Origin of the sequence: Anaerolactibacter massiliensis, assembly GCF_900290205.1 — a bacterium.
In the GTDB taxonomy this organism is placed as follows: domain Bacteria; phylum Bacillota_I; class Bacilli_A; order Erysipelotrichales; family Erysipelotrichaceae; genus Bulleidia; species Bulleidia intestinalis.
On sequence record NZ_OLMH01000002.1, the window covers coordinates 2,086,511 to 2,201,853 of the forward strand.

Consider the following 115,343-nt stretch of genomic DNA (forward strand, 5'->3'; position numbering starts at 1 on the left):
TCTGCCAGCCGGTGAATATCCGTTGATTGTCCGATCCGCATCATAACTTCAGTCTCCTTGCCATCATCATACCGCATCCTGGTTCTCTTCCTCTAAAAGAACTCATGGAAACGTTTCCGAAGAATGGTAAAATATATGCATGAAGAAAGCCTTTCCGCTGCCATCCTATGTCCGCAAGGCATTGCGAGCCCTGAATGACGCAGGCTACGAAGCTTATGTCGTCGGCGGGGCTGTGCGTTCCTGGCTGCTTGGCACCGAAATTCATGACTATGACCTCACAACTTCTGCTCTGCCCGAAGAGATGGAGCAGGTTTTTCACGAGCAGAAAATCGTCGAAACCGGAATCAAGCACGGAACCATCACCGTCCTCTTCGGCAGAAAGCCAGTGGAAATCACGACCTACCGCACGGAAACAGGGTACCAGGATCACCGTCATCCTGATCAGGTAGCCTTCACCCGCTCCCTGAAAGAAGACTGCGCCCGCAGGGACTTCACGATCAACGCTCTGTGCTATGGTCTCAAAGACGGCCTCATCGACTTTTACGGCGGCAGAGAAGACCTGCAGAACTTCCTGATCAGAACCGTCGGGGATCCCGAACAGCGCTTTGAAGAAGATGCCTTACGCGTATTACGAGCACTCCGATTCGCAGCTCAGCTCGGCTTTGAAATCGAACCCGAAACCAGAGAAGCCCTGAAGAAGCACTTCCCGGATATCCATTACGTTTCCATCGAACGCGTTTCTTCAGAACTGGAAAAGATCATGGCCGCTCCTTATGCGCGCAGTGTCCTCCAGGACTATCTGCCCCAGTTCCTGCAGCTGTTTCCGGAACTGCAGGAATACGATGACGACACCTGGAATGCCATCATGGAATCCATCTCCCGCTCTCCATCTGACAGCGTCATCCGCATGGCCCTGCTGATGGATCCGCTGAAAGACCCGGAACGCGCAGACTCCATCCTGGTCCGTCTGAAATTCTCCAACAGCTACCGCAATCAGATCTGCAGCCTGCTGCGCTGCAACGATATGCCGATGAATACCCGCATCGATCTGCGCTGGCTCTTAAGCAGACTGACCGTCAGCTTCGATACCTATCTCTCCTTCCGCTGTGCCAGAGATCCTGGGCTTGATCGCAGAGCCCTCTCTTCCTTGTATGCGAGCATGATTCATGACCATGACTGCTTCAGCATCAAGCAGCTCGAAGTAAACGGCAGAGACATGCAGACACTGGGACTTCGCGGCGAAGCAATCTCGATCGGTCTCAACACGCTGCTCAAGGAAGTCATCGAAGACGAGATACCGAACGAAAAAACCGCCCTCATGGAGCGGCTGAAAGAACTCAAAGGATGAACAGAAAAGGGGAGCGATCCCCTTTTCTGTCTGTGTCTGCATGTTTTCAGAGCTTGCGGAAGTCCTCGACATTCAGCACGAATATCGTAGCCCCGCCCACCTGGACTTCTACCGGGAAGGACGCATAGCGGCCGATATCATAGCTTGCGGTCGACGGAACAATTTCCGTGCGACGCTTGGATTCATTGCCGATGATCTCAATGCAGTGATCTACTTTATCGTCTTCCGTTCCGACAATCATCGTCGTATTGCCCGCTCTCAGGAAACCGCCGGTCGTCGCAAGACGCGTAACCGAGTAATTTTCCTTGGTCAGCGCTGCAGAAACACTGGACGCATCATCATTAGACACAATCGCAAGAATCAGTTTCATAGGATTACTCCTCCTGCTCTATCTGATTACATTTTAACAAATCAGACATTGAAGCGGAAGAATACAATATCACCATCCTGCATAAGATAATCCTTGCCCTCAAGCCGGATCTTCCCATGTTCCTTCAGGGAAGTCTCATTCTTGTATTCCATCAGGTCCTCATAGCTGTAGATCTCAGCCCGGATGAATCCCTTCTCGAAATCTGAATGAATGATGCCCGCACACTGCGGAGCCTTCATGCCCTGCCGGAACGTCCAGGCCCTGCACTCTGGTTCTCCGACCGTGAAGAACGTACGCAGACCAAGCAGATGATATGCAGCCTTGATGATCTGGTCCAGACCGGAAGTCTGAATGCCCAGATCTTCGAGGAATGCTTTCTTCTCATCTTTCTCCATGCCGGAAAGCTCTTCCTCCATCCTGGCACAGATTGCGATGCACTCGCTGCCCTCGCTGTCTGCCAGTTTCTTCACGCTCTGAAAATAGGCATTCTGCTCTGGCTGGCTGACTTCTTCATCACTCATGTTCGCCACATAGATCACCGGCTTAGCCGTCAGGAGAGAATAATTCTTCAGATACTCCTTATCCTTGTCACTCAGTTCAATCAGACGCACTGGCGTACCTGCAGTCAGCGCTTCCTTCAGCTTCTGCAGTGTCTCATTCTCCTGCACTGCATCTTTTTCCTTCGTCTGTGCCTTGCGGATCACCTTGGCAAGCCGGTTCTCCACCGTATCCAGATCGGCAATGCAAAGCTCCAGATTGATTTCTTCGATATCCCTGACCGGATCCACCGAACCTTCCACATGCTCGATATCCGGATCATCAAAACATCTTACGACATGGATGATCGCATCCGTCTGACGGATATTCGCAAGAAACTGGTTGCCAAGACCTTCTCCCTTGGAAGCACCCTTGACAAGACCAGCAATATCCGTGAACTCAAACGTCGTGTTGATAACCTTCTTCGGATGGAAGAGCTTGACGATCTCATCCATTCTCTCATCCGGGACCTCCACGACGCCGACATTCGGATTAATCGTCGCAAACGGATAATTCTCAGCCAGAACCTGGCTGTTCGTGATGGCGTTGAACAATGTGGACTTGCCTACATTCGGCAGCCCGACAATTCCTGCTGTTAATGACATGGCTTTCTTTTTATGAATCCCTTCTGTTTTCCGAACAGAAGTATACTCTACCAGTCCGGAATTCTCAATTTTCTTCCGGCTTTTCCGCCTTTTCGACAACCCGCTTCAGCTTGCGCTCGAACTCATGCCGCGGGAACATGATAACCGCTCCGCATCCCTGGCATTTGATCTTGATATCCGCACCCATGCGGATCACTTTCCAGTACTTGCTCTTATGGCAGGGATGTTCCTTCTTCATCTCAACAATATCATTCAGATCATAATCCACCGGATTCATTCACAGCCTCCCGATATGCCTTCATGGTATTCTCCAGCAGCATCGTGATGGTCATCGGCCCGACCCCCTTCGGCACCGGCGTAATCGCAGCACAGAGATCCTTCACATCTTCGAAATCCACATCGCCAGTCAGACGTCCATCCGCCAGGCGGTTGATGCCGACATCAATCACGTACGCTCCCTCTTTCACATATTCGTGATTGAAGAAACGCGGTTTTCCTACTGCTGCAATCAGTATATCTGCATTTCTGCAGATTTCCTTCAGATTTTTCGTATGAGAATGGCAGATCGTCACCGTCGCATTCGCATTCAGCAGAAGCCTTGCCGCAGGCTCTCCGACCAGCTTCGATCTTCCGACCACCACTGCATTCTTTCCATCGCAATCACACCCCATCCGCTTCAAGAGTTCCATGATGCCAAGCGGCGTACAAGGCGCAAACGCTGGAATCCCGAGATGCACCTTGCCGAAATTCAGCGGATGCAGTCCATCCACATCCTTATGCGGAGAAATCTGCTCAATCGCATGATTCTCATCCAGCCCAGCCGGCAATGGCAGCTGCAGCAGAATACCGTCAATCTCCGCATTCTCATTGCATTGATGAATCAGATCTTCCAGTTCCTTCTGGCTGACTGATCCATCCAGATGAAATGTCTCTTCCAGAATCCCGGCTGCTTCACACGCCTTGGCCTTGCCTTTCACATAAGAAAGAGAAGCCGGATTATCTCCGGCCAGAATCACTGCAAGCTTCGGAATCCGCTTCCCTTCCTGCTTCAGATGTTCGGCTTCCAGGCGCAGCTCTTCCCTGAGCTCTGATGAGACTTCACTTCCGTAGATGATCTTTCCCATGTGCGCATCCCCCTTTCAGTTCATGACTGTCCAGCACGATCGTGATCGGCCCGTCATTCAGAAGCCGCACCTTCATGTCAGCCGCAAAAATACCCTCTTCTACCTGATATCCATAAGAACGAAGCACTTCATTAAAATGCAGATACAGCTTCTTCGCATGTTCCGGCTTTCCGGCTTTATCAAAACTCGGACGATTGCCCTTTGCACAATCCGCAAACAACGTGAACTGCGAAATCGACAGAATCGCTCCTCCTACCTGAGCAAGCGAAAGATTCATCTTTCCATTCTCATCATCGAAGATCCGCATCCTGGCAACCTTGTCCGCCACCTTCTGCACGACCTCCTCCGTATCAGAATCCTCAATCCCTGTTAACAGCAGAAACCCTTTCCCGATCGCTCCATGAACCTCTCCGTCAATCGTTACTGACGCCTCGCTGACTCTCTGAATAACCACTTTCATATATGCGGCAAGTATATCAAAAAAGAGACCTGCAGAATCTGTCTTTTCTCTAAAAAACATGAATTTTCAGAAAAAATCACTGCTTTTCTGAAATTTTTTCGAACATTTTTAACATGAACAAAATGATGAGTTCCTGTCACAGCAAAAAACTGGCATCTCCAGACCCATCACAATCCAGTCTCTGCCAGCATCTTGATTCCAGCTTCGTAATTGCCCGCTGTGCTCCTTTCGGGATCTGCCGCACAGCGTCCTGTTCCAGACAGATCTTACCCGGCAAAGGAATCCAGCACTTCTCTTGCAAACTGCCTTGCTTTTTCCAGTTCTGCCTCATCCGGCATTCCTTTATTCATCCACAGGAACTTTCCCTTCAGCAGCAGATGCTTCGGATATACCGTAATATGCTTATGCTCAAGAAGATTCACTGCCAGTTCCGTGCGGTCTCTTCCCGTCGCGCTTGTGCTGAACAGAGCAGCACCGCGGATCTTTCCCGCCGGAAGATTATCCAGATAATCCATGACCGACGCATCCGGCCTTCCGGCATAGACTCCCATCCCGATAAACAAGAGATCCGTATCGCCAAGCTGTGATGGCTCATTGATATCGATTGCCTTCACTCCGCATGCTTGTGCAATTGCTTCAGCGACTTTTCTCGTATTTCCTTTTCTTGACTGATAAATCACATTCACAGATGTCATCCGAACCCTCCTACTTCTGCGCAAACAGATTATTCAGACCGCTGTTCAGGATCGCCAGCAGAATCCCCGCCAGCAATGCCGACCCGAACGAAGCAATATGAGAACCCGAAGACAGTGCAAACGCAGCCTCAAGCACTACCGCATTGATCACCATCGAGAAAAGTCCGAAAGTCAGTATCGTAATCGGAGCCGACAGAATCTTCAATAAAGGCTTCAGCGTCATATTCAGCAGCGTCACCAGCAATGCTGTTGCCAGCAGCGCTCCGCCATCTCCGAACGAGATGCTGTCCATCAGCATATCTATAACCCATAGGGACAGACCATTCACGACCCATCCGCGCAGGAATTTCTTCATGTTCAGTTTACCATGTCCTTTCTCATATACTTCATCTCACGGAAAAGATTCACCGAAAATTCACTTATTCCTTCGGCGGCGTCAGCGCCTGAAAGAAACGAATCATCGGTTTCAGAAGAAGAAGCATCAGAAGAACCCCGATACAGAAGAAATCAAACTTTGAAAGCTTCTTCACGCTGCTTTCCGCACTCGCACTCTCTTCCTGAACTGCCGTGACTTCCTTGTTCATCTCTGCCGTGCCGATTTCGCTGCCATTCAGAGAAAACACCACCTGAGCACTGATCTCATCCGGATTCCCGGAATCCTCATTCTTAACGACGATCTCCGCCGAGAGACCGCTGGCATCCGTATCACGTGAAAGCAGGATGCTGAATCCGGAATCCACTGAAAACGTCACATCATAGACATGCTTCCCATTCTGCTGAACCTCTACCGTCTTCGTGCCGATCTGGTCTGCCGAAACCGTTACGGTCTGGAACTTCGAGAATCCATATTCCAGCAATGCCGAGATATCCGCATACGCACTCGCACTGTCCGCTTCTTCCAGCACCACGGCAATCAGATTCGTTTTGCCTCTTGAAGCAGAGACCACCATGCTGTAGCCCGCACTGTCTGTCCCGGCAATTCTTCCGCCCGTCACTTCTTCGTTATAATTGCTGTCACTGCTCTTCAGAAATCCGCAGTCATTGACAATTGTTCTCGAAGAAGACTGCACATTCGTAGCCGGAATCGTATACGAAGCAGCTCCGAAGATTGCCGAGAACGTATCATTGTCTCTTGCCTTCCTTACTAGTAAGGCAATATCTTCTGCCGTCGATGTCTGCGTTCCATCCGAAGTCCCGAAGACATTCGAGAATACCGTTCCGCTCATTCCGAGATCCGATGCTGTCTGATTCATCAGATTCACAAACGTATCCTGATCCCCGCTCACCCCTTCTGCAATCATGGCAGTCGTATCATTTGCGCTTGTAAGCATCGATGCATATTCCGCGCTCTCTGCCCTCAGTGTCTCGCCGCGATTGATCCAGAGCACGCCGGTATCGTGCGAATACGTATCAAACGCAGTATCCGACATCGTCAGTTCCTGGTCACTCGATAAGTTCGTGACGCCCAGATACACACTCATGATTTTCACGAGACTTCCCGGATCTGCACTCTCAGACGAACTCTTGTCAAACAGTACCGTGCCGCTGTCTTCATCGATCAGAATTGCTTTGGAAGCAGAAACTGACACTGCGCTCTGTTCTTCAGAAGAAGCAGACGGAGAAGGCGAAGCATTCTCTCCCTCCGCACTGACCGGAACCAGAAGCAGAAAGAAACACAGAATGGATAAAGCAATCTTCTTGTACATGGCATTATTCTACAACAAAAGCGGAACGATGCCTTCCTGCGCGAAAAATCGCCGCATGCAATCATCAGAAGCATCCAGGTCCGCAGAAAACGGAGGCAGGCACTGCAACCAGAACGGAGGGATTCCAAAAGGCAGAAAAGTATTTAGCTGATCAGTCATTTTTCGTTAATTCTGTTTTCTCTTGGATTATAATAATCCCATTGATCATGCGGATTTTCAATTATTTATGGCGGGTTCGCATCATTCAGCAGCGAGAGGTATGAAAATGACTGAGAAGAACTGGAAAAAGAAAACTGCAATTGGAGGAATCGCTGCCATGCTCATCGCATCAGGCAATCTTCCACTCCATCTGATTGCGGAAGATACGAATAGCCCTGCACCTGAAACTGGTGAGACCGAACCTTCCTCGGCTTCTGCTGCAGATACCGGGCAACTAGAAGGTTTTCATATCATATACCAGCCAAATGACGCCAGCATGGGTTCCGTTTCAGTTTCAGAAGAAACTGGAACTGTAGACAAAGATACGGGAACGGTTTCCTACGGCGGTTCAGAAGCAAAGCCCAATGATGGATATCAATTTGTCAGCTGGACCGCAGAAAAAAACGGAGCAGATGTTACCGTATCAAAGAATTCCTACTTCGCCCCTTCTCATGTAACGCAGGATATTACGTACACCGCAAACTTCGCTGCAGAAGATAATCAGGAAGAAGAGGTTACTGCGCCTGCCATCATGCTTGCTGCAGCAGATAGCACGGGCATCAATCTTTCTGAAAAAGAGGATGGCAAATCCAGATACATTACCGGTGCCCAGATCAGCTGGCAGAACGGCAGCAGCTGGACTCCTGTTTCTTTCGAAACGCTGATCCCGCTGAATACCCCTTTCCGCATTACTGTAAATTTCTCAGGAATCAGCACAAAAGAACTTAGAGATAACTATAGCGGAATCCTGTACTATGACATTCCCTCTCTTCTGAAAGATCCTTATTTTGCCAGTAACAAGATCATGAATGGCAGCGAAGAAGCAGGAACGATTTCAGCATCCGGAAATCGGATCACGATTCAGGTTAACTCTGATTATCTGGATAAAATCATCAATCAGGATGGCGATAATTCCACCATCCAGAATGCAAGCTTCACCTTTATGGCAACTCCTGACCCCGATCAGGTTCGCCAGAATTATACGCAGACACTAGTCATCGGAGATGTCAGCACAGAACTGCGATTCAATTCTGACTATGATTCCGAGAATGGAACCCTGACCCTTCAGAAGTCTGATCCGAAATAATCCGAAGATGCAAACGGCAATTCTTTCTTGCAGTACACCCTGACCATTGCAACTGGCAATGCCGCAATGCCAGATGTCACCGTCACAGATCACTTTACGCAGAATGAACCTGCTGTAGAAGAATATATCGGAATTACTGACTCCTCTCTGAGTCTTTCTGCTGAAACTCAGCCATCTGAAACCATTTCCGGAGGGGATGGCACAGCAAGCCAGAATCCAGGAACCATCATCCTCTCTTCCCAGAAAACAGATACAAGTCCAGGTTCCTTCACCTGGACGATCGGCGCCATGCGTGCAAATGAAACACGGACACTGACTTATCAGGTCAAGCTGCGCCGCGGGTATGCCGGAGCCGCCGGTGCAAATAATGGGGTCATCAAGAATACAGCCACCCCGGCATCAGGTATTCACCAGAGATCTTCTGTTACCTCTGCCTTCACCCCGAAGGCTGGAGCAACCGTATCCAAGAACACCGGAACCATCACAATCAATACAGATACCGTCACAATTCCTTATACCATCACAGTTACCGCATCCAGCACAAACACCTGGACACTCCGCAATGTCAAGATTTCAGATGACTTCGGAGCATATCGCACGAATCTTACCAAGGATCAGCTCAAGAGCGTTCTTCTGGATAATAATGGCAGCTGGTCTGATTTCAGAATCTACAGCGGAACAGATACGTCAGGAAATGCAGTATCCGCTGCTGAGCGAGCTTCTGAAGACAGCAGTTCTTCTGACCCGTATTATGTCGTCAAGCCGAGCAACGAGAACCTGGGATTCAATCTTTATATCGGCGATCTTCATACCGGAGAAAGCAAAACCATCACATTCAATGTCAAGCTCAGGAAAACCGTTCTTGACTACATTCCAGCCGGTACTTCTTCAAGCAGCTCCATCCAGATTGGAAACCGTGCCGGAGCATATTCTGATGACACCAATAAGACCTATGGAAACCAGACCCTCGGATCCGGGGATACCATTTCAACCGTTTCCACCCAGCAATGGGACAGAAAGGTCCAGGGAAGTGCGATCACGGATGCAATCACTCAGACTGCACCGGACTTCTTCTATTCTTATTCCGATAATGCATGGAGAAAAAGCACCAGCGGAGAGAGTATCACGATTCCTTCACTTGTAAAAGTTAACGCAACCCTGGTATTGCATTAAGTATGTCTGAACAAGAAGTTATAAAGGGCTTGCATTAAGTAGATCTGAAACGGTTCTTCCTTTAACATTTAGATATCAGCCAGATTACTGCCATCTAACGATAGAACTGGAGGAACTGTCTATGGCAGCTTATCGTCGTTTTGATCTGGATAAGCGTATTACGCTTCAGAAGAATCTCTCTGATGGTCTTTCCTTTGCAAAAATAGCTGATGAACTCGGAATGTCTGCTTCTTCTGTTGGCAGAGAAGTAAAGCAGTATCGCACGCTCGTAAACACTTACGGAGTCGGACATACCAACAGATGTATTCATCGCCGGGATTGTTCAATATCCGGAATCTGTCCTGGTCAGTCAGGTATCTGCAGAGACAAGAAATGCAATCATTGCAGAAAACAGAACTGCAATCAGGCATGCAGCAGCTACGAAGAAGAAGTCTGCAGAAAGCTGGATTCACCGCCATATGTATGCAATCAGTGCATAAAGAAGAAGTACTGTCCTCTGAAAAAGTACATGTATTATGCCGATCAAGCGGACAAGAAAGCCAGAGAAATCCGCAAGGAGTCTCGTTCTGGTCTCACATTGACCGAGGACGAGGTGAAGGAGATTGATACTCTTCTATCAGATCGTCTGAAAATGGGGCAGTCAGTCCATCATATCTTTGTCGATGAGCCGGACGTTTTCACCATCAGCGAAAAGCAGGCCTACAATCTGATCAATCAGGGTCTGATCTCCGCAAGACCGATTGATCTTCCCCGTGCCGTGCGCATGAAGCCTCGCAGTAAAAAGGCACAGATCGTCAAAGTTGACAAGAAGTGCCGGATCGGAAGAACCTATGAAGACTATCTGAAATTCATGGAAGAACACCCGGATTTTTCTGTTCTGCAGGGTGACAGCGTAGAAGGAAAAAAGGGAGGAAAATGCATTCTGACACTTACATGGGCGAACTGGGACTTCCAGATTGCCTTTCTCAGAGACCATAACAATTCGGCATCTGTTACATCAATTGTCAATCATCTGTATGAATCTCTTGGTGCGGAACTATTCCAGAAAGTGATGCCAGCTGTATGGCTTCTGGATAATGGATCAGAATTTTCCAATCCGTCAGAAATTGAGAAGTTCGGTGTCTATGTGTTCTACTGCGATCCTGGTGCTCCATACCAGAAGCCTAACTGTGAGAATACGCATTCCGTCTTCCGCAGAATCATTCCGAAGGGACATTCATTCAATGATCTGGACCAGGATTTCTTCGATCTTGCGTTCAGTCATACAAATTCGCTGCGCAGGAAGAAGCTGAATGACCACACTCCCTATGAAATGTTCTCGTTTGCCTATGGCGATGACATTGCGGAAAAGTGTTTCCGCATTCATCAGATCCAGGGAAAGGATGTAATTCTGGACCCTTCCCTTGTCAGAATTTATCGTGACTCCAGAAGAAAGGAAGGCATCGAGTAATGAAATACACCGTAAGCCTTCCTGAGATCACCAAAGTCATAATGACGAATGCTCCGCAGGAATTGCCTGGAGACGAGAAGGAATCTCTTGTTAGCATCTACATCCAGGACTGCACCGCTCATATCGACTTTTACATCATGAGCTGGCACAGAGAGAGCGGCTGCTTTTTCGCTCTTGTAGATCCTCTTCCTGATCCGCAGGTTCTCGATCTCGAATACGTCAGCTTCTCGTTTCTCAGGGATCATGATCTCTTCTACTCCGTTTATCCAAAGAAGAAACGTCCTCGGTACAAGAAGATTTATAACCGCATTCTGCCGATGAAGTATGAGATTCCCTCATAATCATCTTACCGGCACCACCAAGCACTAAGCATTGAAATCATGGCAGGTTCTGGCTGAACATCCGTCATTATTCCCCGTTGCGCTGACCGTGTCTGAATTTTATCGGCGCAGCAGGGCAGGTTTTAATACGCTTAAATTGTAACGTATTTGAACACTTTTCCTATCATTTCAGGCAAAAAATCCATAGAAAAGAGACCGGAATTACTTCAGAACCGGTCTCTCACTATTCCTTGTCACGCGCAGCTTGCGATAACTTCGTAAAACTTGCGCTCAGTTTTTCAATTCACCAGTATCACGATTCCTGCAGGCAGTATCCAATATCAGGTTGCAGTCAATGAAAAAGGTCTGTGGAATGTCTCCTCCGCAACGTTCACTGATGCGCTCAGCAGCAATGGTCTTTACCTGAATTATGCAGGCTATCTGCGGCTGGAATATTTTCCTGATGGGCTTGGAAGTTCCGCTTCTTTTAACAGCGACCAGGAAGCAGTGAATGCACTTTCCCGATTAACGCCATCTAAGACTGCATGGCTCAAGATCGACAGCTTGAACTCCTTCCGTTTTACGCCAGAAAGCATAGGTCTTGATTCTGCCGGTACCGGAGCATATCTTCTGACGTATTACGCAAAGCCTGTAAACACCTCAAGCTACAGCAAGACAACAGCCGGAAACTCCTTCACACTAAGCGGTACGGTGATCGGGCCAGGCGGAACCAGCATGACTCTTTCACCAATCAGCATAAGTACAAGCACTCTGCTCAGCGGATCAAAGAATTTCAGTGTCTCAAAGTCTGCATGGTACGGGAATATTCAGGATACCTCCGGAGGATTCTCAAGAGGTTCTCTGTACTGGATCATCACCGCAGCCGGAACAGAGATTCCTGCCGGGCTTCAGCTGCAGGATGCTCCTGACGGCAACCAGTCAATCTACGGAGACATCGACACCACTCCGCATGTTTAGATTGCAGGAGTCTATCTCAGTTCTGTTGAGAACGCTGATGCGCTGACTTCTGCTTATACACAGATCAGTCAGATTCAGAATAACAATTTATTCACTGAAGTCTCTGATAACAGCTGGACCTGGGGTGTTTCTGGCAATGCTGGCATCTTTACCTTCAATAAAGCAATTGATTTAAACAATCAGCAGCTCTACATCATCGTCCGCACTGAACCGAAAGCCAATGCATTCAGCACAACCCAGGCACGGCCTGCTGAAACCTTCATCAACAGCCTGAGCATGCGCAATAGTTCAAATGAATCTTTCACTTCCGTAAATTCCGCATCGATGAAAATTGCACAAGATGGAACCAACTTCAAAGAAGTAGGAGAATTCGGAAATTACGATGCTGCCAGCAATACCGACAATAAATGGTCAGGTGTAAATCAGATCACGAGCGGAAATGATCCTTCCAGAAAGATTCTGTCATCCTGGACAGCCGCAGACGGAAGTACCAGATCCTTGTCTTCCGGCACCTACATTGACTATCGTCTGGTAGTAAACTATGCAGGCAATGAAGAAGGAACGCTCCGTCTGGAAGATGTAGTTCCGGAAGGTATGGAACCGGTCTATGTGCGCTATTTCTGGACTGCCAAATATTTCTGGGGCACGAAAAAAGATGATCCATCACTCCAGCCTGAGATTGCTCCGATTACCAATCTTGGTGATAACTGGGTAGATATCGGTGTAAAGAATGCCGCTCTGGACGGCAATGCCGGTGCAGCAACTGCAGGAAATCTCCGCAAGAGTGCTTATGGTTATTATGATTCATCAACCAGAACGATCAAAATAGAGGTTTCAAATCTCAGCCGTGACACTGATTCTGAGGATTCAGTTGGCACTCGCGATATTCAGATTCAGATCGTAATGCGCGTCACTGATCCTGAAGTACTGAAAGGCACCGGGAAGACGTTCACTAATATCATGAACGTTTATAGCACTGCAGGAAGCCTGGTTAATTCCAGCAGCACAGAGACGAAAATTGCAGTCACCGATTCCATCACTAAAAACAAATCTGGAAGTGATATTTCCGGCACAACTCTGAGCACCTCCAATCAGCTTCAGACAAGTTTCACAATGACAGTAAACCCGAGAGGAGAAGATCTCCTGGAGAACTCTGATACACTGACTCTTGTAGATAGTTATTCAGAAAATCTGGATATTAACCTCTCTTCTCTGCAGGTAAAAGAATCGGCTGATTCCACGGAAAATGTTTCATTCACTTACCAGATAGATAACAGCGCCCACACCTTGACTCTGGTGATACCAGATAACAAGAAATTAATTATCAGTTATGACGCAACCATAGAGGCGCCTCTCGGAACAACTATCGAAACTATTTCTAATGAAGCATATTGGTACGGATACCGGTCATTGGGAAGCAAGTGGTCTGCAAAAAAAGTAAAGGTTGAAGCAGCTGGGTCTATTGACTTCGGTACCACTCCGATCATCAAAATTACAAAAGTAGACAGTCAGAATGCTCTGAAGACATTGGAAGGGGCACAGTTCTCACTGTATGAGACGACATACTCTGAAACCGATAAGACATTTGAAAGTACAGGTAATGCTGTTGCCACAGAAACAAGCAATGCTGATGGAACTGTAACCTTCGGAGCAAGCAGCAGCTCTTATAAACTGCAGTTCAACAAGATTTACAGCATTGTTGAAACATCTGCTCCGACCGGGTATATCAGAAGCAGTGATCCTGTTTATATTGGCATCTTTCGAACAAAGACAATCAATAACGTAACGGTTTACCCGAAAGATATGAATAATAGTACCGATAGCGCTGATGTCTGGAATACAGGTGTTCTGAACGACTTAGCAAGTATTGCCAACATCTACTATACCGGGACTGAATACGACTATACCTGGCCGAACAGCAGAACTTCCGTTCGCATCAGCAAGAATTTCTACGATGGAACAAGCAATGATCCGGTGACATTTCCGTCTGGAGATTTCAGATTCGGTCTGTACTACGGCGGACAACTGCTGCAGACCCTCACGATCTCCAATGCCAACGGACAGCTGACATACCTCAGAACGGAAAACGGTGTTATAGAAGCAGAAGATCAGCCATTATTCACCGGCCTTAACACGAACGATGTCTACACGATCGCGGAGCTCGATGACAACGGCAATCAGATCGCCAACGCTGCATCAGCGACCATTAACGGAGAAACCTATACCGTTACCTATCCGAATGACAGCATCACCTTCTCCACAACAGACGCATCCGTTCAGACCTTCAGCATTTCAAATCACACCTCTGTTACGATTTCGGGAACCAAGACCTGGAATGATGCGGACAATCAGGATCGAAAGAGACCGGACCATATCACGGTGAAGCTTCTGGCTGATGGCATCGAAGCAGATCGGACTGTAGTTGAAGCAGATGAGAATGGCGAATGGAAGTATTCCTTCACGGATCTTCCGAAATACAGAGATGGCCATGAGATCTCCTATTCCGTCATTGAAGATGCTGTACCGGATTACAGTACTGAGATCACCGGCTATGACATCACGAATTCCTATACTCCTGGAAAGACCAGCGTAACGGTCACGAAAGTCTGGGATGATGGAAACAACCAGGATGGCATCCGCCCGGAAAGCGTACAGGTTCAGCTCTATGCTGATGGAAAGGAATCTGGTGATCCAGTCACTTTGACAAGTCAGATGAACTGGACATACACCTGGACAGATCTGGATCAGATGAAGAGCGGTACTGAGATTGTCTATACTGCAGAAGAAGTCACCAGCATCGATGGCTATACTTCTTCCGTTTCCGGAAATGCTTCCGAAGGATTCACGATTACGAATCATCATACCCCTGCTGAAAAGACTGTAACCACTGCGGATCACAGCAATTCCGGAGGCGATCATCCGATCCCCTCTGCAGAACCAGTTATTGTAGCTGACTCCTCTCCTGATACAGCAGATCATACCGATATCCTGATGCACGGGATTACTGCGATTCTCTCTCTGACAGCTGCTCTGATCACAGTTGCGGTATACAAAAAGTATCAATAATCTCTGCAGATCAGCCTGACTCTCAGGAAGATCCAGACTCGAGCACAAAATAAAACCCGCTTGGCTTTATCTAGCAGGCCAGCGGGCTTTTTGATTTGTGCGATTTCAGTTTACTGCATGAATCTGCTGCTTGGTCACCAGCGGATAAGAGATGACTTCTGATCCATCCAGGTTCTCGTGATGCATGTATACTGCTGAGATCTGGCTGTTATCATAAGTCCGGTAATAATAGATTCCCTGGTCCATATTGCAGCAGGAAGAATAGATGGTGATCTCATACTTTCCTTCTCCCAGATCACAGCATCCTCTCTGCTGTTCGACAGACCCGAGAATATGGAAGAACTGGCTGACCGAAGCATCTTCTGAATCATCCGAGATGGAATTCAGTTTTGTGAAGGCCACCTTCACGAATCTGGATCCGGAAGAAAGATCACCCGGCAGACCGATACCGCCCATGCCGCGGCTGTATTCATTCAGTTCTGCACCGGGACCGAACTTTGCTGGAGAAGCAGCAGCAGAGACATTGCGATAGTCATTGAGACGGAACAGCTGAATATCAAAGGTCGGATTATTGGTCATGACCCCGACGGGATTCGGATAGACATGAATACCGTCTCTGACAGATTCCACAACGATCGATCCGGTCTGATCGGTGATCATCCAGTGCAGCGGCGTGATCGGGAGCTCCTTGCTGAAAGGAACATTGACGAGACGGATCTTTTTCAGAAGAGATTCTGCTTCCTTAAGGTTTCTGCACTGTCCGAGAATCCACGGAATGAATTCAAACGGAGAAATCTCATCTTTCCCATCTTCTTGCGGTTCCGGGAAGTATCCGTTTCCAGGAAAATTCAGACCGGCCATGGAAAGGCCAAACTCATTTGTTGCATCATAATAGAGCGGGAATCCTCCGCAGACAAAAGCCATGCCGATCATTGCATGATGAGAAGTCATGGTTTCCTTTCTGCGGAATGGAATCGGGAAATTTCTCGGGGTGATCGTCACCGATTCCTGATAGGAAAATTCAAGGTCCAGGTTGCGTCCGAAGTAATGATCTTTTGTCTGATACGTTGCGCAGGTACACATATTGAATGCCTCCTTCCTGCTCACTTTCTTCCAGGGTACTCCTGGTGACTCTGCCTTCATCATAATGCAGAAATCAGAAACTTTCTCCTCTTGACAGAAAATAAAAAATAACGGGTCCCGATCAGGAACCCGCAAGCACGTTACTTCTTCTCCGCAATTTTCAATAAACGCATGGAATTCAGCACGCACAGCATTGCTACTCCAGTATCCGCGAAAATTGCCCACCACATATTGGCAATCCCGAGCGCACCGAGAACCAGGGTCAGAATCTTGATGGTAATCGCACCATAGATGTTTTCATTGGCCACCCTCAGAACCCGCTTTGCCCCATCGATTGCCAGAACAATCTTCGAAGGCTGATCATCCATGATGACCACATCCGCAGCTTCAATAGCTGCATCGCTGCCAAGTGCACCCATGGCAATGCCGATATCTGCCGCAGTCAAAACCGGGGCGTCATTGACGCCATCACCGACAAATGCGGTTACATATCCTTTTTTCAGCTCTTCCAGCTTTGTAACTTTCTGATCCGGCAGGCATTCGCCGAAAGCCATATCCGCGCCCAGCTGATCCTGAACCATGCTGGTGACTTCCATCGAATCCCCGGAGACAATTGCAGTCCGGATTCCTGCTTTCTTCAATCCGGCAATTGCTTTCTTCGCATCCGGTTTCAGCTGATCCCTCAGAACAATGCAGCCCTCGTAAGCTCCATCTCTTGCCACATAGACCAGAGAACCAGGCATACTGCATTCAATAAACGGAATGTTTTCTTCCTGCATGAGCCGGGCATTGCCTGCCAGAATCTGCGCACCATCCAGCTTCATGCGCACGCCTCTTCCGGGAATTTCCTGAACTTCCGAAATCCGGCTTTCCTCAATCTTCTTTCCGTAGGATTTCCGGATTCCTTCAGCAATAGGATGATTGGAATAGCACTCTGCATATGCTGCATCTTCCAGGACTTTGTTCTGGTCCTGATCGGTCAGAACTTCTTCTGCAGCAAAGGTCCCGGAGGTCAGAGTTCCGGTCTTGTCCATAACAACCTGTTCGGTCTTTGCCAGAGTCTCAATCAGGTTTGCACCCTTGACCAGAACACCTCTGGAGCTCAATCCGCCAATTCCGGCAAAGAAGCTCAGCGGAATTGAAATCACCAGCGCACACGGACAGGAAATGACCAGGAACGTACATGCCCGATAGATTCCCTCGCTCCAGTTCCCGGTGAAAATACCGACCATGACTGCTACTGCAATTGCAGAGAACACAACAATCGGCGTATAGACTCTTGAGAACTTCGTGATGAAGTTTTCTGCCTTTGCCCGCTTCGTCTGCGAATTCTGAACCAGGTCCAGAATCTTTGCGACCGTGCTTTCTCCGAATTCCTTTGTGACTCTGATCTCCAATAGACCAGTCTCATTCACGGAACCGCTGATCACTTCATCGCCAGGCTCCACATCTCTAGGCTTGGATTCTCCTGTCAGAGATGCAGTATTCAGGCTTGAGCTTCCCTTTGCGATCACCCCATCCAGAGGAATCTTCTCACCCGGCTTCACTCTTACAATCTCACCGATCTCCACTTCTTCCGGACTTACTTGGATAAATGCTCCATTCCTGGATACGACCGCATAATCCGGTCTGATATTCATCAGATCGCCGATCGACTTCTTGGACTTTGCGACAGCCCGATCCTGGAAGTATTCTCCGATCTGGTAGAACAGCATGACCCCTGCCGCCTCAGCATAATCACCAAGGAAGATCGCCGCAGCTGTCGCCACCGCCATCAGAAAATTCTCATCAAACAGCTGGCCGCGACCGATATTCTTCACCGCCTTGATCAGAATCTGGTATCCAAGTACCACATACGATGCCAGGAACAGAACATTTCTGACCGTTCCCTGGAAGAACACACCGATCAGCAGCAGAACAGCACCGATGATGATCTGCTTCAGAACTGTCTCAGAATCATCGTCCTCTTCTGCATCTTCCGCCGGCATGCCTGCCAGCTTCTCAAGACGCGTCACAATCACTTCCGGTTCCATCTCGGCAATGATCTTTCTCATTTCTGCTTCAATTCTCTGATCATCCTTCGGAGCACACTCATACGACGCAGACAAGGTCATGAAATCTACCTGCGCGTGCTCAATCCCCGGAATTTCTGCAATCTTTCTTTCCAGCTTGGCTGCACAGTCGGCACAATCCAGTCCATCCAGCCGGAACTTCGATATCACTTTCTTCCCTGCTGCAATTCGGGTTACCTGTACTTCCGGTTCTTCTTCCGCTATGATCCTGCGTACTTCTTTCTCAATCTCTGCATCTTCTGATGCTTCGCATTCATATACTGCAGACAGATTCAGAAAGCTGACCTGAACATTGGAAATCCCCGGAATCCCTGCAAGTTTCCCCTCAAGCTTTGCAGCACAGTCGGCACAGTCCAGACCTTCCAGATGCAGTTTCACCTGATGTGTATGCCGGACATCCGGAATCACGGAAACCACGACATCAGGTTCTTCTTCCTTAATGACTTCCCTGATCTTCTGTTCTACTTCCTTTTCTTTCTCTGAATCGCAGTCATACGTACAAGTCAGAGTCATGAAATCAACCTGAGCATGATTCACTCCCTCAATCTTCTGAATCTGCCCTTCCAGTTTTGCTGCGCATGCTGCACAGTCAAGCCCCTCCAGTTTCAGCCGATATTCTGACATCGCAATCTCCTTTCATATGAACAATTGTTCATATGTACACGACTAATATAAAATCCCCTGCAATAGAAGTCAATACAGAACCATGGATTTCATAAAAAAACAGGCTTCTGCCTGCTCTCAATGTCCCTGAGATGCGTTCTGTTTCTCAATCAGATCTGCCAGCCCTGACTGGCTGAACTTCTCATCAAATTCTTTCTCTGCCGCATCCAGTTTCTTCAGTATTTCATCCAGACGATCATCTGTCTTCTTTGCCATTTGCGCATCCTCCTCAAGCTACAGCAATTCTAGCAGGAACATTCTGAAAACAAACTCTTGAAATATTGCGATCCGAATGCTTCCGGGTAAAGAATCCATGTATAATCTCTACGGAGAAAATAGCTATGATTCAAACGAACTGGCACACACATACCAAGCGCTGCGGCCACGCAGAGGGAGAAGATGAAGCGTACGTTCAGGCAGCCGTCAAGGCTGGTCTGAAAATTCTCGGATTCAGCGATCACGCTCCCTATCCGATTCCGACTCCTGGTGACTGCATGCCGATCGAGCTTTATGAAGATTACGTTTCCAGCATCACTGCCCTGAAAGAGAAATACGCAGGAACCATCGAGATCCACCTGGGCATGGAAGTAGAATACTATCCTAGCCAATGGGAGACTCTTAAACGCTGGCGCAAGGAGATGGAATACTGCATTCTCGGTCAGCACTGCCTTTCCTTCCATGGCTTCAGCTCCTATGACATCACGGAAGAAAAACAGCTCAATCAGTACTTTGAGTGTCTGGAAGAAGCCTGCCGGCATGGACTCTGCGATTATATCGCCCACCCGGACGTCTGCCTGTGGAGCTATCCGCGCCTGGACGAGAGCGTCCGCACTCTGGCAGAGAAGATCGCAGATCTGTCTCTGCGCTATGATATGCCCCTGGAACTCAACTGCGGCAGCGGCGTACGCGACTATGGCTGGCGCCATTATGAAGACGGTGATCGCTATGCCTACCCGACCAGGACGATGTTTGAAGTATTTGCCGAAAAGAAATGCCCGGTGATCATCGGCATGGACATCCATCAGCCGGATCACTTCCTGACGGATGAATATCTGAACCGTGCCCTGGACATCGTGAAGGGACTGGATCTGAACTACCTGAATGACTTTGATCTCGTCTCAGCCGCAAAGAAGCGGAAGAAGAACTTCTTCTGATTATTCCTGGATCAGCTTCCTCACCGCAAACGATGCTGCGAGAATTCCGGCAGCCGGCGGCACGAAAGCAGTAGAACCTGGAATGGATCTCCGCTTCGAGCCAGCTCTCTGATTCTTCGCATCGCTGGCATCGCCAGCCATCGGCTTCACAGGTTCTTCTAAAGAACAGACTACATCCAGCGACTCAATTCCCCGTTTCCGGCATTCATGCCGCATGATCCGGCTGAGCGGATCGCCGCTCGTCTCAAAGAGATCCATAATTCTGAGCTGAGAGGGATCCAGTCTGTTTCCGCAGCCCATGCTGGAAAGAATCGGGATATTCAGATGCTTGGCTTCTTCGATGATATCCAGTTTTGCAGTCACCGTATCGATGCAGTCGATGATATAATCCCATTCGCTGAATGGGAACAGATCTTTCTTCTCGGGCAGATAGAAGACCGGATACTTATGAACGATGATGGCCGGATCAATATCATGGATCCGCTCTTCCGCAGCATCCGTCTTCTGCTTGCCGACCGTATGCACCGTCGCAAACTGCTGACGGTTCAGGTTCGTCATGCATACCTGATCGTTATCAATCAGATCAAGCGTTCCTACCCCGCTGCGAGCAAGCGCTTCAACCGCACTGCCGCCCACTCCTCCAAGGCCGAATACGGCCACTCTGGAGTGATGAAGCTTTTCAACGGCTTCCCTGCCGATGACGAGTTCTGTTCTTGAGTAAGGATTCAGCATCTTCCGGTTTCCTGCTTTCTATTCATTCTGTATATTTTAAACCAGCAGAATCTCTGCTGAAATAGAGTCATGCATCAGATTAAGATCAAAATTGAAAAAACAGAAGAAGGCATGCGCATCAAGGACCTTCTGAAAGAAACCTATTCCAGAAGAGAACTGACCAGGCTTCACACTTCCCGGTCAATTCTTCTTAACGGCCAGCCAGCCCCATTGACAGCAGCAGTACATTGCGGCGATGTGCTGGAAACCAGAATCGCGCTTCCTGAAATTCTCTATGAAGACGAAGATCTTGTAATTCTCGACAAGCCTGCAGGTTTGTCCTGCCACCCGGAAAAAGAACATCCGGAAGACAATCTCGGAACCATGCTGAAGGAACGATACGGTCCCTCCTTCATCATCCGCACCATCGGCAGACTGGACCGGGAAGTATCGGGCATCATGATCTATGCCAGAAATGCAGAGACCGCCAGGAAGATGGAAACCAGGCACCTGGTGCAGAAGCATTATCTTGCCATCGCTTCCGGAGTATTCCCGAAGCAGGAAGATACGCTCTTCTACACCATGGAAAAGAAGAAAGGAATCCGCGGCAACTCCGTCTCAGAAACCGGAAAACCTTGCATCACCCATTACCAGGTACTTCATCAGTATCCGTCATATGCTCTTCTGCGCATTGAGATTGAAACCGGAAGAACTCATCAGATCCGCTCCGGTCTTGCTGCAGCAGGACATCCTCTGCTTGGCGATAAACTGTATGGCGGCGATCAGTCTCTGCTGAAACGGCCAGCCCTGCATTGTGCAGAAGCAGAATTCCGCCATCCCCGGACAGATGTCTCCATCCATATCAGAAGCCAGCTGCCGGAAGATCTGCAGAATATTCTCCTGCGGCAGAAATGAAAGGAACCACAATTCATGTTATCTTCAGTAATATTAGGCAATTTATTCAGCCTCGGTGCGATGTTCACCGATTCCATCAGCAGCAGCCAGAAATCCAGCGAAAAGATGCTGACCTTCCAGTGCTTCAGTCAGTTGTTCTACGGAGCCAGCTCTCTGGTTCTGAAGGGATACAGTGCAGTCGTGCAGAGTTCGCTTGCTCTGGTCCGCAACATTCTCGCAATCAGAAAAATCCATTCCGATATTCTGGAATGGATCATCCTGATTCTTGGAATTGTGCTTGGAATCGCCTTCAACAATCTCGGACTGCTTGGCTATCTGCCAGTCATTGCCAATGGCCTCTATACGTTTTCAATCTTCCGCATCAGCCATAATCAGACTGCACTCAGATGGGCCTTCCTGATCTACCTAATTCTCTATGCAATCTTTGATCTCTTCATTCTGAATTTTGTCGGAGCAGCCGCAACCGCAATCGCAATTGTTTCAACGGCAGTGTCAATCGTAAGAAACCGTTAGTTCAGAACGCAATGTCATTTAAGCCAGTCAGCGGATTCACCGCTCTTTCTGCATGTCCTTCCATCGGCTCCACGACCATCTCCAGAGTGCCGCTGATGACAGCTTTATTCAGATGGCCGCCGATGGCATTTCCATCTGCCCCGGACGCAGCCAGGTGGAGATGCAGATAGACTTCTCCGTCTTTTTCTGTAATCGTTCCGAACAGAGAAGTAATCTCATAAGCTCCTGTATATTCCTTGCTGAAGTATTTCTTCAGCTGCGTATCATACACGCCGAGTACCAGATCATCCGCTGCACCGAGCGCCCGCACTTCTCCAAGTGCGATTTTTTCTGTCCTGCAGAATTCCGTGAGCTTGGCAAGCACCTCATCTCCCGGGTCCATCCGCACCAGATAGCGATTTCCGAATTTTCTGTATTCCATCCAGTTTCTCCTTCCGTTCTTTCCTCTAATATAGCGCAGAATCGATTCCGAAGATCCGGACTTTTCTGCAATGGACTCAGAAGATCAGGCAGAGGCACAGCGTCACAATCGCAAGACCGCCCTGCATCAGAATGATCTTCGGATTGCTGGTAACACTTCCATAAAGTGCCACTGCAATGATATAGCACATCAGGATGATCACTGCAGTTCTGCTGGCAAATACCCATACTGCAAGCAGAATCAGCACAGCCAGAAGACCATTGTAGATTCCCTGGTTCCGGAACAGCGTATTGACTGACTTCCGCTTCAGTTCCTCAATCTCCATTCCGAATACCTGCGAAGTTTTTTCTGACGCTGTGGCAAACGTCTCCAGATACATGATATACAGAAATTCCAGGGCAACCAGAGTTGCAGATAGCTTGATCAATGATGACATATTCTTTCCCTCTCTTATCAGATATCAGAACCAGGAACCACCTGTTCCGGTTCTCCGGAATGATTCTACCGCAGATTCTGAAGAATCCGATTTCTGATACTCTCTATCGTGATTGCAGTCCAAAGGAGAATATCTTATTCTGTACAAAGGGAGGAAGGGATATGAAAAGATACCTTTCAGGATTGAGTGCATTGCTTGCTTTCTCACTGCTTGCCGGATGTTCCGGCTCTTCTTCCGCATCTGCTGCTTCGGATGAGCCTTCTGAACCGTCCGCTTCCGAACCTGCCGCATCAGAAACCGCATCTGCACAGCCTTCTGAGTCTGCAGAAGCAGCTCAGGAACATGAACCCATCAATGAAGAAACGGATGCCTACAAGGAAACCTATGTCGAAATCCCAGTAGATGACTATCAGATGCCAGCAATCACCTGCATTCCGAAAGGAGAAGTCAATGGTGCGGTAGTCATGATGCACGGAACCGGATCTACTAAGAATGAAGCCGGCAACGGATATTTCATGGCCGCCCCGGTTCTGGCAGAGAAATACGGGATTGCGACGATCCGGATTGATTTCCCTGGTTATGGTGATTCCAAAGCAGATCCGACCCTGTATGACTTCGATGAAGCAGTCAAGGACGCAGTTGCCGCAAAGAACTATCTGATCGAGCAGGTCGGCAGCGATGTGAAAGCCGGTGTCATGGGCTGGTCACAGGGCGGAACGGACGCAATGCTCGCAGCCGGAGAAACCACGGAATTTGATTCTGTCGTTCTCTGGGCAGGCGCACCGGATCTCAGCGATATGCTGTCAGATGAAGATTACGAGACCGCAGAAAAACAGGGATACTTCATGATGCAGTTTGATTTCCGCGATCCGGTTGCAGTTTCGAAACAGTGGTGTGAAGACGTGAGAAACACAGATGTCATGAAGGTGTTCTCTGCCTATACCGGACCGGTGCTTGCCATTGCCGGCGAAGACGATACGACCGTAGATCCTGCCTGGGCAAAGAAGATCGCTGATCAGAGCACCAATCCGGAATCGGAAGTCTACTACATTCCGGGAATGGATCATACCTTCAACGTATTCTCAGAAGAAGATTTCCACAGTCTGTATGACGCTGCAAACAAGACTGGTGAATTCTTCAAGAAGACACTCGGAAACTGAATAAACCGTTAGAAGCTGATCGTTCAGGCGCCGTCTGTGAAGACAGCGCCTTTTTAGCTGCTCAGCTTTCTTCAGGAGCAGAAATGCATGCTTTGCCGGGTTCTTCTGAAGGAAAACATCCCCGCAGGTCATCAGACTTGCGGGGATGCATGTGCTTATTCGAGCTCGAATGCGCCAGTATAGAGCTGGTAGTATTCTCCCTTTTCGGCAAGGAGTTCTTCATGGGTTCCTCGCTCAATGATATGTCCATGATCAAGCACGATGATCACGTTGGAATTTTTGACGGTGGAAAGGCGATGCGCAATGACGAATACGGTTCTGCCCTTCATCAGAGCATCCATGCCCTTCTGAACAATCTGCTCGGTACGAGTATCAATCGAAGAAGTGGCTTCATCCATGATCATGACTGGCGGATCTGCAACTGCTGCCCTGGCAATGGCAAGCAGCTGGCACTGACCCTGGGAAAGACTGGAACCATCTCCGCTGATCATCGTCTGATAGCCCTGCGGAAGCGTGCGGATAAATCCATCTGCACCAGCAAGCTTCGCGGCAGCGATGCATTCGCCATCGGTCGCTTCCAGTCTGCCATAGCGGATATTCTCCATCACCGTTCCGGTGAACAGGACCGTATCCTGGAGCACGATGCCGAGAGACTTTCTCAGGGAAGACTTCTTGATCTTGTTGATGTTGATGCCATCATACCGGATCTTGCCATCTTCGATGTCATAGAAGCGATTGATCAGGTTCGTGATCGTTGTCTTGCCGGCACCGGTAGCACCGACAAACGCAATCTTCTGACCAGGCTTGCCATACAGCGTGATGTTATGCAGGATGATCTTATCCGGGTTGTATGCAAACGTCACATCATAGAAACGGACATCACCCTTCAAAGGCGTATAGGTGACAGTTCCATCTGCCTGATGCGGATGTTTCCAGGCCCAGAGACCGGTATTCTCATCTGTTTCTTCAAGAACCCCATTCTTCTCTGTCGCATTGACGAGCGTGACATAGCCTTCATCAGTCTCCGGCTGTTCATCCATGAGCTGGAAGATGCGCTCTGCACCAGCCAGGCCCATGACCACCGAGTTGATCTGCGGAGAGATCTGCTGGATATTGCCAGCAAACTGACGGCTCATGCCGAGGAACGGAACGATGACCGCAATCGAGAACGGCAGACCCGAGAATGAGAGATTCGGAATATTGTATTCCAGGAACATTCCGCCGAATACTGCAACCAGCACATAGATGATGTAGCTGACATTATTCAGAACCGGCATCAGCGTATTGGAATACTTGTTTGCCTGATAGGATGCTTCAAAGAGTGCCTCATTCTGACGATCGAAGTCTGCTTCAGAATCCTTTTCATGGTTGAAGACCTTGATGACCTTCTCACCATTGATCATTTCTTCAATGACACCTTCTGTCGCACCGACTGCCTTCTGCTGCGCCATGAAGTAGCGCGCCGACTTGCCGCCGACTTTTCTCGTGATCTGAATGGAAACGAGAGATCCGAGAATGATGACCAGACCCATCCAGACACTGTAATACATCATGATGCACAGAATCGTGGTCAGCGTGATAGCCGAGATGAGCAGCTGCGGGAAGGACTGGGAAATCATCTGTCTCAGCGCTTCGACATCGTTCGTATAATACGACATCACATCACCGCGCTTGTTCGTATCAAAGTAGCGGATCGGAAGACTCTCCATATGAGAGAAGAGTTCTCCGCGGATCTTAGCAAGCGATCCCTGCGTGAATACTGCCATCATCTGGTTGTAGACGAAGCTTGCAAGCAGGGAACATGCATACAGGATTGCCAGGATCGTGACATAATGCATGATCTGCGGGCGCGCATCTGCCCAGGTCATTCCTGTTTCCCAGCTTTCCTGGATCACAGCGACGACATTCTGCTGGAAGATCGAAGGCAGTGCCGAGATCACAGCATTGACCACAATCAGAATGATGATCATCGGCATCAGCTTCGGATTGTACTTATAGAGAAGCTTGATCAGGCGCTTGACGGAAGCCCCTGCATTCTTCAGCTTTTTCTGTCTCATGCTAATGCCTCCTTTCCAGCCGGAACTTCTTCTGCAATGGATTCGGTTCCCTGCTTATTCTGGGAAAGATAGACTTCACGGTAGATCTCATTCGTGCGGAGCAGTTCTTCGCTCGTGCCGATGGCATTGATCTTTCCGCCGTCCATGACGACAATCCGATCAGCATCTTCCACAGAAGAAGTACGCTGAGCAATGATGATCTTCGTGGTTTCCGGAATATAGTCGCGCATTGCCTTGCGGATCAGTGCATCAGTCTTCGTATCCACTGCACTCGTGCTGTCATCCATGATCAGGATCTTCGGCTTCTTCAGAAGCGCTCTTGCAATGCAGAGACGCTGCTTCTGTCCGCCGGATACGTTGGTGCCGCCCTGTTCAATCCAGGTATTGTATCCATCCGGCATCTGATCGATGAATTCATCAGCACAGGCAAGATGGCACACCTCACGCACTTCTTCATCGGTGGCTTCCTTATTTCCCCAGCGGATATTGTCCGCAATCGTTCCGGAGAACAGCACGTTCTTCTGCAGAACCATGGCAACACTGTCACGCAGTGTCACAAGATCATAATCGCGCACATCTTCCTTGCCAACCCTTACGGTTCCTTCTGTCGCATCATAGAGACGCGGAATCAGCTGAACGAGCGAAGACTTCGAAGAACCAGTACCGCCGATGATGCCGATGACTTCACCAGACTTGATATGCAGATCAATGCCATCCAGAACCGGGCGATCTGCACCAGCCGAATACTTGAAACGGACATTGTCGAAATCGATGGAACCATCCTTGACTTCCTTCAGACCATTTTTCGGAGAAGTCAGCGTGCTCTGTTCCTGCAGCACTTCGCAGACACGCTGTGCAGACTCTTCAGAGAACGTAATCATGACGAAGATCATCGACAGCATCATCAGCGAAACAAGAATCTGGAAGCTGTAGGTCAGCAGTGTCGAGAACTGTCCGATATCCAGAGCAGTACCATTGGTCGTGATAATCACTTCAGAACCTTTTGAGAGTACAAACAGCATGACCCCATAGATGCATGCCTGCATCAGCGGATTGTTCAGTGCAAGAATCCGTTCTGCCTTCGTGAAGGTTGTTCTGATATCCTCAGAAGCCGCATTGAACTTTTCCTTTTCATAGTCTTCCCGGACAAACGACTTCACGACCCGGATTCCCTTGATATTCTCTTCTACCGAATTGTTGAGCTTGTCATACTTCGGGAAGCCCTTCTTGAAGATCGGCATGACAATCTTGTTGATTGCATACAGGCCGATGCCGAGAATCGGAATAACGACCAGGAATATCATTGCCATGGAACCTCCCATGATATATGCCATCGCAAAGGAGAAGATGATATTCAGCGGAGCCCGGAATGCGGTCCGGATGATCATCATCCAGGCCTGTTGGATATTCTGGATATCCGTCGTCAGACGCGTCACCAGCGAAGCAGACGAGAACTTGTCAATGTTCCCGAATGAGAAATCCTGGATCTTGTAAAACACGTCATGACGGAGATTCTTCGCAAACCCGCACGAAGACTGAGAACAATAGACACCTGCCAGATACCCGAACAGCAGAGACGCAAACGACATGGCCAGCAGGATCCATGCATAATGCAGAATCCGGTCCATCCCGCATCCGGCTTTCACGTCATTGACAAGCAGTGAAATCACATACGGAATCAAGGCTTCGAAGACGACTTCACCGATGACCATGATCGGAGTCAGATACGTCGCTCTCCTGTACTCGCGCAGGGATTTCATCATGAGTTTCCATGACTTCATAAAATTGCTCCTTCCTATATTAAAAAGAATGCGCTACGCATTTTAACATATCTTTCCGCATTCTAAATAGGCTATTTGCTTTGTTCAGAAATTCACTTCAAGCATGGATGATGAGAGCGTTTTCTTCCTCTGAGGCGAAAATCATGACCACCCGTGAAACGGGTGGTTTGTTCTAAGGCTATAAGCCTATTGTGCTAGCCAGCGTCTCAAGACGCTGGCTTCTCCATATTTCAATATGTCTAAGCCACTATGCACTTTTAACTATTGCCGCCCATTAATGGGCTGTTCCTGAATTTTGCTTCTTCTTGTTGTCGTTTGGTTTCCGATATGCTTTATCCTCGTGGAAAGGATCTTCATATTCCTTCACACTCAGTTTGTCTTGAGCTATATCGTCTTTCTCCTGGTCCTGTATATACTTCCGCACTGTTGCCTCATTCAGCCCAACTGTGCTCACGTAATATCCGTCTGCCCAGAAATGTCGATTACCGAATTTGTATTTCAGGTTTGCATGGTACTCAAAGATCATCATTGCCGATTTCCCCTTCAGATACCCCATGAAACTCGATACGCTCATCTTCGGCGGAATTGCTACCAGCATATGAACATGATCTGACATCATATGCCCTTCAAGCAATTTCACCCCTTTGTATGCACACAATGTTTTCAGATAACCGGCGATGTCACTTCTCAATTGATTGTAGATTACTTTCCGTCTATACTTCGGTATGAATACAATGTGGTAAACACAATACCATTTTGTATGCGCCAAGCTGTAACTCTTATTGGCCGTAAACAGCACCTTGCCTTTCTAACTTTAGTGACTTAGACAACCACTATTTTAGCTAAGGCAGGGTGCTCTTTACTATAAGAGCACCCAATCATCCACCTGCCAAGCAGGTGGTTCTCCGGTTCGCACAATCTTTACACCCATAGCTAGTCAACTGTTTATCTTTGTGCTCACCAGTCCACTAGGACGAAAAGGAAGCCTGCATCTGCAAGCTTCCCCGATGTCAGATTCTGCTGATCTTCACTTCATTGTAAGCAGCCATGATCGACTGATAATCCGGAATATCTTCGGTCTGCACCGAAGCAGTTCCCGCCGCCATGGACATCTTCAATGCTTCTTCGGCATTCATGGACGACTGATATGTTCCTATAAACGCAGCCAGTGCCGCATCTCCGGCACCATTCGTACTGATGACCGGAACCTCCGGAGACTTCAGCACGAACCTTCCAAGCTTCCCGTCAAAGTATCCGCCCTGGGCTCCCATCGTCAGAAGCACATTCTCCGTTCCTTTCTGCAGGACTTTCTCAACCGCTGCTGCGCAGTTCTGCATGGTGACTTCTTCTTTCAGAAGTTCGCTGAGCTCTTCCAGATTCGGCTTGATCAGGAATGGACTGCAGTAGACCAGATCTTCCAGCCGGCAGTCAGCCGTATCCATGATCAGCTTCGCCCCGGCCTCATTGACCCGGTCGGCAATCTCATACAGGAACGTGATATCAATGCCATTGGCAGCCCGGCCGCAGATCATTACATAGTCTTCTTTCTTCAGATGATCCAGATGCGACAGCAGATCCTGCTGAGCTTCTTCCGGAATTGCCGGTCCTTTTGTATTCAGCACATATTCCGGTCCGTCCTTGACTTTGACATTGATGCGGTTCGGTTCGCTGATCTTCGTGCTCTGGTTATCAATGAAAGAATAGAAACCGATCTGTTCTTCGATATAGCTCCCGGTAAACCCGCCGAGAAACGAAAGCACCGTGCTGTGAATGCCGAGATTGCTCAGCAGCATCGATCCGTTGATGCCTTTTCCGCCCGCATGGAGATATGCATGGTCTGCAAGATTGACTCCCTTCGAATGCAGCGGATCAGAAAACTCCATCTGATAATCCACTGCCGGATTCAGCGTGATGGTATAGATCATATGCAGGATTCCTCCTCGTCAATCTCAAGATAGCACATTCTGAAAACAGTAGAACCGACAGATCCGAAGATCTGACTGCAGTTCAGACCAAAGTCTGATTTCTGTCCTGAATCTGAACAAAAGATGATCTGAAAAGCATTTGGTAGTCATGACCTTTGAGATTACATTGTAAGTGGAAAAGGAGAGGGTTTATGAGACTCAAGAAAGCTAGTATCACTCAGAGAATGTATGACATCTGTGCATTCGCAGTTGTACGTGCTGATGTCAAGCGCACCCTTGAAATTGCAGACGGCCTGGTGAAGGGCGGACTTCCTTGCATGGAAATCAGCTTCACCAACAATGACGCTGCAGACTGCATCAAAGCAGTCAAGGAAAAGTACGGAGATCAGATCATTGCCGGTGCCGGCACCGTGCTCGATCCGGAAACAGCCCGCATCGCCATCCTGGCTGGTGCAGACTTCATCATCTCCTGCAATGCAGATGAAGAAGTCGCACGGATGTGCAATCGCTACCAGATTCCTTACGGACCTGGCTGCACAACCGTCACGGAAGCAATCAATGGCCTGACCTGGGGTGCTGCCTTCATCAAGGCATTCCCGATTTCAAACTTCTACGGCCCGAAGCTCGTGAAGATCTTCAAGACTCCTACGCCGTTCATGCCGATCATGGCATCCGGCGGAATCAGCCTGGACAACATCAATGAGTGGCTGGAGAGCGGTGTTGATTTCATGGGCATGGGAAGTCTGCTGACCAAGGGATCTTCTGATGACATCGCTGCAAATGCCGCAAAGGTCCGCAAGGCAATTGAGGACTACCGCGCTTCTCATCAGGACTGAGTGTAATTTTTGTCCTGAGCTTGAGAAAATTGAAACAAATGCTGAACAGAGTTTAATTTTTGTTCTAAGCGTTTACAAAAAATGAACTCAAAAAGAATTGTCTGACCTGCAATCTGAAACTATAGTTTGGATATAGCAGCGAGCAGACATAGACAGGAGAAAATATGTTAAAAGACCTTCTGGATGAACGCCTGATCCAGCTTCATGTCCATGCGGACGGCTGGGAAGACGCAATTCGCAAAGCTGCAGCTCCCTTAGTGGAAACGGGGAAAGTGAAAGAAAGCTACGTTGATGACATTGTCAAAGGGGTCCATGAATACGGACCATACATCGTCATCACCAAGCACGTAGCTCTTCCGCATGCCCGTCCCGAGAGCGGTGCCCTGGAATGCGCAATCGGCATCACCACGCTCGACACGCCGGTCGAATTCGGCAACAAGGACAATGATCCGGTCAGCTATCTGTTCTGTCTGAGTGCAACAGATAACAACAAGCACCTGCAGGCGCTTGCGGACCTGTCCGAATTGCTGGAAGATGAAGCATTCTACAAGATGCTTGACACGGCGAAGAACAGTCATGAAGTGTATGACTATCTCACAAAAGGAAAGGAGGAAGCTTGAATGGCAAAGGTTTATCACGCATTAGTCTGCTGCAGAGCCGGAATGGGATCCAGTACTCTGCTGAAGATCAAAGCAGACCAGGTAATCTCTGAGAACCATTACCCAATCGAAACCGAGCATGGCAATCTGGATTCTCTGACCTACTTCAAGGGCGACCTGGTCATCACGATGTCTGATCTCACAGAAGACCTCGCGAAAGATCATCCGGAGCTCTACTGTGTAGGGATCACGAACATCGTATCCAAGCCGGAGATGAAGGAAAAGCTCGAAGCATTCCTGAAATCAAAGGGCGCACTGTAATTCACAGCTTCATTCATTAATCTCATAAAAAGAGAGGGGAAAATCAAATCATGTTAAATGCATTAGTTGCTCAGGTAAGAGATACAGCTCTTATCATGGGAATCATTGCACTCATCGGTCTTCTGCTTCAGAAGAAGAGTGCGAAAGACACCATCAACGGCGTTGTCAAGACCGTCGTAGGATTCATGATCTTCAACATCGGATCCGGCGCAATGAGCGGAGTTGTCAATACCTTCATGTCTCTGTTCCAGGCTGGCTTCGGAATCACCGGTGTCACTACACAGGTTGAAATCGCAACTGCTCTGGCTCTCGATACTTATGGTACTGAAGTTGCTCTCTGCATGGTTGTCGGTTTCGCAGCAAACCTCGTATTTGCAAAGTTCACGAAGTTCAAGGCAATCTTCCTCACAGGCCAGCACTTCCTGTACTTCGCTTGCGTCATCGCACTCGTCTTCATCGCTAATGGTGCTCCGGCAGCAGTTACCATTCTGGTCGGCGGCATCATCCTCGGCTTCTGCGGCGCAGCTCTTCCTACCATTGCTCAGCCATTCATGAACAAACTCACAGGTTCTGATGACATCGCAATGGGCCACTTCAACCTGATCGGCTACACGCTGGCTGGCTACATCGGCAAGCTCGTAGGCGGCAAGAACGGCGAGCACAAGGGCAAGGATGTTTCTGAACTTGATCTCCCGGGCTGGCTCGGTCTGTTCCGTGACTTCGTCTTCTCCGTTGCACTGTTCATGGTCGTTCTGTTCTATGTTGCTGTCATTGCCTGCGCTGTCAAGGGCGGCGATGCATTCGAACTTGTTCAGACTTCTTCCGGAAACGACATCTGGTTCATCTGGCCGCTGATTGAAGGCCTCCAGTTCGCTGCTGGCATGAGCGTCCTGATCTATGGTGTCCGTCAGTTCATCGCAGAGATCACTGCAGCATTCGTTGGAATTTCCGAAAAGTGGATCCCGAACTCCAAGCCTGCAGTTGACTGCCCGGCAGTATTCCCGTTCGCTCCGAATGCAGTTCTGCTCGGATTCGTCGGTGCTGTTGCCGGCGGCCTGATCGCTACTGGTATCATGGTTGCTACACATTCTGAGACCATTATGATCCCGGCTGCTGGTATCTGCTTCTTCTCCGGTGGTACCGGCGGTGTCTTCGGAAGCATCTATGGCGGCGTCAAGGGCGCACTGCTCGGCGGACTCCTGCTCGGATTCTGCACGACAATGCTGCCGCTGATTCTCTATCCTGCATTTGCAGCACTGGGAATCGCCGGAGCTTCCTTCCCGAACGTCGACTACAACGTCGTGGGCTGCGTTCTGAACTTCATCCTCGGACTGTTCCACTAATCCGGTGATAATTCCATGAGGGCTTGGGGCATTCGTCCAAGCCCTCATTTTTCTTCCGAATCTTTAGAAAGGATATGATCCATCACTTATGGCAAATGAAAAGGCACAGGTTCAGGAATTCCTGAACATCGTCAACGAGCAGATCAAGGCATTTGAAGACACGATCGATATCAAAGCCCTGACTGACGCAAAGAATCTGATTCTCGACGCAGAATCCAGAAACAACCGCGTCCATGTCACCGGCATCGGCAAGCCGGGGCATCTCAGCGGCTACATCGCTTCCCTTCTGAGTTCCACCGGAACTCCGGCATATGAACTCCACGGCACTGAAGCCGTGCACGGATCCTCCGGCCAGGTGGTCCCGGGAGATGTGGTTATCGCCATCTCGAATTCCGGCGAAACCGGAGAGCTCAAGGCAACCGTCACTGCCCTCAAGAAGAACGGCGCTAAGATCATCAGCGTGACCGGCAATCCGGAAAGCTGGCTGGCAAAGCAGGGAGACGTCTGCCTCACGGCTGGCGTCAAGCAGGAAGGCGATTCCATGAACAAGCCTCCGCGTGCTTCCATTCTGGCGGAAGCACTGATGCTGCAGAGTCTCAGCATCCTGCTGCAGAACGAGAAGAAGCTCACCCCGGATCAGTATGTGAAGTGGCATCCGGGAGGATCACTCGGCAAGAGCATCCTGGATGCACAGAAAGAAGGAAAGTAACCCCATGGCAATGTTTGAAGGCGTAGTAACCCCGATCGTCACACCATTCCACCGCGATGCAGAGCAGTCCATCAACTATGAAGCGATGGAAAAGCTCGTCAATCATCTGATTGAGCATGGCGTAGACGGAATCTTCCCGCTTGGCTCCAATGGGGAATTCCATGTATGCGAGCATGAAGAGAAGGTAGAATTCGTCAAGGCGGTCGTCAAAGTCGTCAATCACAGAGTACCGGTCTATGCCGGTGCTGGTGCATGCTCCACCAAGGAAACCATCGCTCTTGCAAAGGACATGGAAGCAGCTGGTGCAGACGTGCTGTCTGTCATCACCCCGTATTTCATCAAGCCGACCGATGACGAGCTGTTCGATCACTACAAGGCTGTCGCAGAATCCGTGAAGATTCCGGTCATGCTGTACAACATCCCGAAGTCCACCGGCTGCAATATTCCTGCTTCCGTCGTTTCCCGCCTTGCAAAGGAATGCCCGAACATTCTCGGCATCAAGGATTCCTCCGGAGATATGGAGAATCTGCAGGGCTATCTCGATGCCGCCAAAGGCACAAAGATGAAGGTCCTGGTCGGATCTGATTCCAAGATCTCCAAGGCATATGCACTTGGGGCATCCGGATGCGTAGCAGGAACCTCCAATGTCATCGTCGATACGATCGTGAATCTCTGGAAAGATCTGAAAGCAGGCAATACAGCAGAAGCAGAACAGCTGCAGAAAGACATCGATGTGCTGCGTGCCATTCTGAAGCTCGGCACGGTTCCGTCCATGATGAAGCGTTCTGTCGAACTGGCAGGCATCGCAGAAGTCGGACCGGCAAGAAGACCGGTACATGACTCCACCCCGGATCAGGATGCACAGATTATGGAGATGCTCCGCTTCTATAAACTTGCCTGAATACTTTTAGTCAGTTTTGCGAAAACAGGAATCATAGATTCCTGTTTTTATGTCCTATAATAGTACTAATACGGAGGCTTCCCTTATGAGTGAATCTGAAATCCGGATTGAAAGCGACCGGACGCGCAATGCTTTGCTCGGTCTGCTCTGGTTTGCAATTTTCTTCCTTTCCTGGTACCTGGCTGCACAGTTCTATTTTGCCGGCAATGCCTTAATCAGCTTTCTGTTTCTGACCCTGCTGGTCATCTCAGTGAAATATACGTATACCTACTTCCATCAGGCCATCGTAAAGACCCCGATCGTGATTTTCACGCCCGAAGGTCTGAAGATTCCCCGCACCTTTCATAAACCGCTCGTATGGGATTACCCTGGCATCAGCGATATCACGGTGCTCGAGAAGAACGATCATACGATGCAGATGCTGATCACCGGAAAAGAAGTCACTCACCCGTCCGGCCATCAGTATTTCGGGCTGAACTACCCGTTTTCAAAAGCAATGACGAAAGAAACGAGAAATCGGCTGGAAGAAGCTGCGAAGCGTTATAAGCTCAGGCTCTCTTTCAGGAAAGCAGAATAGCTCTATGGACAGCGATACCTTCACCACGATCCGTTCCCTTCTGAGAACGCCAGGCATCACAGTTCATGATCTGGAGAGCTCGGGCCTGACCAAGCGGCAGATCAAATACCGGATTTCCAAGATCAATGCCATTCTGAAACCCATGAACATACCGACGATCTCGATCCGGCAGGAGAATGAGCTGATCATCCACGATGACACCAGAGAAGTCCTCAGGAAGATCATGAAAGAAGCCAAGTCCATGGAGCGCTTCTCGTTCAACAAAGAAGAGCGGTATGCGTACATGTTCCTGCTGCTGTTTCTGAACCTGGAATATGTTTCCCTGAATGACTTCATGGACCGCCTCAGGACTTCGAAGTCTACAACCTTGATGGATCTCAAGACCATGAGCTCTGATCTGAGCAAGAATGACATCACTCTTGAATACAACCGGACCAGAGGCTACTACCTCGGCGGGACCGAGATGAACATCCGCCGCTTCATGATGCGGACAATCATCTACTACCGCTACGCCAGCGTGTTCGATACGCTCATCGATGACTATCACCTGGATCTGTATGAATACTCCAACCTTGTGATCCAGGAACTGGCAGAACGACATCACATCCAGTTCGTCGAAGACCGTCTCTTTGAATTCATCTATATCTTCACGTTCCTGAAAGCCCGGATCTCCAATGGTGCAAGTGCCGCCAGCGAGATTGAGAACATGCCGAATATCGACATGATGCATTCCACGAAGGAATACGCCTTCACACAGGAACTGCTTGAGAATTACAAGAACACCGATCAGATCAAGCCCGCAGACATCAAGTATATTTCTTCGTGGGTTCTCGGAATCTCTTATGGTGATCTCAGCGAGCAGACTCAGGATAAAGCCTATATCTCGAGTCTCGTGGCCAAGATCATGAACCGCTTCGAACTGCTGAGCGGAGCGCATTACAGCAATCAGGAAGAAATATTCACCCAGCTGTATTCTCATTTCCGGCCTGCTTATTACCGTCTGCTGTTCCGGCTGCCGATCTACAACCCGCTGACCGAAAAGGTCCGCGAAGAATACCAGGATCTCTATGAACTCGTCTTTGAGACGATGAAGCCATACGAAAGCCTGTTCGGCGGGGAGATTCCGGCCGACGAGATTGCCTATCTCACGATGCACTTCGCAGCCATCTATGCCGGCAAGAAGGCAACCGGCATCGTGCAGAAAAACGCCCTGGTCATCTGCTCCAACGGCGTCGGCAGCTCTGCCATCCTGTATAACGAGCTGCGGAACATGTTCCCGGACATGAACTTCCTGCCCCCGATTGAAAGCCGGCAGTTCCGGGATGTCGATGTTCCGGTAGATATCATCTTCGCGACTCGCTATGCTGAACTGGACGATACGGATATTCCGATTGTCCGGGTCAACCCGGTCATGTCTGCAGAAGAACAGTATCAGACGATCCACAACGTCCATCTGCAGCTGAATATGCCGGAACCAGGCAGACCGAGCGTTGAGAACGTGATGAACATCATCCGTCAGCACGCCGACATCCGCAATGAAGAGAAGCTCACTGCAGAACTTTCTGCCTATTTCACCCAGGTTGAAGAAAACCCGAAACGTACAGTTGTCCCGCCTGAATCCCTGCATCTCGAAGACATTGTGCGGACAGATCTGATCCGCCTGCACGAATCTGCTTCAGACTGGGAAGAAGCGATCCGCCATGCTTATCAGCCTCTGCTTGAGGATCATTTCATCACAGAGAACTACATTGAAGCTACGGTCGCTGCGCTGAAGAAAAACCGTGCCTATATCGTCATCGCTCCGCACGTCGCCCTGTCGCACTCCAAGCCGGAAGACGGAGCCCTGTCCATCTCAATGGGCATCTATGCGATGGACTTCGGCATCGACTTCGGAAACCCGGAGAATGATCCGGTTCGCTATATCTTCTCGCTCAGCGCAACCGACAACTCCTCGCATCTGGTATGCATGTCCGAGCTGCTCGGCATGCTCAATACGCCAGCCTTCTTCCATCTGCTCGATACCACCCATGATCCAGAAGAGGTCCTGGACTTTATCAAGGCAAACCGGAAGTCCTCCTCAGAGCCGAACTGAGTCTGCATGTTTCATGCATGCAGATTTTCTTTGATTTTTCATCTTTTTCTGTCTGCATGTATGATTTTTCGATTATAATGCAGAAAAAGAGGGTGATCATAATGAGTTCCGGACCCACTGCTGTGGTGCGCATCAAAGCCGCATACCGCGATATGGGCGCGAAAGACAAGGAAATAGCCAATTATGTGCTGAGCAACCTGCAGGAGGTTTCCCGCTCGAGCATCAGCGATCTTTCGTCACACCTGGATATGGCTGATTCCACCATCTTCCAGTTCACGAAACGGCTCGGATACGAAGGCTTCCGGGACTTCAAGATTGCCTTGCTCACGGAAGAGAACGACCCTCAGGAAAAAGTATCCGGGAAGATCCTCGAAGGAGACAGCGAGGAGACGATCATCCATAAAGTCTTCCAGGCAAACATCCATGCCCTCGAAGAAGCAGATGCTTAGGCAGATCCCCATCAGTACCATACCGCCCTGGCGATTATTACCAGCTCCGATTCCACAACTTTCTTCGGTCTCGGCCAATCCAATGCCGTAGCATTGGATGCCTACCAGAAATTCCTGCGCACCGGCATCCGCTGCAATTACTGCACGGACTTCCACATGCAGCTGATGAATGCTGCGCTGCTCAGCGAGAACGACTGTGCCGTCGTGATCTCCCATACCGGCAGATCCAGGGAAGTGATTGAACTAGCGGAGACCATTCATGAACATAAGGCAAAGATGATCCTGGTTACCGCTTATTCCATGAGCCCGCTTGCCAGAATGGCAGATGCCATCCTGATCACGCCGGCGGCCGAAGATCAGCACCGGACCGAAGCTCATGCGACCAGAATCTCCGAACTGGCAGTTCTTGATGCTCTGTTCGTTCTTGTGCAGAGATCTGATGAGAAAGACTCTGAGAAGAACTGGAATCGGATCCGGGAAATCATGGATAAAACAAAAGAACGTGTCAGCTGAGACACGTTCTTTCATACCCGATCACAGATTCTCTTTGATTTCCTTGTATACTCCCTCGGCATCCAGGCCGTACTTCTTCATCAGTCCTGCTGCCGGTCCGCTTTCTGCATACCGGTCTTTCACGCCGATCCGGTGAATCGGCTTCGGGCACTTCTCGCCAGCCACCTCGGCAATCATGCCTCCCAGTCCGCCGATGATGTTATGCTCTTCTGCTGTGAAGATCCTGTCGTGGCTCTTCAGAATCTCCACGATTCCTGCCTCATCTGCCGGCTTGATCGCACAGACATCAACTACTGTCAGGTTCACACCATCTGCTTTCAGCATCTCGGCTGCGCCTAATGCCGACTGCACCATCACTCCGCAGGCAAACACTGCGACTTTCTCTCCCTTGCGGACTACATTCACCTTGCTGAAATCAAACTTCGTTTCTGCCGGATATACATTCTCCACTGCAGCTCTGCCAAGTCTCACATAGCAAGGGGTCTTCGTCTCTGCAACATGATCGATGACTGCCTTCGTCTCTGCTTCATCGCAAGGTACATAGACTTCCATGCCCGGGATCACTCTCATTAACGCAATATCTTCAGTTGCCTGATGGGATACGCCGTCTTCTCCGACTGTGATGCCTGCATGCGTTGCACACACTTTGACATTCAGATGCGGATACGCAACACTGTTGCGGATCTGCTCCCACGCTCTCCCTGCTGCGAACATCGCAAACGTCGATGCGAACGGAATATATCCGCTTGCCGCTAGTCCTGCCGCATGTCCGATCATATCTGCTTCGGCAATGCCCATATCAAAGAACCGTTCCGGGCATGCTTTCTTAGCCATCGCTGTCTTCGTCGCTCCGGCCAGATCGGCATCCAGTACCACGATCTTCGGATTTTCCACTACGAGCTTTGCAAGCTCTTCTCCATATGCTTCACGCGTTGCCTTTGCCATCTTATTCTGCCTCCAGATCTTTCAGTGCCTGTGCAAGCTGTTCTGCATTCGGTGCCTTGCCATGCCAGCCTGCCTGGTTCTCCATGTACGATACGCCCTTGCCCTTGATCGTATGCGCAATGATCGCCGTCGGCACTCCCTTCGTCTCTCTGGCAATCTTGAATGCCGCTCTCAGCTCATCGAAGTCATGTCCGTTCACTTCCACCACATGCCATCCGAAGGCCCGGAACTTATCCGTCAGCGGGTTCGGTCCGATGACGTCATCCGTTGAGCCATCAATCTGCAGGTTGTTCACATCAATCACTGCGCAGAGATTGTCGCTCTTGTAGTGATGTGCTGCCATCGCTGCTTCCCAGATCTCGCCTTCTTCGCTTTCGCCATCTCCGACCAGTGCATACACTCTGTGGCTGTTTCCGCTGAGCTTATTCGCAATGGCCATGCCATCTGCCGCTGCTAATCCCTGTCCTAAGGAACCGGTGCTCATATCAACACCCTTCACATAATTCATGTTCGGATGTCCCTGGAGCTTCGAATCCAGCTTCCGGAAAGTCATCAGCTCTTCCATCGGGATGATGCCCTTCTCTGCAAGGGCTGCATACAGAAGCGGTGAAGTATGTCCCTTGGACAGCACGAACCGATCCCGATCAATCGTTCCTGCATTCTCCGGTGTGATGTCCATTTCTTCAAAATACAGATACGTCACGATATCTGCTGCTCCGAGAGATCCTCCCGGATGTCCGGACTGTGCATTTGCAATTTCCTTCACGATATTCTTCCGGATATTGCGTGCGTGCTGCTTCAGTTCTTCATTGTTCATGAATGTGCTGATCCTCCTGTTTCTTCTGTTTATTATACTGCGATTCCAGAGCATTCTGCGGATTGCATGGCAAAGATTGCAGGTATTCCTGCTGACTCTTTGCCCATTTTCAGTGGAATAGATCCAGCAGATCTTTCAGCGTCTGAATCCGCGTGCATTCTGCCGTCATCATTCTCTGACCATGAGGCCAGATCCAGATCGGTTTCATGCCTGCCCGATAAGCACCGATGATATCTCTGGCAAAAAGGTCTCCGATAAATGCACAGTCCTGCGGTGCACTTCCGATCTTCTCTGCAGCATACCGGAAGATCTCCGGATTCGGTTTCTTCACCTTCAGATCACCGGATACCACCACTGCATCGAAGAACGTATCCAGTCCCGCCTTTGCCAGTTTCTGATGCTGGGAATAGGAAGTCCCGTTCGTGACCACGCCGAGCCTGTATCCCCGCTTACGCAGTTCGTTCAGCACCTCCATCGCATCCGGAAACAGCTCCGTGTACTTCCAGAGATTCGTCTCCCACCACTGATTGAAGTCAGGATTTCCCATCACATCAAGATCGATTCCGAATCTCTCTCTCAATGCAGAGCTTACATAATTCTTATTGATATCACCCTGCTGATCCAGGATCATGCATGTCTGCAGGACTGCTTCTTTTTCCATCGGATCCATTCCTGGTTTCACAAAGTCCACTGCTTCTTCATAAGCTTTGTATGCATATACTTCCCGATTTCCGAGCGTATCATCAAAATCAAACAGCAGCGTTCTGATCTCCATTCTCATTCCCTCGCTTTCGTTTTTCCATGCGTTCATTCTACTATATCTGGCTGTCCATGCATGGATTCAGATTCTCTGCAGTTCTGCTCCTTCTGTACAGAAATCCATTTCTGATCATCATACCGTTAATTCCTTCTGCACTTTTCCACGTTTCTTAAGCCACGGCGTTCTATAATGATGGCATGGAACTACCTGCCTGGGCCTTTCTGAACTGCTATGCGCTTCTGCTCGCAGGGATGCTGCTGCATACTTCCTTATCAGCATCTGTCTCTGTCCGCAGAGCACCAAGCAATCGCACTTATATCCGTTTTCTGATTGTGCTGATCTCCCTGCTGATCATGGACAGCTTCAGCCGGCTTACCACGACCGAGAACAACTATATCTATGTCCTGATGCAGATCGGCAATTTCTATATCTTTGCCATTGATCCATTAGGATATCTGCTCGCCCTGAACTATCTCAACTGCTTCATCGAGTCTCCGGATTCCCGCTCCAAGTTCTGGCATCATCTGTATCTCGGCTTTTTCTTCTTGAATCTCATCCTGGTGACCATCTCGGAATGCTTCCATCTCGGCTGGTTCTATTATTGTGAGAATCTGGAATACCACCGCGGCAGATTCTTCATGTACCGGGCAGTCTTCAGCATGCTGTTATGCCTGCTGTTTGAATACTATGCAATCTCCGAGAGGAAGCGGATCCAGCCGATCTACCGCAGGACCCTGCTTGCCTTCCCGGTCGTTTCGATGTTCTTCGGATTTCTGCAGACTATCTTCGTGGGTGTTCAGCTTCAGTACAACGGTCTCGTATTCGCATGCATCATGCTTTATATCCACATCCAGAGCAATGATATGAGCACGGACTATCTGACCGGAGCCGGTAACCGCAGACGCCTCGATGACATCGTGGCCAGCCTCATCGACCGCAAAGTATCCTTCTCGGCAATTCTGATCGATCTCGATTCCTTCAAGCAGATCAATGATACGTATGGCCATAAAGAAGGAGACAGTGCGCTTCAGGAAGTCTATCACCTGCTTGCGGAAACCTTCCGCAGGAACGATACCATCACCCGGTTCGGCGGAGATGAATTCTGCGTCATCTCCGACATCAGCACTCTCTCCCAGCTGGAACTAGCAGTTGCAAAGCTGCGGGAAAATACCGAAGAATTCAATGCCCGCAGAGAAAAGCCATATGCCATTCATTTCAGCATCGGCTATGCCATCTATGATCCATTATCTTCAGAGGACTACAATGCCTTCCTGAAACGGGTCGATTCCCTCATGTATCAGGAAAAGGCACTTCACCATAAAGCCAGTTCCGGTATGCGCAGTTAAAGGGGGATGGTTCTTCCAGTGCCTTTTTTAGCTATAATGAACTAGACGGAGGTTCCAAGCGCAATGGCAAACAAGATCTGCGATTTCTGCCTGGAAGAAGGAAAAGGACTGTTCAAGCAGCCCGAAGCCATCCAGGGTGGTTACCATATCTGCAGGAAATGCAGAAAAATTATTGAAGATTACGGGCTTCCGGTGAAGTATGACCTGTTCCAGCTGCTGGTCACGGCAGATCCTTCCATGCATGAAATGATGATGGGAGACTACCTGGAAAACCATAAAGCAGAAGATACGATCGCAAAGTATTTTCCGCTGCCGAATATCCTGCTCCATGATGGCGAGCACTGCATCAACGTGCGTAAAGCCTATATCAATGTTTCCAGATCCCTGATTCCATCCTCTATGGCTGTCACCGCTATCGCGGATATCCGCAGACCGCAGATTTCCAATCTCTGCGATGCCCCGGATCAGTCTGATATGGAAAAGGCAGAAGGCACACTGTATGAGACTGACGCTGCCGTCTATTTCCTGAGCGAGCATTTCATCAACTGCCACCGCCTCACGAGCCTGATCAAGGATAATCAGCCGACTGATGCAGTTCATGTCCTGGAACATAACCGCCGCTATACGTACTATACTCCGCACAGCGACTTGTTCTTCATGCGGGAGACATTCTACCGCATGGCCGCTGCCGCAAAAGAGAACAAGAAAAAGAACCTGATCTACCTTGCCAGCGAGAATACGATGACCCTGACCTCCGGCATCTACAATGTGCCGAAAAATATCCGGGCAGGAAACTACTGGGTCAATCCGGTCAACGATTCCGGTCTCAGCATCCGCGACGCAAATGGCCGCTACCATGAGATCCGGGGCGGCAGGCTTCATATCGATGAAGGCTCCACCCTGGAAGTAACTGGTCAGTATGAATTCCGGTTCACCAGAAAAGAGCCGAAAGAACCTGACATCAAAGAATAATTAATCTGCAGAATCACTCTGCAGATTTCTTTTTTCTGAGATTTACTGTTTTCTCCAGGTGCTCTTCGAGAAGAGGATGGCGATCGGGAAGATCTCCAGTCTTCCTGCAAGCATATCGAAGATCAGAACAACTTTCGAGAATGCAGAGAACCCGCTGAAGTTGCAGACCGGTCCGACTGCAGCGAGACCTGGTCCGACATTGTTGAACGTCGCCATGACCGCAGACAGATTCGTCTCCACATCGAACCCATCGAGAGAAATCAAGATCATGCTGATGATGAGAATGAATGCATAAGCAATCATGTAGTTTGCTGCATTGCGTACTACTTTCTCATCCACGACATGCTTGTTGATGCGGATCGTGCGCACTTCTGATGGATGCATGTTCATATGGAAATTGCGCCGCAGCGACTTGAACATGATCAGCAGTCTGGAAACCTTGACGCCGCCGCCTGTCGAACCAGCGCAGGCACCGATGAACATCAGGCACAGGATCAGCACTTTGGAAAATGCCGGCCACACATCATAATCCCCAATTACAAATCCGGTCGTCGAGATGATCGTCGCAACCGTGAAAGAAGCCTGATGCAATGCATCCCTGAGAGTCGGATACAGCGAACGGATATTCCAGGCAATCAGGGCGATGAAACTGAATACGATCACCCAGAACAGACGGAACTCCTCATCCTTCAGCACATCCTTCCATCTGCCTAAAAGAATCAGATAATAGCAGCTGAAGTTGACAGAGAATAACAGCATGAATACGGTTGTGACATTCTGCAGATACGGGCTGTAACCAGACATCGAATCATTCATGATGCCGAAGCCGCCGGTACCAGCAGTTCCATAAGCCGTGCAGACTGCCTCAAACAGAGGCATGCCGCCAATCAGCAGGAAGATCGTGTTTAAGATGGTCAGCGCGATATAGATGAGATACAGAATCAAGGCAGTCTGCTTCATATGCGGAACCAGCTTGCCGACCGAAGGACCAGGAGATTCTGCTCTCAGAATATGAAGCGTGAAGCCTTCATTCTTGCCAGCCAGGGGAACGACGGCCATCAGGAATACCAGCACGCCCATGCCGCCCAGCCAGTGGCTGAAGCTGCGCCAGTACAGAAGCCCTCTGGAAATGGATTCCACTTCCGTGAGAATCGAAGAACCCGTTGTCGTGAAGCCTGAAACCATCTCAAACAGACAGTCGATATAGCTTGGTATTTCCCGGGAGATATAGAACGGAAGACAGCCAAGGGCAGACATGATGATCCAGGAAAATCCGGTGGTAACCAGGCCTTCCTTGGCATAGAAGCCCTTTCTCGCATTTCTGGAAACCAGATACAGCACAGCTGCACAGGCAATGATGATGAACTGCGACTTCACGATTGCGTCTGCCGCATTTGCCTCGCCGCCCGCATAGCTGATTGCCCAGGCCGGGATCATGAAGATTGCTTCAATCATGAGAATCGGAGAAATGATCCGGGCAATCATCCTGTAATTCATTGCATTGCGCATGGATCAGTCCTCGAAGATATCATTCAGCGATCGGATGGTCGAGGTCCGGTTCGTCACCACAACCAGCGTATCGCCTTCCTGGTATGCGGTGCTGCCGTCTGCAATAATCGTCTGGTCTCCTCTGGAAACGGAGACAATCAGCACATCAGAACGTGTCTTCACTTCTCTTAACGGCTGCCCGACATGACGGGTATCCGCATCCACCAGGAATTCGATTGCCTCGGCTTTGCCGCCGGCAATGGAATGAATCGTGATTGCAGCGCCTTCCTTGTTCTGCATGGCCCGCACATACCGCACAATATTATTCGAAGCCATCTCTTTCGGAGAAATGACTGATCCGACATGGAGACTGTCCAGAAGCAGATTATTCTCGGCATGGCTTACCTTGGTCACGACCTGAGCGACATTGCGGGTATGTGCATAGAGCGCAATCACGATATTCAGCTCATCGAGACCTGTCAGAGTGACCAGAGCATCACTGTCATCGATTCCTTCGCTGTTCAGAAAATCCTGGCTGCTGGCATCGCCTTCCACGATTACCGCCGAAGGCAGAAGTGCTGCCAGTTCCCGACAGCGGGCGGAATTACGCTCAATAATCGTACAGGCCATGCCTGTACGGGCAAGTTCTTCTACAAGGTAATAGCTGATGCGGCCGCCTCCGGCGATCAGAACCCGTTTTGCCTTTCTGGCAATGATACCCATATTCCGGAGCAGAATTGAGAGATGATCCGTCGCTGCCGTCACGAAAATCAGATCTCCGACCTGCAGCGTGAAATTGCCATCCGGCATATAGCACTCACCATTTCTGCTGACTGCGCAGATCAGCACCTTCGTATGCACGATCTGACTCAGAGAACTCAGCTTGGCATGATTCAGCGGACTCTTGGCATCAATGCGGAGTTCCACGATTTCCACGTTGCCCTTGGCAAACGTATCAATTTTCAGAAAGCCCGGATATTTCAGCAGACGCGCAATTTCATGCGCAGCCTGACGTTCCGGATTGATGGCCATGTTCAGTGCGAATACATCGCGCATCTCAAAAGCCTGACGGCGGTATTCCGGGTTGCGGATCCGGCCGATCGTATGCAGCTCCGGATTCATGCCATGTGCAGTCATGCAGGAAAGCAGGTTGACTTCATCTGTATCGGTTGCGGCGATCAGAAGGTTGGCTTCCTGCACATCTGCCTGCTCCAGCACATCCATGCTGGCAGAATTTCCCTGAACCGCAATCACATCATAGGATTCCATGATGTTTTCAAGTACTTCTGCCTTGCGGTCAATGACAGTAATTTCGTGTCCCTCAGCAGAAAGCTGTGCGGTCAGAGTAGACCCGATCTTTCCGCCTCCTGCGATGATAATCTTCATAAGCCCCCTGATGGCAGAAAACCCAGACAGATGCCTGTTCGGGAAAGGACCATCCTCCTGTAACAAGAAACAATAATGCTTTTTCCTCCGGCCGAAGTATGACTTCCATACCCAGAAACCGGATATGTCACTATTCTAACATCGCCCCGTTAAAAGGCAATCAAAGAGTCTTTAGGCATAAATACCGCACTTCAGCCACCATAAATCCCCACAGCCAGAGAACTTCCGCTATAACTATTGTCAGGAGGTACTCTCATGAAGATTACTGCTTTCGAAGTCCGTCCCGATGAAAAACCATACTTTGAAGAACTCCGCCAAAAAGGAATTGAGATCACTGAACGTCCAGACCGTCTGACCCTGGACGTAATTTCCGAACTAGAGCCAGACAGCGCGGTCTCCATTCTCGGTCAGAGCCTTTGTGATGAAGCGATCTTCCAGGCACTTGCCAGGCAGACAATCTTCTATCTGAGTACGCGTACCATCGGATATAACCATCTGGATCTCACTGCAGCAAAGAAGTATGGCGTTCATACTGCCAATGTCTCATATGCACCAGATGGGGTTGCGGATTATACCATCATGATGATCCTGCTATGTCTGCGCGGATACAAGCAAGCCCTCTGGCGCATGCAGGTCAATGACTTCTCTCTGGATGGATTGATGGGCAGAGAACTCCGGGACCTCACTGTAGGCGTGATCGGAACTGGCAGAATCGGTTCTCAGGTCATCCGGGATCTCTCCGGATTCGGCAGTCATATTCTTGCCTATGACCCACATCCGAAAGCAGGAATCGCAGCCGAATTCGTTCCGCTGGAACGCCTTTATGCAGAATCCGATATTATCACTCTGCACACCGCATTGACTCCAGAAAACTACCACATGATCAATTCCGATACCATTGCTCTCATGAAAGACGGAGTCGTTCTGATCAACTGTGCCAGAGGCGGTCTGATGGACATGAAAGCCCTCATTGAAGGCATTGAGTCCTGCAAGATCGGTGCACTCGGATTAGATACCGTCGAAGACGAAGAAGGCATTGTGCATAAAGACCGCAAGACCGATATCTTCGCAGACCGTGATCTTGCCTATCTCAAGCAGTTCAAGAACGTCGTATATACCCAGCACATGGCTTTCTTTACCGAACAGGCAGTCCGTTCCATGGTATCCTGCGGAGTCATGAGTCTGCTGAATATGGCAGCACATACCCAGATACCTCAGCAGCTTTCCTGAAGATCAGTATGGAATGACTGTTTGCAAAGCTAGGGACCAAGTTGCAGGCAGAGAGTTCTCACATCCTCAAGCAAGAATCATGACAGCGCAGAATTGCGCTGTTTCTTTTCTGTCTGTCCTTGCTGCAATACATACAGAATTCCTGCTGGCGGCAGGTAGGGAGCAGTACCACCGCAAGATCTGAAGGGACACAGAGGATTTTCAATCTTTCCAATCAAAGAAATGGAGGAATTTCCCAATGCCGCGGATACTCATCGCAGACGACGAGTCAGAGATCTGCCAGATGATTCAGAGTTATGCAGCCTTAGATGGTTATGAAACCATCGGTGTTTCTGATGGAGCAGAAGCAGTAGAACTATGCCGGAAACAGGACTTTGATCTGATGATCCTGGATATCATGATGCCGGATATGGACGGCTATACCACCTGCCGGAAGATCAGAAAATTCAAGGATATTCCCGTTCTCATGTTATCGGCAAGAGGAGAAGAATACGGCAGATTATCCGGTTTCGAAACCGGCATTGATGACTGCATAACCAAGCCCTTCTCTCCGAATGAACTGATGGCACGAGTTCATGTGATCATTTCCCGTCACCATTCAGGCTTCTCGGAAAAGAATCGCACACTCAGATTTGGCGGCCTGGAACTCAATCTGCTTGGCCATGATCTCTATATCGATGGAATCAGAACTGCACTCACCACAAAAGAATATGCTCTGCTTGCATACCTAGCAGAAAACAAAGGCCTCATTCTTTCCAGAGAGAATATTCTGAGTACGATCTGGGGATATCAATAATCCACACCATCCGGGGAACCGGCTATAAATTCGAGGACTGAGATCAGCTCAGGCATGAAAGATCCTTCTTCAGAGAAACCACCAGAACTGCATCTGATGCAATCCATGCAATTGGTTCTGTCCATACAATGGCATCCCAGCCAAGGATTCCGATTCCAAAGATAGCCAGCACCAATCTTGCCGCAATCTCCGCAAGCCCGGAGATCATCGGCATCATCGTATTTCCTAATCCCTGCAAAGCAGAACGCATCACATGCAGAAGATACAGGATCGGCAATGTATATGCCAGTATATTCAGCAGCTGGACTGTGAGGCCAATTGCCTCTGATACCGTTTTCTGATCTCCAGTCAGAAACGACGACGCAATCCCTCTTCCGAATACCAGAATAAACAATGAAACCAATGCACTTGTAATCACCGCAATCACCGCAGAACTCTTCAGGCCGCTCCGGATCCGGTCTGTTTTCCCAGCCCCGAAATTCTGGGAGATATACGTTATCAATGCATAGCCATACGCCATTGCCGCAAGCTCTAATAAGCCGAACATCTTATTTATGGCAGAATATGCCGCAATATGTGCCAGATCAAACTCATTCACCCGGCTCTGAACAACCATACCGCCGGCACTGATCAAGAGATTCTGCAGCATCATCGGAATGCTGAGCTTCAATAGTCTCCAATCCAGATCCCCATCCTGACTCCAGTCTTCTTTATGAAGATGCAGACAAGAGATATGCATCATTGCATAGAGATTGATGGACCCGCCGATGGCCTGTGCAATGACCGTCGCTAATGCTGCCCCGGCAATACCCATCACCTTCACCATCACAATATCCAGGAAGATATTGAGCACCGTAGAGACAATCATTGAAATCAGCGGAACCCGTGCATTGCCTAATGCCCTCAGCATCGAAGAAGTATAGTTCAGAAACGTCGTCGCAGACAATCCGAGAAATACCGTAAACAGATACGCATACGCCATATCAAATACATCTGCCGGCGTATTCAGAAACCCAAGTGTCAGTCTCAATGTCGTTACCGCAAGCAACGTCAGCCCGATTGCAGCAACGCAAGTCAGCACAATCGATCTTGCCAGCGTCTTCTGCAGATGATCTTCTTTATGCGCACCGAAATCCTGGCCTGCCTGAATGGCAAACCCCTGAACTAATGCCTGCACGATGGAAACGAACATGAACGTATACCAGTCAGCCGAGCCAAGCGCTGCCAATGCGCCGACTCCCAGCATACGCGAAACAATCATCGAATCCGCGAGAATATACAGCTGATGAAACGCATTGCTGATCATCACGGGAATCGAGAAACGGAATATCAGTTTTGCCGGAGAACCGGTCGTCATATCTGTTACAATAGAAGCCATGGCGTGATAATAATACAACAATGTAAAAAGATCATCAGCTAGGAAAGATTCTGATGATTGCATTATGTTGCTTTCTGTTTCTTCTGAAGCTATCATTCTTGAAAAAAGGAGCCGGCCATGAAATACAGAACACTTGGAAACACCGATCTGAATGCCTCCATCATCGCCCTCGGCACCTGGGGACTAGGGGGCGGCAGCGTATGGGGAGACACAGATATCAGCTCTGCAGACGATCTGCTCAGTGCTGGAGCAGACTGCGGCATCAACTATATCGATACCGCCCCGGTCTATGGGATGGGCAGAAGCGAAGAACTCCTTGGCAAAGCTCTGGCAGGAAGAAGGGACAAATTCCTGCTGCAGACCAAATGTTCCCTCAACTGGCGCAAAGGAGATGGAACCTTCAAATACGCAAGAGACGGCTATACAGTAAACAATAATACCGGCAGAGAAGCCATTCATAAAGACGTTGAAGAATCCCTGCAGAGAATGCATACCGACTACATCGATCTCCTGGTTGTCCACTATGTCAATTCTTCCTGGCCTGCTGCAGAGACCGTCTCTGCATTAGAAGAACTGATCCAGGAAGGAAAGATCCGGGCATATGGCATCTCCAACAGCCAGCCGGATGACCTCGATGCCTACGCTGCTTCAGGCAATCCCGCTCTCGTTCAGGAACAATACAGTCTCTTAGCTCCTTTTCATGGCGAAGCCTATTTCCCTGCCTGCACGAAACATCACACAACCTTCCAGGTCTATGGCGCTCTGGAAGAAGGCTATCTGACCGGACCGGAACATTTAATCAGAACCTATCAGCCAGGAGATATCCGGGCAAGACTGCCATGGAATACAGAGCCATATCAGAAGAACCTGCAGAACCTGTATGACGAAGTCTGGACTCCATTAACCAGAAAGTACAATTGTTCTTATGCCAATCTCTTTGAGGCATGGACACTCAATCAGTACGACAATCTCAGTCTTCTGATCGGATGCCGTCATCCGGAAACCATTCTGGATACTGTATCCTGCCTGAATCTGTCTCTCAAACAAGAAGACTTGCAGTTACTCAGTGAAACCGCTAAACCTGTCCAGGTAAAAGAACTAGATAAATGAAGCAGTAAATCTTTCAGATCTGAACCTTTCCGCTCAGCAGAATCCGGATCGTGAAATAACCTTCTTCATCAGACATTGATAGATATCCATGATGCCGATTAACCACATTGCGGACAGTCATCATTCCATATCCATGACCAGGCCGTTTCGAAGCAGGCATCTGCCCGGAAGAATCCAGAATTTTACCATCGATGGAATTACGGACAGAAATTGCAAATTCTTCTTCATCAGAAGAAATCGAAACCAGGATCTCTTTTCCTGATCCGATATGGTCGATTGCATTGTCCAGAAGATTTGTGAGAAGCATGTATATTTCATCTTCTGAAAGAAGCGGCTCACGGATGATGCTGAGATGGTAAACGACATGAATTCCCTTTGTCATCGCTTTCTGCCGTTCAATATTCAGGATCTGATTCACCGGAGCACTGATGGTTTCTACCGGAATAAACACGTTCTGATTCAGCTCATTCTGAAGATTCTCTGCCTCCACTTTTACTGCAGCAGTACTTCCAGTCCTTACTAAGTTCAGAAGATGCTGAACATCGTGTCTCATCCGAGAAAGTTCCTGCTGAGAAGCGATGTTTTCTTTCATCAGGTCCATCCGATAGCTCATCGCCTGTCTTTCGGAATCTGCATGCATGATTTCTTTTGTTTTGTCGGAAACGTCTTTCCCGGTAAACCCGAGAACCACAATAAATCCAACGACGCAGAGAATCGCAATACCGAGGTGAAATGAATCATAGTGATCCAGATACAGCAGAAACTCCAGCGAATCGATAGCAGCCTTGCAAAGCAGGATCGAGGCAATGATCAGGATTTCATCAAATACCGGAATTTCCAGTTCATTTCCGAGAATGATCCTTGCGGTTAGATACAGCAGCAGAATCTGGAAAACCTTTGTCAGAATGATCATCAGAACATACTGATTTTCAAAGAGCGAAGCATAATCAATTGCCCCGTAAAACAGAAAGGAAACCGCAACCGTCAAAAAGGAATTGACTGCAGCAGTAATCAATTCCGGCATCAGGGAACATGAAATCTTCTGCAGTGAATTTCTTAATTCTCCGATCGAGAGCGTGATAAACCCGATCAGGTAGTTCACCGCAGAATAATAACCTGCTGTCACGCTAAAAGCGTTGATCACTTCAATAAATACAGAGCTTGCCACAAAGCAGAATAAGAATGCCAGCAATTTATTCTTCCTGCACAGGACGGTATAAAAGCATGCATATTCAACTGATTCAATCAAATTTACGATCATAGAATACAGTTCAGTCGATATTCCGAATAACGAGATTTCAATGTTCCGAGTTTCCTGCGGCTAGATTCAAAATGAGAACCATCTTTCATATAGATTGTGCTTCCTGAAATTTTCTCGATCTGAGAAACATTAACGATCACAGAGCTTGAGGCAAACGAAAACAATTCCGCAGGAAGAGTAGATTCCACATTTTTCAATGTATTACGGATCATATATTCTGCACGATCTCTGCAGCGGATCACAACCTGGTTTCCATATACGACCAGACAGGTAATTCTGCTGTAAGGAACCCGTACAGATTCAACAGAAGAATCCACCATCAGTGAATTATTCTCAGAAACCTTCAGAAACTTCTTCAGCCCTTCTGCAAGATCATCCTTCAGATTTGCCTTCCTGATAAAAAAGAATACGTTCAGTGAAAACGATCGAAACACTAAATCCTCATGATTCGAGCAGAAGATCACCCGAGAATTCGGAGCAATCTGATTGATCTCTCGCGCAATTTCAAATCCGCTTCTATCCGGAATATCAATATCGATAATATAGAGATCAGAGAAATCAGAAACCTGAAACGAAACAGGATCCCTGCAGATCTTCGGGACGAATTTCCCTGAATCATCCAGATCACTGATCAGTTCAGAAATCTTCTGGGAATCAGAATCATCATCAATAATGGTAACAGCAAATGGCTACACTCCCTCCCCCCCACAAAACATAGAAATTGAATTGATAGTAAGTATTGTGACAATAGCTCTTGAGAGTTCAGACATTTGGCGAAATTCAGATAAAGAACACGCCACGGAAAGCAAGCCCAAAAAGATAATTAACGATTTCGCCTTATAGAAATTTTGACAGGCAGTCCTTTCTGAAATGCTCTTTCTTTCCAGAGCAAATAGGCCGGCAGATATTCCTATCACAACATTTACAAGCACAAAGATCAATATGATTGTATCTGACATATGAATGCTTGAGAATACCGAATAAAAACAATAGACAGCAGTATACAAAACCATGCATCCCTCAAGAGTTTTAGCATGATAGCCTCCACAGTAGTGTCTTAATAGAGATAACAACACTATGTATAGCAAGCATTTATGAGCATTTGAAAATACGAAGGCCGAAAGAATGCCAACTGGGACAAAATCACACAAGTCACATAGCAGGCAGATAATTCCGTAGTAATAAAGCATTTTTGCATTTCCAGTAAGCGAGGATCGCTCACAAAAATACATTCCAATCACCGACACAAAAGAATACACGACACTAATATATCCTACCGCGTTTTTCTACGCCTTCCAAATATCACGTTATTGCAGCCAAATATCCCGGTTTATTAGACGAAAAAGGGAAAACAACTCATGATACTAATAAAGAAAGGGATCCATTATGCTGTTTACTCGTAGGAGTTTCAGGAATGACTCATTCCAACCATGGTTGGTTTAAACCGCCTTTCACCCCTCCTTTCAACGAAAAATTTCTTGAAGATTTTAAAATATGGCCAATAAAGGAGGCCAGCAAATCATGAAAAAAGTAATCGTCCTTCTCACATCATGCTTCCTCGTTGCCATCGGTTTTCTTGTAAATGTCAATGCTTTAGACAGAACCACTAACATCATAAACTTCAAAATCCCAGCTTCGCAGAAACTTGCAGAATATTGGATTGACGACACCTCTGACGGAACAAGAATTTATGTGACATTAAATCCTAATGGAGATGTACAAGATCAGGTCAATTACTGGGCTGTAGATACCAATGAAAATCAAATCACAAACTATGGTATTGCAACTGAGAATGGAGTAAAAACCTACGTCACTTATTCAGATCATAAAACCACTCGATTCCTCCATAAAGTCTACTTCAAGAGTGCAAAGAAAAACTGGAGTCATTATTACATCAACGGAGTGATGGTCTATTGAAAGAACATATGTCCTCAAGGGGATCCAGGTATAATTCTATGAAACTTAAGCAGACTATTGTTCTTTCAGACAAACTTGTTTTCCTGACTTTCACCGCATTGCTGACAGAAATTGTCTGCATGTACCAGATGAAAGGAACAGCGAATCTCGGCGTATTTGATCTTCTTCCGATGACAACGCTCTTCCAAGGATCTCTGATCGAGAATCTGCTCGCCTGGCTGATCCCACTGCTTGCCGCACTGATCTGCGGCAAGCAATTTAATACATACTATCCAGTTCGCAATTCCATTTTCACACGAGTAAAGCGAAGATCATTTGTTATGAAGCTTGCAAAGTCTGCAGCGATCTCCTCTTTTGCCGGAATTCTCTATTATCACCTCTGCTGCTTGTTCTTCTGTATCCTCATCGGAAAGATTGCAGATCCTTCCATGCCGATGGGAGTATCAATGTATCTGAACTCTTCTGGCGCCCTGCTTCAGAGTTTCTATGAAAGTATGCCCATTCTTTATCTGCTGATGTACTTTCTGCTCAGCAGTATGTATGGCGCAGTATTCGGTTTGATCGGGTTTATTACAAGCTGTCTGATGCGTAACCGCATTGCGGTATTCTTCAGCCCATATGCAGTTATGATGATCAGTTCCATACTCCTTGCAGTTCTTCCACGCGGGTTCGGAATTCTGATCGATTATAATGCCTTCTGTGTCTTGAAGCCCTCTGTTCTGACTTATCTGCCAATTAAGATGCAGATGATGATTGGATTTTCAGCCCCGATCTTCTGGGCTCTGCTTCTGTTCATTCTGATTCGGATAATTACAGGAAAGGACCAGATATGGGAATAATCCTCCTGCATCAGATCAGAAGATACCGGATTTATCTGTATGCATGCATGCTCGTCTTTCTGGTTATGTTCGTATACTGCAACGCAGAAGACATGGAAAGTATCTTCCTGGGACAATATCAGATATACGGATTCCAGATGGTATGTCCCTTTCTGTATCTTGCCGCATGCGCTGAAGAAAGGAGAATCACTCATCTGCAGGGAGTCTGCACACGAGTCAGTGCGAACATAAGAAAGCAGATACAGTTTTCGGGTGAACTGCTGATTCTCGCAGAATTTCTTATGCTGTTTTCGGTACTTCCCGCTTTTCTGAGTGAGCATACTTCTTCTGAGGTGATCTCCTTTCTGGAATACTGTGCACGTTGCCTTCTGTTTATAAGCGGAACCCGACTGATTCTGATTCCTTATGCTGGTTTTGCACGCGCATCGTATCTTTCAGCGGCGATTCAGATCATTCTTTATGCCTGCAATAACTGGATCTTCCGGGGTTCTGTTACCTTTCTGGAAATGAGTTCTGTCAGGATCGTTCAATGGATCATTGTGCTGATCGCGTATTTCTTGTTTGCTATAAACCGGAGGTGGAATGATGAATAGAACGCTGCAAGTTCAGTCTGTTTCAAAAAGCTTCCATGGAATCACAATTCTGGACCATGTCAGCTGGAATCTCGAGGGTGGAAAAGTTTACGGACTGAATGCTCCGAACGGATCCGGCAAATCCGTACTGATGAAATGCATGTGCGGCTTGATGCGGCCAGATTCCGGGAAAACGGAATATAACGGAAAAGAAGTATCTGCTGAAACCATTGATCAGTTTTGCTTCGGAGTTTCCATAGAGAAGCCAGAACTGCTCAATGATCTCAGCGGTCTTGCAAATGTCCGTTATCTAGCTTCGTTCCGTGGTATTGCTAAAGAAAATGAGATTCTGAAATGGTTCCACTTCTTCAGTCTCTATGAAGACCGGAATAAGAAAGCTGGGGCTTATTCACTTGGCATGAAGCAGAAGCTGATGCTGATACAAGCCTTCATGGAAGATCCGGATGTGATTCTTCTGGACGAAGTTACCAGCAGTCTGGATCAAAAGACGAAGCATCTGCTTGCACAGGTTATCGCCCACGAGCGGGAGAATGGAAAAATCCTTGTCATGATTGATCACGACAAAGACGAATTACATGCACTCTGTGATGAAATATGCACGATTGAAGAGAGGAGGTTAGTGAAATGCGGCTGAGCAGACTGCGAACCATTTTCTGCCTGCTTCTCTGTCTAGCTATCGCAATCGGAGCTGGCTTCTTCTTCCGTGGAAAGTTTCCACACGTTTCACAAGACGAACTTGAGGACTTTCACGAAACCTATCTGAGTCCGATAGGAGCGATCCTGTCTTTCGAGGAAAATCAGGGAGAGGATTCAGATACTTTTACAAACGGAACGATCGTTCTGATCCGTGCGCTGGAAAAGCATCAGTATGGAGAAGCGGTCGTCACAAGTGCTGAAGTAGTAAAGGCATACAGCGGTAGGGTTCAGGAAGGATCCAATATTCAAATCAAAGAATCCTACAGCTATTCCTATGGGATAAATTATTCAGAAGGGCTTTATGTTCCGATGCAGATCGGTAGTACTTATCTCGCTGATCTGACGGAATACGGAAATCTGTATCGGATCTCCGGAGACGAATTCGGCATCATTCCGGAAATCATTACGACAACACAAACCCTGAAAGAAGATACGCAGGCAATGGTCTCTCCTTCCGCAGTCATCACCGTATCTGAAGATTTTCAGGCTGGAGATTCTTTTGCCGATACGCTTTCAGGATATATGCATGCAAGATCTGTTATGCTTCAGCGAGCAGAACAGATTCTCTCCGCTTCCTGAATTCATGCTCGCAGGTTTATCAATCCATTGATTAGATTAAATGCATGTTAAAAGGGACTGCACTAAAGTGGTCCCTGTAGAAAGGACAGCACTCTGACAGTGCTGAGGTCCTCCTGCAGGGGCCATTTTTATGGGCAGAAAATCCAGAAAACGCAATCCTAAAACTGATTATGTATTCTTCTCTCCAGAGGAAATCCAGATTCTCCAGGCTAATCCGAATGTGAAATTCATCCGGACGAATCACATCGCATTCACCTATGAGTTCAGATGCCGGATGTATGACTGGTATGTCTCTCATCACGAGATCCGCAAGTTCCTGGAGAACAATGGAATCTCCACGAAAATGATAGGGAACCAAGTGATTAAGAAACTGACTGAGAATTTCAGAAAACATGGTCACCCCACCAATGGAAATGGGCCTTCGATTTCTGTTTCTGCGCCGAAGCTTTCAGAAGAAGAAATCCAGCTGCTCATTGACACCGGAGTATTCGTCAGAGCTCGTGGCGGCATCTCTTTTTCAGATGCGTTCGTTAAAGAAGCGATAAGGAGATATCCTGGCACTGACCTTAGAACGCTTCTGAAGGAGCACGGCATTGATCCGAACCGGATCGGTTATCAGAGAATCCATAGGCTTAAACTCCTTCTGGAAGGAAAATTACCTGTTACGGGTAAATTTTTCCGTTCCGATGAAGTGATTTCTGAACTGAAGAGCTGTTCCTGGGTCAGAACAGTCACCCGGAAAAAACTTTCCCTCCGATCAGAATTCTATGAATGTGCTTATCTGATCAGAGACCTTCCGATTCTGGATGTAATGCAGGTATTTGAGATTCCTGCAGACTTGCTCAGCGCGGGAGAACTGATGCGGATTCGATATAAGCTTCTGCACTGGAAGCCGGATCGTGTTAACAGAAAGGTTCATCTTGCCGCTCTGGATCTCAGCACCGCGAAGAAACTGTGCGAGCTGATGGAGAAGATGGAAGAGAGAAAAATGAGTGAGCTAAGAGAAAGCCTTCGTATTACTTCTCCTGAGACTCTCCGGAAAGTGTGTGATCTCATTCATGATCAGGTGAAAGCCTTCCCTTACGTCAGAGGATTCTCGATCAGCGGTGCGTGCAGAATCCTCGGCTTCAGCCACTCTCGCTTCTATCGTCTGAGATACTATGTTTCCAACGGAAAACAGCGTCAGGATGAGAAAGACATTGAACGGATCAGGAAAGTGATTGAATACCGCGGATATCCGAAAGGAACCCGCATGGTGACCATGATGATGCCGAAGCTGCAGAAGACGGTCATGAACCGCAAGAAAGTTCAGAGGCTGATGAGAAAGGCCGGACTGCTGTGTACGGTCAGAGCACCGAAGAAATCCAGGCAGGCAGCCAGAGAACTGCTTCAGAGGAACCGGAAAGAGAATGTGCTGAAGCGCAGATTTCGTCTTGGGAAACCTTATGAACAGGTCATGACAGATGTCACCTATATCAAAGACTGCCGGGGAAATACTTCCTATTACTCTCCGATCAAAGACAGTGTTTCCGGCCTGATTCTGTCTTCTGCAGTAAGCGATACACAGGATCTGAACCTTACTGATGAGATGCTGAGCGGAATCATGAAAGATCAGGATCAGAATACCGTCTGTTCGACAGGAATGGTATTTCATTCCGATCAGGGGGCACTGTATCTTTCCGATGCGTTTCAGAAGAAGCTGAAGAAGATGGGATTCGTTCAGTCCATGTCACGGCGTGGAAACTGCTGGGATAACGCATCCATGGAATCCTTCTTCGGGCATATGAAAGATGAAGCTGACTTCTCCGATGCCCATGATACGTCTGAGATCCGGCAGAAAATCAATGACTACATTGACTATTACAACTTTGAACGGCCGCAATGGAACCGCGGCAGAAAGACACCGATGGACTTTGCCGTCTATCTGAACAATCTTTCTGAGCAGGAATACCAGGAATACCTTTCCAGGGAACAGGCAAAGTATGACCGCATGATGGCCAGGTCTGCAGAAAAGGCACGGAAGCACGCTGCAGATCTTGGTGCTGTGATACCATCGGAATCATAGAGAGGTAATAGAGATGGGTAAGAAGAAAACGAAGTATTACGAGAAACGCAGTGCCATTCAGGAAATTGCAGAGAAGAACGAATACGTGAAGGACATTCACGGAACGAATCTGATCTACAAGACGGAGTTCTATATCAGGATGTGTCAGCAGATGAACAAAGGAATGACGGGAGTGGAAGCTTATGAATCACTCGGCTTCCCGGTAAAGGAACTGGGTACTGATCGTGCAAACAGTGCTGCCAAGCGTGCCAGAGAGATGGAGAAAGACGGATCGTTCGTTGATCCTTCCAGATTTGACGGGAGTATTCCCCGTGATGAGATGGGAGATCTGACGCCGGAGGAAGAAGCCGCTTATTACAAAGCACGGACAGCTTATCTGGAAGCACTGCTCGAACTGGAAAAAAAAGTACACGAACTATTGGCGGAGACGAATACATCATCGAATCCGAACTGAAGAACCATCAGAAGTTCAGAATGGTGTATTACACTCTTCAGAAGCAGGAGACTCAGCCAGCAGGACATGTTCATCAGTTCTCGGCATCAGATCTGTTCCGGATCTTCGGCTGCAGTTCCAGCGGCTATTACAGCTGGAAGAAACGATTTGAGAATCCTGTGGAAACGAAAACGCAGAAAGAAGACCGGGAGATCAAGGAGAAGATGATCTCAATCATCCATAAGCACTGCGGAATTCCCGGAGCGCGGACCTTCCGTACTTACCTGTGGCGTGATTACGATCTCAGGGTGAGCAGAAAACGGATCACCAGACTGATGAAAGAAATGCGCATTACCGCATATGTCCCTCATAAAGATGCCTATAAGGGACAGGCAACTCATTTCCATCCATGTGATGCCAAGCAGAACTATGTCGATCGTGACTTCGGTGACAGCCCGCGGAAAGTGATCCTGACAGACATTACCTATCTCTACTATGGAAGTAATCGCGAGCTCTGCTATCTGTGTGCGTTCAAGGATGGATTCACGAGGGAAATCCTGGGATCAGCAGTAAGCAGGCATATGGATGTCTCTCTGGTTACAGAAGCCTATCACCGTATGATGGACCAGCATCGCAGCGAACTGAATCATCCGGACGCTCTGATTCATTCCGATCAGGGGAGTCAGTACCTGTCCGTTACCTTTCAGAAGCTGCTCGAAGATGACGGCTTCGTGCAGTCCATGTCCAGGCGAGGGAACAGCCAGGACAACGCACCGATGGAATCCTTCTTCGGAAGAATGAAGTGCCAGCTTCTGAAGCTGATCGAGATGTGTCCGGACTATCAGACAGTCAGAGATCTGATTGCAGGCTATATGCACCACTACAATGAGAAAGCTTATCAGTATGATCTTGCCGGTCTTACTCCTGCGGAGTTCTATCAGTACAAGACTACAGGAGTCTATCCATTAGATAACTACTACGGTATCGCAGGAGATCGGATGAGGCCGGTTGAAAGCCTGGTAGAGGATCATCTGAACTATCTGAAGAAGAAGCGGGAAGAAAACGTTCAGAAGAAGAAGGAAGCAGAAAAGAAGCTCCTTCCGATGCACATCATTGCGACAGATCAGAAGAAGCTGAAGAAAGAAATTCAGAAACTGAATACGCTCATTGAAGACTCCAATGAGGAAATCAGAGAACTGGAAGCACTTCTGGAGCGAGTGAGAGCAGCAGGAAAAGCTTACGAAACAGCAGATGAAGAACTGAAGAAGAAGCTTGAGAATCCGCAGGAATGGAAGAACACACCGCCATTTGACTACGTCACAGAAATGGACGCTCTTTACTGATACAGGCACAGAAAGAATAGAGCAGCTTACTTCCCCTGGCCAGAAGATGTTTTCGTCATGCGCAGAATGAATCATCCGAGCACTGATGATCCGGAAACATCTCTCTGAAACCTGCTGAATACAGAAAGAAGACAGCTATGATTCAGCTGTCTTCCGTCTTGATCAATGCATGTGACCCTCAGAAACCCGAACTGTCAGAAAACTGTCCTTGACAACGGGGCCACTTTACACTGTCCCTTTTCTCTGTTATTCTGCTGTGCTTGCATAGGTGGCTGTCCGATGGAATAGCCATAACCAGACTTCAGCGTCTCATCATAGCATCCTGCAGCACCTTCTCCGATGCCTGCTGCAGAGAAGAATTCCTTCAGTTCTTCATCCGTCAGATCATCTCCCGCTGGCATCTCTGCAAAGATATTCTGACGAGCTTCTGCGGAAGCTGTACCGATATGATAGCCGGAATCTCCAGCTTCTGAATCAACTGCTTCCTCAGACCACGGATAGGATTCTGCCATGCGTGCTTCATAAGCACCTTCACCTTCCGCATAGCTGCAGGTGCTCGTATCATCTTCCGGATCTGATGCTGCGAAAGCCGGGACTGCAGACACAGACGCAATTGCGCCAGCAGCCAGGATGGAACCGATCAATGCCGTTCTCTTCATGGTGTCTGCACTCTCTTTCCTGAAGCATTGCCATCTTAGCTGGGCAAGGCGGAATGTTTCCGGAAGGGATCAGGAATCCCTGTGGAAAAAGAAAAAGCTATCAGGTCCTTATCGGGTTTCCTGACAGCCTCTGTAAGGACTCAGCGGAAGTAATCCACTGCTCCTCTGAAAATCATGTCCTGGAACTTCAGATCCGGAATGTTGCGGTACAGATTATCCCCGCTGCGTTCCGAATGTCCCATCTTGCCGAAGATTCTTCCATCCGGAGAGGTGATGCCCTCAATTGCCATGACCGAATGATTCGGGTTGAAGCGGATATTCTCCGTCGGATTGCCATTGAGATCTACATACTGTTCGGCAATCTGACCATTCTCGATCATCTGCTTCAGCACTGCTTCTTCTGCTGCGAAGCGGCCTTCGCCATGACTGATTGCGACGGTGGAAATTTCTCCGACCTTCGCATATCTGAGCCACGGAGACTTATTGGAAGCCACTCTCGTTCTCACCAGCATGGACTGATGTCGGCCGATGGAATTGAAGGTCAGAGTCGGGCAGTCCGCATCCATGTCCATGATCTTTCCATACGGCACAAGACCAAGCTTCACCAATGCCTGGAAGCCATTGCAGATGCCGCACATCAGTCCTTCCCGTTCATCGAGAAGCTTCGTGACTTCTTTGCGGATCTTCGGATTGCGGAAGAAGGAGGTGATGAACTTGCCGGATCCATCCGGTTCATCACCGCCGGAGAAACCACCCGGCAAGGCAATGATCTGACTCTTTGCGATGGATGCCGCAAAGCGGTCCACGCTGTCTTCGATCTCTTCCGGCGTACGGTTGCGGATCACGAAGATTTCCGGATCAGCACCATATTTCTCAAATGCTCTGGCGGTATCCCATTCGCAGTTCGTTCCCGGGAATACCGGAATCAGCACATGCGGATGCTCGCACGTATAGCTTGCGTGCATCGGCTTTTCTGCCTGATAGGAAACTGCCTGCACAGCAGTATCATCACTCGGTGAAAGATACGGGAATACCGGCTGCAGCTTCTCTTCCCAGAGCTTCTGCAGTTCTTCCATATCAAGGGTCTCGCCATGGAATGAGAACTCATACGCCTCCGTGGTTGCCGCAATCAGTCTTGCGTCACTGGGCATGTTCGCTTCTTCGGAAGTTTCGATCAGGAACGCGCCGGCATGCTTGGAAAACAGCTCGTCTTCCGATACCGAATCAGAAATCTTCACGCCGATCCGGTTGCCGAGGCCCATCTTGAATAAGCCCTCAGCCATGCCGCCGCGCTCGCATGCCCAGACAGATAATGCGTCTCCGGATCTTACGATCTGCTCGACCTCCGTGAAGACTTTTCTGACATTTCCGAACTCTGGAAGATCATTCTCATCATAATCCGGCTGCACCAGCCATACCTGATGGCCAGCCCGCTTGAACTCATCCGAGATCACACGGCCCGCATCTGCAGTGCTGACCGCAAAGCTGACCAGAGTAGGCGGAACATCAATATGCTCGAAGGTTCCGGACATCGAATCCTTGCCGCCGATTGCCGCAATGCCAAGCTCCATCTGTGCCTTCAGCGCACCAAGCAGTGCCGACATCGGTCTGCCCCAGCGCTTCGGATCTGAACTGGTATGACCGAAGAATTCCTGGAACGTCAGCCAGCAATGATCCATACTGCCGCCGGCTGCCAGCACTTTGGCAACTGAGGTGATGACTGCTTCTTCTGCCCCCTTATACGGAGAAGCCGCAGAAACATACGGATCAAAGCCCCAGCCCATCAGAGAAGCCGTATTCGTCGTCCCGTTCAGAACCGGAAGCTTGCAGGCCATTGCCTGCTCTGGCGTCAGCTGTCTTCTGCCGCCATACGGCATCAGCACCGTTCCGGCCCCGATCGTGGAATCAAAGCGTTCCGCTAATCCCTTTTCAGAACATACGTTGAGATCGCTGACAAGCTTCTTCATATGTTCTGCAAACGGGCGGTCTCTTCCATCATCAGATGCTCTTTCCGGCATATCGATCTCTGCATCGGCATAGCGCTTGGCGCCATTGGTATCCAGGAATGCTCTGGAAAGATTCACGATCGTACTGCCATTCAATTCCATGACCAGACGCGGATCTTCTGTTACCTCAGCCACAACCGTGGACTCCAGGTTCTCTGCATCTGCTAGCTTCCGGAACTGTTCTGCATCTGCAGCCGAGGTCACGACGGCCATGCGCTCCTGAGACTCGGAGATTGCAAGTTCCGTGCCATCGAGGCCTTCATACTTCTTCGGAACCTTGCCAAGATCAATATGCAGACCAGGAGCCAGTTCGCCGATCGCGACACTGACCCCGCCGGCTCCGAAATCATTGCAGCGCTTGATCAGGCGGGTCGCTTCCGGATTGCGGAACAGTCTCTGCAGCTTGCGCTCTTCCGGTGCGTTTCCCTTCTGGACTTCCGCTCCGCAGGTTTCGAGCGATTCCATCGTATGCGACTTCGAAGAACCGGTTGCACCGCCGCATCCATCTCTTCCGGTTCTTCCGCCGAGCAGAATCACGACATCGCCAGGCTGCGGACGTTCTCTGACCACATTCTCTTCCGGAGCCGCGCCGATGACCGCACCAATCTCCATGCGCTTGGCCACATAGTCCGGATGATAGATCTCATGAACATGACCAGTCGCCAGTCCGATCTGGTTGCCGTAGGAACTGTAGCCCTGAGCAGCTGTGACCGTCAGCTTGCGCTGCGGAAGCTTGCCCTTCAGGGTATCCTCAATCGGCACAAGCGGATCGGCTGCACCGGTGATGCGCATTGCCTGATAGACATACGAACGGCCGGACAGCGGATCGCGGATCGCTCCGCCAAGGCAGGTTGCTGCTCCGCCGAATGGTTCGATCTCAGTCGGATGATTATGTGTCTCATTCTTGAACATCAGAAGCCATGGCTCATCTCTGCCATCGACATCGACATGAATCTTCACGGAACAGGCATTGATCTCTTCGGATTCATCGAGATCCTTCAGCTTCCCGCTCTGCTTCAGCGCCTTGGCGCCGATGGTCGCAAGATCCATGAGCGTGATCGGCTTCGCGGTTCTTCCGGCATATACCTTTTCTCTTAATTCGAGATAGTCTTCATAAGTCTTGCGGATATAGTCCGGTTCGATCTTCACGTCTTTCAGAATCGTATTGAACGTTGTGTGACGGCAGTGATCGGACCAGTACGTATCAATGACCCGTACTTCGGTGATGGTCGGATCACGCTTCTCTTCATTCCGGAAATAGTCCTGCAGAAACTCCAGGTCCGCGAGATCCATGGCCAGTCCCTTCTCATCATGGAACTTCTGCCGATCTGCTTCATTCATTTCCGTGAAGCCATGCAGCACCTCCGGTGCCGGCGGCTCCGGATAGGTTCTGCGGATCGTCTCTGGCTTTGCAAGCGAAGCTTCTCTTGCCTCAACCGGGTTGATCAGGGTCTCACGGATTTTTTCTCTGTCTTCTTCAGAAAGACTGCCCTGGATGTAATAAACCCGGGCAGTACGTACTTCCGGTCTGCCTTTGCACGTGCTTAACTGAATGCACTGCGAAGCGCTGTCGGCGCGCTGATCGAATTGGCCAGGCAGATATTCCACGGCCAGCACCCATTCGTCTGCAGCAGGCTCTGGAGCAGTCTCTTCATAGAGCACATCGACCTGAGGCTCTGAAAGAATCGTGCGTTCTGCCTGCCGGTAATCCGCTTCTTCGATCGACTCGAGATCATAGCGATTCAGAATGCGCACGCCGCAGACATCGCCATTGCGGATCACAGTCTGAAGATTGCGGAGCACGCCTTCTGCTTCTACCGCAAACGGAGGTTTCTTTTCTACAAAGCAGCGATATACCGTCATCTGTATCTCCCTTCCAGTGCCTTCTTTCCGATATCAGTCCGGTGATGCTCTCCTTCAAACGAGATATCGCTCACCGCTTCATAAGCCTTCTGCAGTGCCTCTTCGAGCGTCGGAGCTTCGGCCTCGATGCCGAGCACCCGGCCGCCATTGGTATGATAGCCATCTTCTTTCTTCACGGTTCCGGAATGATAGACATAGACGCCCGGATGCTGGCCATGCTCATCGAGCCCGTGGATCAGATAGCCCTTCCGATAGCTCAGCGGATATCCGCCCGAAGCTTCCATGATGCACGCCGCACACTGATCCGACCATTCGATCTCCAGATTTCCCAGTGTCTCATTCTCACATGCCAGCATGATCTCAAGCAGATCGCTCTTCAATAACGGAAGCACGACCTGAGTCTCGGGATCTCCGAACCGGCTGTTGTATTCGATGACCTTCGGACCATCTTTCGTTAACATCAGCCCGAAGTACAATACCCCGCGGAACGTCCTTCCCTCCGCATTCATCGCATGCATGGTCGGCAGGAAGATCTCGTTCATGCAGCGATCCGCGATCTCCTTCGTATAGAACGGAGACGGCGCAATCGTGCCCATGCCGCCGGTATTCAGACCCTGATCATTGTCATCAGCCCGCTTATGATCCATCGAAGAAACCATCGGCCGCATGACTTTTCCATCCGTGAAGGCCAGCACCGATACTTCCGGTCCTTCCAGGAATTCTTCGATTACAATCTCATTGCCAGCTGCTCCGAATGCTTTATCGACCATAAGCTCTTTCACAGCCGCTTCCGCTTCTTGGGCATTCTGTGCGATCAGAACACCTTTGCCCAGTGCGAGACCATCAGCCTTCAGCACTGCCGGATACGTATTCTGTTCCTTCAGATAGGCAAGCGCTGCTTCCGGATCCGAGAACACTTCATACGCTGCCGTCGGAATGCCGTACTTCTTCATGAGTCCTTTGGCAAATACTTTGGATGCTTCAATCTCAGCCGCTTTCTGAACCGGACCGAATGCCTTGATTCCTGCTGCTTCCAGCGCATCCACCATGCCGAGGGCCAGCGGATCATCCGGCGTCACACAGACAAAATCAACATGGTTCTGAACTGCGAATTCAGTGATTCCTCTGACATCATCAGCCTTGAGATTCACGCACTCGGCAAGATCTGCGATGCCGCCATTGCCAGGGGCACAGAAGAGTTTCTCAATCGAAGGATTTTCCTTCAGCTTGCGGATCACCGCATGTTCACGGCCTCCGCCTCCGATTACCAGTACCTTCATTGTCCTTCCCTCAATCAATGATGGAACAGACGGATGCCGGTGAATGCCATGACCATGCCATAGCGGTCAGCCGCTTCAATGACATTGTCATCCCGGATGGAACCGCCTGGTTCTGCGACATACGTGACACCGCTCTTATGCGCCCGCTCAATATTATCCCCGAACGGGAAGAATGCATCGCTGCCCAGCGATACCCCGCTCTGCGCATTCAGCCATGCCCGTTTCTCTTCGGCAGTGAAGACAGCCGGCTTCTCTGTCCAGTAATACTGCCAGACGCCATCTCTCAGCACATCTTCCTGCTCGCTGCCGATATACACATCGATCGCATTATCCCGATCCGGTCTGCGGATTTCTTCCTTCCATGGCAGATTCAGCACCTGCGGTGCCTGCCGCAGGAACCAGTGATCAGCCTTGTCACCGGCTAATCTCACACAATGAACTCTGCTCTGCTGACCAGCCCCGACTCCGATCACCTGGCCATGATAGGCATATGCGACGCTGTTGGACTGCGTATACTTCAGGGCAATCATCGAGATGAGCAGATCCCGCTTCGCATCTTCTGGCAGATTCTTGTTCTTTGTGACGATATTGCCGAAGATCGAATTGTCTAAGACCACTTCATTTCTGCCCTGCTCGAACGTGATGCCGAATACCTGCTTGCGCTCGATCGGTTCAGGAACGTAGGAAGGATCAATCTGGATGACGTTATAGTTTCCCTTCTTCTTATGAGAAAGAATCTCCAGGGCTTCATCCGAATAGCCTGGTGCAATGATACCGTCTGAAACCTCATGCTGTAAGGCCAGAGCCGTTTCCTTGTCACACGGATCCGAAAGTGCCGCAAAGTCTCCGTAGGAGCTCATGCGGTCTGCTCCTCTTGCCCGGATATACGCACAGGCAAGCGGCGAAACGTCCAGATCTTCTGCAAAATAAATTTTCCGCTCCACTTCAGAAAGCGGCAGACCGATGGCTGCACCAGCCGGGCTGACATGCTTGAAGGAAGCAGCTGCCGGCATGCCAGTCGCCTGCTTGAGTTCTCTGACCAGCTGCCAGCTGTTCAGCGCATCCAGAAAGTTGATATAGCCAGGTTTCCCGTTCAGTACTTTCACCGGCAGATCACTGCCATCAGCCATGAAGATGCGGGCAGGTTTCTGATTCGGGTTGCACCCGTACTTCAGCTGAATCTCGTTTGCCATCTTACTTCTCCTCCTCATTCCTGTTGAAGATCTTCGTCTCTGTCTCCCCTGTTTCAATCGTAATCTGACGCGTGAAGAGACTGACCTTGTTATCCGGATTCAATGCTTCCCAGAGATGCTGGCTGAACTGATCAAACGGTTCATGCACCATCTCCCAGCGGACTGGCTCTCCTCTAAACGAAGGAATCGGACTGCCATTATGCGCATACGTATGAATGATGCGTCCGAAGCCAGGCTGCTCTTCGGAATAATCGAAGAACTGACGCAGCGTCGATGCAGGATTTCCTTCATCGCTCTTCAGGATCGACATCCGGTAGGAACTGCCCTTGACGAGGGCGGAAATGCGCGGTGTATAGTTCGGTCCATCTGGTTCAAATGTTCTCGTGAATAAAGCATCTTCGAAGGTCTTTCCTTCTTCGAGGGCCTGATAGATCGTATCGGTCTGATCGCCATTGGTCACGATCGTCTGATCCCGGAATACTCTTACCGGGGCATAGATGATCAGGCTCGGATCTTCCATCTTCGAAGGATCAAACGCCTGGGTCCGGATCCCGTCATCATCCGTCACGAACACGCGGTTGCGGCTGTTCGAGCTTCTGCCCATGATGAAATATCCGATGCGCATGCGCTTTCCGCAAGGGGTACGCCCGATGACGATGCCTCTGCCCGGATAATCAATTCCCCTGAGATAAGAAAACAGATCTTCAGCCATGATTTTTCTCCTTCTCCAGCTCTTCGCTGACCATCTTCACTGCTTCCGGCAGAATCTGCCATTCTGCCTCTTCCATCACTCTTTGCTGCAGCACTTCCGGCGTATCGCCAGGCAATACGTTCACCGGCTTCTGCAGCAGAATCTCGCCGCCATCGGTGATCTCATTGACATAATGCACGGTAGCACCCGTCACCTTTACGCCTCTTGCCAGGGCTGCTTCATGAACCTTCAGGCCATAGAAGCCCTTGCCGCAGAACGAAGGAATCAGCGACGGATGAATATTCAGAATCCGTTTCGGATAGGCATCAATGAGCGGCTTCCCGACCATGCTGAGATACCCGGCCAGCACAATCAGCTCAATCTGATTCTCTTTCATGCATGCAAGGACGGCCTGATCAAAATCCTCTGTACTTGCAAAGCTCTTCCGGGAAATCACTTTCGTCTTCACGCCAGCTGCTTCGGCCCGCTTCAGGGCATACGCATCGCCCCGGCTCGCCACGGTCAGAACAATCTTCCCGGCCGGAATCTTTCCAGCCGCTTCGGCATCAAGCAATGCCTGCAGATTCGTTCCGCCACCGGAAACCATCACTGCAATCCGGATCATCTTATTCTCCGAATACGACAGAATGGTCGCCTGCTTCGAGATAGCCGATGATCTGGGCGTGTTCACCAGCCTCATTCAGAATCTTCACGGTCTCTTCTGCATCTTCCGGCGATACAATCACGCTCATGCCGATACCCATGTTGAACGTGTTGTACATATCATGTTCCGAGATATTGCCCTTCTCCTGAATGAGCGGAAAGATCGGAGGAATGTTCCAGGATCCTTTCTGAATCACCGCATTGAACTGCTTCGGGAACGAACGCGGCATATTCTCATAGAAGCCCCCGCCCGTGATATGCGCAATCGATTTCACCTTCACCTGCTTCAGCAGCGAGAGGATCGGCTTCACATAGATCCTCGTCGGCGTCAATAACGTCTCTCCAAGTCCTTTTCCGAGGACATCTGCGTATCCGTTCAGATCCGCATGATCGATATCGAACACCTTGCGCACCAGCGAGAAACCGTTGGAATGAACTCCCGAAGAAGAAATTCCGACGATCACATTGCCAGCCCGAATCGTATTCTGATCCAGAATTGCTTCCTTCTCGACCGCTCCGACCGAGAACCCGGCTACGTCATATTCATCTTCTGGCATCAGCCCCGGATGTTCTGCCGTCTCACCGCCGACCAGTGCACAGCCAGCCTGTACGCAGCCATCGGATACTCCTCTTACAATTGCCGCAATCTTCTTTGGCACATTCTTTCCGCAGGCAATATAATCCAGGAACACCAGCGGCTTCGCCCCGCAGCATATGACATCATTCACGCACATCGCCACGCAGTCGATGCCGATCGTATCATGCCTGTCCATCAGGAATGCCAGCTTCAGCTTCGTGCCGACGCCATCGGTTCCGGAAACGAGAACCGGATGATGATATTCTTCCAGGTTCAGCTCAAACAGACCTCCGAATCCGCCAATGCCATCCAGGCATCCCGGGATCGCAGTTCTTGCGACATCCTGTTTCATCAGCTGCACGGACTTGTAGCCGGCTGTCACATCGACGCCCGCTTCCTTGTAGCTGGTACTGTAGCTCTTCTCGGTCATGGCCTCACCCTTCTTTTTTCTTCTCGATCTTCTGCTCGAAACGATCCTTATCGGCAGACGACGGCGTCGCTGCCGGATACTTCTCCGTGAAACAGCCGGTGCAGAATCCGCACCTTGCGCCATCTGCCATTTCCGTTACACCCTTCACGCTCAGATAGCCAAGCGTATCTGCCCCGATTGCCTTGCAGATCTCGTTCTCGCTCATCTGGCACGCAATCAGATGTTCCTTCGAATCAATATCCGTTCCGTAATAGCACGGACTGATGAACGGCGGAGCACTGATCCGCACATGTACTTCCTTCGCTCCGGCATCTCTTAACAGCTTCACGATTCTTCCGGAAGTCGTGCCGCGGACAATGGAATCATCCACCATCACGACCCGCTTGCCCTTGACGACTGAAGACACTGCATTCAGCTTCATGCGCACCGCATTCTCACGCTGCCCCTGCGTCGGCTGGATGAATGTTCTGGCAATATACCGATTCTTCTGGAATCCCATCTCATACGGAATTCCCGATCTTTCCGCATAGCCAAGCGCCGCATCCAGGCCCGAATCCGGAACGCCGATCACGACATCCGCATCGACCGGATGTTCTTCGGCCAGAATTCTGCCGGCCTTCTTTCTGGCCTCATGCACGGACATGCCCTCCAGAACGGAATCAGGTCTGGCAAAATAGACGTACTCGAACACGCAGAGATTCCCCCGAGCACCGCAGTGCGTCCGGATAGAACGGCCCCCATCTTCATCGACAATGCAGATCTCGCCCGGATCCAGATCCCGGATATACGTCGCTCCCAGCGCATCCAGCGCACACGTCTCGCTGGCAAACAGAATCTGGCCCTCCGGCATCCTTCCCATGACTAATGGCCTGAACCCGGTCCGATCGCGGAACGCAATCAGCTTCATCGGCGACGTCAGCACGCACGAATATGCCCCTTCCAGGTTGTACATCGCCCGTTCGATTGCCTGTTCAATCGAAGGCTGGCGCAGACGTTCACGGACAATCTCATAGGCGATGATCTCGGAATCATTCGTCGTATGGAAGATCGCTCCTCCGAACTCCAGCTTCTTTCTCAGTTCTGCCGCATTGGTCAGATTGCCATTATGTGCAATCGCCAGCTGGCCTTTATAATGACGGAACAGAAGCGGCTGCGCATTCGTATGATTCACTGTTCCAAACGTTGAATATCTGGTATGTCCGATCGCAATCTGTCCCTTGCCGAGCTTTCTCAGCTCTTCCCGGCTGAATACATCCCGGACAAGTCCTACACCCTTATGAACCGTGATCACCCCGCGGTCATTCACCGCAATGCCGCAGCTCTCCTGACCGCGATGCTGAAGCGCAAACAGTCCGTAATACGTATCTCCGGCAACATCTTCTTTCTCTTCCCGGTCATAGATTCCGAAGATACCGCATTCCTCACGAATGAGATCCTGCATCAGAGCTCCCTGACCTTTTCCTGAAGTGCCCGGTCCTTCTGTTCTACCGAAGCACCCATCGAAGCACGCTCTTCCTTCAGCCGATGCGCAAGAGCCGGATCAGACAGGGCCAGAATCTCTGCCGCAAGATATGCCGCATTCTTTGCCCCATCAATCGCAACGCAGGCAACCGGAATACCGCTTGGCATCATGGAAGTACTGAGCAGAGCATCGAGTCCATCCATCGCTCCGCCCCGAAGCGGAACACCGATCACCGGCAGCGTCGTATTCGCAGCCAGCGAACCAGCCAGAGCTGCACTCATCCCTGCCCCTGCGATCAGAACCCCGAAGCCATTCTCTTCTGCGTTCTTCGCGAACTTCGCAGTTTCCTCCGGCGTGCGGTGAGCACTCATCACATGCGCCTCAAACGGAATCCCGAGATCCTTCAGCGTCTTCATCGCTTTCGACATCACCGGAAAATCACTGTCCGACCCCATAATCACTGCAGCCTTCTTCATAACCAAGTCCTCCTTCAAACAGAAAAAAGCCTGCAGACAGTCCAGTCTACAGGCATCATAGTCTTATCCTTCCCGGCGCGGGCGGTTTCCTCCCGCAGAGGCCAGATCCTTAAACGCATGGAGAGATACAGAATCACGGTACATAGCCAAGTCCTTTCTGCATTCTGAAACACCGTTAAAAGACGGGACTATAGTATCTGATAAAAAACAAATTGTAAAGCGCGCAAAATCCTCCCGATCCAGCCGGTTCCTCCGGAAAGCAAATATTCACTCTTATGCACGAGAGTGATCCACGAACCATCTGAGATGCAGACTGCAGAAGATCATCTGCCTTTGTATATCATGATGAGGAAGCCCAGAAGTGCTGATGTGAGGACCAGCCACTCCAGCATTTCCTTTTTCGCTTTTTCCCTGAACGCTTTTGCCAGGAAGAAAACGCATGGCACCACCAGCAGCATCAATGAATAAATGAAATCCGTTATCATACTCCAGGAAGGGAATTCCACGCAATCAGCCGCAGGCAGGTTCTGGTCTGTTTTTCACTCCTGCGGTTTCAGGAGTATCTCAAACTGATGCAGGTAAGTCTCCTCCAGATCCATCTTTCCTTCATTGACCGCCCAGGTCTGTACCACCCCTGCAATCAGAAACCAGGCACCCCGCATCAGTTCCTCGGCCGGAACATCCTTCCGGATCTCACCATTCTGCTGTGCCTGCTGAAACAACGTCAGCAGCAGCTTCCCGAACTCTGTGGGATGATGGTCGCCTTGCATCACCATGGCACTTGCCAGATGCAGTTCCAGCATCTTTCGCACCACCGACGGTCCGAGGTACAGCAGATACTCCAGAAATTGTCTGCATGCCGCCTTCAGCTTGTCATAGGGACTGCTGATCCCGGCCAGCGCATACATAATATTCACCCGGCTTTCCTCAGAAGGATGAATGATGCTGAAAAGCAGGTCTTTCTTTTCCGTATAGTAATAATAAAAGGTGTTCTTAGAAATCCCGCTCGCCTTGCAGATGGCATTGATCGTTACCGCGTCATAACCATTCTCCTGAAACAGGCGCAGCGCATTGTCACGGATCTTCTTTCTGGTTTCGTTGTCTTCTTTCATGCCGCCCCTTTTTATAGCATACATTTCGCATCTCCGCAATATATTTATGTAACCTTGTTTACACATTTATATTACCGTGGTAATATAAGCGGGATTTTTCTGAGGAGGAACGTCATGGTCAAAGCACTTCGATATCTGAAGCCCTTCTGGCTGTCCGTAATCGCAATCATTGCCCTGGTATTCGGCCAGGTCCAATGTGAGCTTGCCCTGCCGGATTATATGTCTGACATCGTCACCAACGGCATTCAGTACAGCGGCATTACCGATACCAGCCCGCAGGCAATGCGGGCATCCGTCTTTTCGCATATGGAACTGTTCATGAGCGAAGAAGACCGGAAAACTTTTGAGGAATCCTATCAGCACATTGAAGCTGGCAATGCCGGATATGCAGAAGAATATCCCGCAGTCCAGCAGGAAGACATCTACGTCAGAACGGCTGCGGAAGACCTCAGCTCGATTACCGAAAAGCCCTTCCTATTTGTATCTATGCTGGAGAATCCAGACCTTCTGACTCAGCTTGGTCTTGCCAGCAGCGATCAGGCATTCGCCATGCTGGAACAGAATGAAACAGTCCGTCAGCAGTTCCTGACTCAGGCAGAAGAACGTTTGTCCGGCTATTCCGACAGCAATCTCCAGTCTGCTGAAACCATGCTCATGAAGCAGGAATATCAGGCATTAGGCATGAATGTTGAAGCCATGCAGAGCAACTACATCTGGAAGACAGGCGGATGGATGCTAGTGATCGCAGCCATCGGCTCGCTCTGTGCGATCGGAGCCGCGTATCTCTCCAGCCGCACGGCCACTGCGGCCTGCCGCAACATGCGTGCAGATGTCTTTGCCAAAGTGGAATCCTTTTCTTCTGCCGAGTTCAGTTCTTTCTCCACAGCTTCTCTGATCACCCGCACGACCAATGATATCCAGCAGATTCAGCAGGTCATGACAATGATGCTGCGAATCGTGCTGATGGCACCGATGATGGGCATCACCTCCGTCGTCAAAGTTCTGCGCTACCAGAACATGGCAGGCATCCTGGGGTGGACCGTTCTGGTCATCCTTGCCATCATGCTCATCACCTTCGGGATCACAACCCCGAAATTCCGCCTGATCCAGAAACTGGTTGACCGCCTCAACCTGGTCACCAGAGAACAGCTCTCAGGCATGCTGGTCATCCGGGCATTCAACAATCAGAAGATCGAAGAAGAACGTTTTGATGATGTCAACAAAGACATCACTGATGTCAACATCTTCGTCAACCGGGCAATGGCGCTGATCATGCCGATCGTCACCTTCCTGATGAGTGCGGTCGAAATTCTGATCATCTGGTTCGGCGCAAAACAGGTAGATCTCGGAACCATGCAGATCGGCGATATGATGGCGTACCTGCAGTATGCAATGCATGTACTGATGTCTTTCATGATCGTAGCCATGATCTTCATCATGATTCCGCGTTCCAGCGTCAGTGCAAAGCGCATCTTCGAAGTACTTGAAACGAGTCCTTCGATTAAGGATCCCATCCAGCCGAAGCACCTTCCCGAAGGAAACCAGAAAGTCACCTTTGACCACGTTTCCTTCCGCTATCCAGGCGCCGAAGAAGATGTGCTCCATGACATCACTTTTGATGCTGCGCCAGGCGAAACCGTTGCCTTCATCGGTTCTACCGGTTCCGGCAAATCCACTCTGATCAATCTGATTCCCCGCTTCTTCGATGTGTCTTCCGGGTCCATCCGCTTCGGCAATACAGATATCCGTGAAGTCACTCAGAAAGAACTCCGCAATCGGATCGGCTATGTGCCCCAGAAAGGAGTGCTGTTCTCAGGAACTGTGGAATCCAATCTGAAATATGCAGATGAGAATGCCTCTCCCGATACAATCCAGAATGCCCTCAAAGTCTCCCAGGCTGAGGAATTCGTCTCGAAAATGCCGCATCAGCTCGAAGAACCGATTGCAGAAGGCGGCACCAATGTCTCCGGCGGCCAGAAGCAGCGCCTTTCCATCGCCCGAGCTCTGACCCGGAATGCAGATCTCTATATTTTCGATGATACATTCTCAGCTCTGGACTACGCTACCGATGCAAAGCTCCGCGAAGCATTGTCGGCCATGGTTGAGAAGACGCATTCTACCGTATTCATCGTCGCTCAGCGCATCAGCACGATCATGCACGCAGACAAGATCATCGTCCTGGATCAGGGCCATATGGCCGGCATGGGAACCCATGCAGAACTGATGAAGACCTGCCAGGTCTATCAGGAAATCGCACATTCCCAGCTGAGCAGAAAGGAGCTCGGAGAATGAGTCAGAGAAACAGACAGCCAATGCACGGCCCAGGCCGCAATATGGGCTCAGGCGAAAAAGCCAAAGACTTCAGAGGAACGATCCGCAGGCTGCTCCGCTACATGAAGCCCTACCGCTTCCAGCTGATCTTCATCTGTATTTTTGCGATCGCTTCCACAATCTTCTCGATCATTGGTCCGAAGATCCTCGGCAGCGCAACTACGCTGCTTGCGGAGGGGCTTGCCGCTAAATACACCCAGCAGGGATCGATTGACTTTGCCGGTATCTTCACGATCCTCCGGAATCTCCTGCTGATCTACCTTGCAAGTGCCCTGTTCAGCTATATCCAGGGATGGATGATGGCCACTGTCACTCAGAAGACCACCTACTCTCTGCGAAAAGAAATCAGCGAGAAGATCAACCGTCTTCCCCTCAACTACTTTGACCGCCAGACCCATGGCGAAGTACTTTCCCGCGTCACAAACGATGTTGACACCGTATCCCAGTCTCTCAATCAAGCTGTCCAGCAGATCCTGACTTCTCTGGTCACGATCATCGGCATTCTTTACATGATGCTGAGAATCTCCTGGCAGATGACACTGATGGCTCTGGTTGTGATCCCGATCTCCGGGATCTTAGCTGCCTTCGTCGTGAAGAAATCTCAGAAATACTTCCACGCCCAGCAATCCACCCTCGGCCAGGTCAACGGCCACATTGAAGAAATGTACGGCGGACATCTCGTCATGAAAGCCTTCAATGGCGAGGATCGTTCCATCGCTGCTTTCTCCAGGCTGAACAAAGACCTCTATGAAAGTGCCTGGAAATCCCAGTTCATCTCCGGTATCATGATGCCTATTACCAGTTTCATCGGTAATGTCGGCTATGTCGGCGTGTGCATCCTCGGCGGCTATCTGGCCATTCATGACGGTCTTGCCATCGGTGACATCCAGGCCTTCATCCAGTATGTCAGAAGCTTCAATCAGCCAATCACTCAGACTGCACAGATCATGAACGTCATGCAGTCAACGGCAGCTGCTGCCGAACGTGTCTTCGAATTCCTCGAAGAACCGGAAGCACTTCCGGATACTGCTCATCCGGTTTCCATCCGCGATGAGAAAGGAAACCTCACGATCAGAGGTGATGTCTGCTTCGAGAATGTCTCCTTCGGCTATGAACCGGATAAGATTGTCATCCACAACTTCAGCGCCTATATCCATGCCGGTCAGCAGATTGCTATTGTCGGTCCGACCGGAGCCGGGAAGACTACGATCGTAAAGCTGCTGATGCGCTTCTATGAGCTTAACAGCGGAAGCATCTATATTGACGGCATCAACACCAGAGATCTGACCAGGAAAGACCTGCGAGACTGCTTCGGCATGGTGCTTCAGGATGCATGGCTTCATACCGGAACCATCATGGAAAACATCCGCTACGGAAGACCAGACGCCACCGATGAAGAAGTCGTCAGAGCAGCAGATGCAGCCTATGTCGACCACTTCATCCGCACGCTCGAGAGCGGCTATGAAACTGAAATCAACGAAGAAACCACAAATATCTCCCAAGGCCAGAAACAATTGCTGACAATTGCCAGAGCCTTTCTCGCCGATCCTAAGATTCTGATTCTCGATGAAGCAACTTCTTCCGTCGATACCAGAACTGAGATCCTGATCCAGAAAGGTATGGAGAACCTGATGAAAGGAAGGACCAGCTTCGTCATTGCCCATCGCCTTTCTACGATCCGCAATGCCGATCTGATCCTGGTCATGGATCATGGCGACATTGTCGAAGCCGGCAAGCATGAAGAACTTCTGGAAAAGAACGGATTCTACGCAAAGCTCTACAACGCACAATTCGAAGAATCCTGATACTGAAAGGACAGACTATTCCGAATAGCTGTCCTTTATTCCCCTTGCTGCCAGAACCTGAATGATCTCTGTCTGGCTGCAGCATCCTTCTGAAATCTGATCTACTTCATTATTCCTGCATTACAATGGAATCAGAAGCAGTATCCGGAGGAAATCATGAAAACCAGATTATCCAGAAGCACGTGGGCAACCATCATCCTTTTCGGCTTCATCGGCCAGATTGCCTGGTCGGTGGAGAACATGGAATTCAATGTCTTTCTGTTCAATGAAATCGGCGGGAGCACGCATGATATCGCCGACATGGTCGCATGGTCTGCAATTATCTCGACCATCACGACTCTGATCATGGGCATTCTCAGCGACAAGGCAGGACACCGCAAGCGCTTCTTATGCTGGGGATACGTGATCTGGGGGCTCATGACCATTGCCTTTGCGGCAATCTCCAGAGAACATACGGCTGCCTTATGGCCTTCTCTTTCTGCCGCCGAGGTGCTGAGCCGGACTGTGTTCTTCGTGATCCTGCTCGACTGCATCATGTCGTTCTTCGGCTCTGTTGCCAATGATGCAAGCTTCAACGCATGGGTCACTGAATCTACTGATGAGACGAACCGAGCTTCGGTAGAAGGCGTGCTGAATGTATTTCCGATGCTCGCTATGCTGGTGGTAGCAGGCGGGTCCGGCATCCTCACCGAAACGATCGGATGGCCAGGATTCTTCTTAGCCGTCGGAGGTGTCGTCACGCTCTGCGGTCTGCTCGGCCTGAAGTTTGTCAAAGACTCGAAGACAGTTTCTTCGAAAGAGTCTCTTTCCTTTCTGGAAAGCGTATGCTACGGATTCCGTCCTTCCGTGATCCGGAAGAACCCGAAGTTCTATCTGACCCTTGCAGCCATGTGCATCTTCAATATCTCCGTGCAGGTCTTCATGCCGTATCTGCTGATCTACCTGCAGTACACGCTCGGCTTTGATACGATCACCTATTCCATGGTCATGGCCATTGTCATCATCCTTGCCTCCGTCATGTCCGTTCTCATCGGCAAGATCACGGATCAGAAAGGAAAGGACAAAGTCTTCCGCACTGCCATCTTCCTATATGCCGGCGGACTGCTGCTGGCATCACTGATGCGTGAGCCGGTCTTATTCGTCATTGCCGGAACGATCATGATGACCGGATACGCTGCGGTATCAGTCGTATTCATGAGTGCAGTCAGAGACTATACGCCGATCGATCATGTCGGCATGTTCCAGGGCATCCGGCTGCTTGCCTATGTGCTGCTGCCGATGCTGATAGGGCCTTACATCGGAACATTCCTGATTGATCATTCTGATGCAGGCACCTATATCAACTCCTATGGAGAGCTGGTCTCTCTCCCGGTACCTGCATTGTTCACTGCCTCCGCGCTGATCAGTCTTCTGATCCTGATCCCGGCAAAGAAACTATTCGTGCAGAAATCATCTTCATAATGAAAAGGAGGACTGATGAATATGAGCAATCCCGCTTTCAGAATCAATGTGCGTATTTTGTTTCAAGGTTCTCCGGCTCTTCCGGAATCTCGCCAGCAAGCTCGAATCCTTTTCTTGCGGCCAGCACGGCGATGATTTCATTGATGACCGCAGCTGCAGCAATCGTTCCTTTGACGATTGAAGCAAGATCCGGTCTGACTGGTTCCAGCACTGCACAGATGATGCCGGTGAATACCAGCGATACGCCAGAGTGCGGCAGCAGCGTCAGCCCGAGATACTTCTGTACCGTCTCCGGCAGATGCGTAGCCTTTGCTCCGAAGCGGGCACCGAAATACTTCCCGGCAGCCCTTGCGGCGATATAGACAAAGGTATAGAGACCAGCACCTGCAATCAGGTGATAATCCAGCGGCGCGCCGAGATCCACAATCGCAACGATCAGACTGAGCTGCAGAATCGGATGATACCATTCCGCGATCTGATTCAGGCGTTCCTCAGAAACCAGGTTCGAGAATACCGTGGAGAACGAAACTCCGATCAGCATGTAATTGATCGTGATATTCTTCAGCACAGCGGTATTGAAGAAATACCCGATGGCCGTGCAGAGTGTCACGCCGATCAGAATGGTTACGAGTGTTTCCGCCTTCTTTCCGTCCTTCTTCAGAGGGGCAGAAAGCAGAAAACCGATTGCAACGCCGATCAGAATCGGCAGGAAAATCATGACCGGAATCATATACAGCGGAACTGTTCCGCCGGATACTGCTCTCGTGATGATGGAATCTACCGTGAAGAACACGACAATTCCGACCACATCATCCAGCACTGCCATCGGCAGAAGCGTATCGGTGACCGGACCCTTGGTTTGGAATTCCTGGACAATCGAAAGTGCCGGTGCCGGAGCAGTTGCTAAGGCAATTCCTCCGAACGCTGCTGCCAGATACACCGGAATTCCGGAGAAATGGAAAATGATTCCGAATACCAGCGTCACGACCGCAAACGTTCCCAATGACTGCGTCAGCGTGGTCAGCACCAGAGCCTTGCCATAAGACTTCAGCTTTCTCCAGATCAGTTCTGTTCCGAGCATGATGCCGAACGAGCACTGCATCCAGCTGATGATGACTTTATACCAGCTGGAATCCAGCAAGGTCTGCGGCAGAACACCTGCTGCATTCGGTCCCAGAATCATTCCCGCAATCAGCCATCCGAGAATTTCCGGAAGCTTGATCTTCTTTACCAGTTTTCCTATCAGGAACGCAGCTGCAATTCCCGCAATCCATTTCAAGATTACCATTTCATTCACCTCTTCCTGATTCCATTCAGAAATATATCCAATGCCAAATCTTCTTCTTTCTCAGAACTGGTTTCTTTCTCGCTCAGATGCCTTGCATTCCGATCATCCAGGAACTTCAGGATCAGATTCACAACTTCTTCCTCTGACAGTTCCTCTCGCAGCGGAATCTGTCTGACCGCATTGCGGATCAGCTGCTTTCTTCTTTCATCAAAAGCATTCCAGGTTTCCCTGATTTCTGTTTTCACTTCTTCCGGCGGAAACAGAACTGCGCTCTCAAACAGACGTGCATCATCGGGATGAAGCTTGTAGTATTCGTTTCTGCATTCAAAGTACTCCTTCAGAAGATTTCCTTCCTGATTCTGCAGATGTTCATTCAGATACCGGATCATCTCCTGCTGACAAGTCCGGATGCATTCGAGGTACAGCATCTCCTTGGAGGGAAAGTAGTGGTAGATGATCCCTTTGGAGATTCCCTGCTCTTCGCAGATGACATTCAGGGAGCCTGCCTCGAAGCCATGTTCTGAGAATTCCCGGATTGCCCCGTTCACGATTTTCGAACGAGTCTGCTGATTCTTTTCTTCCCGTTTCATCTCATGCACCTCCTGCACACGAGAATTGTTATATGCTTTTTCGACCATGTGGTCAATAGGCTTTTCTGCAATTCTGTTCACAGGCTTCACTTGTAAAAGTTAACGCAACCCCAGTATTGCATTAAGTATGTCTGAACAAGAAGTTATAAAGGGCTTGCATTAAGTAGATCTGAAACGGTTCTTCCTTTAACATTTAGATATCAGCCAGATTACTGCCATCTAACGATAGAACTGGAGGAACTGTCTATGGCAGCTTATCGTCGTTTTGATCTGGATAAGCGTATTACGCTTCAGAAGAATCTCTCTGAGAGGCTGCTGACAAAGTAGAGGTTGTAAACAGAATTTTGGATAAGAATCCTGACCGGGTCTGATACTGGCCAGGATTTTCTTCTTTTCAGTGGAATATCGTGAGGATCATAAAGGATTATTCCTTATCTGGTGCCCCCCTTAACGCTGGTTTCAAGTGTTTTTATCCTCTTCAGGTTCACAAGAAAGATCGATACTGCTGCCTGTATCGTCATTCCGTTCATTCCGCACGCATGGGCATTTCCATAATCGAGGGTCTGCTTCAGTTCCGCATTCTTAGCCTCGATTTTGTATCGCTCAGCATATAGTTCTCTGAATTCATCTGACTTCATGTAATCCATCTGAGCAATATGCGTATCTGATTTGATCTTTACCGAGTAGGTTTTTGACTTCGCGCCTTCCTTGTAACAGCCGTTTCGCAAAGGACAGTTTCTGCATTTCTCTACATCGAAGAAATAGGTAACTACTTTTGTATCAGAACCATTCGCTGCTTTCTCCTGACCGCCTTTGCTTTTTCTGACTGCCATATGTCCTGCCGGGCATACATACATCCCGGCATCCTTGTTGAACTCAAACTCTTTCTCCCGGCTTCCATGCAGCACATTCTCACTCAGCTTTGATGCCAGCTTGATTCCTTTTTCTGAGGTGTATTCAATATTGTCTTTCTCGGAATATGCACCATCACCAATCAGAGCGTCCACGGTTACTCCTGCGTCTTCTGCTTTCTCAATCAGATCTGCAGCCTGCTTGCCGTCATGTTTCTCTCCGGTTGTCACTGCCGCACTCACAATGACTCTGTCCGTGGTCATGGCAATATGCGTCTTATACCCGAAGAAGGAAGTGTCTGCAGTTTTGTGCCCCACTTTCGCATCCGGATCTCTGGAGAATTCAAACTGTTCACTCGTGTCTTCCACTCCTTCTTTCAGGTAATTGAGACGTTCCTGGATATCCGGTATCTTCTGAAGCCGTTCATCTGAAGCGATCAGATCCAGCAATTCCTTGCAGTATTCGATTTCATCCTCCAGAAGACCGCTGCTTTCCCGCTTCTTCGGCATTCTGTCCTTCATGGTTTCATCCGCTGCATATACAGACTTTCTCAGTTCCTTTGCTCGCCTGATCAGTTCCTCACGCGGAGAAATATGCTGGTAGAGTGCATTGGTATGAGTGGAATCGACGATGATCTTTTCATGATCATGAATGACTCCTTTCTTCTTCCCGATTTCAACAGTCTTGCCAATCAGCACATCCAGCAGGTCGGTATCCTTGAGTCTGGTTCTGCGGAATTTGGTAAGCAGGCTCGGATCAATGAATTCAGTTTCCTCAGGCCTATAGCCCAGAAAGTATTTCATTTCCATATCATACCGGACTCTTTCAATCAGATCACGATCACTGAGCTTGCGTGCGGTCTTAAGAAGCAGATATTTGAACAGCAGTACCGGATCGGCTGCGGTTCTTCCCAGGCAGATGCTGTAGTTCTTCTGAACTTCCTTTGCGACGAAAGAGAAGTCAACATTTTCGTTCATCTGGCGCCAGAAGTTATCTGCAGGGATCAGAATATCGTAAAGCCCGTTATAAGAGCCAAGATCCAACTGGGGCATATCAATCATTCTTAGCATAAAGACACCTCCGGAGTATAGTTATATTATACGCCATGCATGCATGTGTTTCAATCAAAACATGAAGAAAAAGCGCATAATCATCGCATTGATTCAGATTACGCGCTAATCGCTCTGAATTGGATATCCGTGTCCAAGCAGCTCATAGGTTAATGGGTGAGGCATAATCGGTTATTCGATAACCGCACTTTTTCAGCAGCCTCTCTCTCTGATGGTCTTTCCTTTGCAAAAATAGCTGATGAACTCGGAATGTCTGCTTCTTCTGTTGGCAGAGAAGTAAAGCAGTATCGCACGCTCGTAAACACTTACGGAGTCGGACATACCAACAGATGTATTCATCGCCGGGATTGTTCAATATCCGGAATCTGTCCTGGTCAGTCAGGTATCTGCAGAGACAAGAAATGCAATCATTGCAGAAAACAGAACTGCAATCAGGCATGCAGCAGCTACGGAGAAGAAGTCTGCAGGAAGCTGGATTCACCGCCATATGTATGCAATCAGTGCATAAAGAAGAAGTACTGTCCTCTGAAAAAGTACATGTATTATGCCGATCAAGCGGACAAGAAAGCCAGAGAAATCCGCAAGGAGTCTCGTTCTGGTCTCACATTGACCGAGGACGAGGTGAAGGAGATTGATACTCTTCTATCAGATCGTCTGAAAATGGGGCAGTCAGTCCATCATATCTTTGTCGATGAGCCGGACGTTTTCACCATCAGCGAAAAGCAGGCCTACAATCTGATCAATCAGGGTCTGATCTCCGCAAGACCGATTGATCTTCCCCGTGCCGTGCGCATGAAGCCTCGCAGTAAAAAGGCACAGATCGTCAAAGTTGACAAGAAGTGCCGGATCGGAAGAACCTATGAAGACTATCTGAAATTCATGGAAGAACACCCGGATTTTTCTGTTCTGCAGGGTGACAGCGTAGAAGGAAAAAAGGGAGGAAAATGCATTCTGACACTTACATGGGCGAACTGGGACTTCCAGATTGCCTTTCTCAGAGACCATAACAATTCGGCATCTGTTACATCAATTGTCAATCATCTGTATGAATCTCTTGGTGCGGAACTATTCCAGAAAGTGATGCCAGCTGTATGGCTTCTGGATAATGGATCAGAATTTTCCAATCCGTCAGAAATTGAGAAGTTCGGTGTCTATGTGTTCTACTGCGATCCTGGTGCTCCATACCAGAAGCCTAACTGTGAGAATACGCATTCCGTCTTCCGCAGAATCATTCCGAAGGGACATTCATTCAATGATCTGGACCAGGATTTCTTCGATCTTGCGTTCAGTCATACAAATTCGCTGCGCAGGAAGAAGCTGAATGACCACACTCCCTATGAAATGTTCTCGTTTGCCTATGGCGATGACATTGCGGAAAAGTGTTTCCGCATTCATCAGATCCAGGGAAAGGATGTAATTCTGGACCCTTCCCTTGTCAGAATTTATCGTGACTCCAGAAGAAAGGAAGGCATCGAGTAATGAAATACACCGTAAGCCTTCCTGAGATCACCAAAGTCATAATGACGAATGCTCCGCAGGAATTGCCTGGAGACGAGAAGGAATCTCTTGTTAGCATCTACATCCAGGACTGCACCGCTCATATCGACTTTTACATCATGAGCTGGCACAGAGAGAGCGGCTGCTTTTTCGCTCTTGTAGATCCTCTTCCTGATCCGCAGGTTCTCGATCTCGAATACGTCAGCTTCTCGTTTCTCAGGGATCATGATCTCTTCTACTCCGTTTATCCAAAGAAGAAACGTCCTCGGTACAAGAAGATTTATAACCGTATTCTACCGATGAAGTATGAGATTCCCTCATAATCATCTGACCGGCACCACCAATCACTAAGCACTGAAATCATGGCAGGTTCTGGCTGAGCATCCGTCATTATTCCCCGTTGCGCTGACCGTGTCTGAATTTTATCGGCACAGCAGGGCAGGTTTTACTGCGCTTAAATTGTAACGTATTTGAACACTTTTCCTATCATTTCAGGCAGAAAATCCATAGAAAAGAGACCGGAATTACTTCAGAACCGGTCTCTCACTATTCCTTGTCACACACAGCTTGCGATAACTTCGTAAAACTTGCGTTCAGTTTTTCAATTCACCTTCTGTTCACAGGAGATCGGGGACATGATATGATGCCAGAAAGAACCAGGAAGGGGTGAGAAGATGAGAATGCATTTCTGCCGTTAATCAGCATGATAAAATCTGTCATCGGTTTCGTCATGCGCGCAGAAATGATTCGTTTCTTCTCGGTAAGTTCTCTTACGCATGAACGGAATGCAGTCATTTTCTGCATTCCGTTTTTTTCATGAAGAAAGGAGAACCCGATGTCTGAAATTGTGATTCACGATCTCAGCTTTACTTATGAAGGCTCCTATGAGCCTGTATTTGATCATCTGAACCTGCGCCTGGACAGTGACTGGAAACTCGGTCTGATCGGCCGCAACGGCCGCGGAAAGACCACGCTGCTGAAACTGATGATGCACGAATATCCCTATACCGGATCCATCCAGTCTGTCTGCAGGTTTGAGTATTTTCCCTATGAGGTAAAAGACACTGAGGATCTATCCATACATATCGTCAATGAGATTGCCCCATCTGCCGAGCAGTGGGAGATGGAACGCGAACTGTCTCTCTTGAAAGCTGATGACAGCATTCTCTGGATGCCATTTTCTTCTCTCTCTGGCGGAGAGCAGACCAAAGTACTGTTAGCCGCAATGTTTCTGAAGGAGAATGCGTTCCTGCTGATTGATGAGCCGACCAATCACCTCGATGAAACCGGAAGAGCAGCTGCTGCCGCTTATCTGAACCGCAAGAAAGGATTCATCCTGGTCTCTCATGATCGTGCATTCCTGGATGCCTGCACCGACCATACCATGGCCATGAACAAGACCGGCATTGAAGTCATGCAGGGCAGCTATTCCATATGGCGGAAAGAGAAAACCGCCAGAGATCAGCTGGAGATCAAACAGAATGCCAGGCTGCACTCGGAGATCCGCCGGCTGGAAGAAGGCCAGCAGCGTACTGCAAAATGGTCCGATCAGGTCGAGAAGTCCAAGATCGGCGCTGGCGATAAAGGCTATGTAGGCCATATGGCGGCAAAGATGATGCAGCGCTCGAAGAACATCGAACGGCGCCGGAAGAATGCGATCACCGAGAAAGAAGGTCTGCTGAAGGATATTGAGGAAAGCGAATCCCTGAAGCTCATTCAGCCTGCCTGGCATTCTTCGGTCATGGTCTATGCCCAGCATCTTTCGCTCTATTACGGAGAGGTCTGCATCAAAGAAGACCTGAACTTCTCCATTCATCCAGGCGACCGGATTCAGCTGTACGGAAAGAACGGCTGCGGGAAGACCACATTGCTGAAGCTCATGAACGGCCAGGATATCCGTACGGAAGGAACCATCCATCTCGGAGCAGGACTGAAGTGTTCCATGATCTTCCAGGACAGTTCATTCATGCAGGGAAATCTCAGAAGCTATGCCGATCATCTGAAGATCGATATTTCCCTCTTCCTTGCCATCCTGCGCAAGCTCGGCTTTTCCAGGGAGCAGTTCGACCGTCCTCTGGAAGAGTGCAGCGAAGGACAGAAGAAGAAAGTCCAGCTGGCCGGAAGTCTGTCTCAGTCTGCTCATCTGCTCTTATGGGATGAACCGATGAACTATCTCGATATCGAATCAAGAGAACAGATCGAAGATCTGATTCTCACCTGGAGCCCGACCATCATATTTGCCGAACATGATCAGTACTTCTCCGAAAAGATCAGAACCGGAATCATCCGCTTCTGATTCCGGTCCTTATGGTAGAATCTAGGAAACATAGGAGAATGATATGAATCTGATCTGTCCGAGAAATTATGATCCGGTCCTTTCGGTCCGGGAAACTCAGGAAGCCATCAAATATATCCGTGATACCTTCCAGAAAGAATTCGGAAAGGAATTATCTCTTTCCCGCATCAGCGCCCCGCTCTTCGTCACGAAGAAAAGCGGTCTGAACGATGATCTCAATGGCATTGAACGGCCGGTCTCCTTCGACCTGCAGGAAATGCCGGGAGAACGCATTGAAGTCGTGCAGTCCCTGGCCAAGTGGAAGCGGTATGCCCTGAAGAAATACGGCTTCAATGTCCATGAAGGCCTCTATACCAACATGAACGCCATCCGCCGTGATGAGATTCTGGACAACCTCCATTCATGCTATGTGGACCAGTGGGACTGGGAGAAAGTCATCACGAAAGAAGAACGTACCGAAGAAACTCTGGAAACGGTCGTGAAGCAGATCTTCAAAGTCATCAAGCACATGGAACATGAAGTCTGGTACAAGTATCCGGAAGCAGTATGCCACCTGGCAGATGAGGTATTCTTCATCACCAGCCAGGAACTGGAAGACCTCTACCCTGACCTTTCTGTCAAAGACCGCGAAAACGCAATCGTCCGTGATAAGAAATGCGTCTTCATCTCGAAGATCGGCTGGCCGCTGAAACGCAGCCATCATCCGCATGACGGCAGAGCTCCGGACTATGATGACTGGAACCTGAATGGTGATCTGCTCTTCTGGCTTCCGAGTCTTTCCAGAGCCATTGAGATTTCCAGCATGGGCATCCGCGTCGATGAGAATTCCATCCAGGAACAGTGCAAGGCTGCTCATTGCGAAGGCAGATTGTCTCTTCCGTACCACAAGATGATTCTGAACCAGGAACTGCCTTATACCATCGGCGGCGGCATCGGTCAGTCAAGACTATGTATGTTATTGCTGAACAAGGCACATGTCGGAGAAGTGCAGGCATCGATCTGGCCGGATGAGATGATCGCAGAATGCGAATCACATCATATTCCTCTTCTCTAGAAAGGATGCCTATGATCAGAGAAATCTATCTTGCCGGCGGATGCTACTGGGGAACTCAGAAGTTTCTCGACAGCATCCAGGGTGTAACAAAAACAGAAGTCGGCTTTGCAAACGGATCCGTTCCTTCGCCAAGCTATGAGCAGGTCAAGCATACCGAAACCGGGCATGCAGAAACGGTTCATGTCTTCTATGACGATTCTGTTATTTCACTGAAAACCTTGCTGGAGCTCTTCTTCAACATCATCGACCCGACTTCTCTGAATCGTCAGGGCGCAGATCATGGCACTCAGTACCGCACCGGCATCTACTGCCTCAATGACTCAGATCTCAATACTGCACAAACTGCACTCAAAGACCTGCAGAAAAGATATACCAGCCCTGTTGTTGTGGAGTGTCTTCCTCTGAAATGTTTCTACACAGCTGAGGAATATCATCAGAAATATCTCGACAAGAATCCTGGCGGATACTGCCATGTATCTCTCGGCATGATTCAGAAAGCAAAGAACTGGAAACCAGGAGACTCCACGGATCTCCGGAAGTGATTCCGAGCCTGAAAGAAAAACCGAATCTCATGGAAATGCTAGCAGACTCAGAAGAAGATCTCCGCACTGGCATAGTCTCGCCATGATCTGATTCTTTTTCATCGATCAGGGAAGAACTGAAAACCAGACAAATCCTTACTCTGTCTGGTTCTGTGATTCTGCCCACTGCATCAATGCAGAAACAATGAGTTCAGTCGTCTCATTCATCATGATGTTGAAACGCTTATAGCCCTCTTCTTTATATGCATCAATCGGCTTCACCTGCGCATAGCTCCTGAGACTGACTCCCTGCTTCAGATGCTCCATGAAGTCCACATGCGGGATCCAGCAGCGATCAATGCTCTGCAGCATCACCACTTTCTCCACATGCTTCAGGATCTCCGGATCTGTATCTTCTGTCAGCGAGCGGAACTTCTGCTCGCTTTCTTCTCCGCGCTTCAGACGGATCAGTTCCATCACATGTTCTGATGGATCATCCATATCGAGAATCCGGCTGCGCTGTTCGTAGACCACCTCACGCTGCTCGCTCAGCACATTGTCAAATTCCAGAGTTCTCCTGCGGGCATCAAAGTGAAGTCCCTCTGCCCTCTTCTGAATCCGGTCCGCAAATGCCCGCATCTGCGCATCCGATTCTTTTCCAGCCAGGTAGTGAGCAATCACTGCCTGACCTTCTTCTCCTGCATACTTCTCGAACAGGTCATCATCCATGGCCACATAGAATCTGGAGAAACCCGGATCTCCCTGCCGGCCGGATCTTCCGCGCAGCTGATTGTCGATGCGCGCTGCCTCATGACGTTCCGTACCAAGCACTGCTAATCCGCCAAGCTCCGCAGCTCCTTCGCCAAGCCGGATATCCGTTCCGCGTCCTGCCATATTCGTCGCTACCGTCACTGCATACTTCTGACCAGCCTTGGCAATGATTCCTGCTTCATCCGCATCATTCTTGGCATTAAGCACCTGGTGAGGAATTCCTTCTTTCTTCAGCATCGCACTGAGCTGTTCATTGATTCCTACGGATACCGTCCCGACTAAGACCGGCTGTCCTTTCTCATGCAGAGCTTTGATGTCTTTCACGACGGCTTCATACTTCTCATGCCGGGTCCGGAAGATCTGATCCGGTTCATCAATTCTTCTGACCGGCTTATTGGTCGGAATGGCATAGACTCTCATGTTATACGTATCCAGGAACTCTGCTTCCTCGGTCTTTGCCGTTCCGGTCATACCTGAAAGCTTGTCATACAGACGGAAGAAGTTCTGATACGTAATCGAAGCCAGCGTCACCGGTTCCTGCTTGATATTCACATTCTCTTTTGCCTGGATGGCCTGATGAAGTCCATCGCTGAACTCTCTGCCTTCCATCTTTCTGCCGGTGAACGTATCAACCAGGATAATCTCATTATCTCCGACGACATATTCCACATCCCTGCTCATCAGGTAATTCGCTCTTAATGCATTCTGGATGTAATGCACAAGCTCTGCAGTCTGATCTGTATAAAGATGCGCAACCCCGAAAGCCTTCTCTGCCTTGCGGATTCCTGCCTCGGTCAGAGTCACGCTGTTGTCTTCCCGGGAAACCGAATAATCCGCATCCCGCTTCAGACTCTTGGCAAACCGGTCGGCATTGATGTAATTCTGATCCAGTACCGGACCAGGTCCGCTGATGATCAGCGGTGTGCGGGCTTCATCGATCAGGATCGAATCCACTTCATCCAGTACTGCATAATGAAGACCTCTCAGAACCCGGTCCTTCGGGTCATAAACCATATTGTCCCGCAGATAATCAAAGCCAAGCTCGGAATTCGTCGTATACGTGATATTACACAGATACTGCTCCCGCTTCTGTGCCGGACTCAGCTCATGAAGATTGCAGCCGACCGAAAGACCGAGAAAGCGATACACTTCTCCCATCCAGCTCGCATCACGGCTGGCCAGATACTCATTGACCGTCACGACATGCGCACCTTTACCCTCCAGGGCATTCAGATAGATCGGCATGACTGCTGTCAGGGTCTTTCCTTCACCGGTCTTCATCTCCGCAATATCGCCGCCATCCAGCAGCACGCCGCCCAGCAGCTGCACCGGATAAGGAAACTCTCCCAGCACTCTCCGGGATGCTTCGCGAGCCGTCGCGAACGCTTCCGGAAGAACCTTCTCCAATCTTTCTCCTGAAGCGATGCGTGCTTTCAGCTCCGGCGTCTTTGCCTGCAGCTGCTCATCGCTCTTGTCTGCATACTCTGCTTCCAGATCCAGGATCTTCTTTACCTGTTTTTCTGCTTCATGATAATGACGCTTCTCACTGCTGAATAAATCACCAAAACTCATTGCTTGTTCCTCTCCTTCTTTCTGTTTTTCACTTCAAAAAGAAAGAAGTCCTCGGAACAAGCTCCCGACTGATGCACCCGGACATCAGAAACAGCATAGTCAGATCAAGCAGTACCCATATGATTCTCTGCTCTTCCTTCCTCGGAAGAATCAGAACCAGAGAAACCGGAAGAATCGCTGCAGGCATAAAGCCAGGAAGCGTCTTATGTTCTTCCGTATGATCAGGAACCATCTCTGAAGATTCCTCAACCCCATTCTGTTCTGCAATCCGTTCCGGGAGTCTGACCGATTCTCCATCAGAAAACCTCAGTGCCTGTCCCTGCAGACAGCCCGCAAGAAAAACAAGCACTGCTGCCGCAATGCAGAATCCCAGCAGTTTCCGGATCATCAGTTCCGCCGTCATGGCCTATATTCTACAACGTCTGAAAATCCAGGGCTACCTTCACACCAAAAAGCCTGTTCTTTTCAGAACAGGCCCTCAGTCCGTGATGCCATAGTATTCTTCCATGGTCAGACCGCGGTCATGAATCTTCTTAGCTTCTTCGACACCAACATAGCGGAAATGCCATGGACTGTACATGATTCCGGTGATCTCCTGCTTTCCTTCCGGATAGCGCTCAATCCACCCATAGAGATACGAATTCTCCTGCAGCCACGTATAGTCTCCATACTGTGTGAAGCAGTACTGCAGCTCACAGGCACCATTCCAGCATCCAAGATCCGCTGCCAGTCCGAGCTGATGCTCAGAAGCACCAGGATGATCATCGATATTGTCCGCAAACTCATGCCCGCGGATCGAAATGTAGTAATGGTACAGATCATTCTGAAGCGTATAGGAACGATACCCGCTGACCAGCTTCAGATAAACCTGATCCTCAATCGCTGCCTGGAACATCTCCTTCAGCTTCTCAGCTGCTTCTTCCCGCAGCTGCTGGGTGCTTGCAGAATGCACATCCACATCCACCAGATCAGGCGGCACATAATCAGAGCTGATCGTATGCGTCTGGCTGATATATCTCGTGATGCTGGTATCCGTGGAAAGATCTGCCTGAACGGTCGGTTCGGGCGTCGGCGTTTCCGTCGGTACCGGAGTCGCAGAAGGAACAGGCGTCGGAGCTGGCGTCATAGTCACTTCCGGAGTCGCCGACGCCTGGACTGCAGCAGCGCTGCTGCGATCAGTAAAATGCAGCACCAGAAGCCCTGCCAGAATTGCCACGCAGAGTACTGCAATCGTAATCACTTTCCATTTATACCGTCTGTCAATCATACTGTTCTCCAAGCTGCAGCTCTATTATACAACACGGCAGAACCTCTCATCTGTATGTCCACGCTTCTGAGTTTTCGGTGTAAACTGATCTCAGAAAAACGAATTCAGAAAGAGGTTTTATGAAAATTGCAGTTGCAGGTGCCGGCGGAATGGGCGGCAGATTCGCACTCGGCCTTCATCAGTCCGGAAATGATGTAATTCTGATTGATCAGTGGCAGGCCAACATCAAAGCCATCCGGAAAGACGGTCTGACCGCTTCCCTGAACGGAAAAGTGATCACCGATCAGATTCCGATCTACTATCCGGATGAAATTGATGAGAAGAACGAGAAAGTCGATCTGATTCTTGCTATGGTGAAGAGCCCTCAGCTCGATCAGATGTTCCATGCAATCTCTCCGATCATCCAGGATGATACGTATGTACTCTGTCTCATGAACGGAATCGGTCATGAGGACACGCTTTCCCGCTATGTCAATCCTGCCCATATCCTGTCCGGAACAACCATGTGGACCGCTACCATGAAAGGACCGGGACTTCTGGAGCTCAATGGAGAAGGCTCCATTGATATTCAGAACATTCGTCCGGAAGGAAAGCAGGCAGCTGACAAGGTCATTGAAGTACTCAACCAGGCAGGACTCAATGCCCGCTACAGCGATAATGTGCTCGCTTCCATCTGGCGCAAAGCATGCATTACCGGCGGCCTCAATGCATTAACCGCCCTGCTGGAATGCAATAACATGGAACTGAGGAGTCTCCGGGTATTCGATGCCATCATTCTGGAAATCGTGAAGGAATATATCGCCGTCGCGGAAAAAGAAGGCATCCATCTGAACCAGACCGAGATGATCGAAGCCATCCAGGATTACTGCCGGCCGACGGTCAACGGCTTTGCCTTCACTTCCATGTATCAGGACCTGATTCAGAATCACCGAATCACCGAGATTGAATACATGAATGGTGCCATCTCCAGAAAAGGAAAACAGTACGGAATTCCTACTCCGTACAATGAACTTCTCACTCAGCTCATTCATGCCAAGGAACAGCTGCTCACCGCATTCTGAACGCTTATTGAAACGCCAGGACATTTCTCCAGGCGTTTTTTTAAAGTCAGAAGAGCAGCTGCCCGTCTGACCACTTCAGCATTCATACCATTCGTGCATGATTCAGATTTCAGCAATCTTCTTCAGAATCATCGAAGGAATCAAAAAGATCTCTGCATAGCACAGAGATCTAAATCGAAACTTATTCTGCTTCTTTGTCTTCCGGTTCAGAAGATTCCGGCTTTTCTTCTGCAGCGTCCTTCTGATCTGCAGCAGTGAAGTCGTCTTCCTCTTCATTGCCGAGAACTTCATCCGGGAGCTTGGTTGCAGTTGCTTCTGCAAGCGCAGCAGCCTTTGCTCTGCGCTCCTCAATCATCTTGTCGGCTTTCTCGATAATACGCTTCGTGGTTTCACGCTCGTATTCCGGCCGGCCGGTTCCAGCAGGAATCAGCTTGCCGATGATGACATTCTCCTTGAGGCCTTCCAGATGGTCGACCTTGCCCTTGACTGCAGCATCCGTGAGGACACGTGTCGTCTCCTGGAATGATGCAGCAGACAGGAAGGAATCCGTCTCGACAGCAGACTTGGAAATTCCAAGCATGATCGGGCTGAACTGAGCAGGCGTCTTGCCTTCATCGAGCAGCTCGTCGTTGATTTCCGTCATATGCGCACGGCTCAGCGTCTGGCCTGCACTCAGACCGGAATCGCCGCTTTCCGTGACCATGACCTTCTTCAGCATCTGCTTGATCATGACTTCCAGATGCTTATCGGAAATATCGATGGACTGAGAAGAGTAGACCTTCTTGACTTCCTTGAGGATGTATTCTTCTGCAGCTCTGACACCTGCAACCTGGAGCAGTTCCTTCGGAGCAATCGTTCCTTCCGTCATCGGCTGGCCGGCAGTAACCTTGGTGCCAACCGTGATATTGGAGAGAACTGTCTGGGTCAGATCACACTTATGATCAATGGAATCATTCTCATTGGTCACCGTGATGATCATGCCCTGCTTGTTGTCCTGCTCGCGGATATCTGTGACTTCGCCGTCAATCTTGGCAATGACTGCCACACGCTTCGGCGTACGTGCTTCGAACAGCTCTTCAACACGCGGGAGACCCTGTGTGATATCACCATTCTTATTCGCAACACCTCCGGTATGGAAGTTTCTCATGGTCAGCTGAGTACCAGGTTCGCCGATTGCCTGTGCAGCCATGACACCGATTGCTTCACCGGCTTCAACCGGATTGCCCGTTGCCATATTGCGGCCATAGCACTTGCGGCAGATGCCCTTCGGAGATTCGCAGGTGAATACGTTGCGGATCCATACCTCTGTGACACCGGCATCGACGATCTTCTTTGCCATCTCGTCTGTGATGTAAGTATCTTCCGGGCAGATCACTTCGCCAGTCTTCGGATCCGTGACAGCCTGCTGTGTATAGCGGCCGGCAATACGTTCCTCAAGCTTCTCAATGATCGTTCCGTCTTTCTCATCGACCAGCTGACGGACCAGGAATCCGCGTTCGGTTCCGCAGTCTTCTTCGTTGATGATGACTTCCTGCGCGACATCGACCAGACGTCTTGTCAGATATCCGGACTCTGCCGTCTTCAGAGCGGTATCGGTAAGTCCTTTACGTACACCATGGGTGGAAATGAAGAACTCGGACACGCTCATTCCTTCACGGAAGCAGGAATAGATCGGGACTTCAATGATAGAAGGCTGATATTCTTTCTTGGATTTGGACTGAGTAGGACGAGCCATGAGGCCGCGCATTCCGGCAAGCTGCGTGAAGTGGTTCTTGTTGCCGCGGGCACCGGAAACAGCCATCATGTTGATCGGGTTCATACGCGGCAGCGAAGCCATCAGCGTATCACCGACCTGATCCTTAACCTTTGCCCAGAGATCAGAGAACTGTGCTTCCCACTCCGGACCGGTCAAGAGACCTCTGTCACGGAGATTGTTGAGGACATCTGCCTTGCGGCGGCCCTCATCCACCATTTCCTGCTTATGCGGCGCTACGGAAATATCCGACAGTGCAACCGTCATACCGGCAATCGTGGAATACAGATAGCCCATATCCTTCAGGGAGTCCAGAATCGTGGAAGTACGGACCGTCGGCGAATTAACATCACCATTGCCGTTCTTGTACTTTGCGAATACTGCAGCGATCAGGTTTCCGAGGTCCTTCTTCTTGAATTCCTTCGTCACCGGACGGCTCTGGATTTCCTTGCGGATATCCGTTCCAAGCTCAACGAAATCATCATTCGGAGTAACCTTCAGCTTATCCCCGTCAAATTCATTCATATACGGGAAATCAGGCGGGAATACGCTGTTGAAGATAATCTTTCCTACTGAAGTCAGCAGGTAGCAGCTGTTCTGGTAATCCGTGAAGCAGGTCTTGTTGACCTTGTCTGCAGGAATTGCAATCCGGCTGTGCAGGTGGACCATGCCGACCTGTTCCGCCATGAGGACTTCGTCCACATCCTTGAAGACATGGCCTTCATTGTCCCCGTACCGTCTCCAGCGCTCTGCTTCGGTTCTCTGGCCAAGACGCTCAAGCGCATCAGCCTTGTTGTAGAACTCTTCTGCGGTCTCTTCCATGTTCAGATAGAAGTTGCCGAGCACAAGGTCCTGTCCAGGAGTAACGATCGGTTTGCCATCCTTCGGACCGAGAATGGAGTTTGCACCGAGCATCAGGACTTCTGTCTCTGCACGAGCAAGCTCTCCCAGAGGAAGATGGACAGCCATCTGGTCACCATCGAAGTCAGCATTGAATGCCGGGCAGACCAGCGGATGGACACGGATCGCATGACCATCAACCAGACGCGGGAAGAATGCCTGGATTCCCAGACGGTGCAGAGTCGGTGCACGGTTCAGGAATACCGGGTGGTTCTCAATGACCTTTTCCACAGCATCCCAGACACGCGCATCCTGACGTTCAATCAGCTTTTCAGCAGTCTTCGGATTGGACGCAACCTGCTCATTGACCAGTTCATTGATGACGAACGGCTTATAGAGATTGATTGCCATTTCCTTCGGCAGACCGCACTGCCACATCTTCAGACTCGGGCCGATTGCGATAACGGAACGGCCTGAGAAGTCAACACGCTTGCCGAGGAGGTTCTGACGGAAACGTCCCTGCTTGCCCTTGAGGGAATGAGACAGAGACTTCAGTGCTCTTCCTCCGGCACCAGTAATCGGCTTGCTGCGGCGGCCATTGTCAATCAGAGCATCAACGGCTTCCTGCAGCATTCTCTTTTCGTTCTGCACGATGATTGCCGGCGTGCCGAGTTCGAGCAGCTTCTTCAGACGGTTGTTTCTGGTGATGACACGGCGATACAGATCATTCAGATCAGACGTCGCGAAACGGCCGCCGTCCAGCTGCAGCATCGGTCTGAGATCAGGCGGAATGACCGGCAGAACAGTCAGAATCATCCACTCCGGCTTATTCTCGCTGTTCCGGAATGCTTCAACCGTCTCCAGACGCTTGATCAGCTTCTTGCGCTTATCGCCATTTGCTTTCTCAAGCTCTGCCTGGATTTCTTTGTATTCCTTATCGATATCGACCTGTTCCAGAAGAGTCTTGACCGCTTCTGCACCAGTTGCGGCAGAGAAGCTGCCAGGTCCGTAGATTGCGGTATTCTCACGGAATTCCTTTTCCGAGAGAATCTGCTTGTAGGACAGCTTCGTATCGCCCGGATCTGTCACGATCCAGGAAACGAAGTAGACTACTTCTTCCAGCTGCTTCGGAGGTACATTCAGAAGCAGGCTCATGCGGGAAGGAATGCCGCGCAGATACCAGATGTGCGCAACCGGAGCAGCCAGCTCAATGTGGCCCATCCGCTCACGGCGGACACTGGACTTCGTGACTTCAACACCGCAGCGATCGCAGATCACACCCTGATAGCGGACCTTCTTGTACTTTCCGCAGGCACACTCCCAGTCCTTGGTCGGACCGAAGATACGCTCGCAGAACAGACCGTCACGTTCCGGTTTCTGGGAACGATAGTTGATAGTCTCCGGTTTCTTGACTTCGCCATAAGACCACTCACGAATACGTTCAGGTGATGCCAGTCCGACTTTTATTGCTGTGAAGTTATTAATATTCATCCTGCCGCATCCTCCTTAGTCCTTGCTGTCATCCGAGTCATCTGCATCATCGAATCCGACAACTGCAGCCTCCTGGACTTCATCAATTCCATTCTTGACCGTCAGATCGCTCTGCGTCTCCGCATCGTTCACGAACTTCTGGTGAGTCATATCAATCGTGGTCTCTTCCTTCAGCTCTTCCTGTTCCAGCTGCTTCAGATCCATCTCTTCGCCATTTTCGCCGAGCAGACGGACATCCACTGCCAGAGCCTGGAGCTCATGGATCAGGACACGGAACGATTCCGGAACACCCGGCTCCGGCATATCCTTGCCCTTGACGATTGCTTCATAAGTCTTCGTGCGGCCCATGATATCATCCGACTTGACCGTCAGGATTTCCTGCAGGGTATGCGCAGCACCATATGCCTCAAGTGCCCAGACTTCCATTTCACCGAAACGCTGGCCGCCATTCTGAGCCTTGCCGCCCAGAGGCTGCTGCGTAACGAGAGAATAAGGGCCGGTTGCACGCGCATGGAGCTTATCATCGACCATGTGCGCAAGCTTGATCATATACATGACACCGACTGCAATCGGCTCATCGAATACTTCGCCAGTCATGCCATCGGTCAGCAGATACTTATGATGCGTGCCAGCTTCCTTCATGATGTCTTCCAGATCCTGGTTCGAAACACCATCGAAGACCGGGGTTGCGAACTTCACACCAAGGGAACGAGCAGCCATGCCGAGATGGACTTCCAGCACCTGTCCGATGTTCATACGGGAAGGAACGCCGAACGGGTTGAGCATGATGTCGATCGGGGTGCCATCCTGCATGTACGGCATATCCTCAATCGGGTTGATTCTGGAGATGACACCCTTGTTGCCATGACGGCCGGACATCTTGTCACCTTCGGAAATCTTACGTTTCTGAACGATGTAGACCTTGACGACTTCATTCACTCCCGGCGGAAGCTCATGATCATCCTTGCGGCGGAAGATACGGACGGAATGAACCGTTCCGGCACCGCCATGCGGAACTTTCAGGGAATTGTCACGCACTTCACGCGACTTCTCACCGAAGATTGCCAGCAGCAGCTTCTCTTCCGGCGTGATCTCGGACTGTCCCTTCGGAGTAACCTTTCCTACCAGGATATCGCCTTCCTTGACATCAGCACCGACCATGACAATTCCGCGGCCATCCAGGTTGCGGCATGCACTCTCGGATACATTCGGAATATCACGGGTGATCTCTTCCGGTCCGAGCTTCGTCTCACGGCACTCAATGTCATACTCCTCGATATGAACCGAGGTATACACGTCTTCACGCACCATGCGCTCAGACATGATGATGGCATCCTCGTAGTTATATCCATGCCAGGTCATGTAAGCAATCAGCACGTTCTGGCCGAGGGCAAGTTCGCCGTTCTCCATGGAGAAGCCATCTGCCAGAATATCGCCGCGCTCCACATGCTCGCCATCTTCGACAATCGGTCTCTGGTTGAGGCAGGTCGAAGCATTCGAACGGCGGAACTTCGTCAGCTCATACGTGTGTTCCTTGCCATCTTCTTCCGTGACGACAACCTTGGTCGCATCCACATAGGATACGGTGCCAGGAGCAGTCGCTACGCAGGCCGCACCGGAATAACGTGCAATTGCACGCTCCATGCCGGTTCCTACCCACGGTGTATGCGGGTTCAGCAGCGGAACAGCCTGACGCTGCATGTTTGCGCCCATGAGGGCACGGGTGCAGTCATCGTTCTCAAGGAACGGGATGCAGGCAGTCGCAACCGAGACGATCTGCTTCGGGGAGACGTCGGCATAGTCGACCGTGTCACGATCAGCCATGACCGTTTCACCGGCAATTCTTGCGACAACCTTCTCGCTGGTCAGCTTGCCGTCATGAATCTCATTTGCCTGGGCAATGACATGATCATTCTCTTCATCTGCAGACATGTACTTGATCTCATCCGTGACCTGGCCATTGACCACACGGCGGTACGGAGTCTGGATGAAGCCGTATTCATTGACTCTTGCATACGTAGTCAGATAGGAAATCAGACCAATGTTCGGGCCTTCAGGAGTCTCGATCGGGCAGATTCTTCCATAGTGGCTGTTATGAATATCACGGACCTCGAAGCCTGCCCGCTCACGCGTCAGTCCGCCAGGACCAAGTGCCGAAATACGGCGCTTGTTGGACAGCTCCGACAGCGGGTTCTCAGCATCCATGAACTGAGACAGCTGAGAAGAAGAGAAGAACTCCTTGATCGCTGCCGTCAGCGGACGGATATTCGTCAGCTGCTTCGGGGTAAGACCCGACGCATCTGCAATCGACATACGCTCCTTGACGGTACGCTCCATACGGGACAGACCGATGCGGAACTGATTCTGGATCAGCTCGCCGACCGTACGGATACGGCGGTTTCCGAGCATATCGATATCATCTACAGAACCGACCCCATCCAGCATCGTCAGCTCATAGTTGTACAGCGCATACATATCCGGCATCGTGATCGTATGCTTCGTGTTCAGCGGATCAATGCCGATGAGCTTGATCGGATCGCCATCATCATCCAGGATCCAGACCTGCTGCACGCATGCACCGACCAGCCATACCGTAACCGGATCTCCAGCCATGACTCTGCTCATGACAGCTTCCTTATCTGCCGTCGTCAGCTTCGTCTCGTCTTCATCCGGAATATATCTTCCGGCAATCAGCGTGTCATCTTCATGAGCCAGATCCTTGCCATTGACCGTCAGTCTTCCGACTGTATACATACGCGGACCATAGTTCAGAACCGCGCTGATATTGTCATTGGTAACCTTCACTTCATTTGCGAAGATTCCTGCATAAACGGTAACCTCGCTGAATTCCTTGGCAAGTGCCTTGGCATCTTCCGGCGTGATAACCGTTCCCTGATCATAATGGCTCTTCTTGCCATCCAGATCCGTTGCCAGAATTCTTCCGACCAGAGCCTTGGTCCAGGAAGTATTCATGACTGCTGTCACCGGATGAGAGAACAGATGGTTGAACGGCAGCGCAACGCAGGAAATACCCTTGTTGATCTCCGGTCTCAGCTCATCTCTTTCCTTCTTGCCGATGACCTTGTTCTTCTTGATGAGAACCTTGCCGTCTGCACCGATGAGATCATCTCTCAGACGATGATTCTCCATGCGGTCCAGGATGTTCAGCTTCTTCAGAACCTTATAGCGTCCTGCCTTGGTCAGATCATACCGGCGGTAATCGAAGAACTTCTGATCCATCGTGGTGAGAGCACCATCGATGGTCGCAATTTCATCTGCTCTCTGGTTCTCATAAACACTGAGCAGCGCATCATGCGTGGTCTTTGTCTTATCTGCAGCCAGCGTGTTGCGGATCTCTTCGTAGTTTCCGAAGATGCTGGTATACAGCAGCATATAATCATTGAGGAACTCACGCTCTTCTTCCGGAACGATGACATCCGGATAAACATCAAAGTGCAGTGCCTTCAGGAACTTCTGCATGCCAGTCGTATCAAAGGCATCCTCACCCTTTTCCAGATTCAGGGACATGCCGATTGCCTTGAACAGAATCGTGGAGAGAATCTTTCTTCTCCGGTCAATCGACACATTCATGATCCGGCCCAGTGCGGCCTTCTTATCATCAGACATGAATTCCAGCCACGTGCCGCGGCTCGGAATCAGTTCACAGGTATAAGTATCTCTGCCGGTGCGCTCTTCTGAGACAATGTCAAAATAAGCACCCGGAGAACGGACAATCTGAGAAACAATGACACGCTCAGCACCATTGATGATGAAGGTTCCGGTCGGAGTCATCAGCGGGAAATCGCCGAGGAATACCTCTTCCCACTTCGTCATGACTTCGCCAGTCTCCTGATCCACCATCTCAAGTTCCATCTTGGCCTTCAGAGGAGCGCAGTAATTGGTTTCCCGGTACTTGCATTCGCTGATCGAGTATTTCGGTTCCCCGAATTCATAATCAACAAACTTCAGACGGATATTGCCGCTGTAGTTGCTGATCGGATAGATGTCGTCGAAGACTTCACGGATTCCTTCCTTCAGGAACCAGTCATAGGAGGCCGTCTGAATCTCCGTCAGATCCGGAAGATCCAGGCCTGCACTGACTTTCGTGTAGTCGCGGCGGACTGATTTGGGACCGTAATGCATAACGCGGTATGCCTGCTTTTTTTCCATGTACGCCATCCTTTCGCCTGCATGCTGGAAACGCCGAAAAGGGTATAATACCCCCTTAGTGATTTATCGGCTTTTTATCAACATAAAATGCTATCATCGATTATGCAACCCTGTCAATCTGACTTCCTGCTTTTCAGGATCCAGTAACCCTTGTCTCTCATCACGATTTCGCAATTGCCGAATCGCTCATTCAGTTTTCTGACTGCGCTTTCAGCCCCCTGCTTGCGCCGGATCACGGCGAGCAGAAATCCATCTGATGAAAGATGTTCATATGCCCCGTCAAAGATGCCGTAGACCACTTCTTTGCCCGCCCTGATCGGCGGATTGGTCACGATCACATCAAACATTCCGGGAACATGTTCAAAACGGTCTGAGATAATCACTGATACCGGAGCCCTGTTGGTCTTGCTGTTGGCGTCCGCAAGCTCAGCAGCTCTCGGGTTTACATCGCAGCAGGTGACAGCGGCATCCGGAAACAGAGTTTTCAGCACAATGCCGAGAACTCCGTATCCGCATCCCATATCCAGCACGTTTCCAGCAATTCTTTCCCGTGCTGCTGCCTTCAGAAGCACCTCGGAGCCATAATCAACTCCGGTCTTGCTGAAGACTCCATCCTCTGTCGCAAATGTATACGCATGCCCCATGAACTCGAAGGAATGATCTTTCCGGTTCTCCGGAAGCGAGCGGTTATCGGTAAAATAGTGCGTCACTGCCATAAAATCCGCTTCCTTTCTTAGGGGCGAAAAGCCGAAGGCTATGCCTCGGCTTTTTTACACGATGTTGTTTTACTGGCGATTACTTGAATTCAACAGTAGCACCAGCATCCGTCAGCTTCTTCTTGATGTTTTCAGCTTCTTCTGCAGGTACATCCTTCTTGAGCTCAGCAGGTACACCATCGACCAGCTTCTTCGCATCGATCAGGCCCAGGCCGGTGATTTCACGAACAACCTTGATGACACCGACTTTGGAATCACCGAAGCTTGTCAGAACAACTGTAACGTTCTTCGGTGCAGCATCAGCAGCTTCTGCCGGAGCAGCAGCAACAGCAACCGGAGCAGCAGCAGAAACGCCGTACTTCTCTTCAATTGCCTTTACGAGATCATTGAGTTCAAGAATCGTTGCTTCATCGAGATAAGCAAGAATGTCTTCCTTTGTTAACTTAGCCATTTTAATTTTCCTCCAGTTTTCTCCAAATGGTCTTGTGACTGCTTACTCAGCAGCCTTGGCTTCTTCTGCCTTAGCAGCCTCCGCCGGTGCAGCGCCCTCCGCTGCAGGAGCACCGTCTGCCGGCTTAGCTTCAGCAACCGCATTGACTGCTCTTGCGAAGGAAGCGACAGGTGCAGTGAGTACAGACAGCAGCATAGACAGCATGCCTTCCCGGTTCGGAAGTTCAGAGAGCTGCGCGATTGTCTCAGTGTCGACAACCTTGCCCTCGACGATTCCGCCCTTGAGAATCAGCGCCTTGTGCTTCTTGGCAAACTTTGCCATCACACGAGCTGCTGCGGTTTCGTCTTCACCGAATGCAATCGCGTTCGGACCGGTGAGCGACGACTTCAGATCCCCGAATCCAGCCGCATCAGCAGCCTTGCTTGCGAGAGTGTTCTTGTAAACCTTCATTTCAACATTCTCAGCACGCAGTGCTCTGCGGAGTTCGGTGACTTCTGCAACGCTCAGACCACGGTACTCAGCGACAACAGTGGACGAAGACTTCGTGAACTTGTCCTGGATTTCAGAGACAACGTTCTTCTTCGATTCCAATACCGCCTGATTCATTGATTCACCTTCTACCTTTCCTGTTATCGCCTACCGTCTGGAAAATAAACCCTTGCCGTCAGACAGCAAGGGCAAAAAAGTCTGTTTACAGCTTTCTACCTCGGTAACATGATTAAGCTTCCGCCGTTACTGTCTCTGGTATTTGATAACATCTGATAGTTTACCAGCATCTCCTCGTTTGTCAACAGAACGATTTTCCTTCCCATATGATCATGTGATCATATGATGGAAAACAGGAGACAGCGATATCCTGCAGCGATTTCAGAACCGCAATGATGGTTCCAATCATCTCTCAGAAGCAGAAGGGGCAAAAAGTCAGGGCTTGAAATCATGACCACCCGTGAAACGGGTGGTTTGTTCTAAGGCTATAAGCCTATTGTGCTAGCCAGCGTCTCAAGACGCTGGCTTCTCCATATTTCAATATGTCTAAGCCACTATGCACTTTTAACTATTGCCGCCCATTAATGGGCTGTTCCTGAATTTTGCTTCTTCTTGTTGTCGTTTGGTTTCCGATATGCTTTATCCTCGTGGAAAGGATCTTCATATTCCTTCACACTCAGTTTGTCTTGAGCTATATCGTCTTTCTCCTGGTCCTGTATATACTTCCGCACTGTTGCCTCATTCAGCCCAACTGTGCTCACGTAATATCCGTCTGCCCAGAAATGTCGATTACCGAATTTGTATTTCAGGTTTGCATGGTACTCAAAGATCATCATTGCCGATTTCCCCTTCAGATACCCCATGAAACTCGATACGCTCATCTTCGGCGGAATTGCTACCAGCATATGAACATGATCTGACATCATATGCCCTTCAAGCAATTTCACCCCTTTGTATGCACACAATGTTTTCAGATAACCGGCGATGTCACTTCTCAATTGATTGTAGATTACTTTCCGTCTATACTTCGGTATGAATACAATGTGGTAAACACAATACCATTTTGTATGCGCCAAGCTGTAACTCTTATTGGCCGTAAACAGCACCTTGCCTTTCTAACTTTAGTGACTTAGACAACCACTATTTTAGCTAAGGCAGGGTGCTCTTTACTATAAGAGCACCCAATCATCCACCTGCCAAGCAGGTGGTTCTCCGGTTCGCACAATCTTTACACCCATAGCTAGTCAACTGTTTATCTTTGTGCTCACCAGTCCACTAGGACGAATCAAAAGGCTGTCATTTGCTGACAGCCTTGTCTCTTTTCCGGATGATCTGTTCAAAGCGAAACAGCCTGAATCGCAGCAGCAGTTCCATCTGCAGCCGCAGTTGTAAGCTGGCGGACCTGCTTCTTGCGCACATCACCTGCCGCAAAGATGTTCGGAACATCTGTTCTGGTATCCTCTGAAGCAATGATATATCCTGCATCATCCAGCTTCACGATTCCTTTCAGCAATCCGGTCTCCGGTTTCATGCCGATGGCAAGAAACAGCCCCTCTGCAGCAAGCTCAGTTTCTTCTCCGGAATCCTTGTTCTGAAGACGCAGGCCGCTGAGATGCCCATCATTTTCCTTCAGACCGGTGATGACCGTATCGAGGATCGGATGGATATTCCCGATCTCTGCGATCTGTTTCTGCAGAGCTTCTTCTGCCCGGTATTCTTTCCGGCGATGAATCAGATATACTTCCGAAGCCATCCTTGAAAGATAAACCGCGTCATCCAGAGCAGTATTCCCGCCTCCATTGACCGCGACCCGCTTATCCCGGAAAAATGCGCCATCACAGTTTGCGCAGAATGAGATCCCCTTGCCGATCAGCTTCTCTTCTTCCGGAAGTCCCAGCCTCCGGTGCGATGCACCAGCCGCATAGATCAATGCACGTCCAGTTCTGGTTCCAGCAGCCGTGCGGACCGTGACAGAATGATCAGCCGGAATAATTTCCAGCACTTCTTCTGAGAGAAATTCTGCTCCGAGTCTGACGGCCTGATCATACAGCCGATAAGCAAAGTCAGCCCCGTTCACGGACACAAAGCCCGGATAGTTCTGTATTTCATTTGCTGTGACAATCTGTCCGCCCGGTGCGCTCTTCTCAAATAAGACCGCATGCCTTCCTGCCCGCTGCACATAGATCGCAGCCGTCAGCCCGGCAGTCCCTGCTCCGACAATCAGAATATCTCTTTCGTTCATAACTTACCCCCGATCAGGATAGAAGCCGCTTGGCGTTTCTTCCAGATCTATCATAATATTCTTGACCTGAGTATACGCATTCAGAATCATCGCATGCGTCTCGCGGCCGATTCCGGACTTCTTGTATCCGCCGAACGGTGCTTTCTCCGGAAGCTGATTGTAAGTATTCACCCACATCCTTCCGGTCTCCACAGCTCTTGCCACCCGGAATGCACGGTTGATATCCTTCGTGAATACCGCTCCGCCAAGGCCATATTCGCTGTCATTCGCCATCGCGATCACCTCTTCTTCAGAGTGGAACGGAATGATGACAAGAACCGGTCCGAACACTTCTTCCTTGGCAATCCGCATGGAGTTCTTCACATTGACCAGAATCGTCGGCTCATAGAATGCACCGCCTGCCGTCTTCTCGTCTTCATAGAACTTTCCGCCAAGTGCAATCTCTGCCCCTTCCTTGACTGCCATCTCCACAAAGCCATGAACTTTATCTCTCTGGCCTTTGCTGATAAGGGAACCCATCTGAGTATCCTCTTCCCATGGAAGTCCGACTTTCACCTGGCTGAAGCGGCGAACAGCTTCCTTGACGAAGCGATCATAGATTGTATCCTGTACAAATGCCCTGGACCCAGCGCAGCATACCTGCCCCTGATTGAACAGAATGCCAAGCTGCAGGCCATCCATCGCTTTTTCGAAGTCCATATCATCGAAGAAGATATTCGCGCTCTTTCCGCCAAGTTCCAGCGTTGCCGGAATCAGCTTCTCAGCAGCAGCCTTCGCTACAGTATAACCGACCTCCGTGGAACCGGTGAAAGCAAGCTTGCGGAGATCCGGATGTTCCAGAACCGCCTGACCTGCTTCTCTGCCGCTGCCGGTAATGACCTGGAAGACGCCTGCAGGAATGATATCCTTGGTCAGTCTGGCAAACTCCAGAACCGACAGAGACGTCATGCTCGATGGCTTGAATACCGTGGTATCTCCAGCCGCAAGAACCGGCGCAAGCTTCCAGGCTGCCATCGTGAACGGGAAATTCCATGGCACGATCTGCCCGACCACACCGATCGGCTCCCGCAGAATCAGAGAAAGATACCGATTGTCAAGTATCGTCGCGCTTCCTTCTTCTGCCTCAATCACACTTGCAAAATAGCGGAAGTGATCTGCAGCAAGCGGAATATCAATATTGCGCGTCTCCCGGATCGGCTTGCCATTATCCAGCGTTTCCACCATTGCAAGATACTCCGCATTCTCATCAATCACATCTGCAATCTTTCTCAGAATCCGGGCGCGTTCTTTCACAGTGGTTTTCTTCCAGGATTCAAACGCTTTCCATGCTCCCTTTACTGCTTCATCCACATCTGCCTTCCCGGCTGCAGCGATTTCAGTCAGCTTCTCGCCGTTAGACGGATTGTATACAGAGATGGTACGTCCATCTGCTGCATCACGAAATTCACCGTTCACATAAAGCTGGTACACGGGCTTGAAAGTTAACATATAATGATCTCCTTTTCTCAGGCGACCTGCAATGATCCGGCATTGATTCCTTCAATATTCCTCAGCGCCGCAGCACTGCGGTTCTGCCTTGTGCTGTCATCCTACCAGAACTCTTCTGATTCACAAAGCGAAATGCCCGGAGTGCGATTCTCCCCTTTCTGATTCATACATGCATTCATGGATCTTCTGCGGATTTTAAATGCCAGCAGAGCTGGCACTATTACTCATTCTGGGTGATGATTGGTTCCCTGACTTTCTTTCAGAGCTACCGGAATCATCGAAATATAGTTCTTCCCCCGGATCTTCTCTTCATGCATGTGCACTTCCACCCCGAACGCTTCTTCCATATGTTCTTCCGTCAGCACTTCAGAGGTCTTCCCGAACTGCGCCGAATGCTCAGACAATAGAAGCGTCCGATCAGCAATGCTGCAGGCATGATCCGGATAATGCGTATTCAGAATCACCGTCATTCCCTTCTGATGAGACAGCGTATCAATCAGGTCCATGACCATCAGCTGATTGCGGAAATCCAGTCCGGTCTCCGGCTCATCCATGATCAGCATCTGCGGCTTTGCCGCCAGGGCTCTTGCAATCAGCACCAGCTGCAGCTCTCCGCCCGAAATTTCATTGCAGCTGCGATCGCGCAGCTCAAAGACTCCGGCTTCCTTCATTGCCTGAATGGCGATCTCTTCATCTTTTCTCTGCGGCATCTGAAAGAAGCCGAGATATGGCCCTCTGCCCATCAGCACCGTTTCTTCTACCGTATATGCAAACGTCTGACTGCGGGCTTGCGGAACATATGCACACATGCGCCAGAACTCCTGATCCGATATTTCAGAGCGCGGTCTGCCATTGATCCGGATCTCCCCTTTCTGAAGCTTCAGAAAGCCAAGCAGGCATCGTAGCAATGTTGTCTTTCCGATCCCATTCGGACCGAGGACTGCTACCGTCTCTCCTGCTTCTGCTGAAAAACTAACCTGGTTCAGAACCAGGCCGGAATGGTCATAGGCGAACGATCCATCAATCAGTTCCAGCTTCATGCCCTGATTCCCCCTGTCTTTCTTAACAGCAGAATGAATACCGGTGCACCGATCAGCGCAGTGAGAATTGAAACCGGGATCTCCGCGGCAGTCATGCAGCGGGCAACAGTATCCGTCACCAGCATAAACAGTCCGCCGAGTACCATGCTTGCAGGCTCGCAGTACCGGTTGTCATTTCCCAGCAGCATCCGTGCAATATGCGGCACCAGCAGGCCTACCCAGCCGATCACGCCGCAGGCAGATACCACGGCCGCGGTGATCGCTGATGCTGAGACGACAATGAGAATCCGCATCTGCTTCAGGTTCATGCCGAGGCTCTTTGCTTCTTCTTCAGAAAGCGAAAGCACATTCAGCCGGAACCTGAGCAGTGTCAGAATCAAGAGCCCTGCAAGAATCAGCGGAGCCGAAGTCAGGAGTGAGCGCTTCGTGATCCCCGAGAAGCTTCCCATCAGCCAGAAAGTAATCACCGGCAGCTGATCCTGCGGATCTGCCGCATATTTCGTCAGCGATACCAGTGCCCGGAACAGCGATGAGATCACCATTCCTGCAAGGATCACATAGATCATCGAACGCGAACGGCCATTCCCTTTTCCTGACACCAGAAAGACCAGTGCCACTGCCGCTGCCCCCATGATCAGAGAAAGTGCCTGCACGCCCGCCGACTGAAATCCGAGCAGAATTCCTAAGGCAGCACCAAATGACGCACCTTCGGCCGTGCCAAGCGTATCCGGTGTTGCCAGGGGATTGGAAAACAGACACTGAAATGCAAGTCCGGCAGCAGACAGACCTGCCCCGGCAAGAATGCTCAGGATCATTCTCGGGATCCGCACGTTGAAGATTACGGTATGCACCGTGCTCGAAGGATCGCCATTCCCCATCAGTTCAGCAAATACGGTCGAAATCGGGATGGAATATCTGCCCATGCATAAAGCCGCAAGAAAACAGAACACCAGAAGCACCACGGAAAGGATCATGACCTGATGGAACTTCTTCTCAGCATTCATGATCCGATCAGCCTTTCCAGCTCAAAGGAACTTCCTGCAAACAGCGGAATCGAATCCCGGAAGATTCTCCCCGAGCATGCTTCATGCGGAAAATCGATGAACCGCTTTCCCGGTTTCTCATTCCAGAGCACACGGAACAGCGGATCCGCAACGATAATCTCTGCTGAATTCATCATGGTGCCAAGCGTTTCTTCATCAAAGCCTTCATCCGGATCAGGGGACACAGAATATGCGCGCAGCCCTGCCTCCCGGAGACTCTGTGCTGCTGAAGCAGCGAACACTTCTTCTCCGATGATGAGAACGGTCCCATCCTGGAACGTCTCATAGGCGCTCTGATTCGTTCCTTCCTCCTGTGCCTTTCTGCAGGCAGAGATGACTCTTGCACTCATCTTCTTTCCCATCGGAAGGCCAAGCACATAAGGAATTCCGTATCTTGTTTTCATCTTCTTTGCCGGAATCAGACCAGCTGACGAGACAGCAACATTCACCGAAGCCCTGCATGCATGCGTAAGATTCTCAAAGGAATCATTCATTGCGAAGCATCCATTCACTTTCCAGCCATATTCTTCAAACGTCTGCTTCAGCAGGGAGACATTTTCAGCAGTCGAAAAGTCCAGCGGCGTCACTCCCAGAAGATTCACGGAATTCAGAACCTTTTCTTCTTTCGGATCTGCAAATCTGGAAATCCATGCATCCAGGGCCTTCCCGACTCCGGAGACATAGCTCTTGAGGCCATCGGTCTTCACACCGAGAACCGGAACGCCGGTCTGCTCCTCAATCAGTCTTGCCACACCGACCGTGTCAAAGCCGATCACATGCGGAATCGAAGAACCGCACAGCGTCACGAACCGCGGCTGAAGATCATGAATCGCTGCCGCTGCATCCTTGATCACCACCGAATCGTCTCCCATGATTGCCCCCATCTCATCGAGACCGGAAGCGAACATTAGAGAAGTGCTGTCATACCAGCGCGGCTCGTCATGCGTGGTATACGTAGAATTGCAGCCGCTCGGGTCATGGATGATACTCATGCCGCCAAGCTCGAACATCGCGGAACATACCCCGGATACATCTGCCGCATAGGTCGTTGTGATCACATGCGTATGCCAGTCACCCATCGCATCTGCACCCCCATCCTTTTACCTGTACCAGCCGTTTCAGATCCTTCGGCTTTTCTGATGCCTCCAAGAGAAGGTCCATCAGGTGCATGATGCCCTGATAACCGTACATGCCGGCATTTTCCACCGCGTTGATGAAATATGGCGTGTCGTTGAAATAGGCAGACTTCTGCCCGATGCCGATAATCTTTCCTTCATGCGTCCTTTCGCATGCACGCATATTCCAGTTCAGCGAATTGTAGAACCTCAGATCAGGCTTCTTCTCCTGCAGTTTCCGGAACACGCTTTCCTCTTCATGAATCGAATCAATCAGCACGGATTCCACTTCAAACCCATGATCCAATAGATACAGTGCGAGTCCCAGCGGTTCATCAATCAGCGTATAGTCAATGGAAACCGGAGTCCCGCCAAGGGCTTTTCTCGCTTCTTCCACCTTCGCTTCGGTTCTGCTCCTCATCTTCGCATACTCTGCTTCCGAATATGGCGGAATATGCATTGCTTCCGCCGCCCTGTCCAGATCTTTTTCAATGGTCTCGTAGTCATAGGTTTCGTGCATCTCAACCCATTCCTGTCCGAGTCTGATCTTCAGATCTCTGGCGGCTGGCGAAGCAGCCCGATGGAACGTGAAATTGACGCTGGCATGTGCCTGATCGAGAAACTCCTCATAGGTCTTAGCTGAAGTCAGATCGCTGATCCGGATACCATTTCGTTTCAATAACGGAATCAGGTCGCACCATTCCATCGGAAAGCAGTTCCCGACAAAGGCGGCATGGTCTGCTTCTTTTTCTGCCAGTTTCAGAACCCGGAGCACTTGTCTGCGCAGACTCGGATCGGGCGGATTCCTGCGCCTCATGACCGGATCCATATAGCAGTCGATGAAATCAATATCCGGATATTCCTGGCGCAGCTTTCGATAAACCCGCTGGTAGTTGACCGCCAGAAAATGATGGACACAGGAAGTGAAGATCATGACCATCCTGGGCTTCGGGTCCAGCTTTGCAAGAATCTCCTTCGTGCCATGGTAAAGCTCTTCTTCCATATCTCCATCAAGGAGATTGTCTTCCCCTACCGTAATTGTGGAAAGCTTCTTCATTGCCTGGATTCCGAGTTCTGCCGTGGTCAGCACCACGCCCCTGAGGCATGAGGTCGGACACACATAAATCTCATGCCCTTCCGGCACCAGCAGCCCGTAATGCACGATATTCCAGGTTCCTCTGCATGGGCTGGAATACACCATGCCCAGATCTGCATTAAAGGTGTACGGAACATCCCTGATTTCCTGATATGCCTTCATCGATCTTCTCCATGTTCCAGCATGAATGATGCCAGATTCCTGACCGCTTCGGCATAAGCACTATCCGGATACAGCTTCATGACCGGGCCGCCCGCTTCTTCCGCAAGCGCAACGGAATTATCTCTCGGCAGATCCGCAGCCAGCACGGTATTCCGCTTGTGACAGAACTCCTCTGTCTTTTCTTTCTCTTTAGGAACATTCCTCCGGTTCAGAATGACTCCGCCTAGTCTTGCATATCCGCGCTCCCGGAAATTCTCCACTGCCTGGGCAATATTATCTGCAGCATACAATGCCATATTCTCTCCGGATGTTACGATATAAACCTGATCTGCATAACTCTCCCGGATCGGCAGGGCAAATCCTCCGCACACCACATCGCCAAGCACATCAAACAGAACAATATCGGGTTTCAGAACTTCAAACGCATCCTGTTCTTCCAGTGCTTCAAATGCTGCTCCGATGCCTCGGCCAGCACAGCCAAGGCCTGGGAGCGGACCGCCGCACTCTGCACACAGAATGCCATCGGTCCCTTCAAATACCATGTCTTCCAGACCAGCCAGATTCTTCTTGTTTCTCAGGGTTTCAAGAATACAGGGAATCCGCTTGCCGCCATGCAGAAACAGCGTGGAGTCTGCTTTCGGGTCGCATCCGATCTGCATGACCCGGTATCCCTGTTCAGCAAATGCACAGGAAAGAGCTGTGGTTGTCGTTGACTTTCCGATGCCTCCTTTGCCATAGATTGCGAAACGATACATGCTCATTCCTCCGAAAAAAATCCCGCCGGAATCCGACGGGAAAGAAACAGCATAAACGAGCAGTTCAGCTTTCCTCTTCCTGCTCAGAACGAATCTTCGCCGTCAGACTCCTGAAACTTTACTCTTTAATGATACGATACTCTCCGCTTCGTGCAAGTGGCCAGCTTAAACTGTGTCAGCGTTTCAGACAAAAACAGATGATCCTTCAATTATTTCTCGTTTTATCATTTCTTCTGTAGCAATTCAAAATGCTGTTCTTATCATCCGGCACGATACTCAAGATAATAACTCTCACAGTTTCTCTTTCTAATCAAAATGCATCCTGTTTCATCTGAGTGCTCTGATGAAGAGGATGCAATGTTTTCATTTTAGTTGAAGTCTTACTGTTCTGAAGAAGAGAGCAATCGTCCACCGCTGATTTCTCCTTCACTTCTGAAGTCATTGCACTTTGAAAGACTTTATTCAGTTATTTTTTCATAACTCTTTGGTCTACTTTACTTTCCAAAGGCTAACTTCTCGCAGCATCCGACTGTCCTGCCAACTGACCGTAATATGCATGAGTGCCATGCTTACGGTTCCAATGCTTGTCTCTCAATGCTGAGCTTATTACTTCAGCTTCTGGATTGAGCTTTAAAGTATGATAATCAATCTCTGCTGCAGCTTCCAACACTGATGCATTATAGACTGCTTCTTTCGGATTCTTCCCCCATACAAAAGGGCCATGAGACTTTACAAGTACACCTGGAATCTCATCTGGATTCTTTTTTTCAAAAGTCTCCACAATCACCTTTCCGGTTTCCTCTTCATAGTCTTTTGCTATTTCTTCATGACTCAATGCTCTGGTACATGGAATGTTTCCGTGAAAACTATCCGCTTGAGTGGTCCCCAAAATTGGTATTTCTTTCCCGGCTTGAGCAAACGATACCGCCCATTTACTGTGTGTATGAACGATCCCACCAATATCCGGAAAAGATCTGTAAAGGACAAGGTGTGTAGGAGTGTCACTGGATGGACGCCACTTCCCTTCAACAGTTTCCCCTGTAACCAAATCTACAACGACCATATCTTGATCCGTCATTGTCTCATACGGAACACCGGAGGGCTTGATTACAACCAGTCCTTTCTCTCTATCAATTCCAGAGACATTTCCCCAAGTAAATAGCACCAATCCGTACTTAGGCAAGGAAAGATTTGCTTCACATACCTGTTTCTTCAGTTCTTCAAGCATATGTGCGCATTTTCCAGATCAAATCATTCACTTCAAGTTCATGTTCAAATGATTCTGCAGTCGTATTTTCTCCAATATGGAGATACTCAACACCTGTTATTCTGGCGAAATCCTGGAGCTGGTGTGCACTAATATCATAGCTTAGGACTGTATGGTGAGAACCCCCTGCCATAATCCAGCACTCCAATCCGGTTTTCAGACTTGGCAAAGGTTCCCACATTACTCTAGCCACGGGGAGATTTGGCATAGGAAGCAAAGGTTTTATGCAGTGAATATCCTGCGCAATTAATCTCAAATGATCACCCATGTCTACCAGGCATGAAATTACTGCATTCCCTTCTTTTCCTTCAAATACTAAGCGAGCAGGGTCTTCTTTTCCTCCGATATCAAGCGGGAATACCTCAATAACAGGTTTTGATGCAGCAACACTAGGATCAACTTCAAGCATATGAGCCCCTAAGGTATAGCTTTTTTCTTTGCTGAGGTGATAGGTGTAGTATTCCATAAAAGTGGAGCAATGAACGGAAGATTTAGACATTTTCTGAATAATAGCAAGCATCGCCGCAACCTTCCAGTCACCCTCTGCCCCAAATCCATATCCCTCTGCCATTAGGTCCTGGGCAGCAAGACCTGGAAGCTGTCGCAGTCCATACAGATCCTGAAAATTTGTAGAAAACGCATCGCATCCATGATTCTTCAGAAGCTTTCTGATAGCTGCTTCAAGTCTTGCCTGATATCTAACCGAAGCAAGATTATCCGTTCGTAACTCATACTTCTCCTGATATGAGTTCATTACATCATTTTCCTCATCAGCGGAAATAGCCTCTACAACCTCTGCCAGCTTCCCAACTGGGCAAGTATTGACCTGCCAGCCAAAGCGGATCTGAGCTTCAACCTTATCTCCCTCAGTAACAGCAACCTCTCGCATATTATCGCCAAACCGCATAACCTTCAAAGTGCGGCTGTAAATTGAAGCGACCGCTGCACACATCCAGTCTCCCAGTTCTTTCTGAGTATCGGGATCTGCCCAATGACCTGCAATCACTCGAACTGGAAGATGCATTCTGGCTCCGATATAGCCATGTTCTCTGTCACCATGAGCTGCTTGGTTGAGATTCATAAAGCCCATATCGATCTCGTCATTTGGAATCTCTTTATTAAACTGAGTAGCAAAATGACAGTACGGTTTCTGGAGAAGTGAAAGTCCATTAATCCACATCTTGCTTGGGGAGAAGGTGTGGCAGAAAGTCACTATACCTGCGCAAGAATCATCGCGATTTGCTTGTTTAATGACTTCTGTTATCTCTTCGCAATTTCTGCCTGTAAGGCGATATTCCAAAGGATATGGAAGGTTACCGGATGCTGTTATGGCATCAGCTATTCTTTTCCCATGCTCAGCAACAATCTTCAATACCTCTTCGCCATATAAATCCTGGCTGCCCACGATAAACCAAAAAGTATAATTCTTCATTTTCTCTTTCATTCGCTCCCTGTGTAAGAATCAGTTTCTCAAAACATGGAAAGCTAGTCACTCGCAGAAATCAGATGAAATAATCTATATCAACGCTTGAAATCAAGGCGATTAACTTGTTTTAGTCAAGTGAAAATGGAAGTGTTTGATAATGCCGTTCTTTTTTTGTAGCAGGCGTAAGACCTTATTCCATAGCCAATCGATACTGTAAACTGCTCCAAGATTGGTGATAATACTATTTCGTGAGTTAAGCTCTTGACTTCGCTCATTTCACACATTCGAGGATAATCACTGATTCTCGAAGCATATCTATTTCGCGTGTATTTCAGAAAGAAGACTCTGCCGGAAAACAGAATCATGGCAATTTCAATCTCAAATAGCTGAATAAAAGCTATTGATTTTAAAGCCCAGAAATAAAATGCGAATTAATAGGTTCCAAAGATTGCCGTCATTATCTTCATATGCTGATAACATGAGACTTTTTACAATTCTATTTGATAAGCACCGGACGAGAAACAATTTCTTCAAAGGAAATAATGGTCTATTGTTTTGTTTCGTTTAAACACTTCATCCTTGCGTCATTCGCATGGATCAATTCGACTCAGAAGTGTTCTTCCTAATTTTCCGGATGAATATGACTTCTTCAATCCGGTGCTAGCAATTCTTTATATGATTGGCTTTATTGATACAGATTCTGTCAAATCCCTTTATCTGATTGTCATGCTATCTTTTATATCATGCTCCGAAGAACACACCGATCCAATTCTGCGGGACATAATTTGCATTCAAGCCTGATACGCTCACTAGCATCCAAGCCATAAGGAACATCGATGCGAACGTTCCAATCCAAACGTTGTTAGTCATTTGGAAAGCTCTCCGATTAACAAGTGTCATCAATGGCATAAAGAGAATTGCACCATATGTCAGCATGAAAGATGAAATGGAAGATGTTCTTGTTCCAGAGTAATCCAGCGCAACTGAAACACAGCAAAGAAGATAAACCCCAGCAATATTAATCAAAACTGTTAATAAGACATCTAGCCATTTTGGTTTTCCAAGCATAAGTGAATTCGATAAGAAATTCGTAGCAATATTTGAAGCAAGCATGAAAGGGAAGATAAGAATGCAGTATCTAGCAGCATAAACCCAGTATTCAACCTTCATGCTTTCAAATGCGACTTGCCAGAATCTAAAATCCTGAAGAAATAGATACTGGATTACCGAAAATGCAAGATACCCAAATCCAATAAATACTAATGAAGAATAAAGAGATCTCCCAATTGCTCCGCCTCCTATCCAAACGTTATTTGAGAAGAAATCTTTTAAAGATCTCCATCCTTTAGTCATAATGCAATATATAACTACTAAGATTGCGCCCATGACCGCAAGCCATTCAACAAACTGAATTGGTGCCCAGCATGTTATCATCAGCGGGAAAAATGTGCTCCATTTATGATTAATTAAAGGATGACGCCCATTTACTAGATAAATGGCGAGGGCATTCAGCAGTACCGTTCCAATTCCAATAACTAAATTTACTTTATTGTTTTTCTGGCCTGAATATGCAGTTAAATGATCCCCAGAAAGTGCGGCAGCTACTGCTGTATTTTCCAGAATAGAGATAATAGGGAATAATGACAGAACCA

At 49.4% G+C, this 115,343-nt stretch carries 102 protein-coding genes and 1 other annotated feature (2 of these 103 running past the window's edge); of the genes, 42 read left to right on the forward strand and 60 right to left on the reverse strand.

The window, feature by feature from the left end:
• Positions 1–44 carry the 5' portion of a 2-C-methyl-D-erythritol 2,4-cyclodiphosphate synthase gene (gene ispF, locus C7E00_RS13485; RefSeq protein WP_105304970.1) on the reverse strand. The gene continues 442 nt to the left of window position 1, outside the view, so 44 of the gene's 486 nt are visible here — the first part of the coding sequence; the start codon lies at positions 42–44; its stop codon lies beyond the left edge, outside the window.
• A gap of 95 nt (positions 45–139) precedes the next feature.
• Here ispF and C7E00_RS13490 point away from each other — a divergent pair, with 95 nt between their 5' ends.
• Positions 140–1,348 carry a CCA tRNA nucleotidyltransferase gene (locus tag C7E00_RS13490; RefSeq protein WP_105304753.1) on the forward strand — a complete coding sequence of 403 codons (1,209 nt, stop codon included), beginning with the start codon at positions 140–142 and terminating at the stop codon, positions 1,346–1,348.
• 46 nt (positions 1,349–1,394) lie between these two features.
• Here C7E00_RS13490 and C7E00_RS13495 read toward each other — a convergent pair whose 3' ends face one another.
• From C7E00_RS13495 to C7E00_RS13530, 8 genes are all read right to left on the reverse strand, one after another.
• On the reverse strand, positions 1,395–1,718 hold the full coding sequence (locus C7E00_RS13495) for a cyclic-di-AMP receptor (protein WP_105304754.1): 324 nt from the start codon (positions 1,716–1,718) through the stop codon (positions 1,395–1,397).
• 41 nt (positions 1,719–1,759) lie between these two features.
• Positions 1,760–2,860, reverse strand: a complete 1,101-nt coding sequence (gene ychF, locus C7E00_RS13500) for a redox-regulated ATPase YchF (protein ID WP_105304755.1) — start codon at positions 2,858–2,860, stop codon at positions 1,760–1,762.
• Between the two features lie 64 nt (positions 2,861–2,924).
• Positions 2,925–3,137 (reverse strand): DUF951 domain-containing protein, encoded by a 213-nt coding sequence (locus C7E00_RS13505; protein WP_105304756.1) that lies wholly within the window; start codon positions 3,135–3,137, stop codon positions 2,925–2,927.
• Complete coding sequence (gene folD / locus C7E00_RS13510; protein WP_105304757.1) at positions 3,118–3,984, reverse strand: bifunctional methylenetetrahydrofolate dehydrogenase/methenyltetrahydrofolate cyclohydrolase FolD; 867 nt, start codon at positions 3,982–3,984, stop codon at positions 3,118–3,120. The genes C7E00_RS13505 and folD overlap by 20 nt, the downstream gene beginning before the upstream one ends.
• A complete protein-coding gene (gene dtd / locus C7E00_RS13515) occupies positions 3,959–4,444 on the reverse strand; it encodes a D-aminoacyl-tRNA deacylase (RefSeq protein ID WP_105304971.1) in 486 nt (161 codons plus the stop codon). Before dtd ends, folD begins: the two co-directional genes overlap by 26 nt.
• A 266-nt stretch (positions 4,445–4,710) precedes the next feature.
• Entirely contained in the window at positions 4,711–5,139 is a 429-nt protein-coding gene (locus C7E00_RS13520) for a flavodoxin family protein (RefSeq protein WP_105304758.1), read from the reverse strand.
• 10 nt (positions 5,140–5,149) lie between these two features.
• Entirely contained in the window at positions 5,150–5,494 is a 345-nt protein-coding gene (locus C7E00_RS13525) for a phage holin family protein (protein WP_105304759.1), read from the reverse strand.
• A 64-nt stretch (positions 5,495–5,558) separates the two neighbouring features.
• Positions 5,559–6,845 (reverse strand): D-alanyl-D-alanine carboxypeptidase family protein, encoded by a 1,287-nt coding sequence (locus tag C7E00_RS13530; RefSeq protein ID WP_105304760.1) that lies wholly within the window; start codon positions 6,843–6,845, stop codon positions 5,559–5,561.
• Between the two features lie 265 nt (positions 6,846–7,110).
• Here C7E00_RS13530 and C7E00_RS13535 point away from each other — a divergent pair, with 265 nt between their 5' ends.
• From C7E00_RS13535 to C7E00_RS16265, 6 genes are all read left to right on the forward strand, one after another.
• On the forward strand, positions 7,111–8,130 hold the full coding sequence (locus C7E00_RS13535) for an InlB B-repeat-containing protein (protein WP_105304761.1): 1,020 nt from the start codon (positions 7,111–7,113) through the stop codon (positions 8,128–8,130).
• A 27-nt stretch (positions 8,131–8,157) separates the two neighbouring features.
• Complete coding sequence (locus C7E00_RS13540) at positions 8,158–9,303, forward strand: hypothetical protein (RefSeq protein WP_105304762.1); 1,146 nt, start codon at positions 8,158–8,160, stop codon at positions 9,301–9,303.
• A gap of 121 nt (positions 9,304–9,424) precedes the next feature.
• The gene (locus C7E00_RS13545; protein WP_105304763.1) at positions 9,425–10,753 is read left to right on the forward strand and encodes an IS30 family transposase; all 1,329 of its coding nucleotides are present in this window, start codon (positions 9,425–9,427) and stop codon (positions 10,751–10,753) included.
• Positions 10,753–11,094: a hypothetical protein gene (locus C7E00_RS13550; protein WP_105302609.1), complete on the forward strand. Its 342-nt coding sequence runs from the start codon at positions 10,753–10,755 to the stop codon at positions 11,092–11,094. Before C7E00_RS13545 ends, C7E00_RS13550 begins: the two co-directional genes overlap by 1 nt.
• Before the next feature lie 264 nt (positions 11,095–11,358).
• Positions 11,359–12,051 (forward strand): hypothetical protein, encoded by a 693-nt coding sequence (locus C7E00_RS13555; RefSeq protein WP_105304764.1) that lies wholly within the window; start codon positions 11,359–11,361, stop codon positions 12,049–12,051.
• 324 nt (positions 12,052–12,375) lie between these two features.
• Positions 12,376–15,117: a Cna B-type domain-containing protein gene (locus C7E00_RS16265; RefSeq protein ID WP_167836608.1), complete on the forward strand. Its 2,742-nt coding sequence runs from the start codon at positions 12,376–12,378 to the stop codon at positions 15,115–15,117.
• A gap of 105 nt (positions 15,118–15,222) precedes the next feature.
• On the opposite strand, the gene bsh is transcribed toward C7E00_RS16265, so the two are convergent.
• From bsh to C7E00_RS16270, 3 genes are all read right to left on the reverse strand, one after another.
• Positions 15,223–16,200: a choloylglycine hydrolase gene (gene bsh, locus C7E00_RS13565; protein WP_105304973.1), complete on the reverse strand. Its 978-nt coding sequence runs from the start codon at positions 16,198–16,200 to the stop codon at positions 15,223–15,225.
• A 140-nt stretch (positions 16,201–16,340) separates the two neighbouring features.
• On the reverse strand, positions 16,341–18,896 hold the full coding sequence (locus tag C7E00_RS13570; protein ID WP_105304765.1) for a heavy metal translocating P-type ATPase: 2,556 nt from the start codon (positions 18,894–18,896) through the stop codon (positions 16,341–16,343).
• Between the two features lie 117 nt (positions 18,897–19,013).
• A complete protein-coding gene (locus C7E00_RS16270; protein WP_154503932.1) occupies positions 19,014–19,151 on the reverse strand; it encodes a hypothetical protein in 138 nt (45 codons plus the stop codon).
• Between the two features lie 125 nt (positions 19,152–19,276).
• Between C7E00_RS16270 and C7E00_RS13575 the strand changes: the two genes are divergently transcribed.
• Positions 19,277–20,089 carry a histidinol-phosphatase gene (locus tag C7E00_RS13575; RefSeq protein ID WP_105304766.1) on the forward strand — a complete coding sequence of 271 codons (813 nt, stop codon included), beginning with the start codon at positions 19,277–19,279 and terminating at the stop codon, positions 20,087–20,089.
• Here the strand turns inward: C7E00_RS13575 and C7E00_RS13580 are convergent, their stop codons facing one another.
• A complete protein-coding gene (locus C7E00_RS13580) occupies positions 20,090–20,821 on the reverse strand; it encodes a tRNA threonylcarbamoyladenosine dehydratase (protein WP_105304767.1) in 732 nt (243 codons plus the stop codon).
• A gap of 69 nt (positions 20,822–20,890) precedes the next feature.
• Here C7E00_RS13580 and C7E00_RS13585 point away from each other — a divergent pair, with 69 nt between their 5' ends.
• The gene (locus C7E00_RS13585) at positions 20,891–21,715 is read left to right on the forward strand and encodes an RluA family pseudouridine synthase (protein WP_105304768.1); all 825 of its coding nucleotides are present in this window, start codon (positions 20,891–20,893) and stop codon (positions 21,713–21,715) included.
• A 15-nt stretch (positions 21,716–21,730) separates the two neighbouring features.
• Entirely contained in the window at positions 21,731–22,228 is a 498-nt protein-coding gene (locus C7E00_RS13590) for a YgjV family protein (protein WP_105304769.1), read from the forward strand.
• 1 nt (position 22,229) lies between these two features.
• On the opposite strand, the gene C7E00_RS13595 is transcribed toward C7E00_RS13590, so the two are convergent.
• Complete coding sequence (locus C7E00_RS13595) at positions 22,230–22,649, reverse strand: PPC domain-containing DNA-binding protein (RefSeq protein WP_105304770.1); 420 nt, start codon at positions 22,647–22,649, stop codon at positions 22,230–22,232.
• A 76-nt stretch (positions 22,650–22,725) separates the two neighbouring features.
• Positions 22,726–23,085, reverse strand: a complete 360-nt coding sequence (locus tag C7E00_RS13600; protein ID WP_105304771.1) for a DUF1304 domain-containing protein — start codon at positions 23,083–23,085, stop codon at positions 22,726–22,728.
• 161 nt (positions 23,086–23,246) lie between these two features.
• Here C7E00_RS13600 and C7E00_RS13605 point away from each other — a divergent pair, with 161 nt between their 5' ends.
• A complete protein-coding gene (locus tag C7E00_RS13605; protein ID WP_167836609.1) occupies positions 23,247–24,245 on the forward strand; it encodes an alpha/beta hydrolase family protein in 999 nt (332 codons plus the stop codon).
• A 155-nt stretch (positions 24,246–24,400) separates the two neighbouring features.
• Here C7E00_RS13605 and C7E00_RS13610 read toward each other — a convergent pair whose 3' ends face one another.
• From C7E00_RS13610 to C7E00_RS13625, 4 genes are all read right to left on the reverse strand, one after another.
• Positions 24,401–26,302, reverse strand: coding sequence for an ABC transporter ATP-binding protein (locus C7E00_RS13610; RefSeq protein ID WP_105304773.1), 1,902 nt, complete (start codon positions 26,300–26,302; stop codon positions 24,401–24,403).
• Positions 26,299–28,083, reverse strand: a complete 1,785-nt coding sequence (locus C7E00_RS13615) for an ABC transporter ATP-binding protein (protein ID WP_105304774.1) — start codon at positions 28,081–28,083, stop codon at positions 26,299–26,301. The genes C7E00_RS13610 and C7E00_RS13615 overlap by 4 nt, the downstream gene beginning before the upstream one ends.
• A 274-nt stretch (positions 28,084–28,357) precedes the next feature.
• Positions 28,358–28,879 carry an IS200/IS605 family transposase gene (gene tnpA, locus C7E00_RS13620; protein WP_105304974.1) on the reverse strand — a complete coding sequence of 174 codons (522 nt, stop codon included), beginning with the start codon at positions 28,877–28,879 and terminating at the stop codon, positions 28,358–28,360.
• A gap of 214 nt (positions 28,880–29,093) precedes the next feature.
• The gene (locus tag C7E00_RS13625; RefSeq protein WP_105304775.1) at positions 29,094–30,008 is read right to left on the reverse strand and encodes a 1-phosphofructokinase family hexose kinase; all 915 of its coding nucleotides are present in this window, start codon (positions 30,006–30,008) and stop codon (positions 29,094–29,096) included.
• Positions 30,009–30,199: 191 nt separating this feature from the next.
• On the opposite strand from C7E00_RS13625, the gene C7E00_RS13630 reads away from it, so the two are divergent.
• The 10 genes from C7E00_RS13630 (at position 30,200) to C7E00_RS13675 (ending at position 38,348) form a co-directional block, all read left to right on the forward strand.
• Positions 30,200–30,844: a beta/alpha barrel domain-containing protein gene (locus C7E00_RS13630; RefSeq protein WP_105304776.1), complete on the forward strand. Its 645-nt coding sequence runs from the start codon at positions 30,200–30,202 to the stop codon at positions 30,842–30,844.
• A 164-nt stretch (positions 30,845–31,008) separates the two neighbouring features.
• Positions 31,009–31,464, forward strand: a complete 456-nt coding sequence (locus tag C7E00_RS13635; RefSeq protein ID WP_105304777.1) for a PTS sugar transporter subunit IIA — start codon at positions 31,009–31,011, stop codon at positions 31,462–31,464.
• Positions 31,465–31,764, forward strand: coding sequence for a PTS sugar transporter subunit IIB (locus tag C7E00_RS13640; RefSeq protein ID WP_105304778.1), 300 nt, complete (start codon positions 31,465–31,467; stop codon positions 31,762–31,764).
• A gap of 50 nt (positions 31,765–31,814) precedes the next feature.
• A complete protein-coding gene (locus C7E00_RS13645) occupies positions 31,815–33,107 on the forward strand; it encodes a PTS ascorbate transporter subunit IIC (RefSeq protein WP_105304779.1) in 1,293 nt (430 codons plus the stop codon).
• An 88-nt stretch (positions 33,108–33,195) separates the two neighbouring features.
• Positions 33,196–33,816 (forward strand): KpsF/GutQ family sugar-phosphate isomerase, encoded by a 621-nt coding sequence (locus C7E00_RS13650; protein ID WP_105304780.1) that lies wholly within the window; start codon positions 33,196–33,198, stop codon positions 33,814–33,816.
• 4 nt (positions 33,817–33,820) lie between these two features.
• On the forward strand, positions 33,821–34,717 hold the full coding sequence (dapA, locus tag C7E00_RS13655; RefSeq protein ID WP_420808613.1) for a 4-hydroxy-tetrahydrodipicolinate synthase: 897 nt from the start codon (positions 33,821–33,823) through the stop codon (positions 34,715–34,717).
• A gap of 85 nt (positions 34,718–34,802) precedes the next feature.
• Positions 34,803–35,294 (forward strand): hypothetical protein, encoded by a 492-nt coding sequence (locus tag C7E00_RS13660; RefSeq protein WP_105304781.1) that lies wholly within the window; start codon positions 34,803–34,805, stop codon positions 35,292–35,294.
• Positions 35,295–35,298: 4 nt separating this feature from the next.
• Positions 35,299–37,386, forward strand: a complete 2,088-nt coding sequence (locus C7E00_RS13665; RefSeq protein ID WP_105304782.1) for a BglG family transcription antiterminator — start codon at positions 35,299–35,301, stop codon at positions 37,384–37,386.
• Positions 37,387–37,487: 101 nt separating this feature from the next.
• Positions 37,488–37,835, forward strand: coding sequence for a MurR/RpiR family transcriptional regulator (locus C7E00_RS13670; protein WP_167836610.1), 348 nt, complete (start codon positions 37,488–37,490; stop codon positions 37,833–37,835).
• A 36-nt stretch (positions 37,836–37,871) separates the two neighbouring features.
• Positions 37,872–38,348 carry a MurR/RpiR family transcriptional regulator gene (locus C7E00_RS13675; RefSeq protein ID WP_275656078.1) on the forward strand — a complete coding sequence of 159 codons (477 nt, stop codon included), beginning with the start codon at positions 37,872–37,874 and terminating at the stop codon, positions 38,346–38,348.
• Positions 38,349–38,369: 21 nt separating this feature from the next.
• On the opposite strand, the gene C7E00_RS13680 is transcribed toward C7E00_RS13675, so the two are convergent.
• The 3 genes from C7E00_RS13680 to C7E00_RS13690 all read right to left on the reverse strand — a co-directional run bounded on the left by C7E00_RS13680 (position 38,370) and on the right by C7E00_RS13690 (position 40,921).
• Positions 38,370–39,293: a transketolase family protein gene (locus tag C7E00_RS13680; RefSeq protein ID WP_105304785.1), complete on the reverse strand. Its 924-nt coding sequence runs from the start codon at positions 39,291–39,293 to the stop codon at positions 38,370–38,372.
• Between the two features lies 1 nt (position 39,294).
• Entirely contained in the window at positions 39,295–40,110 is an 816-nt protein-coding gene (locus C7E00_RS13685) for a transketolase (RefSeq protein WP_105304673.1), read from the reverse strand.
• Between the two features lie 109 nt (positions 40,111–40,219).
• Positions 40,220–40,921 carry an HAD family hydrolase gene (locus C7E00_RS13690; protein ID WP_105304786.1) on the reverse strand — a complete coding sequence of 234 codons (702 nt, stop codon included), beginning with the start codon at positions 40,919–40,921 and terminating at the stop codon, positions 40,220–40,222.
• 146 nt (positions 40,922–41,067) lie between these two features.
• Between C7E00_RS13690 and C7E00_RS13695 the strand changes: the two genes are divergently transcribed.
• Together C7E00_RS13695 and C7E00_RS13700 are read left to right on the forward strand one after the other, a co-directional pair.
• On the forward strand, positions 41,068–42,216 hold the full coding sequence (locus tag C7E00_RS13695; protein ID WP_105304787.1) for a GGDEF domain-containing protein: 1,149 nt from the start codon (positions 41,068–41,070) through the stop codon (positions 42,214–42,216).
• 63 nt (positions 42,217–42,279) lie between these two features.
• On the forward strand, positions 42,280–43,188 hold the full coding sequence (locus C7E00_RS13700) for a hypothetical protein (RefSeq protein WP_105304788.1): 909 nt from the start codon (positions 42,280–42,282) through the stop codon (positions 43,186–43,188).
• Between the two features lie 42 nt (positions 43,189–43,230).
• On the opposite strand, the gene C7E00_RS13705 is transcribed toward C7E00_RS13700, so the two are convergent.
• Together C7E00_RS13705 and trkA are read right to left on the reverse strand one after the other, a co-directional pair.
• Entirely contained in the window at positions 43,231–44,697 is a 1,467-nt protein-coding gene (locus C7E00_RS13705; protein ID WP_204378634.1) for a TrkH family potassium uptake protein, read from the reverse strand.
• 3 nt (positions 44,698–44,700) lie between these two features.
• A complete protein-coding gene (gene trkA, locus C7E00_RS13710; RefSeq protein ID WP_105304789.1) occupies positions 44,701–46,062 on the reverse strand; it encodes a Trk system potassium transporter TrkA in 1,362 nt (453 codons plus the stop codon).
• Between the two features lie 255 nt (positions 46,063–46,317).
• On the opposite strand from trkA, the gene C7E00_RS13715 reads away from it, so the two are divergent.
• Together C7E00_RS13715 and C7E00_RS13720 are read left to right on the forward strand one after the other, a co-directional pair.
• Positions 46,318–47,292 carry a D-isomer specific 2-hydroxyacid dehydrogenase family protein gene (locus tag C7E00_RS13715; protein WP_105304790.1) on the forward strand — a complete coding sequence of 325 codons (975 nt, stop codon included), beginning with the start codon at positions 46,318–46,320 and terminating at the stop codon, positions 47,290–47,292.
• Positions 47,293–47,530: 238 nt separating this feature from the next.
• The gene (locus C7E00_RS13720) at positions 47,531–48,088 is read left to right on the forward strand and encodes a response regulator transcription factor (RefSeq protein WP_105304791.1); all 558 of its coding nucleotides are present in this window, start codon (positions 47,531–47,533) and stop codon (positions 48,086–48,088) included.
• A gap of 43 nt (positions 48,089–48,131) precedes the next feature.
• On the opposite strand, the gene C7E00_RS13725 is transcribed toward C7E00_RS13720, so the two are convergent.
• Positions 48,132–49,466 carry an MATE family efflux transporter gene (locus tag C7E00_RS13725; protein ID WP_167836611.1) on the reverse strand — a complete coding sequence of 445 codons (1,335 nt, stop codon included), beginning with the start codon at positions 49,464–49,466 and terminating at the stop codon, positions 48,132–48,134.
• 117 nt (positions 49,467–49,583) lie between these two features.
• On the opposite strand from C7E00_RS13725, the gene C7E00_RS13730 reads away from it, so the two are divergent.
• Positions 49,584–50,576, forward strand: coding sequence for an aldo/keto reductase (locus tag C7E00_RS13730; protein WP_105304793.1), 993 nt, complete (start codon positions 49,584–49,586; stop codon positions 50,574–50,576).
• A gap of 13 nt (positions 50,577–50,589) precedes the next feature.
• On the opposite strand, the gene C7E00_RS13735 is transcribed toward C7E00_RS13730, so the two are convergent.
• The 3 genes from C7E00_RS13735 to C7E00_RS16800 form a co-directional block, all read right to left on the reverse strand.
• A complete protein-coding gene (locus C7E00_RS13735) occupies positions 50,590–51,768 on the reverse strand; it encodes a sensor histidine kinase (protein ID WP_167836612.1) in 1,179 nt (392 codons plus the stop codon).
• Between the two features lie 65 nt (positions 51,769–51,833).
• Positions 51,834–52,511 (reverse strand): response regulator transcription factor, encoded by a 678-nt coding sequence (locus tag C7E00_RS16795; protein WP_420808623.1) that lies wholly within the window; start codon positions 52,509–52,511, stop codon positions 51,834–51,836.
• Positions 52,512–52,526: 15 nt separating this feature from the next.
• The gene (locus C7E00_RS16800; protein ID WP_105304796.1) at positions 52,527–53,069 is read right to left on the reverse strand and encodes an accessory gene regulator B family protein; all 543 of its coding nucleotides are present in this window, start codon (positions 53,067–53,069) and stop codon (positions 52,527–52,529) included.
• A 289-nt stretch (positions 53,070–53,358) separates the two neighbouring features.
• Here C7E00_RS16800 and C7E00_RS13750 point away from each other — a divergent pair, with 289 nt between their 5' ends.
• The 7 genes from C7E00_RS13750 to C7E00_RS13785 all read left to right on the forward strand — a co-directional run bounded on the left by C7E00_RS13750 (position 53,359) and on the right by C7E00_RS13785 (position 60,302).
• Positions 53,359–53,754 carry a hypothetical protein gene (locus C7E00_RS13750; protein ID WP_135358238.1) on the forward strand — a complete coding sequence of 132 codons (396 nt, stop codon included), beginning with the start codon at positions 53,359–53,361 and terminating at the stop codon, positions 53,752–53,754.
• A 38-nt stretch (positions 53,755–53,792) separates the two neighbouring features.
• The gene (locus C7E00_RS13755) at positions 53,793–54,593 is read left to right on the forward strand and encodes a hypothetical protein (protein ID WP_105304798.1); all 801 of its coding nucleotides are present in this window, start codon (positions 53,793–53,795) and stop codon (positions 54,591–54,593) included.
• 582 nt (positions 54,594–55,175) lie between these two features.
• On the forward strand, positions 55,176–55,820 hold the full coding sequence (locus tag C7E00_RS13765) for an ATP-binding cassette domain-containing protein (RefSeq protein WP_105304800.1): 645 nt from the start codon (positions 55,176–55,178) through the stop codon (positions 55,818–55,820).
• Positions 55,811–56,461, forward strand: a complete 651-nt coding sequence (locus tag C7E00_RS13770; protein WP_105304801.1) for a hypothetical protein — start codon at positions 55,811–55,813, stop codon at positions 56,459–56,461. Before C7E00_RS13765 ends, C7E00_RS13770 begins: the two co-directional genes overlap by 10 nt.
• 130 nt (positions 56,462–56,591) lie before the next feature.
• On the forward strand, positions 56,592–58,526 hold the full coding sequence (locus C7E00_RS13775; RefSeq protein ID WP_105302474.1) for an IS3 family transposase: 1,935 nt from the start codon (positions 56,592–56,594) through the stop codon (positions 58,524–58,526).
• A gap of 13 nt (positions 58,527–58,539) precedes the next feature.
• On the forward strand, positions 58,540–58,980 hold the full coding sequence (locus C7E00_RS13780; RefSeq protein WP_105302473.1) for a hypothetical protein: 441 nt from the start codon (positions 58,540–58,542) through the stop codon (positions 58,978–58,980).
• 20 nt (positions 58,981–59,000) lie between these two features.
• Positions 59,001–60,302, forward strand: coding sequence for an IS3 family transposase (locus C7E00_RS13785; protein WP_105302472.1), 1,302 nt, complete (start codon positions 59,001–59,003; stop codon positions 60,300–60,302).
• A gap of 194 nt (positions 60,303–60,496) precedes the next feature.
• Here C7E00_RS13785 and C7E00_RS13790 read toward each other — a convergent pair whose 3' ends face one another.
• The 10 genes from C7E00_RS13790 to C7E00_RS13835 form a co-directional block, all read right to left on the reverse strand.
• The gene (locus tag C7E00_RS13790) at positions 60,497–60,961 is read right to left on the reverse strand and encodes a hypothetical protein (protein ID WP_105304802.1); all 465 of its coding nucleotides are present in this window, start codon (positions 60,959–60,961) and stop codon (positions 60,497–60,499) included.
• Positions 60,962–61,101: 140 nt separating this feature from the next.
• Positions 61,102–64,830 carry a phosphoribosylformylglycinamidine synthase gene (locus tag C7E00_RS13795; RefSeq protein ID WP_105304803.1) on the reverse strand — a complete coding sequence of 1,243 codons (3,729 nt, stop codon included), beginning with the start codon at positions 64,828–64,830 and terminating at the stop codon, positions 61,102–61,104.
• The gene (gene purD, locus C7E00_RS13800; RefSeq protein WP_105304804.1) at positions 64,827–66,110 is read right to left on the reverse strand and encodes a phosphoribosylamine--glycine ligase; all 1,284 of its coding nucleotides are present in this window, start codon (positions 66,108–66,110) and stop codon (positions 64,827–64,829) included. Before purD ends, C7E00_RS13795 begins: the two co-directional genes overlap by 4 nt.
• A gap of 14 nt (positions 66,111–66,124) precedes the next feature.
• Positions 66,125–67,303, reverse strand: coding sequence for a phosphoribosylaminoimidazolecarboxamide formyltransferase (locus C7E00_RS13805; protein WP_105304805.1), 1,179 nt, complete (start codon positions 67,301–67,303; stop codon positions 66,125–66,127).
• A gap of 1 nt (position 67,304) precedes the next feature.
• Entirely contained in the window at positions 67,305–68,015 is a 711-nt protein-coding gene (locus C7E00_RS13810) for an IMP cyclohydrolase (protein WP_105304806.1), read from the reverse strand.
• Positions 68,008–68,619, reverse strand: a complete 612-nt coding sequence (gene purN, locus C7E00_RS13815) for a phosphoribosylglycinamide formyltransferase (RefSeq protein ID WP_105304807.1) — start codon at positions 68,617–68,619, stop codon at positions 68,008–68,010. Before purN ends, C7E00_RS13810 begins: the two co-directional genes overlap by 8 nt.
• A gap of 1 nt (position 68,620) precedes the next feature.
• A complete protein-coding gene (gene purM, locus C7E00_RS13820) occupies positions 68,621–69,664 on the reverse strand; it encodes a phosphoribosylformylglycinamidine cyclo-ligase (RefSeq protein WP_105304808.1) in 1,044 nt (347 codons plus the stop codon).
• A 4-nt stretch (positions 69,665–69,668) separates the two neighbouring features.
• Positions 69,669–71,105, reverse strand: a complete 1,437-nt coding sequence (gene purF, locus C7E00_RS13825; RefSeq protein ID WP_105304809.1) for an amidophosphoribosyltransferase — start codon at positions 71,103–71,105, stop codon at positions 69,669–69,671.
• Positions 71,105–71,602 carry a 5-(carboxyamino)imidazole ribonucleotide mutase gene (gene purE / locus C7E00_RS13830; RefSeq protein WP_105304810.1) on the reverse strand — a complete coding sequence of 166 codons (498 nt, stop codon included), beginning with the start codon at positions 71,600–71,602 and terminating at the stop codon, positions 71,105–71,107. The genes purF and purE overlap by 1 nt, the downstream gene beginning before the upstream one ends.
• 539 nt (positions 71,603–72,141) lie before the next feature.
• Positions 72,142–72,738: a TetR/AcrR family transcriptional regulator gene (locus C7E00_RS13835; protein ID WP_167836613.1), complete on the reverse strand. Its 597-nt coding sequence runs from the start codon at positions 72,736–72,738 to the stop codon at positions 72,142–72,144.
• Between the two features lie 90 nt (positions 72,739–72,828).
• Here C7E00_RS13835 and C7E00_RS13840 point away from each other — a divergent pair, with 90 nt between their 5' ends.
• The 3 genes from C7E00_RS13840 (at position 72,829) to C7E00_RS13850 (ending at position 78,311) form a co-directional block, all read left to right on the forward strand.
• A complete protein-coding gene (locus tag C7E00_RS13840; protein WP_105304812.1) occupies positions 72,829–75,006 on the forward strand; it encodes an ABC transporter ATP-binding protein in 2,178 nt (725 codons plus the stop codon).
• Positions 75,003–76,850 (forward strand): ABC transporter ATP-binding protein, encoded by a 1,848-nt coding sequence (locus C7E00_RS13845; protein WP_105304813.1) that lies wholly within the window; start codon positions 75,003–75,005, stop codon positions 76,848–76,850. The genes C7E00_RS13840 and C7E00_RS13845 overlap by 4 nt, the downstream gene beginning before the upstream one ends.
• A 156-nt stretch (positions 76,851–77,006) precedes the next feature.
• Positions 77,007–78,311, forward strand: a complete 1,305-nt coding sequence (locus C7E00_RS13850; RefSeq protein ID WP_105304814.1) for an MFS transporter — start codon at positions 77,007–77,009, stop codon at positions 78,309–78,311.
• Positions 78,312–78,354: 43 nt separating this feature from the next.
• On the opposite strand, the gene C7E00_RS13855 is transcribed toward C7E00_RS13850, so the two are convergent.
• The 3 genes from C7E00_RS13855 to C7E00_RS13865 all read right to left on the reverse strand — a co-directional run bounded on the left by C7E00_RS13855 (position 78,355) and on the right by C7E00_RS13865 (position 82,102).
• Complete coding sequence (locus C7E00_RS13855) at positions 78,355–79,599, reverse strand: cation:proton antiporter (protein ID WP_105304815.1); 1,245 nt, start codon at positions 79,597–79,599, stop codon at positions 78,355–78,357.
• Positions 79,600–79,604: 5 nt separating this feature from the next.
• Positions 79,605–80,189 carry a TetR/AcrR family transcriptional regulator gene (locus C7E00_RS13860; RefSeq protein WP_167836614.1) on the reverse strand — a complete coding sequence of 195 codons (585 nt, stop codon included), beginning with the start codon at positions 80,187–80,189 and terminating at the stop codon, positions 79,605–79,607.
• A 431-nt stretch (positions 80,190–80,620) separates the two neighbouring features.
• Positions 80,621–82,102 carry an IS1182 family transposase gene (locus tag C7E00_RS13865; protein ID WP_105304817.1) on the reverse strand — a complete coding sequence of 494 codons (1,482 nt, stop codon included), beginning with the start codon at positions 82,100–82,102 and terminating at the stop codon, positions 80,621–80,623.
• Between the two features lie 258 nt (positions 82,103–82,360).
• On the opposite strand from C7E00_RS13865, the gene C7E00_RS13870 reads away from it, so the two are divergent.
• The 5 genes from C7E00_RS13870 (at position 82,361) to msrA (ending at position 87,500) form a co-directional block, all read left to right on the forward strand.
• Positions 82,361–83,590 (forward strand): IS30 family transposase, encoded by a 1,230-nt coding sequence (locus tag C7E00_RS13870; protein ID WP_105304818.1) that lies wholly within the window; start codon positions 82,361–82,363, stop codon positions 83,588–83,590.
• Positions 83,590–83,931, forward strand: a complete 342-nt coding sequence (locus C7E00_RS13875) for a hypothetical protein (protein ID WP_105302609.1) — start codon at positions 83,590–83,592, stop codon at positions 83,929–83,931. The genes C7E00_RS13870 and C7E00_RS13875 overlap by 1 nt, the downstream gene beginning before the upstream one ends.
• Positions 83,932–84,443: 512 nt before the next feature.
• The gene (gene abc-f / locus C7E00_RS13885; protein ID WP_105304820.1) at positions 84,444–85,904 is read left to right on the forward strand and encodes a ribosomal protection-like ABC-F family protein; all 1,461 of its coding nucleotides are present in this window, start codon (positions 84,444–84,446) and stop codon (positions 85,902–85,904) included.
• Between the two features lie 43 nt (positions 85,905–85,947).
• Complete coding sequence (gene asnA, locus C7E00_RS13890; protein ID WP_105304821.1) at positions 85,948–86,958, forward strand: aspartate--ammonia ligase; 1,011 nt, start codon at positions 85,948–85,950, stop codon at positions 86,956–86,958.
• Positions 86,959–86,969: 11 nt separating this feature from the next.
• Positions 86,970–87,500: a peptide-methionine (S)-S-oxide reductase MsrA gene (gene msrA, locus C7E00_RS13895; protein WP_105304822.1), complete on the forward strand. Its 531-nt coding sequence runs from the start codon at positions 86,970–86,972 to the stop codon at positions 87,498–87,500.
• A 135-nt stretch (positions 87,501–87,635) separates the two neighbouring features.
• Here msrA and secA read toward each other — a convergent pair whose 3' ends face one another.
• The 3 genes from secA to C7E00_RS13910 form a co-directional block, all read right to left on the reverse strand.
• A complete protein-coding gene (gene secA, locus C7E00_RS13900; protein ID WP_105304823.1) occupies positions 87,636–89,822 on the reverse strand; it encodes a preprotein translocase subunit SecA in 2,187 nt (728 codons plus the stop codon).
• Positions 89,823–89,850: 28 nt separating this feature from the next.
• Positions 89,851–90,225 carry a hypothetical protein gene (locus C7E00_RS13905; protein ID WP_105304824.1) on the reverse strand — a complete coding sequence of 125 codons (375 nt, stop codon included), beginning with the start codon at positions 90,223–90,225 and terminating at the stop codon, positions 89,851–89,853.
• 75 nt (positions 90,226–90,300) lie between these two features.
• A complete protein-coding gene (locus C7E00_RS13910) occupies positions 90,301–91,089 on the reverse strand; it encodes a M15 family metallopeptidase (protein WP_105304825.1) in 789 nt (262 codons plus the stop codon).
• Positions 91,090–91,208: 119 nt separating this feature from the next.
• On the opposite strand from C7E00_RS13910, the gene C7E00_RS13915 reads away from it, so the two are divergent.
• On the forward strand, positions 91,209–92,150 hold the full coding sequence (locus tag C7E00_RS13915; protein ID WP_105304826.1) for a 2-dehydropantoate 2-reductase: 942 nt from the start codon (positions 91,209–91,211) through the stop codon (positions 92,148–92,150).
• Between the two features lie 181 nt (positions 92,151–92,331).
• Here the strand turns inward: C7E00_RS13915 and rpoC are convergent, their stop codons facing one another.
• The 16 genes from rpoC to C7E00_RS13995 form a co-directional block, all read right to left on the reverse strand.
• Positions 92,332–96,234 (reverse strand): DNA-directed RNA polymerase subunit beta', encoded by a 3,903-nt coding sequence (gene rpoC / locus C7E00_RS13920; RefSeq protein ID WP_105304827.1) that lies wholly within the window; start codon positions 96,232–96,234, stop codon positions 92,332–92,334.
• Positions 96,235–96,249: 15 nt separating this feature from the next.
• Complete coding sequence (gene rpoB, locus C7E00_RS13925) at positions 96,250–100,404, reverse strand: DNA-directed RNA polymerase subunit beta (protein WP_105304828.1); 4,155 nt, start codon at positions 100,402–100,404, stop codon at positions 96,250–96,252.
• A 113-nt stretch (positions 100,405–100,517) separates the two neighbouring features.
• Complete coding sequence (locus tag C7E00_RS13930; protein ID WP_154505748.1) at positions 100,518–101,120, reverse strand: class I SAM-dependent methyltransferase; 603 nt, start codon at positions 101,118–101,120, stop codon at positions 100,518–100,520.
• 79 nt (positions 101,121–101,199) lie between these two features.
• Positions 101,200–101,571, reverse strand: a complete 372-nt coding sequence (gene rplL / locus C7E00_RS13935) for a 50S ribosomal protein L7/L12 (protein ID WP_105304829.1) — start codon at positions 101,569–101,571, stop codon at positions 101,200–101,202.
• A gap of 42 nt (positions 101,572–101,613) precedes the next feature.
• Positions 101,614–102,177 (reverse strand): 50S ribosomal protein L10, encoded by a 564-nt coding sequence (rplJ, locus tag C7E00_RS13940; protein ID WP_105304830.1) that lies wholly within the window; start codon positions 102,175–102,177, stop codon positions 101,614–101,616.
• Between the two features lie 34 nt (positions 102,178–102,211).
• Positions 102,212–102,334: a sequence feature (ribosomal protein L10 leader region), on the reverse strand.
• A 304-nt stretch (positions 102,335–102,638) separates the two neighbouring features.
• A complete protein-coding gene (gene tnpA / locus C7E00_RS13945) occupies positions 102,639–103,160 on the reverse strand; it encodes an IS200/IS605 family transposase (RefSeq protein WP_105304974.1) in 522 nt (173 codons plus the stop codon).
• A 233-nt stretch (positions 103,161–103,393) separates the two neighbouring features.
• Positions 103,394–104,299 (reverse strand): NAD(P)/FAD-dependent oxidoreductase, encoded by a 906-nt coding sequence (locus C7E00_RS13950; RefSeq protein WP_105304831.1) that lies wholly within the window; start codon positions 104,297–104,299, stop codon positions 103,394–103,396.
• Positions 104,300–104,302: 3 nt separating this feature from the next.
• On the reverse strand, positions 104,303–105,787 hold the full coding sequence (locus C7E00_RS13955; RefSeq protein WP_105304832.1) for an aldehyde dehydrogenase family protein: 1,485 nt from the start codon (positions 105,785–105,787) through the stop codon (positions 104,303–104,305).
• Positions 105,788–106,011: 224 nt separating this feature from the next.
• Entirely contained in the window at positions 106,012–106,827 is an 816-nt protein-coding gene (locus tag C7E00_RS13960; RefSeq protein WP_105304833.1) for an ABC transporter ATP-binding protein, read from the reverse strand.
• Positions 106,824–107,831 (reverse strand): FecCD family ABC transporter permease, encoded by a 1,008-nt coding sequence (locus C7E00_RS13965; protein WP_105304834.1) that lies wholly within the window; start codon positions 107,829–107,831, stop codon positions 106,824–106,826. The genes C7E00_RS13960 and C7E00_RS13965 overlap by 4 nt, the downstream gene beginning before the upstream one ends.
• The gene (locus C7E00_RS13970; protein ID WP_105304835.1) at positions 107,828–108,949 is read right to left on the reverse strand and encodes a nitrogenase component 1; all 1,122 of its coding nucleotides are present in this window, start codon (positions 108,947–108,949) and stop codon (positions 107,828–107,830) included. The genes C7E00_RS13965 and C7E00_RS13970 overlap by 4 nt, the downstream gene beginning before the upstream one ends.
• Positions 108,942–110,243 (reverse strand): nitrogenase component 1, encoded by a 1,302-nt coding sequence (locus C7E00_RS13975; RefSeq protein WP_105304836.1) that lies wholly within the window; start codon positions 110,241–110,243, stop codon positions 108,942–108,944. The genes C7E00_RS13970 and C7E00_RS13975 overlap by 8 nt, the downstream gene beginning before the upstream one ends.
• A complete protein-coding gene (locus C7E00_RS13980; RefSeq protein ID WP_105304837.1) occupies positions 110,240–110,998 on the reverse strand; it encodes a nitrogenase iron protein NifH in 759 nt (252 codons plus the stop codon). The genes C7E00_RS13975 and C7E00_RS13980 overlap by 4 nt, the downstream gene beginning before the upstream one ends.
• A 508-nt stretch (positions 110,999–111,506) precedes the next feature.
• Entirely contained in the window at positions 111,507–112,226 is a 720-nt protein-coding gene (locus tag C7E00_RS13985) for an L-ribulose-5-phosphate 4-epimerase (protein ID WP_105304838.1), read from the reverse strand.
• The gene (gene araA / locus C7E00_RS13990) at positions 112,219–113,709 is read right to left on the reverse strand and encodes an L-arabinose isomerase (RefSeq protein WP_204378635.1); all 1,491 of its coding nucleotides are present in this window, start codon (positions 113,707–113,709) and stop codon (positions 112,219–112,221) included. Before araA ends, C7E00_RS13985 begins: the two co-directional genes overlap by 8 nt.
• Positions 113,710–114,432: 723 nt before the next feature.
• Positions 114,433–115,343: the 3' end of an alpha/beta hydrolase family protein gene (locus C7E00_RS13995; protein WP_105304839.1), read on the reverse strand. 1,207 nt of this gene lie beyond the right edge of the window; only the last 911 of its 2,118 coding nucleotides appear in the window; its start codon lies off the right edge, out of view; it ends in the stop codon at positions 114,433–114,435.

Excerpts from the sequence above, each read along its gene's own strand:
- C7E00_RS13660 (WP_105304781.1), top strand. The coding sequence starts at position 34,803 with ATGAGTGAATCTGAAATCCGGATTGAAAGCGACCGGACGCGCAATGCT.
- C7E00_RS13575 (WP_105304766.1), top strand. The coding sequence starts at position 19,277 with ATGATTCAAACGAACTGGCACACACATACCAAGCGCTGCGGCCACGCA.
- C7E00_RS13625 (WP_105304775.1), bottom strand. The coding sequence starts at position 30,008 with ATGATCTATACCATCACGCTGAATCCGGCAGTGGATTATCAGATGGAG.
- C7E00_RS13985 (WP_105304838.1), bottom strand. The coding sequence starts at position 112,226 with ATGCTTGAAGAACTGAAGAAACAGGTATGTGAAGCAAATCTTTCCTTG.
- C7E00_RS13615 (WP_105304774.1), bottom strand. The coding sequence starts at position 28,083 with ATGAAGTCATGGAAACTCATGATGAAATCCCTGCGCGAGTACAGGAGA.
- C7E00_RS13875 (WP_105302609.1), top strand. The coding sequence starts at position 83,590 with ATGAAATACACCGTAAGCCTTCCTGAGATCACCAAAGTCATAATGACG.
- C7E00_RS13700 (WP_105304788.1), top strand. The coding sequence starts at position 42,280 with ATGGCAAACAAGATCTGCGATTTCTGCCTGGAAGAAGGAAAAGGACTG.
- C7E00_RS13680 (WP_105304785.1), bottom strand. The coding sequence starts at position 39,293 with ATGGCAAAGGCAACGCGTGAAGCATATGGAGAAGAGCTTGCAAAGCTC.
- C7E00_RS13775 (WP_105302474.1), top strand. The coding sequence starts at position 56,592 with ATGGGCAGAAAATCCAGAAAACGCAATCCTAAAACTGATTATGTATTC.
- C7E00_RS16800 (WP_105304796.1), bottom strand. The coding sequence starts at position 53,069 with ATGTATTTTTGTGAGCGATCCTCGCTTACTGGAAATGCAAAAATGCTT.
- purF (WP_105304809.1), bottom strand. The coding sequence starts at position 71,105 with ATGCAGGATCTCATTCGTGAGGAATGCGGTATCTTCGGAATCTATGAC.
- bsh (WP_105304973.1), bottom strand. The coding sequence starts at position 16,200 with ATGTGTACCTGCGCAACGTATCAGACAAAAGATCATTACTTCGGACGC.
- C7E00_RS13780 (WP_105302473.1), top strand. The coding sequence starts at position 58,540 with ATGGGTAAGAAGAAAACGAAGTATTACGAGAAACGCAGTGCCATTCAG.
- C7E00_RS13490 (WP_105304753.1), top strand. The coding sequence starts at position 140 with ATGAAGAAAGCCTTTCCGCTGCCATCCTATGTCCGCAAGGCATTGCGA.
- C7E00_RS13580 (WP_105304767.1), bottom strand. The coding sequence starts at position 20,821 with ATGCTGAATCCTTACTCAAGAACAGAACTCGTCATCGGCAGGGAAGCC.
- C7E00_RS13795 (WP_105304803.1), bottom strand. The coding sequence starts at position 64,830 with ATGACGGTATATCGCTGCTTTGTAGAAAAGAAACCTCCGTTTGCGGTA.
- C7E00_RS13530 (WP_105304760.1), bottom strand. The coding sequence starts at position 6,845 with ATGTACAAGAAGATTGCTTTATCCATTCTGTGTTTCTTTCTGCTTCTG.
- C7E00_RS13845 (WP_105304813.1), top strand. The coding sequence starts at position 75,003 with ATGAGTCAGAGAAACAGACAGCCAATGCACGGCCCAGGCCGCAATATG.
- C7E00_RS13720 (WP_105304791.1), top strand. The coding sequence starts at position 47,531 with ATGCCGCGGATACTCATCGCAGACGACGAGTCAGAGATCTGCCAGATG.
- msrA (WP_105304822.1), top strand. The coding sequence starts at position 86,970 with ATGATCAGAGAAATCTATCTTGCCGGCGGATGCTACTGGGGAACTCAG.
- C7E00_RS13670 (WP_167836610.1), top strand. The coding sequence starts at position 37,488 with ATGAGTTCCGGACCCACTGCTGTGGTGCGCATCAAAGCCGCATACCGC.
- C7E00_RS13520 (WP_105304758.1), bottom strand. The coding sequence starts at position 5,139 with ATGACATCTGTGAATGTGATTTATCAGTCAAGAAAAGGAAATACGAGA.
- C7E00_RS13635 (WP_105304777.1), top strand. The coding sequence starts at position 31,009 with ATGTTAAAAGACCTTCTGGATGAACGCCTGATCCAGCTTCATGTCCAT.
- C7E00_RS13495 (WP_105304754.1), bottom strand. The coding sequence starts at position 1,718 with ATGAAACTGATTCTTGCGATTGTGTCTAATGATGATGCGTCCAGTGTT.
- C7E00_RS13610 (WP_105304773.1), bottom strand. The coding sequence starts at position 26,302 with ATGAGACAGAAAAAGCTGAAGAATGCAGGGGCTTCCGTCAAGCGCCTG.
- C7E00_RS16270 (WP_154503932.1), bottom strand. The coding sequence starts at position 19,151 with ATGGCAAAGAAGACAGATGATCGTCTGGATGAAATACTGAAGAAACTG.
- C7E00_RS13645 (WP_105304779.1), top strand. The coding sequence starts at position 31,815 with ATGTTAAATGCATTAGTTGCTCAGGTAAGAGATACAGCTCTTATCATG.
- C7E00_RS13725 (WP_167836611.1), bottom strand. The coding sequence starts at position 49,466 with ATGGCTTCTATTGTAACAGATATGACGACCGGTTCTCCGGCAAAACTG.
- C7E00_RS13590 (WP_105304769.1), top strand. The coding sequence starts at position 21,731 with ATGTTATCTTCAGTAATATTAGGCAATTTATTCAGCCTCGGTGCGATG.
- C7E00_RS13595 (WP_105304770.1), bottom strand. The coding sequence starts at position 22,649 with ATGGAATACAGAAAATTCGGAAATCGCTATCTGGTGCGGATGGACCCG.
- C7E00_RS13630 (WP_105304776.1), top strand. The coding sequence starts at position 30,200 with ATGAGACTCAAGAAAGCTAGTATCACTCAGAGAATGTATGACATCTGT.
- C7E00_RS13835 (WP_167836613.1), bottom strand. The coding sequence starts at position 72,738 with ATGTATGCTATAAAAAGGGGCGGCATGAAAGAAGACAACGAAACCAGA.
- C7E00_RS13525 (WP_105304759.1), bottom strand. The coding sequence starts at position 5,494 with ATGAAGAAATTCCTGCGCGGATGGGTCGTGAATGGTCTGTCCCTATGG.
- C7E00_RS13790 (WP_105304802.1), bottom strand. The coding sequence starts at position 60,961 with ATGAAGAGAACGGCATTGATCGGTTCCATCCTGGCTGCTGGCGCAATT.
- C7E00_RS13980 (WP_105304837.1), bottom strand. The coding sequence starts at position 110,998 with ATGTATCGTTTCGCAATCTATGGCAAAGGAGGCATCGGAAAGTCAACG.
- C7E00_RS13715 (WP_105304790.1), top strand. The coding sequence starts at position 46,318 with ATGAAGATTACTGCTTTCGAAGTCCGTCCCGATGAAAAACCATACTTT.
- rpoB (WP_105304828.1), bottom strand. The coding sequence starts at position 100,404 with ATGGAAAAAAAGCAGGCATACCGCGTTATGCATTACGGTCCCAAATCA.
- C7E00_RS13965 (WP_105304834.1), bottom strand. The coding sequence starts at position 107,831 with ATGAATGCTGAGAAGAAGTTCCATCAGGTCATGATCCTTTCCGTGGTG.
- C7E00_RS13690 (WP_105304786.1), bottom strand. The coding sequence starts at position 40,921 with ATGAACGCATGGAAAAACGAAAGCGAGGGAATGAGAATGGAGATCAGA.
- C7E00_RS13705 (WP_204378634.1), bottom strand. The coding sequence starts at position 44,697 with ATGCGCAATGCAATGAATTACAGGATGATTGCCCGGATCATTTCTCCG.
- C7E00_RS13915 (WP_105304826.1), top strand. The coding sequence starts at position 91,209 with ATGAAAATTGCAGTTGCAGGTGCCGGCGGAATGGGCGGCAGATTCGCA.
- C7E00_RS13605 (WP_167836609.1), top strand. The coding sequence starts at position 23,247 with ATGAAAAGATACCTTTCAGGATTGAGTGCATTGCTTGCTTTCTCACTG.
- rpoC (WP_105304827.1), bottom strand. The coding sequence starts at position 96,234 with ATGAATATTAATAACTTCACAGCAATAAAAGTCGGACTGGCATCACCT.
- C7E00_RS13665 (WP_105304782.1), top strand. The coding sequence starts at position 35,299 with ATGGACAGCGATACCTTCACCACGATCCGTTCCCTTCTGAGAACGCCA.
- C7E00_RS13955 (WP_105304832.1), bottom strand. The coding sequence starts at position 105,787 with ATGTTAACTTTCAAGCCCGTGTACCAGCTTTATGTGAACGGTGAATTT.
- C7E00_RS13975 (WP_105304836.1), bottom strand. The coding sequence starts at position 110,243 with ATGAAGGCATATCAGGAAATCAGGGATGTTCCGTACACCTTTAATGCA.
- C7E00_RS13585 (WP_105304768.1), top strand. The coding sequence starts at position 20,891 with ATGCATCAGATTAAGATCAAAATTGAAAAAACAGAAGAAGGCATGCGC.
- C7E00_RS13750 (WP_135358238.1), top strand. The coding sequence starts at position 53,359 with ATGAAAAAAGTAATCGTCCTTCTCACATCATGCTTCCTCGTTGCCATC.
- dtd (WP_105304971.1), bottom strand. The coding sequence starts at position 4,444 with ATGAAAGTGGTTATTCAGAGAGTCAGCGAGGCGTCAGTAACGATTGAC.
- C7E00_RS13840 (WP_105304812.1), top strand. The coding sequence starts at position 72,829 with ATGGTCAAAGCACTTCGATATCTGAAGCCCTTCTGGCTGTCCGTAATC.
- purD (WP_105304804.1), bottom strand. The coding sequence starts at position 66,110 with ATGAAGGTACTGGTAATCGGAGGCGGAGGCCGTGAACATGCGGTGATC.
- C7E00_RS13765 (WP_105304800.1), top strand. The coding sequence starts at position 55,176 with ATGATGAATAGAACGCTGCAAGTTCAGTCTGTTTCAAAAAGCTTCCAT.
- C7E00_RS13870 (WP_105304818.1), top strand. The coding sequence starts at position 82,361 with ATGTCTGCTTCTTCTGTTGGCAGAGAAGTAAAGCAGTATCGCACGCTC.
- C7E00_RS13905 (WP_105304824.1), bottom strand. The coding sequence starts at position 90,225 with ATGACGGCGGAACTGATGATCCGGAAACTGCTGGGATTCTGCATTGCG.
- trkA (WP_105304789.1), bottom strand. The coding sequence starts at position 46,062 with ATGAAGATTATCATCGCAGGAGGCGGAAAGATCGGGTCTACTCTGACC.
- C7E00_RS13930 (WP_154505748.1), bottom strand. The coding sequence starts at position 101,120 with ATGGCAGTGACGCACTATTTTACCGATAACCGCTCGCTTCCGGAGAAC.
- C7E00_RS13695 (WP_105304787.1), top strand. The coding sequence starts at position 41,068 with ATGGAACTACCTGCCTGGGCCTTTCTGAACTGCTATGCGCTTCTGCTC.
- C7E00_RS13950 (WP_105304831.1), bottom strand. The coding sequence starts at position 104,299 with ATGAACGAAAGAGATATTCTGATTGTCGGAGCAGGGACTGCCGGGCTG.
- C7E00_RS13850 (WP_105304814.1), top strand. The coding sequence starts at position 77,007 with ATGAAAACCAGATTATCCAGAAGCACGTGGGCAACCATCATCCTTTTC.
- C7E00_RS13755 (WP_105304798.1), top strand. The coding sequence starts at position 53,793 with ATGAAACTTAAGCAGACTATTGTTCTTTCAGACAAACTTGTTTTCCTG.
- C7E00_RS13970 (WP_105304835.1), bottom strand. The coding sequence starts at position 108,949 with ATGGGTGACTGGCATACGCATGTGATCACAACGACCTATGCGGCAGAT.
- C7E00_RS13860 (WP_167836614.1), bottom strand. The coding sequence starts at position 80,189 with ATGAAACGGGAAGAAAAGAATCAGCAGACTCGTTCGAAAATCGTGAAC.
- purE (WP_105304810.1), bottom strand. The coding sequence starts at position 71,602 with ATGAAGAAGGCTGCAGTGATTATGGGGTCGGACAGTGATTTTCCGGTG.
- purM (WP_105304808.1), bottom strand. The coding sequence starts at position 69,664 with ATGACCGAGAAGAGCTACAGTACCAGCTACAAGGAAGCGGGCGTCGAT.
- C7E00_RS13865 (WP_105304817.1), bottom strand. The coding sequence starts at position 82,102 with ATGATTGATATGCCCCAGTTGGATCTTGGCTCTTATAACGGGCTTTAC.
- C7E00_RS13545 (WP_105304763.1), top strand. The coding sequence starts at position 9,425 with ATGGCAGCTTATCGTCGTTTTGATCTGGATAAGCGTATTACGCTTCAG.
- rplJ (WP_105304830.1), bottom strand. The coding sequence starts at position 102,177 with ATGAATCAGGCGGTATTGGAATCGAAGAAGAACGTTGTCTCTGAAATC.
- folD (WP_105304757.1), bottom strand. The coding sequence starts at position 3,984 with ATGGGAAAGATCATCTACGGAAGTGAAGTCTCATCAGAGCTCAGGGAA.
- C7E00_RS13505 (WP_105304756.1), bottom strand. The coding sequence starts at position 3,137 with ATGAATCCGGTGGATTATGATCTGAATGATATTGTTGAGATGAAGAAG.
- C7E00_RS13960 (WP_105304833.1), bottom strand. The coding sequence starts at position 106,827 with ATGAAGCTGGAACTGATTGATGGATCGTTCGCCTATGACCATTCCGGC.
- purN (WP_105304807.1), bottom strand. The coding sequence starts at position 68,619 with ATGATCCGGATTGCAGTGATGGTTTCCGGTGGCGGAACGAATCTGCAG.
- abc-f (WP_105304820.1), top strand. The coding sequence starts at position 84,444 with ATGTCTGAAATTGTGATTCACGATCTCAGCTTTACTTATGAAGGCTCC.
- C7E00_RS13550 (WP_105302609.1), top strand. The coding sequence starts at position 10,753 with ATGAAATACACCGTAAGCCTTCCTGAGATCACCAAAGTCATAATGACG.
- C7E00_RS13685 (WP_105304673.1), bottom strand. The coding sequence starts at position 40,110 with ATGAACAATGAAGAACTGAAGCAGCACGCACGCAATATCCGGAAGAAT.
- C7E00_RS13640 (WP_105304778.1), top strand. The coding sequence starts at position 31,465 with ATGGCAAAGGTTTATCACGCATTAGTCTGCTGCAGAGCCGGAATGGGA.
- C7E00_RS13535 (WP_105304761.1), top strand. The coding sequence starts at position 7,111 with ATGACTGAGAAGAACTGGAAAAAGAAAACTGCAATTGGAGGAATCGCT.
- C7E00_RS13770 (WP_105304801.1), top strand. The coding sequence starts at position 55,811 with ATGCGGCTGAGCAGACTGCGAACCATTTTCTGCCTGCTTCTCTGTCTA.
- C7E00_RS13650 (WP_105304780.1), top strand. The coding sequence starts at position 33,196 with ATGGCAAATGAAAAGGCACAGGTTCAGGAATTCCTGAACATCGTCAAC.
- C7E00_RS13805 (WP_105304805.1), bottom strand. The coding sequence starts at position 67,303 with ATGGCAAACGAGATTCAGCTGAAGTACGGGTGCAACCCGAATCAGAAA.
- C7E00_RS13810 (WP_105304806.1), bottom strand. The coding sequence starts at position 68,015 with ATGGCTGAAGATCTGTTTTCTTATCTCAGGGGAATTGATTATCCGGGC.
- C7E00_RS13600 (WP_105304771.1), bottom strand. The coding sequence starts at position 23,085 with ATGTCATCATTGATCAAGCTATCTGCAACTCTGGTTGCCCTGGAATTT.
- ychF (WP_105304755.1), bottom strand. The coding sequence starts at position 2,860 with ATGTCATTAACAGCAGGAATTGTCGGGCTGCCGAATGTAGGCAAGTCC.
- C7E00_RS13570 (WP_105304765.1), bottom strand. The coding sequence starts at position 18,896 with ATGTCAGAATATCGGCTGAAACTGGAGGGGCTTGACTGTGCAGCATGC.
- dapA (WP_420808613.1), top strand. The coding sequence starts at position 33,821 with ATGGCAATGTTTGAAGGCGTAGTAACCCCGATCGTCACACCATTCCAC.
- C7E00_RS13910 (WP_105304825.1), bottom strand. The coding sequence starts at position 91,089 with ATGATTGACAGACGGTATAAATGGAAAGTGATTACGATTGCAGTACTC.
- C7E00_RS13855 (WP_105304815.1), bottom strand. The coding sequence starts at position 79,599 with ATGGTAATCTTGAAATGGATTGCGGGAATTGCAGCTGCGTTCCTGATA.
- rplL (WP_105304829.1), bottom strand. The coding sequence starts at position 101,571 with ATGGCTAAGTTAACAAAGGAAGACATTCTTGCTTATCTCGATGAAGCA.
- C7E00_RS13785 (WP_105302472.1), top strand. The coding sequence starts at position 59,001 with ATGGTGTATTACACTCTTCAGAAGCAGGAGACTCAGCCAGCAGGACAT.
- araA (WP_204378635.1), bottom strand. The coding sequence starts at position 113,709 with ATGAAAGAGAAAATGAAGAATTATACTTTTTGGTTTATCGTGGGCAGC.
- secA (WP_105304823.1), bottom strand. The coding sequence starts at position 89,822 with ATGAGTTTTGGTGATTTATTCAGCAGTGAGAAGCGTCATTATCATGAA.
- C7E00_RS16265 (WP_167836608.1), top strand. The coding sequence starts at position 12,376 with ATGAAAATTGCACAAGATGGAACCAACTTCAAAGAAGTAGGAGAATTC.
- C7E00_RS13730 (WP_105304793.1), top strand. The coding sequence starts at position 49,584 with ATGAAATACAGAACACTTGGAAACACCGATCTGAATGCCTCCATCATC.
- asnA (WP_105304821.1), top strand. The coding sequence starts at position 85,948 with ATGAATCTGATCTGTCCGAGAAATTATGATCCGGTCCTTTCGGTCCGG.